Genomic DNA, 115,343 nt, shown 5'->3' with positions numbered 1-115,343 from the left:
TTACACGATTGCGCCCCTCTGCCTTGGCACGGTACAACGCCTTGTCTGCCTGTTGCAGCAACCAGCGGCCAGGATCGATGGCATTGTTACCGCCACCTGGTTCCAATATGGCTACTCCAAACGATGATGTCACCGAATCGAGGTTTGCTACCTTTTCGGTCCAGTCCAGCGCCTCGATGCGGCAACGCAGGCGCGCAGCAATTTCCATGGCTTCCTCAATATCCGTATCCGGCAATAACAGCACGAACTCCTCGCCGCCAAACCGGGCAATCACATCACTGGCGCGCAATTCTGCACCCAGTTCACGCGCAGCCTCCTGCAGCACCATGTCACCAGCCTGATGGCCGTGCTTGTCGTTAATTTGTTTGAAAAAGTCCAGGTCCGCCAGCAGGCAGGACAGCGGTTTGCCATGTCGACGCCAGCGGTCAATTTCTTCCTGCAGTCGTCGCTCGAAGAACCGGCGATTGGAAAGGCCGGTAAGCGGGTCGGTCAAGCCATCCTCACGCAACTGCTCATGAGCCATGGTGTTGGCCAGGCATACCGCCAGCACCGCGGAGAGATGATCCAGAAGATCGGTGGCTACATCAGCAGAAAAATGCTCGGGATCTATGCTGCCCTGGTTAAAGCTGCCTATGATCCTGTCCTTGAGAACCAGTGGCGCGATGGCTACCGAACCAAGCCTGCCCTTAAAGCGCGGAAACAGTTTTGACTGGATGTCGCCGCGACAATAACCAAGTACCGGCCTGTCAAATCGCGAGAACAACTCGTTCAGTGTGCCCGGGGATATGCGCTGGAATATGCAGTCCGGATTACCGGCAACGCCGGTATTTTCCAGCGTTCTCAACATGCGGAAATCCTCGTCGAAACAGCTGACCGAGATCGCATCAATACCATCAAATGATTCACGCACGGCATCACGCAGTACTGCAAATAACTCGGCAAGATCGTGCGTACCGATCAGGCTGATCTCGATGTAGCGAAACCCTTTCCAGACCTTTTCATTGTATTGCAGTTGCTGCTCCAGCATCTGCATGCGCTGCTGAAGCTCCAGGAGTTTCTCCATCTGGCCCATACCGGTGCGCCGGTTTATGGCCCGACCGGTAAGACTGCCTGTGAGAGTTTTCCTGATCAGCTTCATGCAGGCTCCCTTGCCCGGTGCCGATTACCGGTTTCACGGTTATTGTTTTGACATCGCCTGGTAGGCCTTGATGATTTCCGATGCTGGCTGATAGCCGTTGATAATAGTGCCGTCTTCCATAACCAGCATGGGCGTTCCATTCAGGCCCAGTTCCTGCCCCAGTCGCAAATGATCCGTCACCGGGTTGTCACAGGTCTTCATATCGATGGGTTTGCGTGCCTTGGCATCACCAATCGCCTTGGCTCGATCCTTGGAGCACCATACCGCCACGGCCTTGTTAAAGGACTCGGAACCCATACCGGCACGCGGGTAGAACAGGTAGCGCATTCGAATACCGGCTTCGTTGAGCTTCGGCACTTCAAGGTGCAACTTGGCGCAATAGCCACAATCCACGTCGGTGAACGCGGTCAGCGTATGCTTGGCATTTTTTGGACCAATAACCAGCATGCTGGACTCATCCACCTGGGCCAGACGTTTTTTGGTAATTTCCTGCTGGGCCACACGCGTCAGGTTGACCTGCTTTTCCAGGTCAATCAGGTTGCCAATAAACAGGTGGCGACCGTCATTTGTCGAATACATGATTCGACCACCGGCATGGATTTCATAGATTCCGGCGACAGGTGTCTTGCTTACCTTTGATATTTTCATACCACCAAGGCCTTTTTCGACGGTCGCCCGCAGGGAGTCCTCGGTTTTGCCCGCCCAGGCGGTGCTGCTGCTGATCCAGGCCGCAACCAGGCAGACCAGTAATACTGAAATACGTTTTGCCATATTATTCTCAATTCACCTTGCTAAACCACGATACAACTGCGCCGCGCGGAACCGGCTGGCGCGGCTCGGCACAGATATGAAAAACCTGTCTATAAAATCAAATGGGGTTAACGGGGAAAGTCCCGGCTCCGCCGTTACGACCAACCGGGTCCTTATACTATATTATATCGGCTGATATTGCTGCCAGATTTTTGGTGCGCGCCGGCACAATATCCGTCAATCGGCGCCGTTCATGCAGCTTCAGGGAATTTCATGCACGATAAGCGACATACACAGCATGATCAGAACCTGCCGGCAAATGCAGCCACCACCCCTGTATCGAGAACGGCGCATGCCGGTTGCGAACAGGTCGCCTCGAGCCAGTTTCGGCTCGTACGTTGCGTCCGGAAAACCAGGCTGCTTTCCGGCTGACGGAAATAACGTGGTTGTCGGCTCCATAAGGCGAGCTCATGCCCTGCCAGCACGACGAGGCAGGTATCCATACGCCCGGCTATTTCAGGAGGTTGCTGATCCTGCGGAAATACCAGTTCCGCCGGATCCAGCAGTCTTAAATGTCGCCCCTCGAATTTCATCACCCGGGTCTCGCGCCAGGCTGCTTCTGTTTCAGCATCTATATTATAGACAAGTGCTGCAACCTGTTCCGCCCACACCCCAAGACACAGGCCATGGCAATCAAACGCCTGCACATGATGCACGGACTCCGTGGCCGACAACAACAGTTCATCAATATACAAACTGACTGCCCGGGAGGACGAATGAATCGGGCCATCCATCAGCTCGCCACCTGTCTTGTCTGTGACTGCACACTGGACTGCACCAGCAGATCATCAAGCAATTGCGCATAGGCCTGCATACCACGCATACGGGCAACATAGGGCGCCCCGGTACTGCCAATTCGACTGAGATCACGGAAACGGGTATCCACCGGGATCACACCTTGCCAGACATCATCGTACGTATCCCTCAAGGCGGAAAGACTGTCGACCGAGGCACGCGTACGCTGATCATACAGTGTCGGCACAACCAGCGATGGGATCTCCAGGTGTTTTGATCGACAAACCATGGTCAGGGTATGGCGCATTCGCTCCAGGCCCTTGAGCGCAAGAAACTCGGTTTGCACCGGGATCACCAGGCGATCACAGGCGGCCACCGCATTGATTAACAGGATGCCCAGAACCGGCGGGCAATCGACTAACACGTAGTCTACTTTTTCTTCCAGTTGCTTCAGGCTGCCTTGCACCACCAGCCCCATTCCGCCACGATTCCCCAGTTGCCTGTCGAGCGTGGCCATGGCGCTGGACGCGGGCAACAGGTACAGGTTTCTTTCCTTCGTGGTCTTGATAACAGATTGCGGCCGCTCCGGTCGCCCTTCTGCTTCTGCCTGGAACAGGTTGTATACGCTACGTTCCATGGCATCAGGATCATGTCCGAAATAGGCTGTTAATGATCCATGGGGATCCAGGTCGAGCATCAATACACGATTACCGCGGGCAGCCAGCAAGCCCGCCAGCGATACCGTGGTCGTGGTTTTGCCGACTCCACCTTTCTGGTTGGCAATCGCCCACACCTGCATGACTACTGCTTCCTGCCGCGCACCAGGTCCAGCACGTACTCCGGTGCATCATCCGCAACAATAATCAGTTTGACCTTGCGATTCTGTCGACGCCCCTCCGGCGTATCATTGCTGGCAACCGGCCGGTACTCTCCATACCCAACTACCGATAGCCGGGACGGGTTCACGCCCTCTCGCTCAAACAAATGAATTACGCTGGCAGAGCGTGCCGCCGAAAGCTCCCAGTTGGTGGGATAGGCGACAGAATTAACTGCGATATTGTCCGTATATCCTTCAACCCGAATAACATTGGAATACGACTGGACGATACGGGCAATATTCAGCAACGGCTTCTGACCCTGTTCACGCAATTTTGCACTACCGCTGCCAAACAGCATTTCGGCATTAAGCTCCACTTCCAGCCAGAATTCTTCCTTTTTTACCTTGACCATATCATCAGCAAGCAACGGCGCCAGTGACTGGGTCAGACGGTTTTGCATTTTATCCAGAGCTTCCTGACCGGTTTCGGTGGCAGCGCCCTGGGGATGCGGGTTCAGCTCAAATGGTGACGGGTCCACCTGGGTATTCTCTGGCGGCTCGACAATGGAATTGGATGTTTCCGGGTTGCCGTCTTCAGGCTTTACCGGTTGCTTGTCGCGAGGCGCGAATGCCGATTCCAGCGATTCAGACAAGACCTTGTACTTGCCTTCGTTCACCGCCGATATGGCATACATAACAACAAAGAACGCGAACAACAGGGTAATAAAATCCGCATAGGAAACCATCCATCGCTCGGTGTTATCATGATGATCCTGTTTGCGTCGTCTCGACATAGCGTATTCCTGATCGTTAGCTTATTCCGGCGCAAATGCCTGCATGCGCAGATCAACGTTTCTCGGATTCTCGCCTTCCGAAATGGCGACCAGTCCCTCGGTTGCCATATCGCGCACGCGACTCTGGAACATCACCAGCGAACGCAACTTGTTGGCAACCGGAAGAAACACAAGATTGGCCATGCCGACGCCATAGATTGTTGCAACAAAGGCGACAGCAATTCCGGCGCCCAGCTTTGACGGGTCTCCGAGATTCTCCATGACATGGATCAGTCCCATGACTGCACCGATGATGCCAATTGTCGGGCTGTAACCGCCGAGGGATTCGTACACCTTCGACGCCTCGAGTGCAGCATTTTCCTTTTCGCCCTTGTCGATTTCGAGAATATTGCGTATGGACTCGGGCTCGGAACCATCAACAAGAAGTTGCAGGCCACGCTGCATAAATCCGTCCCGTTCACCCTCAACCATGGTTTCAAGACCCAGCAGGCCTTCCCGACGTGCAATATTGGCCCACATCAGTATGCGCTTGCGCACCTTTTCATCATTGGCAGCCGGGGGAAATATAATCCAGGACAGCATCCTGACGGAGCGACGAAATACCGGCATCGGCGTCTGTAACAATATTGCTCCCAGAGAACCGCCGAAGACGATCAGTAACGCAGTGGGCTGCACCAGCGAATCAAGATGTCCGCCTTCAAGAGCATTGCCGCCAAGAATGGCCACCAATCCAAAGACAATGCCTAGTAAACTCAACAAATCCATGTGCGGGCATTCCCGGTTCAGGTTGAAGGATCGGGTTGTATATCCCTGATCAGTGCTGATGCTCCAAGGACAGTGATCAGCCTGCCATCACTTTCCTTGGCATGACCCCTTATATACGGGTGCGCATGCAGGCGGCCATCAAAAAAATGGCATTTTAGTCTTGCTATGGATGGCAATGATGGAACTAGAATGACTGCGTCACCTGTTTCGTCCGACAGGACAGCAGCATAACGATGACTTGATGTCGAGAAACCGGACAAGTTCATGGCAACAGGCAGCTCACACGGTTCTCCCGAATCGACAACACGATCAATGGATGCCACGCTGACAGCCAGCGGATTGCTGATATTGCCAAACAACATAAAGCAGTCATCATTGCCCCTGGTCATGGACAGCTTTACATTCAATGCCGCCAGGTCAAGAGTGTCGATCAATTCATCGGTAGCATCATAATCTGCAACCGAATTGACCACCTGGTTGAATTTCTTCAACGCATCATCGAGCCCGGCATGCGTGTCCGGCTTTTCTCCGGATAACCGGAGCTGTGGCTTGCCGGTTCCCGAACCAGCATCCTGCCAGCGTTGAATCATCATGAACTCGTTATCGGTAAAAGGTCCGGACCGCTGCTCCCAGCAATCCTTGATACCGGATTCCGGTTCTTGCCTGCCGTCTACGACAGGCTCAGCATCACTTTTCAGACCAGTCTCGGGCAAGTTCGCCTCCATGGGTGCCGTTCCCAGCGCCTTGAACCGATGCAACAATGATTCAAATCGTTCATCATCAATCCCGTGTTGTTTCTGACCGCCGTCACTGACCAGGCCAGCCAACATTTCTTCAAAGGCCTTGTCAGCGGGGTCCCTGCTCATAAGATTCACCGGGCAAAATCAGAAGCCCAGGCTGGACAGCAGGTCATCCACTTCATCCTGGCTACGCACCGCCTCGGCCTTGTCGACCCCGGGAATCTGTGGACCTTCTGCCTTGGTAGAATCCTCGACTAGGCCCTTGCCCTTGTCGACCGAACCCAGGCTGCCCGTCATCTTTCCTGACAATCTGACGAGATTGACCAGGTTATCCTCAACCTCGCCTACCAGTGAAATGACACGGCGGATAACCTGGCCGGTAAGATCCTGGAACTCCTGGGCCATAAGCACGGTAGACAGGTGACCTGATATATTCTGGCTGCTTCCGGATACTTCAGGTATAAAAGTGGATAAACGCCTGCACAGGCCACGAAAGTCCTCTGCTTCCATGTCACGACGCATGAACCTGATCCACTCTTCCTCGATATCTTCAGCCTGCTTCTTCAGATCATCACAAACCGGCATCGCATCTTCAACTGCAGTGAGTGTCTTGTTGGCCGCTTCGTCAGTCATGTTGATAACATGACTCAGTCTTGCCTTGGCGTCCGGTATTTCGTCGGACGCCAGCTCGGATATACGATCATCAAGCTCAAATGATCTGAGTGCATTGTGCAACTCGCGTGTCAGCTTGCCGATTTCCTGGTACAGCCCGCTTTCACGTACACGCGTCATGCTGTCCATAATGCTTTCTGCCGACTCCACGTCGCCCGCTTCGAGACTCTGTACCAGCTGCCTGGCCTGATCAATGTCAAAACCGTTTACATTTGCCTGTTCATACATGATCAAGCTCCTGATTCAATGCGCTCGAAGATCTTGGTGATCTTTTCTCTCAGGGTCTCCGCGGTAAACGGTTTGACAATATAACCGTTCACCCCGGCCTGGGCGGCACGCACAATCTGCTCCTTCTTCGCCTCTGCTGTTACCATCATTACCGGCAGGTTTGCCAGCTTCGCGTCAGCACGCACTTCCTGCAACAAGTCAATTCCCTGCATCTGCGGCATATTCCAGTCGGTCACAAGAAAATCAAAGTTTCCGTTCCGCAATTTTGGCAACGCTGTCGCTCCATCGTCAGCTTCTTCGATGTTCTGGAAACCCAGCTCATTGAGTAAATTTCTGACTATTCTTCTCATCGTGGAAAAATCATCCACTATAAGAATCTTCATGTTTTTATCCATGACTATCTCCAGACACATTCCATAAATACAATGACATCATGCTTCACCGATTGTTTATTCATCCCTGGTCAGCCTGCTGCGCAACCTGGCTATTGCCTGACCATGTATCTGACACACTCTCGATTCACCGACGCCAAGAACTTCACCGATCTCACGAAGATTCAGCTCTTCATCGTAATACAGGGACATCACCAGTCGATCACGTTCCGGCAAACCGGCGATGGCTTCGGTAACGGCATTCTGAACATCCCGGGAATTCAGATGCTGTTGCGGATCATCAGCACTGTCATACATGCCGTGATCCAGTATCTCGTTATCAATACCGATATCCTCGAAACCGACAACTTTGTGGCCATTGATATCCCGGACAATCTCGAAATACTCGTCAAGACTGACGCCCATCTCTTCTGCCACCTCCGCATCACGCGCATCCCTGAACGTACGGCTTTCCACGCGCTGCATGGCGTCGGACACGCTGCGCACCTTTCGATGCACGCTTCGTGGCGCCCAGTCACTGCGACGAATCTCGTCTATCATGGCACCACGTGCACGAATACCCGCATAGGTTTCAAAATTCGCGCCATGCGAAGGATCATAATTGCGCGAGGCTTCCAGCAGCCCTATCAGTCCGGCCTGGACCAGGTCATCCGGCTGCACACTGGCCGGCAATCGTCCGGCCAGGTGATACGCGATTCGTTTCACCAACGGTACATACTTTTCTATCAACTCATTCTGACTACGCGTCTCAGTCGCTGCATAGGCTTCGAGCTGGCTCATGCTATTGCCTCCGTCCGGTCACTACGACCTGCAATCAGCCTTTCAAAGAAGAATTGCAAATGACCCTGCGGATACTCTGCTACCGGCCATTTATCGACACTTTCACCCAGCTTCTTGAATGCACGTGACGACCGGCTGCCAGGATATGCTTCCATCACAGCCTTCTGTTTTTGAACACTCTTTCTGACGTATTCATCATTGGGAATGGACCCGACATATTCCAGAGAAACATCAAGGAATCGATTTGCAACCAGGGATAACTTGGCAAACAACTCGGCCCCCTCGCGTTGCGAGTGAGCCATATTGGCAAGAACACGAAACCGGCGAATACCGAAATCCCTGTTCAATACCTTAATCAATGCATAGGCATCGGTAATGGATGCCGGTTCGTCACACACCACCACCAGCACCTCGTTGCAGGCGCGGCTCAAGGTAGTAACGGTCTCGGCAATGCCGGCAGGCATATCAACAATCAACACGTCAACACCGTGGCCGATTTCATTGAAACCGGTTACCAGTCCTGCAACTTCCTGTGCACCCAGGCCGGCCATGCGACGTACACCCGATGCCGCGGGAATAATCTGCACTCCTCGCGGACCGGTAACAATGACGTCATCGAGCGAACAATCACCATTCAGTACATGGGACAGGTTATACATCGGGCTTATACCCAACAACACATCAACATTGGCCAACCCCATGTCCGCGTCCAGGATCATTACCCTTTTCCCCGCCTCGGCCAGGGCCAATGCCAGATTGATGGAAACATTGGTTTTGCCAACGCCGCCCTTGCCACTGGCAACCGCGATGACCTTGACCGGATCGTTGGCGGACAGGTTTCTCAGGCTCTGCGCCTGGTCCGGCTGGGAAGCCGTCAGTCTTGCAGCTCTTGTCATCCTCATGCCACCGCCATACCGGATTGCTGGGAATCAGACTGGTTCGCCAGCGTGACAGCACGTGATATCACCATGTGCGCCTTGGCTGAAGCCAGGTCTTCAGGTACACGTTGTCCATCACTGACATAGGCAAGCGGCAGAACCTGGTCTATCAACACACTGAGAGAAATACCGAGGCGATCCACCTCATCAATCTTGGTGAGGATGGCGCCGGTCAGCCGGGTCTTGCCAAACGCCTTGATGGATTCAATCATGCTGCGCTTGCGCGTTGCCGCTGACAGCACCAGGTAGGTTTTGACCCGCGCAGCACCTTCGCTGATGATGGACAGCTGTTTGCCCAACCTGACATCACGCTGGCTCATGCCCGCGGTATCAATCAGCACCAGCTTCTTTCGGGAAAGCTCCCTGAGCACTTGCTGCAATTCATGCGCACTGGTGGCGACATAAAACGGAATGTCCATCATTCTCGCATAGGATCGCAGTTGCTCCTGGGCGCCGATCCGATAATTGTCCATGGTCACCAGTGCTACCTGGCTGGAACCGTGTCGCACACTGAACCGGGCGGCCAGCTTGGCGATGGTAGTGGTCTTGCCTACTCCTGTCGGGCCGACTAGCGCGACAACGCCTCCCTGCGTGAGAATGTCATCGTCAGTAACGCGAACAAGGTGCGCAAGCACGGCCAACGCATTCTGCCAGGTCATTTCCATACCTGATCTTTCCAGCAGGATGTCGATTACCTTGCGGCACAGCCGTGGACTCAACTCCAGTTTTAACAGGCGACTCAGTAATTCAGATTGCCCGGGGTTACGGCGCGCCTGGTCTTTCCAGATCAGGCTGGTCATTTGTGATTCCAGCGTGCCCCGAAGCGAACGGATTTCTTCCTGCATACTCTCCAGTGCCGGCAGCGAATGTTCACGCTTTTGCGTTTTGCTCTTGCCCGAAGCAGGGCTTGCAGGTGCGGTTTCCGGTTGTGAAATACGCGGACGGCGATAAGGGCTTGCGGACTCCTGCTGGCTTACAGGTCTTGCCGGTGCAGCCACCGCTGCCGGTACCTGTTTCACCGGCTGACGACCAGGTTCCTGGCGGTTACTTCCGGCAGTCATGGCCGGGTCTGCCAGCAACACCTCATCGAAGTCGATGGCGGCCACAATTTCAACACCGCCTTTTACATTGCGATTGGACAGGATAACGGCATCAGGGCCCTGGTCAGCCCGGACTTTCTGAATGGCTTCGCGAATGGTACTCGCAAAGTAACGTTTGATTCTCATGCCTGTTCCTCGATTCCAGCGCCTTCAAAGGCATTGGTTCACACACTGGATATTCATAACGCCGTTATACTCAAGCCTGCCCGCCAACACTGGCGACAACCTGGATACCTCGTGACTCCGGTACCTCGTTGTAGGCAAGCACCCATGCATCCGGCAAGGCGTGACGAATAAATCTCGCCAGTGGCATACGTAGCTGTGGCGACACCAGTAAAACTGCCGGCTGACCCAGGGATTCCTGCCTGTTGGCCTGATCAACTATGGACTTGAGCAGTTGGTCCGCCAGGCCGGGCTCCATCGCAAATCCGTCACCGTTTTGGCCTTGCATACCCTGTTGCAATAACTGTTCCAGCATTGGATCAAGGGTAATTACCGGCAAATCATCCCTGTGCCCGGCAATTTGCTGGACTATGGTCCGGCCAAGCGCCACACGTACGGCGGCCGTCAGAATTTCGGCATCCTGGGTACGCAGGCTGTGCTCTGCCAAAGTTTCGGTAATGGTGCGCATATCGCGCACGGGAATACGTTCGCGCAGCAATGCCTGAAGAACCTTGTGGATTAATCCCAACGGCAGGCGATCGCTGACAAGATCCTCAACCAGTTTTGGCGCCGATACCTTGAGCTTGTCCAGCAACTGCTGAACATCTTCATAAGACAGGATTTCGTATATGTGCTGCTGGATTAACTGGCTCAGATGGGTTGCCGCGACAGTGCTGGAATCAACAACCGTATATCCCAATGTCTGCGCATGTTCACGTTGAGCCGGATCAATCCAGACAGCATCAAGTCCAAAAGCGGGGTCCTTGCCGGGTATGCCTTCAAGCTGTCCGTATACCTGGCCCGGATTGATGGCCAGGTCACGATCCGGATACAGTTCGGCTTCCGCCACCATGGCGCCCATTATCGAGATTCGGTAACTGCTGGGCTGCAAGGTGAGGTTGTCCTTGATATGCACCGATGGCACCAGGAAGCCCAGCTCCTGTGACAACTTTTTGCGCACACCCTTGATACGCGCCATCAGCTGCCCACCCTGGTTCTTGTCCACCAGCGGAATAATGCGGTAACCCACTTCGAAACCGATTACATCCACGGTTTCGACATCGTCCCAGTTGAGATCGCGCTGTTCTACCGGCGGCGCCTGGGTTGTGTCTGCGACAACCGGTTCCTCTTTCACCTGTCTGCGCTGATGTATGTACCAGGCACCGATACCCGCTGCCGTGGCCAGCAAAAGGAAAGCCAGGTTGGGCATTCCCGGAATCAGGCCGATGCCGCCCATGACTGCCGACGTGACGGCCAGGGCACGTGGATCGGCAAACAATTGACTGAGAATCTGCTGGCCCATGTCCTGGCTTTGCGAAACACGCGTCACCATGATTGCCGAGGCTGTAGACAGTACCAGTGAGGGTACTTGCGCCACCAGGCCATCACCTATGGTCAACAAGGTGTAATACTGTACCGCTTCCGACAATGACAAGTCATGCTGTGCCATGCCGATGGCCAGGCCGCCAATGACATTAATAAACAGGATCAGGATCCCGGCAACAGCATCACCACGAACAAACTTTGATGCGCCATCCATGGAGCCGTAGAAATCCGCTTCCTGGGATATCTCCAGGCGACGCGCCCTGGCTTCGTCTGGATTAATGAGCCCGGCATTAAGATCCGCATCAATCGCCATTTGTTTGCCGGGCATGGCATCAAGGGTAAACCGTGCCGACACCTCAGACACGCGGCCCGCACCCTTGGTGACCACCACAAAGTTAATAATCACCAGCACGCCGAATACAACAAGGCCAACGGCATAATTGCCGCCAACGACGAATTCGCCAAATGCCTGGATCACCTTGCCGGCCGCGTCAGTACCGGTATGCCCTTCCAGCAACACGACCCGGGTTGACGCAATATTAAGAGCAAGACGCAACAATGTTGCCAGCAACAACACGGTCGGAAACGCAGCAAAATCCAGCGGGCGCTCGCTGTACACCGCCGCCAGCACAACAACAATGGCCAGCGCAATATTAAAGGTAAAGAACACATCGAGCATGATTGCCGGCAACGGCAGAACCATCATGGCCAGCAGCGTTACCAGCATGATCGGCGTGCCCAAATGACTGCCGGATAACACTCTTCCTGCGACTCCTTGCATGGCCATTATTTTCTGAGCTCCTCGGGAATCGGAAGATCCTTGATAAGGTTTGCCGCCTTTTTCGGAGATGCAACCTTGTTGCGTACCTGGTGTACATAGGCCAGAACCCTGGCCACCGCGAGATACAACCCTTCCGGTATCATCTGGTTAAGCTCGGTATGGAAGTAAATGGATCGTGCCAGTGGCGGTGCCGACACCATGACAACACCGTGCTCGGTGGCAACACGTCGAATACTTTCAGCCACGGCATCGACGCCCTTGGCTACAAGAACAGGGGCACCCATTTCGGTTTCGCTGTACTTGAGGGCAACCGCGTAATGCGTCGGGTTGGTAATAATGACATCTGCCTTGGGTACTTCCGCCATCATGCGGCGCTGGGCAACTTCCTGTTGCAGGCGTCGAATCTTTCCTTTCACTTCCGGATTTCCGTCTGTCTCCTTCATCTCGTCCTTGATTTCCTGGCGGGTCATACGCAGTTCCTTGTGGTGGTTCCACAACTGGAACGGTACGTCTACCGCAGCAATAACAAGCAAGGACGCACTCAGCAAAACGAACGAAGCACCGACAATAGTGAACGATGAAGCAAGAGCCGGTTCGAACGGCATGTTTGTCAGGCCGGCCAAGTGATCAGCAGACAACCAGATCGCCAGTACCGACCCGGCCAGAACCACAAAGAACTTCAATACCGCCTTGACCAACTCAACCAGGCCCTTTACCGAGAATACGCGGCCAAGCCCCTTGATCGGGTTGAGGCGCTCCCACTTGAGCGCCAGCGCTTGCATGGAAAATGACCAGCCGCTTACCAGCATGGTAGAGCCGATTGCAGCAGCAACCAGGGCCAGCAACAGGGGTGCAGCCACGGCCAGGGCATGCCAGGCTCCTTCGAGCAACGCGCTGGTCATGGCGTCTTCCGCAAGCAAGGCATTCCGGTCAAGCGATAACGTAGACTGGAACAGCTTTTCAAAAGAGACGCGCCAGTATTGTCCACCGGCAACAAAGATTGATGATGCCATCAGTAATACGATGGTCATGGTCAGTTCCCGCGAACGTGCTACCTGGCCCTTTTTGCGCGCGTCCTCAAGACGCTTGGGGGTAGGCTGTTCGGTGCGTTCCTGTGCCGGTGTATCTGCCATTAACCCGCTCCCAGCAGCCTGGCCACCAGTGGTTGCCAGCCGTCAACAACAAGCAAAGTCATCCTGGAAACCATGCCTTCCAGGGTTATGAGCATGAGCACGAACCCGCCGAGCATGGTCAACGGAAAACCGACCGCAAAAATATTCAGTTGCGGTGCCGCACGCGCCATCACACCAAAAGCCAGGTTGATGATCAGCAACGCGGTAACAATAGGCAATGCCAGAAGCACTGCCATTTCTAGCATGACTTTTCCAATATAGACGATGTCAGTTATGCCGATATTGGCCAGCGCAAGACTCCCGATTGGAACAATCCTGTAGCTTTCCAGAATCGCAGACAACACGCCCAGGTGCGCGTTGGTAGACATGAACAACAGCGTTGCCAGAACGATATAGAATTGACTGAGTACAGGCACATTAATGCCATTGGCCGGGTCAATCATTGAAGCAAAGCCCAGGCCCATCTGCATGGCAATAATCTGGGCACCGTGAATAATCGCCGAGAACACAACATTAATACCAAGACCGATCAACAGGCCGACCAGAATTTCCTGGACTATGATTCCTGCCCCAAGCCAGCTGCCGATCTCTCCATGCGCAGGAACCTCGATCATCGGCGCAATGACCGCGACCAGCACAAGCACAAGGGCAATACGAATTCGTGCCGGCAGCATACGGTTGCCATATAGCGGCAATACCATCAACGCTGACGAGATTCGCATCAATGGAAACATGAATCCATTGATCATTTCGTGAATCGTGGCATCTGTTACAACCATATCAGCCTATCAACCCGGGTATGTTTCCGAGCAAGCGCGTGAAGTAATCCACCAGCAGGCGCAACATCCAGGGCCCCGCCACCACCATTACACCAAAGGTCACAAGCAACTTGGGAATAAAACTCAAGGTCATTTCATTTATTTGTGTCGCTGCCTGGAACAGGCTGACCAGGAGACCTACGGCCAGTGCCGGCAACAACAATACACTCAGCAACAGAACCATTATCTCAATGGCATGTTGTCCGATCATTATGACTGTCTGTATTGTCATGTATCCCCCGTTCAGGCATTGAAACTGTTGGCCAGGGTTCCCATGACCAGCGTCCAGCCATCCACCATCACGAACAACATGATCTTGAACGGAAGGGATATCATCATTGGTGACAACATCATCATACCCATGGACATCAGCACGCTCGCTACAACAAGATCGATTATGAGAAACGGTATAAAGACAATGAAACCGATCTGGAATGCGGTTTTCAGCTCACTGGTAATAAAGGACGGAACAATTACCCTGAATGGCACCTTGTCCAATTCCACGTCTTCGGCAAGGCCGGCCATACCGGAGAACATTGCCAGGTCATTGTGCCGGGTCTGCGACAACATGAAGGCGCGCAATGGCTTTTCCGCCTGCTCCAGCGCCTTGTTGAAGCTGAGGCGATTTTCCGTGTACGGCTCGAGGGCGTTGTCATAAACGGAGCTGAACACCGGCGCCATGATAAACAGGGTCATGAAAAACGCCAGTCCAAGCAGAATCTGGTTTGTCGGTGTCTGCGCCGTGCCCAGGGCATGACGCAGTATCCCGAGAACAATAATGATGCGCATGAATGACGTCATCATGATCATGGCAGCCGGAACAAAGGTCAGTGCAGTCATTGCCAGCAGCACCTGGATGTTGATGCTGTATTCCTGGCCACCGCCCGTTGCCGGTTTCACGGTCAGGGCAGCGATGCCGTCCTTTGCCTCGACCGGCAACACAGGCAGTATCAACAGCATGCAGGCTGCAGCAAGCCTTATTTTTTCCATTTCAGCACTTCCAGCAAATCATTGAACCGCGTGCGGCCGGCAACTGCATCGGTGCCGGGATGATCACCGGGCTGCGTTGAAGACTCCAGTTCTGCAACAAGATTGATTGATCCCGGCGTCATGCCGAGCAACAACCTTCTGCCTTCAACCTCAACTACGACCAGTTTTTCACGCGACCCGAGGGCAAGACCGCCATCTATACGCAGGCCGGAGGATCCTCCGTAACTGACGCCCAGCAATCGGCGGCTCAGCCAGGCCAATACGAATATGGCCACAATAACCACCAGGACGCCGACCGCAAGACTGATTACACTGCCGGCAGTATCAATAGTGTCCGCCTTGTTCAGTGGCGTCTCTGCCAAAACCGAGACCGGCGCAATCGCCATCAGGCCAGCCTTGCTTCCTGTTTTTATCATGTTACTGCCTAGCGCAACTTGCGAATGCGTTCGGCCGCCGTAACAACATCAGTCAGGCGAATACCGAATTTTTCATTAACCACTACCACTTCACCGTGGGCGATCAGTGTTCCGTTAACCTTGACATCCATCGGCTCTCCGGCGAGTCGATCCAGCTCGACCACGGAACCCTGGTTCAGTTGCAACAGGTTGCGAATCGATATCAGCGTATGGCCAATTTCCATCGAAATGGTTACAGGGATGTCCAGTATGGATTCAATATCCACATCTTCAGCCTGCCCTGCCTCGTCCACGAGGTTTTCCATATCCGCCTTTTTGACTTCACCGGATTTCTTCCTGTTTTCTTTTGTTACATCGCCATTCAGCAATGCATCAACATCGTGTTGAGCCATGCCTTGATCACTCATCTCGGTAATCCTCGTTTACGATTTATTCTGCGCTGCTGCCTTGGCGCTGGCAGCTGCCTTGACCACGTCGTTTTCAATACGTTCGACGATTTTCAGTGCCGCGTAACCGCCACTGACACCGTATTTGCACTGGAACACGGGAACGCCCTCTATGGTCGCCGTTACCGTCTCCGGGATATCAATAGGAATTACATCACCCGGCTGAATCCCGCGCAGGTCGCGTAGCGAAATTTCGGTTTCCACCAGGTTCCCCCTGAGCTCAACCTTGGCAGCTTTCATTTCGTGGCGCAGCGCCGCTATCCAGCGGTCATCCACATCGGCCCGGTCGCTCTGGACACCCGCAACCAGCAGCTCCCGAATCGGCTCGAGCATCGAATACGGCATGGTCACATGAAGATCACCACCACCACCGTCCAGCTCTATATGGAAGTTCGCCATGACCACCACTTCACTCGGACTGACGATATTGGCGAATTGTGGATTGACTTCCGAGTTCAGGTATTCGAAATCCACTTCCAGTACCGGCATCCAGGCTTCCTTCAGATCGGCAAACGCCTGGTTCAGGATCATGCGAATCACCCGCATTTCAGTCGGCGTGAATTCTCGCCCCTCTATCTTCGCGTGAAACCGTCCATCTCCACCGAAGAAGTTGTCCACCAGTATGAACACCAGGCGAGGCTCAATGATAATCAGCCCGGTTCCGCGAAGCGGCTTGACGCGGATCAGGTTAAGATTTGTCGGAACATAAAGGCTGTGCACATATTCGGAGAACTTGATCATCTGCACTTCGCCGACCGAAATTTGCGGTGTACGGCGCAACATATTGAACAGGCTTATGCGGAAATACCGGGCGAACCGCTCATTGAGCATTTCCAGCGTTGGCATTCGACCACGAACAATGCGATCCTGGTTACCAAGATCATAGTTCTTGATCCCGCCCTGCTCGACAATAGCATCGGCTTCCGCCTGCAAATCCTTGTCATCGATGCCATGCAACAGCGCATCGATTTCATTTTGTGACAGTACTTCACTTGCTGCTGGCATGGCGATAACCTACTGCATCACAAAGCCGGTGAAATAGACGGATTCAACACCGTCTTCCCCGGTATGCTGTTTGACAATGGCGTTTATCGCCTCGTGAATTTTTACCCGCAGCGCTTCCTTTCCCTCCATGGATGAAAGTGACTCCAGCGTTTCGCTGCCTATGATCAACACCAGCGAATTGCGAATGGCGGGCATGTGCAGATTCACAGCGTCAGCAACCGGCTGCTTGAATGTTGATACCTGCATGGCCAACTGCAGGAAACGCATGCGTTTCCCGGGTGAAGAAAAATTGACAATAAACGGCGGGTCCAGGGGTACGTACATCGCAACAGGTGCCGGCGCGGCATCCTTGCCGCCTTCCTGGGTTTTTGCATCCTTGCTTTCGGCAGCGTCCTTGTCATCACCGCCGGCAAACATGAACCAAGCACCGACGCCGCCCAACAGCAGCACCAGTGCTACAACAACAATTATGATGATCTTTTTTTTGCTGTTAGGCGCAACCGCACCTTCTGCAGCTTCCTGGTCTTTGGGCATCCCGGCTTTCTCCATGATCAACAATCGTCTGCAGCAGATGTTGCAAGACGTATGCCACCATGAAGCAAGTTGTAAGCATCTGAATTGACAGGGGTTTGGTTATTGTAAACAGATGTTAAGCCGGATTTTTGACATCATGATCGTCTTTTGACCGCGAGTAAATCACAAGCGTCAAGCTTTCATCGGCATGTCAGGCAAACACATTGAGCAGCCCCGACGATGATATCACTGTGTGAACTGTGGATTCTGTTCCCTGGTCGTGGTCGCCAGGCTCATTGTCGGCTGTCATTGCCGTTTCAGTCATGGCTGAAAAACCGGAACGCGAACGACTGTCGCCACTGCCCACGGAACAGTGACCGAGACTCAGGCCATCGGATTCCAGTGCATCCTGCAAACGCAATAATGACCCTTCCACCAGCTCCTTGGCTGCCGGGCTGGCCGTATTGAAATGAATGCGTACGGCATCACCATCCATGCTGATGCTGACGTCAATCGCGCCCAGCTCGCGTGGACTCAATCGAATTTCGGCCTGCTGGATACGCTGGCTGATCATCCACTTGAGCCTGTGTTCCATACCGGATTCCCAGGCCGGTTCATTCATCGCCAGTTCGGCATCCATGATTGAAGGACCGGATGTGCTCGCCGGGGCATTGTCATTTCGGATGCCCGTCATTGAAGTCATGGAATAAGTACTGGCTGCAGCGGTAGCCGCCTCCTGGGCAACCATGGGCCTGGATTGCTCCATTAGTTTGTTAACTGTCGTTAACAATTCCTCGCTGTTGACGTCCGGCACATCCGCAACCAGGTCAGTCGTTACTGTTTTCATTTCCAGGCCTGGCGCCGTGTTGACGCCTATCAATCGCGCTGCCGTGTTGATGGGTAATGTTGCGCCGGTTGCAGGCTCAAGGCCCGCTACGCCCAGCCTGGCGATGTCGCGCGGTATCGCCGGCGACAGGTTTGCCGGTTGCTGCAAGGGCAGAACCGGCAACACCGGTTTTGCTGTTGATTCCGCCGATACCGGCAAATTTTGCAGGCTCGCCGGCAAGATTTGCAGCCCTTCGTTGCCGGGCTGAGGCGGCAATAACTGGTCCAGCACAGACTGGAAATCACCAGGCTCGACTGGTTGCAGGGTTTTTTCCACACCAGCGAGCATGGCCGGGAATATTGCTTCGATCGACACCATCATAAGTTTATTGTCCGCGTAAACAACATGCCTGGTATATCGCAACTTCCGTGCCAGCCTGACTGTCAACCAGTGATGTAAAACAGGAAATCGGTTGCGATCGCGCCGGGCTACGCCGATATTTTTTACGGGGATATGCTGAATTGCTTAACGGGTTGCCAGCTTGTACAACTGACGCGCTATACGACCAAGCGGCATGACGTCATCAACACCACCATGGGCAACGGCGGAACCAGGCATTCCCCAGACAACGCTGGTCTTCTCGTCCTGGGCTACTGTCACCGCGCCCGCCTCCTTCATTTCCTTCATGCCGCGGGCACCATCATCACCCATGCCAGTGAGGATTGCAGCGACCGAGTTCTGACCAACGTTTTGTGCCACCGAGCGGAACAATACGTCGACACTGGGCCGATGGCGATTCACCGGTGGGCCATCACTCAATCGGCAGATAAAACGTGCGCCATCACGCTCGACCAGCAAGTGGTGGCTACCCGGGGCAATATACACGGACCCAGGAACAATCTGCTGGCCATCCTCGGCTTCGTACACCTGCATTTTCGAGCAACGGTTCATGCGTTCGGCAAACGGCTTGCTGAATGCTTCCGGAATATGCTGGGCAATGACAATCCCGGGAGAGTCCGGTGGCATATCCATCAACACTTCCTTGATGGCTTCAGTGCCTCCGGTTGATGCGCCGATGGCAATTATCTTGTCGGTGGTACGAAAATGTCTTGGCGCACCGGTACGGGCCAGCACCGCATCAGCAGACAGCTTTGGCGCCACATCCAGGCCACCGTCAGGCGACCGCTTGATGCGCGATGGATCCAGCGCACGAATATTGGCCTTTGCTGCGGTCTTGATTTTTCCTGCGAGTTCTTCGGAGTAGTCAGTAATGGTGTGGGCAAAATCGGTTTTCGGCTTGGAAACAAAATCGATCGCGCCAAGCTCCAACGCCTGCAACGTAGTATCCGCGCCTTTCTCTGTCAAAGTCGAGACCATCACCACCGGCATTGGCCGAAGTCGCATCAGGTTGCCGAGAAACGTGAGGCCGTCCATGCGTGGCATTTCGACATCCAGCGTGATGACATCGGGATTGAGTTTCTTGATTTTCTCACGCGCCACGTAGGGGTCTGCGGCAACGCCCACCACCTCTATTGATGGGTCCTTTTCAAGAATCTCTGTCAGCATCTGGCGAACCAGGGCCGAATCGTCAACAATCAAAACCTTGATCTTACTGTTCGCAGACAACGCTTCCATCAGAATAGCTCGATTTCACCGCTTACCGGTTCAACATTAATATCACGGCTGTAACTGGCTTCACGCTCCAGAATCGTGGTGTTATGAAGTGAGCGAAGTTTCTTCACCAGCAGTTTCCCGGTGTCAGGCAGGTACAGCACCTTTCGTGGATAAATATCACCAAGATCTTCCGACACCACGCGGAATCCTTCCATTTTCACATACTCGCGTACGAACTCGATATTCTTGCTGCCAATGTCGGTCATGGCATTGAGAATCTTGCCACCGCCGACCAGTTTGACTTCAAGGTTTTCCCGGCTGCCGCCATTTTGCAGTATGGTGTTGACCAGTTGCTCCATGGCGAAGTTGCCATAGCGCGTGGAGCCATTTATCGAGTCGCCCCAGTTGCCATTTTCACCGCTTGGCAACATGAAATGGTTCATGCCGCCTATATTGAATATGGGATCACGGACGCAAGCCGACACACAGGAACCGAGCACGGTGACAATCTGCTCTCCCTCAGTACTGACATAAAACTGCCCTGGCGTTATCTTGGCGCCATAACAGCGACGCTCGCGGTCCCAGTACCGGTTGATGTGCGAAAACCCCCGCAACACCCTGGGTTGTTTTGGCCTGTCCTCGTGGCTGCCTGACAACATCAATCACACCTTGTTATACATGGTTTGCCCAATCAGCTTGAACCTGTCAGAGACCTTGAACAATGATTCCGAATGCCCTATGAAAAGTGTTCCGTGATTTGCCATCAGATCAGCATACCGATTGAACAAGACGCGCTGCGTATCCTTGTCGAAATATATCACCACGTTGCGGCAAAAGATTACATCAAACGGGCCCTTCATTGGCCAGTCGTGTAACAGGTTCAGCTGCTTGAATGTAATCATCTCGCGCAGCTCGCTTCCCATCATCACGCTGCCGGCGTGGTCACCCCGACCCTTTCGCATCCATTTTCCTGTACGGCCGCGATCGATACCTTCGACCCGGCTGATGTCATAGATACCGGAGCTGGCCTTGGCGACGACATTGGAATCCAGGTCGGTTGCCAGAATCCTTACATCCCAGCCCGCGTTCCTTGGGATCACCTCGTTAACCACCATGGCAATGGAGTACGGTTCCTCGCCGGTTGAGCAACCAGCTGACCAGATGCGAATACGTCGTGTCAGCGCGTTTATTTTCATCAGTTCCGGCAACACCGTCTTCTTCAGGTATTCGAAATGATGATTTTCCCGGAAGAACGAAGTGAGATTGGTCGTCAGTGAATTCACCAGCTCGATCATCTCCTGCTCATCACCACTCTTGATAATGTCGCAGTAGTCTGAAAAACGCCTGATCTTGTGCACCTTCAGGCGTCGAACCAGTCGGCCATAGACCATGTCCCGCTTATGTTCACCAAGGACGATACCGGTATTTTCCGTTACCAACTGACGAATATACTTGAAATCCCTGTCAGTAAATTCAAAATCTCGTTCATTCATGTGTTATTCACCAACGCCTTTGACGCTGCTTATTTTCCAACCCTGTCCGGACCGGCACATATAACCGGTCCGGACTTTCAGTACCGAGACGAGCGCCTAGAACTCTTCCCACTCGCTGTCAGAACTGGTGGATTTGCGTGAAGTTGCCGGCGCTGAACGTGATGAAGACGGTGAACGATTGACCGGTGGCGCAGACCTGCGCGACTGGGTGACCGGGGCCGAACCCTGGCCGAGATCAAAGTATTCCATCAGTTCACTCATGCCACGAGCCTGGTCATCCATAGACTTGCTGGCGGCGGCGGCCTGCTCGACAAGCGCGGCATTTTGCTGGGTCATTTCGTCCATCTGCATTACAGCCTTGTTGACCTGCTCAATACCGGATGACTGTTCCTGGCTGGCCGCAGCAATCTCGGAAATAATGTCGGACACCTTTTTGACGCCAGCCATGATTTCGTTGAGTGTTGAACCGGACTTGTCAACCAGGCTTGAACCTTCCTTCACCTTCTCGACAGAGTCACTGATCAGGTCCTTGATCTCCTTGGCGGCAGTAGCAGAGCGCTGCGCCAGGTTACGTACTTCCGCGGCAACTACCGCGAAACCACGACCCTGTTCACCGGCACGCGCTGCTTCGACAGCCGCATTCAATGCCAGCAGGTTGGTCTGGAACGCGATTTCATCTATAACGCCGATGATGTCAGCAATCTTGCGTGAACTGGCATTGATTTCGCTCATTGCCTTCACGGCCTTGCCGACCACATCACCACCCTGTTCGGCTGTCTGCCTCGCGGCATTGGCCAGCTGGTTTGCCTGGCGGGCATTGTCTGCATTTTGTTTGACCGTACTGGTAATCTCTTCCATGCTCGAAGCAGTTTCTTCCAGGGAGGAAGCCTGTTCTTCGGTACGCTGACTGAGATTGGTATTGCCTTCCGAAATTTCACCGGCACCGGTAGCAATGGCGCCTGACGCCTGGCGAATCTTGGTAACCATCTCAAACAGGTTTGATATGGACGTATTCACCGCGTCTGCCAGGGACTTGAACTCACCCTGGTACTCGCCGGTCATGGACTTGGTCAGGCCACCCTTGGCCAGTTCCTTCATAACGTCAATGGACTCACCCATTGGCCCGGCCATGGCATCCAGCATTTCATTGATGCCGTCACCCAGGCCTTTCAGGAAGCCTTCGTAGTTACTGGTATCAATGCGAGTGGACAAGTCACCGGTTACCGCGGCATCGATCATGCTTTCGATCTGGCGCTCGGCGTCTTTCTGCTCGGTAATATCCACCCATTCGACCATGTTACCCATCCATTCGCCTTTAGGTCCGACGATGGCGGTAGCATTGACCCGGAATTCCACGTCGGCCAGTCGCATTTCTGCGGATGCCGGCAACCGGTTCATATCGGCCAGCAACGACCGCTGGTGTGCCGGATTCCTGTGGAACTTGTCAATGCATTGGCCGATCAGGTTCTTGCTGTCAAAGCCCGGGAATACGGAACGCAACGCGCTTTCGCGCTTGGCCATCATGGCCTGCACCGCCGGGTTGACATAAGTGATCGTCAGGTCGGTATCACACATCATGATGTTGGTCTGAGCACCCTGGATGGCCGATTGCAGGCGCGCCACCTCAATCTCTTTTTTGCGGGTTTCGGTAACATCGTCCCATTCCAGGGTGTTGCCGATATACTTTCCGCTGAGATCCAGAATGGCCGATGCACGAATATGGAAGGTCAGCGGGCCTACCTGAATATCGGTTTCATAAGGCAGGTTGCGCGGATCATCCAGCAGGCGACGCTGATGGGCCGGGTTCTTGTGAAACATGTCAATACAGGAGCCAATGGCCTTGTCCACGGAAAACGCTGGATACAGACTGCGCAGGATATCTTCGTAGCGACGTAACAGCTTGATCGTTTCCTCGTTGGCATAGGTAATGACCAGGTCACGATCAATCATCATCATCGCGGTCTGGGCACCATCCACCGCTTTCTGCAGTCTGAATGCCTGTTCCTCGTTCTTGCGCTGCTCGGTCACATCATTCCACTGGACAACGTAACCCATGCGCACACCCTTGGAATTCACCAGTACACGCGTTTCGTGCTCGAACACAAAGTGTCCTGGCGTGATCTTGCCCTGGCGCTTGTCACCCGGTCGCAGAGACTGCAGCAGATTCTTGATCGCCGCCGGATCCTTGTGATACCGGTGAATACTGCCGCCGACGACTTCGCTGACACGAAACCCGGGAAGATACTTGGCCAATTCGCCCTCAATAGACGTAAGAATGTCACGCGCCTTCTTGTTGACGAAAATAATATTCTCGTCCGCGTCCGCCATCATGATGTTGATGGGCGCGAATTCAAGTATGTTCATCAGTATATTTAAATCATCGACTATGCCCTCGGGCTCTGCCGAGAAAGCTGCCGTCATCGTTTCAGGTGATGCCGCCATTTTATTACTCTCCTCATTCGTGTATCCGTCTAACATGACCTTGGCCACGGTTTCCAGTGCCTGTTTCCAGGCGCCATAGAGCTCGTTGGTCCAAAGATCGCCGGCAATCTCTGCCATGACATCAAGCAATACGCCCGCCACAACACCATAGTGCGCCTCTACGGCCCCATAATGCTGATGGCGCTTTCCCATTTCAGTCAGCGCCTTGGCCAGAACATCAGGCTTGCGCAGATTGTTCACCACCAGAACCAGCGCGCTGAGCAGCTTCTTCTGCTGCTTGGCCTGGGTCGTATTGGCGAACATGGGCACTACTTCAGGATGTCGTTTGAACAACTCCTCGTAGAATCGTGCAACCAGTTTCTCGCCCTTCGGGGCCAATGCATTGAAACTGGTTTCCAGAAGATCAATCTTCAAACCCAGCGGGTTCGATGCCTCGTCCGGATCAGATCCGCTGTCCGTTGACGACTTCACCGGCGAGGGTGTGTCGTTCCCGCCTGGCTCATCATTTCCTTTCATCCAGCCAAGTGGATCATGCCCGATCTTGGCTGCCTGCTTCTTAGCCATGGATAGTTCTCCCTAAAACGATATCTTCAGCCAATGAACGATAATCATCGGCACCATTTCCATTAGCCTTGTACTCGAAAATCGTTTGCGTAAAGCTTGGACTCTCTGCCAACGCAACTGTTTCACGAATCGATGTATTCAGCACCTTTCCCGGGAAATAGGACACGAGCTTCTCGCGCACATCCCGGGCCAATCGTCTGCGCTCCTGGAAGCGCGTTACAACAACCCATTTCTTTAGTTCGGCCCCCAGCGCACTTTCGATATGACCGAACAGCTCCATCAGCCGGGACAATCCATGCAGCCCAAAATAATCTCCGGAAACCGGAATCAGCACTTCGTCCGCAGCGAACAATGCATTCATGCCGAGCAATCCTGCTGAAGGAGGGCAATCGATAACCACGTAGTCGTAGTCATCGGGTAACTGGTCGATGGCATTTTTCAGTAGCCAGCCACGCTTGCTGCCACCCTCGGTTATGTGTTCGGCATCACTCAGGCGAGGGCCTGCAGGCGCAACCCAAAGCCGGTCGCGCACCTCCAGCCTGACATCGGTCAACAATGAACCTGACAGCAATACATCGTCGACGCCGGTAATCGGATCGACAACACCAAAACCGAGGCCGAACTGTCCCTGCGGATCCATGTCAATGCCAAATACACGGTTACCGGCCAGGGCCAGGGCATGAGCCAGGTTAATAGACGTAGTGGTCTTGCCAACACCGCCTTTCTGGTTCATTACCGCAATAATTCGCATAACCCGTTCCCTGTGTTCCCTGATCAGGCAGCAGCAGGCTGCCCGGGGTTTTCCAGTTCCTTGCCACTGCAAAGAAAATCAATATCAAGAATAATGACCATCTTTTCGTCAAGCGTGGCCATACCCTTCAGGTAGCCAGTCTTGATAGAGCCGCCGAATTCCGGGGTCGGGCTGATCGATTCGGGTGAGATGTCATATACGTCGGATACACCATCAACAACAATGCCCATGGTGCGCGTCTTTTCACCATCCATAACCCGAACAACAACAATTACTGTTGTCGTGCCATAGGGAATCGGGTCAAGACCAAAACGCAGGCGCAGGTCAATGATCGGCACGATCGTGCCACGCAAGTTCAGCACACCCTTGATGTAATCCGGCGTGTTGGGAATATGGGTAACGGTATCCCAGCCCTTGATCTCCTGCACACGCAGGATATCGACACCATATTCCTCGTTGGCCAACATAAAGGTCAGGTACTGGTCAGTATCGGAATCAATACCACCGGCACTGTCCCGGTCATTCATGTCATTCATACTTCCCGCACTAAATTCGCTCATTGCTTAGCCTCTTTCACGCCAATTCTGTTAACGCCCCCGACCGTCGCTCCGGCGCCGGCAGACAGCATCACCGTACTTGCAACATTCAGAAGATCCCGCCAGGCGGACTCGATATTCGAAGTCCAGTTCTTGCCGGCCATGTTCGCCATGACCGAAATCAACGTATCTGTAACAACGCCATAATGTCTTGCTTCCGCACCATAATGCTTGTGCCTGACGCCCATGTTATTCAGTTCTGCTACAAGTACCTCGGTGTTATCCAGGTTCTTCACCACGAACCCGATGGCGCCAGCGAGTTTGTTCTTTTGTTCGTCCATATCCGTATTGACGAACAGCGCTGCCACATCCTGTTTTGCCAGGAGCTTTTCATAAAAACGGTCAACCAGTTCATCGGCGCGGTCAGCCAGCAAGGCAAAGCTGTCCCGTATCGTCCTGGCATCAATACCCAGTGAATTGCCCCTGCCCATACTGACACCGGTATTGCTGTCAAACCGGAGTTTCGGCATCGACTTGTTTCGTGCCGCCAGGTCTTCAAGAGGATTTCCTTTTTTGTGCCGGTTCAGGGCGATAAGGCCGGGTACATCAACAATCATCGATACCGTGCCGTCGCCAAGAATTGTTGCCCCGGACAGGCCTTCCACCTTGCGGAAGTTTGTCTCCAGGCTCTTGATAACAACCTGTTGTTGCCCGAGAAGATCATCGACAAACAAACCTACACGAACACCATCACCTTCAACGACGACAAGCAGTCCCTCATCTATATTGGTAACCGGGTTCTCGACACCGAACAACCAGTACAGTCTGAGTATCGGCAGATATTCATCACGCAAACGGAATACTTCGCCACGGCCGGCAACCATGCTGACCATGTCGGACTTGGCCTGGATAGATTCAACAATGGAGACCAGCGGGATAATATAGGTTTCGTTTCCAACAGATACTGTCTGACCATCCAGTATGGCCAGCGTCAGTGGCAGGCGAATGGTAATGGTCGAGCCATGCCCTTCCTTCGACGCAATTTCCACCTGTCCGCCAAGGGCACGAATATTCTTGCGCACCACGTCCATGCCAACGCCACGACCGGAAAGATCACTGACCTGGTCAGCTGTGGAGAAGCCGGGATGGAAAATCAGGTTGTGAATATCCTGCTCGGACAGGGACTCGTCGCCACTGATGACGCCTTTTTCCCTGGCCTTGCTGAGTATCTTCTCAGTATTAAGCCCGGCACCGTCATCCTTGATTTCGATTACAATGTTGCCACCCTGATGATAGGCATTAAGGTGCAGTGTGCCGGTCTCCGGTTTGCCCTTGGCCACGCGATCTGCAGGCCTTTCAATACCGTGATCAATTGCATTTCGAACCAGGTGCACCAGCGGATCACCGATTTTCTCCATAACCGTCTTGTCAAGCTCGGTCTGTTCGCCGGTCATCTTCAGATCAATCTTCTTGGCCAGCTTGCCGGAAATATCGCGCACCATGCGCGGGAACCTGTTGAATGCGAAGCTGATCGGCAACATGCGTATACGCATAACACTTTCCTGCAGTTGCCGTGTATTGTTTTCCAGTTCAGCCAATCCGTCACGCATGGCCTGCAGGTGTTTCATTTCAAACTTTTCACCTAGCTGGCTCAGCATCGACTGCGTGATCACCAGTTCGCCGACCATATTGATCAACTCATCCACCTTGTCGATGCTTACGCGGATAGAACTGGCCTCGGTATTGACATTGCGTTTGGCCGCCTCTGCCTTGTCTGCCGCAGCCGCCCTGGACGGATCGTCCTGGACCGCAGGCTTTATTGTTTTCGGCAACTCATCGTGCTTTTTCTCTGTCTTCTCCGCAACGAGCTTCAGACCGGGCGCGAGTAACTGGTTCCAGGCCTGCGTCCACTGCGGCTTCCATTGTTTTCCTGAAAGTTCAGCGCAGGATTTCAGCAGTTCTTTCAAAGACTGCTCAGCTGTCAGCCGGTCAATACCGCTTTTATCAAGTGCTGATGCCAGACGCTTTAGCTGTTCAGCCACCGCGTCGGCATTGCCATTCTTGGCAACCAGGTTCTCGACCGCGTCAAGAACCAGTCCCTGGACATGGGCAATGCCGCCCTTATTGCCAAGAACAGTTTTCAATAACTCCGGAAACCCGGAAGCCGCCTGTTTGAATATTCCCGCGAAACCGGGCATCAGCACCATGAATGATTCTTCTACATCTGAACCGGATTCTCTGGCTGCCGCGACGCTTTCCTTTTCCCTGCTGACTACGGCGTTCCCGCTCCACTTGTCGGTTCCCGACATCGGCTCTATCAACAGTTTGCATTGATCCTCCACCCAGGCAAATACCTCGCGCACGGTATCCATGTCCGCCCCGGTCTTGACCTTGATGTGCCAGCCAAGATAGCAATCTTCGGCCACAAGCTGGTCAAGAGTCGGCAGCTGATCCACGTTAACACGCGTTTCCACTTCACCAATGTCTTCCAGCTCACGCAGAATGCGCAGCGGATCATTTCCGGTTCGCAGCATTTCCGGTTCCGGAACAAAGTGAATATTCCAGCCGACGATGCCGTTCCCGGCCGCTTGATCCGAAGCGGTCTGGCCAGGATCAGTAGGACCCCTGCCTTCACCATGCAGCTGATCAAGCAAAGCGTCAAACTCCTCGTCAGTAATATCCTCATTGGCGACACTGGTAACAGGCCCCTTGCCCTTGCCATGCAGTGTATCCAGAAGGTTTTCGAATTCATCTTCAGTAATAAGATCATCATTACCGGCCGATGCTGTCGTTGACACGCCACCTTTCAGAACCGAGTCGAGTTGCGCCTGCACGGTGGAGACGTTGTCTTCATCAATATCGCCGCCGTGCTGCATGACCGAAAGCATCTCGCGAATACAGTCTACTGACCTGAGGAACAGGTCGATATCATCCCGGCTGATCTGCCGATCTCCGGAGCGAACCTTATCCAGCAGGGTTTCCATAATATGGGTAAAATCTGCAACCCGGGAGAACCCGAATGTCGCCGCGCCACCCTTTATTGAGTGAGCACCACGAAATATTGTATTAATATCTTCCTCGTAGTCGCCGCTGGTATCGAGATTCAGGAGAGCGTTCTCCATATCATCGAGACCTTCGGCACTTTCCTCGAAAAACGTATCATGAAATTGTGACAAGTCCATCGTCGTGGTTTTCCTAGCTGACTACCTTGTTAATGACCGCTATAAGCTTTTCCGGGTCAAACGGTTTTACTATCCATCCTGTTGCGCCCGCTTCCTTGCCTGCCATTTTCTTTTCATGATCTGATTCAGTGGTAAGCATCAAGATCGGAACAAACTTGTATTCCGGTAGCTGCCTGAGTCGCTTGATCAGGGTAATACCATCCATCTTTGGCATGTTGAGATCTGTCAGGACAAGGTTGTATTTTCCTTTCTTGGCAGTCTCAAGCGCATCTTCCCCGTCCACCGCCTGGGACACTTCGTGACCTGCCGACGTCAGAGCCGAGAGCACCATTTCCCTCATGGATGCAGAATCATCAGCAGTTAATATGTTGGCCATATTTGTCTCCTAAGCTGTACAAACCATTCACGCCCCGATGCCAAGAAGCTCACCGGCGCCAAACAGCCTGATCGTATGTTCCAGTTCGCCTGTCAGGCCACTCCAGGTAACTTCTTTCTTTCCTGCCACCATACTGCAGAAACTGATCAGCATTTGTATGGAAGTGGTATCCATCCGGTCCACGCCGGACATATCCATCTCCACCTGTTTTTCTCCACTGTTCAACGCTTCAATCAGTTTCTTCTGCAACTCGGAAGCAGATTCAATATCAGTCATGCCTTCAATACGTACTTTCATTACCGGATCACCAAGTCCCGCCAGACCGGAATCCCGGTCATTTGACACAATATTATCCCTGGCACCCGTGCCCGTTAGGTCTGGTGCCCGCTTCCTATTTATCGTCATAGATGAGATCAACTTAAACAGGTTTGCCATGGATATGTAACCTTATGTTTCAGAATTGCGCCAAACCAGTGACACCGGCTTCAATGTAAACGGATAATCTGCAAATGCCGTGCCTGCAATTCATCTATGCAATCACGGTTTATGGTAATTGTTAACGGCCGTTAACAATCAGCGCGGCAATTTCATCGGTTATCTTCTGATCGGCCCGGTTTTGCAGATATTTTTCCCGTGACTTCCGGTTATCAATGATGGTGCGTACACTCTTTTCCCTGCGCAACCGTTCTATCCATGCCGTTTTCAATCGCTCGGTCGTTTCGGAAGAAACGGATACCTTGTGTTCCTGCCCGGTAATAGCGGATTGAATTGTTCCGAGGAACAGGTTCAGGTTCCTGAAAGATTGTATGTTGCTGGTGCCATTATCCCGACGCCTGGCTGCATATTCATGGTAGTAATCCTGCAAACGCTGCAGCTGTTGCTTCTGCAGTTCATGGTTTTCCAGACCGGCCCGGTACGCCATCTCTGCTGCGCGTGTTTCGTTTTCGAGAACGGTCAAAACCCGATCCAGCGATTCTGCGCTCATGATGCAGCTCCATTAATCGCTTCTTCGGGATTGTTGGCACCGACCTGCGTACCGTCAAACAACTTCGCCAGCTGGGTAACAGACTGGCCCACGGCCGATGCCTGTCCCGGCTTTTGAGAAATGTAGGATCGAAGTCTCGGGTACAACGCAACCGCGCGATCAAGTTCGGCATCCGCACCTTCCTTGTAGGCACCGATATTTATCAGATCAGAACTTCGGTTATACAGGGAATAGTATTTCCTGAACCGTGATATAGATTCCCTGTGGATTTCCGTGGTCACATCATGGATCACTCGGCTAACGGAAGATTCAATATCAATCGCCGGGTACAGTCCGCCATCTGCCAGCGTACGCGACAACATAATGTGGCCATCAAGTATTGCCCGCGCAGAGTCGGCTACCGGGTCGTTGGTATCATCACCTTCAACCAGTATTGTATAAAATGCCGTAATTGAACCGGACTCGGATTCCGAGTTGCCGGTACGTTCAATCAACTCCGGAATACGGGAAAACACCGAAGGCGGGTAACCTTTTGTTGCCGGCGGCTCGCCTACGGCCAACCCGATTTCACGCTGCGCCTGGGCATACCGGGTCAGGGAATCCATCAACAACAATACGTGCTTGCCCTGATCACGAAAATACTCGGCAATGCGGGTAGCTGCCAATGCGCCATGCAGACGCATCAACGGCGCCGCGTCGGCAGGTGATGCTATCACCACTGACCTGGACATTCCCTGCTTGCCCAGGTTCTTTTCGATAAACTCCTTTACTTCGCGACCACGTTCACCAATCAGACCGACAACTATCACTTCGGCTTCAGTGAATCGCGTCATCATGCCCAGCAGCATGCTCTTGCCAACACCGCTGCCGGCAAACAAGCCTATTCGCTGCCCCCTTCCGACCGGCAGCAAGCCGTTGATTGCCCTCACACCGACATCAAGCGGCCTGTCAATAGGATGTCGTGAAAGGGGATTTATGGGACGACCACGCAGTTCCACCATGTGTGCATCTGACAGCGGTCCGAGTCCGTCAATGGGTGCACCACTGCCATCCAGCACACGACCCAGTAATTGCGGGCCGACATTGAGAACACCGTGATCGGGCATTGGCGTGACACGCGCATGTAACTGGAACCCGTGAGCATGGCCAATTGGCATGAGGTACAAGGTATTGCGATTGAAGCCGACCACCTCGGCATCAACAGCCTTGCCGTCACTGCCCTCGATTCGACAGCGTGTACCCAACGGCGCATAGCAACCGCTGGCTTCAATGGTCAGCCCTACCATTCGTGTAAGCCTGCCGCTTACCAACGGCCTGGGTTTGCGCAGGCATGCGCCCATGTCAGACAGGGCCTGGCTCCACCCGGTATTGCATTGCTCAACCAGGCTCGTGTTCATCGCGGACCTCTTCATACATGTTGGCGATGGTGTGCTCGATCACCGACGCGAGCCGCTGCTGCGCGGTATTCTCCACCTCGGACAGCTCGGTCTCCAGCCGGCAATCGCCACGTCCCAGCGCACTGTCCGGCAAAAACACCACGCGGGAGAACCCATCCACAGCCAGATCCGAGCGGGCATAATCCAGGTCATCCGGGCACACGTATACAACCAGCTTGCCACTTTTCTCAGGCAAACAGGCTATGGCCTCATCAACCACCGTTGACAACTGGTCAGGCGCAAGAGTGATTTCACGTCCAATCACTTCACGGGCAATCTTTACTGCCAGGTCTACCAGCTGCTGCCTGACCTCATCACCTACAATCTCGGCCTGCGGAGCCAACAATGCACTGATACCCTCAACCAGCTGCTTTCCGCTTGCCAGTCCTTGCTGCAAACCCTCTGACCTGCCCTGATCAAAACCTTCCTGCCACGCATCTTTCTGGATTTTCTCCAGCGCCTGCGCTGTTACCGCCGCTGACGGGGATTCCAGCAACTCCTCCACGTCATGGGACGATACAATATGCGTATCCTCGATATCACGCATATCGGGTATAACCCACGATTCATAGCGGTCAAGATCAGCGGATTTGATCAGCTTAGACAAACTCTTCGCCCCCCTTGCCGCCCAGTGTCAACTCGCCCGAATCGGACATGCGACGGGCGGTACTCAGTATTTCTTTCTGTGCTGTTTCCACTTCGCTTAGGCGTACGGGCCCCTTCACCTCAAGATCATCACGTAACATTTCAGCTGCACGTTTTGACATATTCTTGAGGAACTTCTCCTTTATGTTTTCCGATGATCCCTTGAGCGCTATAACCAGCGTATCCGTTTGCAATTCACGCAACAGCGTCTGAACTCCGCGATCATCCACAGTCGCCAGGTCTTCAAATACGAACATCAGCTCTTCGATTTTATCGGCCAGAGCTTCATCGGTTTCCTTGACCTTCTCGATGATTGCCGATTCGATAGACGACTCAATAAAGTTGAGAATATTGGCAGCCGTCTTGATACCGCCAACACTGGATGATCCAACGCTGCTGTTGCCGGTAAACTGTTTTTCCAGTATGTCATTCAATTCATTCAGCGCACTGGGTTGTATGCCTTCCAGGGTTGCGATGCGCATAATGACGTCATAGGCGATGTCGTCCGGCATCAGCGACAACACCTCGGCCGCCTGCTCGCTTTCAAGGTAGGCCAGGACGATGGCGATAATCTGCGGGTGCTCCAGGCGTATGAGTTCGGCCACGGCACGCGGATCCATCCACTTTAGTGTTTCCAGGCCCTTGGTATTGGCACCGTGGAGAATCCTGTCAAGAACGCCACCGGCCTTCTCTTCACCCAGGGCATTGACCAGCATGCTGCGAATGTAATCCTGGTTTCCGATGCCCATCGCCGTTTCATTTTGCGCGGTTTCAACAAAGTCGCGTAACACCCTCTTGGCTTTCTCCTTGGTAACATTGCTAACGTTTGCCATTGCATGACCAATACGCTGCACTTCCTTGGGCTGCATATGCTTGAGCACTGCCGCGGCATCAGTCTCACCGATACTCATCAGCAGAATTGCGGCACGCTCTATGCCGGACACCTGTTCCCTCGAGGTTTCTTCAGCCATCGCTTGAAATCCATGTTTTGACTACCTGGGCAACACGCTTGGGATCTTCCGCAACGAGCGCCTTGGCAGCATCAAGTTCATTGTCATAATTGAATTGTGACGGAGCCAGTTCTTCGAGACTCAGCATTCTAGGCTTTCCGTTTTCATCAACTGCCTGCGCGCCGGCTGCTGATCCATTCGGCAACAATGGCATTTGCCCGGAGGCATCCGGCGTAACAGTCTTGAGTTCAGCGGCAGTCAGGTTACGCATGGCTGGTCGCAGCACCATAAGAATCAAAAGCAATACGCCGATAGCACCCAGAACTTGTTTTGCAATGTCATGAACCCAGGGCTGTTGCCAGATCGGCTCTTCAATCGCCTCGACGGCCTCTTCCGTAGTCAGGTAAAACGATGAGTTGACGACCTGGACAGCGTCTCCACGTTCGGCATTAAAGCCGACAGCCTGCTTTACCAGCTCGGTAATCCTTGCCAGTTCCTCTTCGCTTCGCGGTTCGGAAACAGGCTTGCCATCTGCGTCCGGCTTGATGCGATCATCGACAACAACGGCAACTGACACACGCTTGACCGCCCCGGGCACCGTACGGGTATGACTGATGACGCGATCCAGCTCATAGTTACGCGTGGCCTTGCGGGTACGAATATCATTCTTGTCAGCAGTTTCCGGCCGGGTTTCACCCCCGGCTCCAGGCCCGGCGACCACTTCCGGGGCTGATCCGGCGCCCGGCGGAGTATTGGCTAATGCCCCCGGCACCCCGGCCAGGCGGTTTTCAAGGCTGGTTTCCTCATGAACCTGTTCGCTGCGTATTGCTGTCGGGTCAGGTTCGTAGTCTTCACGGGTCTGCTCGGTAATGGTTTGTTCGAAACTCAGCGCCACCTTGGCCTTGATCTTGCCTTCGCCAATAATCGGTACCAGCAAGTCCTCGATCCGGCGCACGTAGCTGTCTTCCATTCGCTGTGCGAATTCGAGATGATCCGCTGCCATTTCTGCATCGTTATCGGATTCACTGGTCAACAAGCGGCCTTTCTGGTCAACCACGGTGACGTTTTCCGGGCTCAGGCTGGGAATACTCGAAGCCACCAGGTGAACGATGCCATCAACCTGTCCCTTGTTCAGCCTTCTTCCAGGGTAAAGATTGACGAAGACAGAAGCCGTAGTTTTCTGCTTGCTGTTAACAAACATGGTTTGTCGTGGCATGGCCAGGTGTACCCGGGCACTGTCGACGTTACGAATAGTCTTAATGGTGCGTGCAAGCTCTCCTGCCAGGGCGCGATTATAGCGGGCCGTTTCCATGAACTGGCTGACACCGAAGCCGTTACCCTTTTCCATTAACTCAAAACCGTCATCTCGCGACTGCGGCAGCCCCTGGCTGGCGAGCCTGAGCTTGGCTTTGTGCAGCTCATCATCTGGAACCATGACGGCACCACTGCGGTATTCAACCTGGTAGGGAATCTGCGCCTGGTCCAGCGCTTCGACCACCTGCATCAGGTCGCGCTCGGCAAGATTTCCGTACAACAGCTGGAAGCTGGGCTTTTGCGACCACAGCGCAACTGCGACACCCAGTGCAATGCTGGCTGCCAGCCCGATCATCAGCCCGACCTGTTTCACCACCGGCAACCGGTTTATGCCGCGAATACTGGCAGGCGCCTGCATGGTGCGTCCTTTTTGTGGCACCACCTGTGCCGGTGTCAATTCCACTGCTTCAGCCATTTGTCGTTATCCGTAATGATCAACCCTGTAATTTGATCCTGACTGATGATCAAACCTGCATATTCATGATTTCCTGGTAGGCGTTTACCAGCTTGTTGCGCACCTGCAGCATGGTCTGGAATGAAACACTGGCCTTTTGCGATGCAATCATGACCTGTTCGATGCTCATGCCAGGATCACCTTTCTCAAATGCCTTGGTTGCATCACCCGCGGCCTGCTGCATCTCGTTTACCTTGTCAATTGAATCCTTGAGCAACTTGCCGAAGTCGACGTTATTCGCTGCCCTGGTTTCATCAAGCGCAGGTGCTGCCTGGTTTTTTGCAAGCGCAGCGTTGATCCGCAACTGGGCGAGTAACTGGTTGGCGTTGATTTCGTTCATATGTCCCTCTTATGCCTGGATTCTTGCGGACCCCGGTACCGCGATACCGGCTTCGCGCATACGTGCGAGCTTGTAACGCAAGGTTCGCTGGCTGATGCCCAGTCGTTCCGCAGCTGACTTCCTGTTGCCATGAACAGATTCGAGCGCTTGCAAGATCGTGGTTTGCTCCTGCTCGCGCAACCCGGCCGGCAGGTCGACACTATCCACTGCCTTTGCTGATGCAATTTCGGTTACCGGCAAATCCCCGGATTCAAAATGAAGATCATCCGCAGTAATCGTGCCACCTTGCTGCAGAATCAGTGCGCGTTGAATCACGTTTTCCAGTTCGCGCACATTACCCGCCCAGGAATGCGTCAACAGCCGCTGCTGTGCTGCCTCGTCGATACCTGGTATCGTCATCATCGACCGCTCTGCGTGCCTGGCCAGCAGTGAACGTGCAACCGGGAGAATATCCGCCCGTCGTTCACGCAGCGGCGGCATTGATACGGGGAATACGTTCAGCCGATAGTAAAGGTCTTCACGAAACATGCCGGACCGGACAAACTGTTTCATGTTGCGATTGGATGTGGCCAGTACGCGTACATCAAGGGAAATGGTCTGCTTTCCGCCAAGGCGTTCCAGTTCCCGCTCCTGCAATACGCGCAGCAGCTTCGCCTGGAGTGCCAACGGCATTTCCGAGATTTCGTCCAGCAACAAGGTGCCGCCCTGGGCCTGCTCAAACTTGCCTTGCTGGGTTTGTACAGCGCCGGTAAAGGCGCCTTTCTCATGCCCGAACAGGATTGATTCCAGCATGTTCTCCGGTATCGCCGCGCAGTTAACGGCAACAAACGGCTTGTCGGCACGGGGCGAATGATTGTGAATATAGCGCGCCAACACTTCCTTGCCAGTACCGCTCTCGCCGGTAATCAATATAGTGGTATCTGTTACCGCCGCCCTGGAAACCAGCGCCAACAACTGCCTGGTGGCATCATCCTCGCAAATAAAGCGATGCTCTGCGGAATCCTGCGCTGGCCCTGATGACAGGGTCATGTTGACCTGGTCAATCAACATGTCCACTTCAAATGGCTTGGCCAGAAAATTGACCGCACCTGCCTGCATTGCCGAAACTGCCTGGGGAATATCGCCATAGGCAGTCATCATCAATACCGGGATATCGGGATAACGCCGGCTCATATGATGCAGCAGGGTAAAACCATCCATGGGATCCATTTGCACATCGGTGATGACCAGGTCCGGGCGGCTGCATGACAATACTTCCAGGGCACTTTCACCATCATGGGCAAGACTGACACAGTAGGCCTCGGCTTCCAGGGTATCGCAAATGGCTTCACGCAAGGACTGGTCATCCTCAACAACCAGTATGATCTTTGTATCAGCCGCCATAACACACCTCTTCACCATCGGTGTTGCGTTTGGTGCCGGGCATAGTCGGCAATTCAATTCTGAAACAGCTTCCTTGACCGGGACTGGATGTGGCCGAAATCGTGCCGTGGTGCGAATCCACAACCCGCTTGACCACGGACAATCCGAGCCCGACACCATTTGCCCGCCGGGTGAAAAACGGCTCGAATATCCTGTCCTTGATTGCCTGTTCGATACCGGGACCGTTATCTTCAAACGTCAGTACGGCGTTGCCTTCCGGTGTGATTGAGGATTGCATGCGTACTTCGCCGCCATGACCACAAATCTGGATGGCATTTACCGCAATGTTCTGAAACGCGCCAAGCAAGGCCTGCCGATCCGCTGTCACCAGGATTTTTTGTTCCTTCCGGTATTGGAAATCGATTGTGCAGCCATGCTGATCGGCAATGGGTCGAAGCCCTTCAAGCAGTTCGTTCATTATTTCAGCCATATCCACTGTCGAGGTAACCGGATGGCTGTAACGGACAAAGCCAAGCATGTCTGCCACCATGGTTTCGATTTGTTTCATAGACTGGTAGACGCGTTCAACGGGGGCAGCAACTTCTCCTGGAGCCGACTTCCTGATCCGGGAAACATACAACAGCGCCGAAGACAGTGGCGTACGAATCTGGTGGGCCAGTCTTGCAGCCATTTCGCCCATGGAGGCAAGACGCTTGTTGAGCTCGGTCTTCTGGCGCATGGCGCGTAATTCAGTTACATCATTGACCAGGATGATCTGACCTGGCGTAGTACCCAGGTCACTGGTCTCCACGGTAACCCAGGAGTCGTTACGCAGTTTCAGCTCCTGGTCGTCATCCATGTCCAGTTCGAAACATCGATGAAGCACCCGGTACCAGGGCTCACCTTCAAGCGGCTCACCCAGCAACTGCCTGGCTGCCGGATTGGTACTGCTGATGATGCCATTGCCATCCAGCACAACAACACCGCCGGGCAACGCGGCCAGCAATGTTTGCAGCCGGTCTGCCAGCGCCACCCGGGCAACCGCTTCCCTTTGCTGCAGTGCACGCGCCTGCTCAAGCTCGCCGGTAAGATGGTCAATCCGCGTTTCCAGCACACGGTAGGCCGACTCCAGGTCACGCGAGGCATTGTTGAATATCTCGAATGCCTGGCCCAGCTGTTCCGGTGTAAGTTTGTCTGCCGCGTCCATTGTTTAGGTCCTGGCCCTGTCAGTTTTTTGAACCTTGCGATTCAGTTGCGCAATACGCTTACAGCAAGTTCTGTGCCGACAATTTATTGACTAGGCCTGTACCACTGCATCTGAATACACCATGCCGTCAAAGGTTTTCCTGTGACGATCGTTCTTCACACCATACTTGCGCAATTTCTCCACCAGCGTGGTACGGCGCATCTTCAGCAATGAAGCGGCATGGGCAACAACGCCATCAGCCTCTTCCAGCGCCTGCATGATGTACGCCTGCTCCAGCTCGCTCAGGTGTTCCTTCAGATCAATACCGTTCTTCGGCAAGCGCGCCGGTGCACCGACATCCCGGTCGGGACTTTCTGCAACAACCGCCGGCTCCTCTGTAACCGTGTCGATCTCAAAGCCCGCGCGGTAGCGCTCAGGAAGATCCGCCAGGCCAATCTCATTGCCGGAATTCATGATAGACAGGCGTTCAACCAGGTTGGCCAGCTCTCGAACATTGCCGGGCCAGGAATGCTGGCTGAATGCCTGTATTGCTGATGCAGAGAAAGCCAGCTTGCGATTCCGGTTATAGGGAAGCCGGCTGGTCAGTGCCTTGACCAGGGCCGGGAGATCCTCAAGACGATCACGTAACGCCGGCATTTCGACCGGTAACACGTTAAGCCGGTAGTACAAATCTTCACGGAACCGGCCCTGGGCGATATCTTCTTCCAGGTTGCGGTGCGTGGCAGCAATAATACGTACGTTGGCCTTGATGCTGCGCGTACCGCCAACGCGGTCAAACACTCTTTCCTGCAGGACGCGCAACAGCTTCACTTGCATGGGCAAGCTCATATCCCCGATCTCATCAAGGAAAAGCGTGCCACCTTCGGCCAATTCAAACCGTCCACGACGCGTGGTAATGGCTCCGGTAAATGCACCCTTCTCGTGACCGAACAATTCACTCTCCAGGAGATCTTCCGGAATGGCGCCGCAGTTGACCGGAATAAAAGGCATATCACGACGCGAAGAACACTTGTGCAGGTTGCGCGCCACCACTTCCTTGCCTGTACCGGACTCACCCAGCACAAGCACGTTGGCATCAGTATCCGCAATCTGGCAAATCACATCGCGGATCCGGCGAATCGACGGGCTTTCTCCGACCAGCGTCTTGGCGACATCCTGGGCCGCATAATGATTTCCGGTCCCGCGTCCCGGCGCCCGAACCAGGCAATCAGCGAACAAGGATTCAACTTCACTGGAGCGCAGGGGGTAATCAACAAAATAGACAGGATGACCGGAACTTGTCAGTTCAACTTCATAGGTGCGGTCGGTAAGGATAAGGGCGACACTGTCATTGCACTCCATAAGCGCCTGGGCCAGGTTACGCTCCTCCTCGGCATCACCAAAATGACTGATCAGCACAACCAGGCTGTCTGCGGACTCTCGCAACCTGGTAAACAATGCGTCTCTGGCGCTGATTGCCGAGCAACGATGCTCGAGGTATCGAACGACGGATTCTATTGAACGCACCGCGTTGTCATTACGACTGACTACCACAATTTCTTTACCGCTCATAACACCTGCACCCCTGTATTGTTAGTTGCTTCTTTATCCGTACAACGCACCCCGGAACCAGTCATATCTCCTGGGCCCCGCTTTATTACCGGATCATGTTTAATGAATCCTGTAAAAGCCCGGTAATCCTGCGGATGATGACAACTCGTTGACTATGTCGGTTATGATAGAGGAGAAAGTGTTACACGTGCGTCAATTCTGACGCGTATTTGTTAACAAAGGTGAAGGCAGGAAGAATTATTTGCGGGAACGTATTTTTGACACCGAAACAGGCCCACTGATACATACAGTCTATGAAAATACATGTGATTTTTACCTTGTTTCAAGTAGCAATAAACTGCAAGGCGCACCGTTACCATGGACGATAACAGCGTAACGGAAGTTTTTAAACGATAATAAAAAGCGGGAAAGAGAGGGTTCTCTATGGGAAACAACTACAGGCTGTATACCCTGTTCATATTCTTCTTTGCAGCGACTGGTTTCGCCTGCAGCAATATCTCCTGCTGCTCATCAAGACAAACGGATTCCGCCGTTTCCATTTTCCGGATAATACCCTGCAACAGCAATCTTGTTGATTCAGTATACTCATCTCCATCCTGGTAATGCAGTACCGATACAACGGCCGAACAGATATCCCTGGCCTGGTAAGTCAGTTGCGAAAGACGAGACCAGTCTCTTCCGGTTATGGCCTCGTCCATAGTTCCGGACAGTTCATCCAGATCGCACAACAATGTTTCGATATCCTGGTGCATCAGCCTATTACCGGCATGTTGGCCGCCGCGGTCTTCTGCGCCGTGCGCTTGCTGAGTGATACTGCCTGCTCACCAATCTGGTCCCAGGCAAACTTGATTTCTCCCAGGAGCCTGGCTACTTCATCCAGCCTGGACGCATCATCATTCATGTTTGCCTCAACCAGTGTCCGGCCCATATATTCATAAAGATCATCCAGGTTTCTTGCAATATCGCCACCGGCAGGAAGATCAAGGCTCATTCTCAGGCCGTCAATGATGGCAATGGCGCGACCAATTGCCGATCCCTTCTGGCTGGTCTCGCCCCTGGACATATGTCCCTTGGCCATGGATATACGATCCAGCGCTCCCTCCATGAGCATTTGTACGAGACGGTGTGGTGACTCATACGAAACACTGTTGGAATCAGTATTGCGGTACTGTTTCAGTGCTGCTGCTGCATTAGGGTAACTCACAAAATCACCTCTTGAACATTTGGTATTTACTGTCAACTTCACGTTTGACTGGCGCGTTGTACAAGCTGCCAATCTAATCCTTTATCGTCGAAACAGGTCCAAACTTTAAACTACGATCTTTGTTTTGCACCTGGCAACGATGCCAACTGTTGCGCAATAAAGTCACTGGTACTGCGTAACTGGCTCACCAGGAGATCAAGCGCACTGAACTGGGCCATGTAACGACGCTCCAGAACCTCAAGCCTCTGTGAAAGGGTTTCGCGCTGCTTCTCTATGTCTTTCAGGCTTTCGCTTATCCCTTCTGTACGACTGCTTATCAGCCCGTCTCCATCAACAAAATCATCAATAACGGAATCCAGCTGTGCCGCCAGACCGAGCGCATAGGTAACCGTGCCACGATCTCCGGTTGTATCACCACCGACCCTTACCCGGACACCATCGGCCACGCCGCTGCCTGACAACTGTTGACCGCTTCCTGTTGCCGGGTAATTGCCCAGAGCACCGGCAACATCCACGCCGTCGGTTCCGCTGGAAACACCTAGACCAAGACCTGACGTGGTATTGGAAACGATTTCCAGTTTTGATTCAGATCCATATTTAGAAGATACAATTTCCAGGTGATCGGTGTTATAGCTTACCGATACACCTGTTCCAGACGATGCAAGTGTACTGTCGCCATTGATCTTGCTTTGTATTGCCGCAGCCAGTGCATCACCGCTGGCATAGGTCATGGCTTCCAGCGTTATCGTGCCGCTGGTCTTGCCGTCCACCTTGATAACAAAGGTATTGGCAGGAGACGAGACCGTCAGACTGCCATTTGCCGCAGCGATGTAGCTTGCCCGTGTTGCCAGGGTGCTTACCGAAACGTTATAGGTTCCCGGTTCACGCACCTTGCCGGCATCAACAATTTCAATATTGTCATCAGAGGCCACACCGGATGCAGCAAACAGGCGCGCCACGTTGGCATAGTCGGTGTCAAGCGCGCTCTGTAGCTTGCTGCTGTCGACACTTAACTTGCCGTTGTTGTCGCTCTTGATACCGACGGAATAGAGACTGGCATAATTACCGCTGGCACCGGCAATGGTATTACTGACCAGGTTGCGAATTCGGGATCGCACGCCCCTGATAGTCGAGTCACCGATAAGAATGCCTGACTCCCGACTGTCCGGGTTATAGGCAGTAAGTTCATCCAGCGCACTCATCAACGCATTATAGCCTTCGACAAACTTGTCCACCTCGGTCTTGAGCTGGCCGGTATTGCCGCTTACGGTGACCGTTTCCGGGCTGGCACCGGTCTTGTCCTTAAGCGTCAGGGCCAGGCCGGTAATGGTATTGTTCAGGGTATTGGTTTCGCTGGTAATGGACAGACCATTGATTTTCAGCTGTGCATCCAGCGCCGCCTGGGTTTCAACCAGGTTCTTGCCGCTCCCTGCAGCCGCGTCCGGATCGTAGGCAATTGCTGACAGGCCACTGGTATCGGTATTAAAAGTATCGGTATCAGAGATGCTGATCTTCAGGCTGTTCCTGGCACCACTGTGGTCGGACGTCATCACCAGTCGAAAACCACTGCCATCATTGATAATCGATGCCTTGACGCCGGTATTGGCTTCGTTGATAGCATCACGGATTCCGGCCAGGGTGTTACTGCCGGAGTCGATGGTGATTGTCGAGCTGGCACGCTCGCCATTTAGCTCAAAGCCTGTACCCTTGGCCTCGCCAAAGCTGATCGTAATAGTACCGGTTCCGACAACATCCGATTCAGATGCATAAGCACCGGTAGCAACTGCATGTTTTTGCGCCAGCTGGCTGACTTCGATGCTGTAACTGCCCTCGGCCGCAGATGATCCGGCGCTGGCAGCGATAATATCGGTATCGGAAGACCTGGCTGTGCGCGGTGGTTCAGTGGCCAGGCCGGCGAGACCTGACAATGAAGACTGAAACGCGGACAACGCTCCCTTGAGACTGCCGTAGGCACTCAACCTGGCCTGCAGACCTGCCTCGCGCCTGCCCAGACGCAGGCTGGCTGGCTCAGCTTCCGCTGCGACCAACTGCGAAACGAGGCTGTTGATATCCAGGCCGGAACCCAGTCCGGCAGAACTGATTTGTGCCATTTTCTTTCACCCGATTACTTGTGTGCACGCGAAATTGCTGCTGTTACGCAACAAAGCAAAAACGGGGCCAATCAGGCCTCGTCTTTCAGCAGAACACCCTGGAGCCGTTCCAGGTTATGGGCAATCGCCTGGGAGATGGCAACAAATTCTTCCGACGGAATCTGTCGAATCAGGTCACCTGAATCGCTGTCTATAACGCGTACAATGGTTTTTCCTGAATCGTCATCAACGCTGAACTGGAGACCGCGTCGAACCAGCTGGACTTGCTCCTTGATCTGGTCAACGGCTTCCTCGACTTGTTGCCGACTGACTTCTTCCAGCGAAGCCTCTTCCGGCAAGCTCTTGCCTTGTTCCGGCAAATGTTGCCGCCCACGTGGCACATCAGCGCCATGGGCGGAGTAGTTTCCGTTTAGCGGAATTACTGCCGATGCACTCAGTGCTTCAATTGACATAGCATCTACCTCAATATCAAACAGGGAAATGCGCCCGGAACACAACCGTCCCGGGCGCATCAATTCGACATCCAATGTCGAGAATTAACTTACTGCAGCAATGACAGTGCGTTCTGCGGCAGGACATTTGCCTGGGCGAGAACAGATACACCAGCCTGTTGCAGGATCTGTGCACGAGTCAGCTCGGCAGTTTCCGTTGCGAAGTCGGCGTCACGGATACGAGACCGTGCAGCAGACAGGTTTTCAGATGTCGTCTGCAGGTTGCCGATTGTAGTTTCGAAACGTGACTGCACCGCACCGTATTTTGCACGCTGTCCGTTTACTGCTGCCAGGGCGGAATCCACCATGGCCAGGGTACGGGTAGCGGAATCAAAAGTGGTAACGTCCATATCACTGACCTTCTGCAACTGCGCCGCATCACCGGCAACGGTCAACAGGAAGCCGGTACCGGTACCGACAGCGCCGGCGTTGGTATCAACGACGTTGAAAGACTTTTCGGAATCGAAAGTCAGTTCGCCGGTAATCCAGGCATCATTGGTACCGAACACGCCTACACCGTTGGCGGCGGTAGCGGTAACGGTATTGCCGCCATTAACATCAGTAATGTCAACATCGTTGCCGGTTACCGAGTCATTGACGATGCGGACATCGTTGCCTGCTGAGTTCTGCAGAACGATATCTGTTCCGTTGTCAGCCAGCTTGGCGGTCACGCCTGTCTTTGATGAAACGTCATTGAAGGCGTTGATAGCGGCAGCCAGGCCGTCAGCATTGATGCTGGAGCCGGTGGTAAACGAAATGGTTTGTGCCTGACTGGTTGAGTTGTCAGATGCAACCAGCATGGTGTAGGTTGTATCAGCAGCAAAACCTGTCATGTTTACTTCGGTACGGGCTGAAGCGGTAACACCGGTGTTCTCGGTCTGCGCGTTAACCAGGGCAGCTACGTCCTTGGCACTGGTGCTGCCACCATAACCCACGTCTACACTGCCTGCAGCGCCATTAACAGTCAGGGTGCCGGCGCCAACACGTGATGCACCAAGAGTGCCCCATGCGCTGGAAATGGTTGAACCCACGGTACTGCCTACAGTCAACTCGCCATTACCGCCAGTGGTGGTAGCCGCAGACGCGCCGATACGGTAGTTACCGTAAGCGGTGGTACGGAAGTTGGCAGAGGTTACGTTGATCGTCTGGTGTGCATTGGCACCTACCTGGAATACGGCAGAAGTGAAAGAGCCATCCAGCAATTTGCGACCGTTGAATTCGGTCTGCTGGGCAACACGATCCAGTTCCTGTACCAGGTTGGACACTTCGTTGTTCAGCGCCTGGCGGTCACTGGCAGAGTTCGAGGCATTGGCAGACTGTACTGACAATTCACGAATACGCTGCAGGATATCACCGGCAGATTGCAGTGCACCTTCAGCAGTCTGTGCCAGCGAAATGCCGTCATTGGCATTTCGTGCAGCCTGGTTCAGACCACGGATCTGTGCTGTCATGCGCTCGGAGATGGCCAGACCGGCGGCATCATCCTTCGCGCTGTTGATACGCAGGCCTGAAGACAGGCGCTGCAGTGCTACACCCAGATCGCCTTGTGAGCGATTCAGGTTACGCTGCGCATTCAGCGAAGCGATATTGGTATTGATAATCTGAGGCATTTTTCTCTCCTCTGGGCCATGACTGTCAATTCAGCCAATGGCCGGTTAAATTCACGTATGTATTACTCATGAATGCCGTGTGATGGCATAAGGGCGAACCCTCGATACAGTTATCGGGGTGCCAGGAAAAATCTTTAGAAATACAGAAAGGAAATTAATTGCCGGTCAGTCAGGCCTGCGACCAGCGGCTAGCCATGCCAGACGGGGAAGGGTCAGTTGGTGATCTTGCTCAGGCGAGCCTGCCGAGAAATTCAATACCGATTCCGCAGTCACTGTAGTGTCGCACCACCGCCTTCATTGCCACCGGCTGAGCCTGGTTCAGAAACTCCGGCAAGGTTACGCTTAACTCTGTCCCAGGCCTCGGCATGTTCCTGCCGCCGGACAACAGGAACACCCCGCCTTCGGAGATGTTGCCGGTTTTCAGCTTCATGGGAGTCCTGCCCGGCATCGTTACCAGTACTTCAATTGATATCTCGCTGCGCTCGTACTTTCGACACTCTCTAAAATCGGGACTGGTCATTAATACACCCTGTGATTTTTCGTAATTTCTTTATTAAAGTAATAAAATTTATTATGAAGAATCATTGCTCGCGATTCCAGCCGCTTTTGTCAAATATTGAAAACTGGAATGGTCAATCAAGTCTGGCTAGAATGGCCAAAACAGGAGAAAAGACGTGCAAAAAGCGTTTAAGCTATTGATCACAGGCATAATAATCGGACTGATTATAGGGTTTCCGCTCGGGATTAACTTTGGTCGCGGCGAACCGCTACTGAGCAACCCTTTCAAGGATCGCAGTGTGGCCAACCGGATGACAGACACTGTCAAACGCAAGACCGGTGAGCTGGTAGAAGGCGCCCGCGACAAACTGCACGACGTCACCCGAAAGGAACAATAGGCCGCGCCTAGGTCCCGGAACCTGCGACCGAACAACGGCTACGCTCGGTTTCCGCTTCGACCAGGATGCGCCGGCCACCATAAAAGACCAGCACCGCGATAGCTAGGCCAACGACCAGGTCCGGCCAGCGACTGTCCAGCCAGGCGACCAGGAATCCACTGGCAATAACAGCTACGTTGGCCATAACGTCGTTGGCTGAAAATATCCAGCTGGCACGCATGTGAACCTCACCCTTGCGGTGCCTGGCAATCAGCAGCAGGCAGGCGACATTGGCCGCCAGCGCCAGCAGGCCGATCGCAATCATCAGCGGGGATTCCGGCTCACTGCCAACCAATACACGCCGCCCCACTTCCAGCAACACCGTCAGCGCCAATATCATCTGGAACAAACCACTCAGGCGGGCAGCAGTGATCTTCAGGTTGGCCGAACGCGCCACCGCATACAGTGCAATACCGTAGACCGCGGCATCGGCAAACATGTCCAGGGAATCGGCCACCAACCCGGCGGACTGGGCAATCCAGCCGGCTGCCAGTTCGACGACAAACATGACGGCATTGATCAGCAAAAGGATGATGAGATCACGACGCTGACCGGCCGAACCCTGATCCGACCCGGCAACCATTTCTTCGTGCCCACAACCACAACCCGCCATTATCACCCCGCGTCGCTGCAAAAAGCCGATAATAGCAGAACCGGAGCCGTTTTCAGACGCTCAGCTTGACGCCCTTGTTCCAGGGCATAAAGATCAGCACCCTGGCAATAATACAACGATCAAATAATGTCACCATGACGGTTCCGACCAACAGCGCCCAGTAAAAGATGCGTGTTGAATCAAATAACGCAATCACGGTAAAAAGCCCGTAAACAAAACGCACCTGGGTCGGAAACGCCATAAACCCCTTTTTGAACCAAAACACTGCGAACTGGAAAGCGCTGACAGCAATTACCGCGTAAAATCCCTCGACAAAACCTGATAGTCCGACAATCATGGCAACCAGGGTCAGCGCCCAGTACCACCACTCCGCTGATTTGACTTGGATTTTGATTTTCATGACTGCCCCGCTTTCATTTTATGATTTAAAATGATAACTACACGGCTTCTGCGGAAACCTTGATTCCCGACAACAATCGCCGCCAAACCCCGAAAGGATTGCCTGGTAATGATTAAATCCAATCCCATTGACCAGTTTTCCGACTGGTTCGAGATGGCTGGCAAAGCCAGTATCGACAAACCCAACGCGATGATGCTGACCACGGTGGACGAACGCCGCCAGCCGCACAGCCGCATTGTATTGTTGAGCAGTTTTGATGACCGCGGCTTTGTCTTTCACACCAACTATGAAAGCGCTAAGGGCGCGCACATCGCCGGCAATGCCCGGGTAGCATTGTCATTCTGGTGGGACGAGCTGGGTTACCAGGTTCATATCCGGGGCAAGGCCGAACAAACGCCGCCGGAAGCATCTGACGCCTATTTTGCCAGGCGCCCCCGGGGCAGCCAGCTGGGTGCCTGGGCATCGGAGCAGAGCCGGGAAATCCCGGACCGCGCTTCACTTGAACAACGGCTACAGCACTTTACCGACCAATTTCGGGATCAGGATGTGCCCCGACCACCCCATTGGGGTGGTTACCGCGTAATACCGGAAGAAATAGAATTCTGGATAAACGGTGCGGACCGGCTGCATGACCGCTTCCTGTTCAATCGGGACACCGAAGGAAACTGGCAGTCCCGGCGACTTGCCCCTTAACACCGGGACCCGATGACCAGTTCATCGGGCAGCCATACTGACTGCCATCCTGGACGTGAACAACAAAGGAAAACCTGATGCCAATTGAAAGCCGAAACTTCCCCGTGCTGGGCTGGCGAGAATGGATTGCCCTGCCCGACCTTGGTATTGATCTCATCGAATGCAAGGTCGACACCGGGGCGCGCACCTCGGCACTGCACGCTTTTTACGTCGAACCGTTTGAAAAAGACGGTGTCAAACATGTGCGCTTTGGCCTGCACCCGGAGCGCAACAATACGCGCACCGAACTGCATTGCGAAGCCGCAGTCATTGATCGACGCATGGTCTCCGATTCCGGTGGCCACAAGGAAGAACGTTACGTTATTCGCACCCATATCGTTATTGGTGACCTGACCTGGCCTATTGAGACCACGTTGACCAATCGTGACAGCATGCGCTTTCGCATGCTGCTGGGTCGTACAGCCATAGTTGACAACTTTGTTGTTGACCCGGGCGCCGACCATCTCGCCGGCAAGCCGGATGCCAGTCCGACACTGTTATCGATACTCAGCCGCCGACACGACGAAGAGGAATAACCATGAAGATCGCCATTCTCTCGCGCAATCGTCGACTGTATTCAACACGCCGCCTGGTTGAGGCTGCCGAAGCTCGCGGACACAAGGCCAAGGTTATTGATCCGCTCAAATGCTACATCGATGTCACTTCGGACCGGCCATCATTGAGCTACCACGGGGAGAAACTGACCGACTTTGATGCGGTGATTCCACGCATCGGCGCATCCATCACCCGTTACGGACTGGCGGTATTGCGCCAGTTTGAAATGATGGGCGTCTATCCGATAAATGAATCCGTCTCCATCGGCCGCGCGCGCGACAAGTTGCGCAGCCTGCAGCTGTTGGCGCGAAAAGGTGTTGGATTGCCTATTACCGGCTTTGCCCACTCGGTAGATGATACCAATGCACTTATTGACCTGGTCGGCGGTGCGCCGCTGGTTGTGAAGATTACGGAAGGCACGCAGGGTCGCGGCGTGGTACTGGCTGAAACCCAGAAGGCAGCTGAAAGCCTGATTGATGCCTTCCATGAACTGGATGCCAACTTCCTGGTCCAGGAGTTTATCAAGGAAGCCAGGGGTTCCGATATTCGTTGTTTTGTCGTCGGCGACAAGGTTGTTGCTGCTATGGAACGTACTGCCAAGGAAGGCGAGTTTCGTTCCAACCTGCATCGCGGCGGCACCGCTATCCTGACCAAGTTGAGCAAGGAAGAACGTGCGGCCGCCATTCGCGCCACGCGAATTATCGGCCTCAACATGGCCGGCGTGGATATACTCAGGTCATCTCGCGGACCGTTGATTATGGAAGTCAATTCCTCACCCGGGCTCGAAGGTATCGAGAAATCTACCGGCAAGGATGTTGCCAACATGATTGTTGCCTTCATTGAGAAAAATGCGAGGCCTCATCGTACCAAGACCCGGGGCAAAGGCTGAAGACCGTGACACCGGCGCGCGGCTCAGATCACGGCAGATTTTAGCGCGCGCACAACAACAAATCCCCCTGGCCTGTTTCCCGGACTTGCAGAAAAATCAGTGTCGCCGCGCTCATTACTGGCCAGGGTTTGACACCACCGATCAATCTTGAGCCCGGGTCGCGTCAGCAAGTTCTCCAGTCCGGATACGGTCATAAACCGGGCATCACGATAAAACACGCTGTCGTGCTGTCGCACCTGGTATTGCCTGCCAAGTTGGCTGTCCGCATTGATCATACCGATAATCAACGCGCCGCCAGGTCGCAACACGCGAACAGCTTCAGCCAAAGCTGCTTCGACAGAACGAACAAAACACAGGCTGGTTACAAATAGCAGGCAGTCAAACGATGCATCACGGAATGGCAAAGATTCAGCCAAAGCCTGCGCAACATGCAGGTTTCGCTGACTCGCCACGGCCAGCATGGCCGCTGACGCATCAACGCCGATACCGATACCCAGCTCTGCAGCAAACCGCCCGGTGCCGACACCTACTTCAAGCGCTGACCCTGACCCGTGTAACAGGGAGCGCAGCGCATTCAGCTCAGCTTGGTAACTCTCCGCATTGGAGTCGAACCAGGCATCGTACCGGGTTACATGCCCACCAAATGCATCAGTCCGACTCACGGCTTGTTATCAACAAACCATGGCTGTTGTTCATGCCGCAGCCAGGGTTCAACATCATGATCCATATCCAGTATCCATGGTCGATAGACGGGTGATTCCTTGTTGTCCTGGTTCAGCTTGCGCTGCAACACGCTTTCATGAACAACCGGCTTACCCAGACGTGCTGCATCCCATTGCCTTTGTTTCTTTCGATATACCGAAGCAATGCCTTCGCGGGAGTCATGCATGTGACCGTCAGCCGCCTCCTTGATCAGGACCTTGTGACCATTATAGATTTTCAGCCCCTTGTCCACAGCATGCCGGGTCATCCATACCAGGGGAATGCCAGCCAGGCCCTGCTTTTTGTAACCGCCACCCACATCTGTATGCACGCCACAAAACCAGACCTGCTTTATCACCTGGTAATCCAGCACCTGATTTTCCCACGGAATCGGATGAAAGGTTTTGCGCTCATCATCAATGGCCAACGCGTGACAGGCGGTCTCGACGCTTTCGCTCAAACGGAAATCATGAAACTTGTGACGGAACCCGGGCAGCCCGTCGAGAAATGCGCTGGCTGTCTTCGATGGCAAGCCAAGTGCGGCTACCGTATCATAACAACCGAGAAAGCGGATTCTTGTCCACATGGTGCGATGCCGACTGACAAAGTCATCGGCCGCCTGCTTGCGTTTTTCGGCATCGCCGATCCGATATATAGCGTATGCCTTCTTGATCAGCTCCGGCCTGGACTTCGGCAGGATACCGAAGTAATGAATAAAGCTCGACAGGCTGCGCACCGTTGCCGCGCCACGACTGAATCCAAACAGGAAAATATTATCCCCGGCTTCGTAATGATCAAATATGAATCGATAACATTCCTGGATATTTCGTGACATTCCGGCGCCGCCGATCATGCCACTGAGCTTGTTCCAGCCGGTTCCCAGACCGGCATCATAAAAAGCCACCTGCTCCGCTGTACGATCCTCGATCATGTTGAAAAGTTTGTAGATATTGGTATTGAAACCGTTTCCCCCTTCTTGCCCCGTACCATCGGAAAACACCACGATATTCTTTGCCATCTTCCTACCTCCCTGTTGTCAGTACCTGTTTCAATCGAACATGAATCTACTGCTCGATATCGTATATCGTTTCCGCCGGCTTGCTGACGCCGCGTCGCTCACGTCCACGTGACAGCAGGATACCAACACCGAATATTGCAACAGTAGCAATAACCGTTGTCATGAAACTGTGCAGACTGTTGGCCCAGGCGGCATCGACCTTGCTGCTGAACGTGGCCCATACGATAACCGCGAATCCTGCCACCATCGCCGCCAATGCCTGGGCGCCGGCGGCCCGACGTGAAAATGCACCAAGCAGGAACAGGCCAAGCATGCCACCGGAAAAAATACCGGCCAGGTGCCACCATACGTCAAGCGCACTCTTGATGGATATCATCAGCAATGCCGTGGCCGTACCAAGAACACCCAGGCCTACGGTAGCCAGGCGCAGGAAACGCATGGCCTGTTTGTCACTGGCACCAGGATTGACCAGGCGCCTGTATACATCCGTCATCAGGATCGTGGATGAAGAATTGATTGAAGTATCCACCGAACTCATGGCAGCAGCGGCCAGAGCGGCAATCAGCAATCCGGTTATGCCGGCGGGCAACTGGGTCACAATAAAGTGCGGGAACACACGGTCACCGGAGCCGGCTGCCTGCAACGCTTCTGGCAACAGTTCCGGGCTCAACTGGTAGTAGGCCCATAGCAGGCTGCCTATCAACAGGAACATCAGGCCTACGGGTATATATACCAGGACGCCAATCCAGACCGAGCAACGCGCATCTTCCAGCGAGCGAGCCGTCTGGTAGCGCTGAATATAGGACTGGTCAACACCAAAGTTCTGCAGGTTGATGACAATGCCATAGAGCAGCACCACCCATACGGTCGCCTCGGTAAATACCGGCGCGAACGAGCCCAGCGAGAACTTGTCTGCTTCGGCAGCCTTGCTGAATAACGCCGCAGCGCCAGGATCGCCCAGCAGCAGGACCGCGACACAGGCCATTGCACCCAAGGTCAGCACAATACTCTGTATCACATCCGTCCAGATGACCGCCTCGATACCACCGACCACGGTATAAAAGGTAATGAGGATTCCTGAAACAACAATAATGGTTTTGATATCCCAGCCTGTAAGACTTTCCAGCGCCAGCGCAATCAGGAACATGATGGTACCCATGCGCGCGAGTTGCGTGAGCAGGTAAAATGTCATGGCATACATGCGCGCCCATAATCCGAACCGGCGCTCAAGATAGGCATAGGCGGATACATCCCCGGATGCGCGATAAAGTGGCACAAACCATTTTCCGGCTGCCCAGGCCGCCAACGGCAGCGACAGCGAGAACACAAATGCCAGCCAGTTGCTGGCGTAGGCTTTTCCCGGCAGCGCCAGGAATGAGATGGAAGACAGATAGGTTCCAAATATGGACAGCCCGACCGCCCAGCCAGGAAGACGGCTTCCGGCCGCGGTAAAACCTTCCGGTGTATCAGCACGCCGGTAAAACCAGGCACCGAACGCGGTAACGGCTAGGATATAAATGATCAATACAGCGATATCAAGACCCTGCATCCCGTACTCCTCCTCTTGTTATGTGTCTTCCCGGTTTCGGGAATGATTATTCAGTGCGGATTTTATAGGGTCTGGAGAAAAATGTAAGCCGCCAATGCCTGTCAAACCCGGCGTTGGCGACAAAAATCACAATACCCAGTGCGCGACGAAACCGCCATCAGCGGTCCTGGCATGACCATTCAAACAGGAAGTCGCGTCTGAACTCATCCAGCTGACAGCCTCGGCAATGTCTTCCGGCTCGGCGACCTGGTCTACGGGTTAAATTGCGACACCCCCACGGCACCGGGATTCCGGCCCGGGTAGCGGCGCGATCAATTCCTGATCCGGCATCGGCAGCTATCGCGACGCTGCTTTCCATTACAGTACTCGCACGCTTCTTGTCTTCTTCTGTCAGTTCAACAAAAACAGAATACCTGCATTTATTGCCGAACTGCGAATGGTTCCACCCTTGTCGACACCGCTAAACCAGCCATCGGCATTGAGGTGTACGCGCAACAACTCGTACTCCAGGAATAACCGGGTGCTGGCACCGGATTTTCTGTTGATACCGAAACGCACCTGATAATCATCAAGAGACGGACTGGAGTCCGTGCCTTCAATATTATACGTGTCTCCGTTCACCCCCAGGCTGTATCGCACATAGGTGTCACCCGCACCCAGGCTTGCATAGCCCTGCCAATCCGCCCATTTCCTGGACAGCGACAACTCAACCATCACCGGCTGCATATAGAGATCAACACGATTGGCACTGGAGCTGTATATTGATGTCGAGAATCCCCAGCCGAAACCCAGGCCATTGTCCATGCGCCGGGTTGCCACGATACGATAACCAATACCCTGGGAGTCAATTTCATGATCAGCGGTTTCGTAACCGAGCCCGGTATGTTTCACCGAGATCGCCAGTGAAGCATGGGATAAATGTACCGCGCTATATGACTCGATCCGGCCTTTTTCGTCAACAGGCACACCTTCAGCATTTGCCGTCAGGTGCCAAAGCCAGGTTGAAAGTATTATAATTGTTATCCAATTCTTTGCTTGATCAGAATCCCGATTAGCGGCGGTTTCCTTGACCAGTATCAAGGCCAAAAACCGGCATAAATGCATCGTCGTATTCTCCGCCTTTCGTCCGCGGTCGAGGTCAGCATTGCTCCCAGGGTAATCCGTCAAAGCGCCAGCCGGACAAGGTGCTGCGATGATGATTGTCGTCCAGTTCACCCTCGAAGCCGTGGCGCACACTGTAGACACGATGAAAGCCATCTTCGATCAGGCGTGCGCCGGCTTCCAGCGAACGTTTACCACTACGGCATATCAGCACGATAGGTACATCGTTGACCGTAGCCGAATCATGGGACAAACCTCCCAGCACCAGTTGGCGTAGCTCGCGTATGAAGTTGGGGTTGATTTTCCAGTCCGGCTCGTCAATCCAGGGGATATGCACACAACCGGCCGGGTGGCCGATAAACAGGTATTCCATGTGTGAGCGGATATCCACGAGAATGCCCGCTGGCTCATTATGCAGCAGCGCCTGGGCTTCTTCGGGATCAAGCTCCTTGACCGCAATATCGGTTGCCATAATGTTTCTCCGCCAATGCTCTGTGAGGTTTGAAAATACAGATGGCCCGAGACTTCGCAGGCTTGCGCCCGGCGCGAGGCCGGGCAGCTGCTTAATTATGAACTCATTACGGCGCGGTTAACAAGGCGTACAGCTTGTCTTTCAGCATAACCCGTCTTTTTTTCAGATCTTCCGTGTATGCGTCTGACCGCGTTTCGATTTGTTCCTCGATTTTATATACCTCCTTGTCAACGCGATCATACTCCTCGTACATGGATGCAAAATCCGGGTTAGCTGCCTTTAATTCATGAATCTTGTCTCTTAATTCGGGGAAGTCATTCAACAGGCTGTGATGCTCACCAAACATGATTTTCTCCATTGGAAAATTTTATACTGCAGGTTTGCCGGGTTCACTTCCTTGATGCCTGTCAACTGCGGAAGCACAACAGAAACAAAAAAGCCCTGCCCGGGTGTCCGGACAGGGCTACAGACCGCCCAAGTTGCTGATCAGATCGGTTGTTCAGCCTGGGGATGATCTCGCTGGCCTGGCGCAATCAGCTTGTTCAGGGCATTTATATAGGCTTTGGCCGATGCCACGACGATATCGGTATCAGCGCCATGACCATTCACAATGTGGCCTGATTTTTCCAGGCGCACGGTCACTTCACCCTGGGAGTCTGTGCCGGTAGTAATATTGTTAACCGAGTACAACTGCAACTCGGCACCACTGCTGAATGCGCTTTCTATGGCCTTGAACGATGCATCTACCGGGCCACTGCCCTCAGCCATTACTTTTGCTTCCGTGCCATCAATGGTCAGTGACAGTTCGGCACTCGGCACCTCCCCGGTTTCCGAACACACCTTGAGATACACCAGCTTGAAACGCTCGTTTTCCTGCTCGGACCCCTCCTCGGTCATCAGGGCTTGCAGGTCTTCGTCGAAGATCTCGTGTTTCTTGTCGGCGAGATCCTTGAATCGACTGAACGCCGAGTTCAACTCGTCATCAGATTTGAACTCAAAACCGAGTTCGGCCATGTGCGTCTTGAACGCATTGCGCCCGGAATGCTTGCCCAGCACCATGCGGTTGGCCGACCAGCCAACATCTTCAGCACGCATGATCTCGTAGGTTTCGCGCTTCTTGATTACGCCGTCCTGGTGAATACCGGATTCGTGGGCAAAGGCATTGGCACCAACAATGGCCTTGTTGGGCTGAACCGGGAACCCGGTGATGTTGGATACCAGGCGGCTGGCCGGCACGATCTGGGTGGTGTCAATTCGGGTATCGCAATCGAATACATCCTGGCGCGTGCGCACAGCCATGACAATCTCTTCCAGTGAAGCGTTGCCGGCTCGCTCACCCAGGCCGTTTATGGTGCACTCTACCTGGCGCGCACCGTTGACCACCGCTGCCAGCGAGTTGGCGACAGCAAGACCAAGATCATTATGGCAATGCACCGAGAACACCGCCTTGTCGGAATTGGGAATACGCTCGCGCAGGGTCTTGATCAGGTCGCCAAACTGGCTCGGGATGTTATAACCCACGGTATCGGGAATATTGAGCGTCCGCGCACCGGCATCAATAACCGCTTCCAGCACCCGACACAAAAAATCCGGGTCCGAGCGACCGGCGTCTTCGGGTGAAAATTCCACGTCATCGGTATAGTTGCGTGCGCGCTTGACAGCCCACACGGCCCGCTCCAGCACCTGGTCCGGCGTCATGCGCAGCTTGTCCTGCATGTGGATCGGTGACGTGGCAATGAAGGTATGAATACGACCGGAATTGGCCGGCTTGATGGCTTCGGCGGCACGATCGATATCCTTCTCGGCAGCCCGGGCCAGGCCGGCAACGGTACTGTCCTTGATGATCTCGGCAACCGCCTTCACCGACTCAAAATCGCCCGGACTGGCAATAGGGAACCCGGCCTCAATCACGTCGACGCGCATTTTCTCCAGAACCTTGGCGATACGGACTTTTTCGTCACGGGTCATGGATGCGCCGGGGCTCTGCTCGCCATCGCGCAAGGTGGTATCAAAAATAATCAGTCGGTCACTCATTATTGGCCTCGCAAACTTTGTTCAGCACCGGGCAATTCGCCCGGATTGTATCCGAAACATCCGACGGAATCCGTCAGGGTCGGGAAATTTTTTCAGATCTTGGAGTGCGTTTGGCCTCGCCAGGCAGGGTTATTATGCGCTGACGCGCAGCAGTCGCAGGGACAGCAGCAGGTGACCCGGCTGATGACAGGGGGAAAAGAAACTAATGCCGATGTACCTGATGGAAATCATCGTATGACTATAACCCCTGTTTTTAGGGTTGGGAAGCAAAAATTCCCCTGGTCGCATCAGCTGGTCAGAATCAGGCGGATTCCAACAATCACCAGGAACAGCGCAAAAATGCGCTTCAGGGTTTTTTCGGGGATTTTGTGCGCAAGGCGCGCGCCGATGGGCGCGAACAGGGTGCTGGCAACGACTATACCGAGGAATGCGGGTACGTTCACAAAACCAAGGCTCCAGGACGGGCGCATCGGCGCGTTCCATCCGTTCAGGATATAGCCAGTTGCTCCGGCCACGGCAATTGGGATACCAATGGCAGCCGATGTCGCAACAGCATTGCGCACGGACATATTGCACCAGGTCAGGAACGGCACGCTCATGGAGCCGCCGCCTATTCCCATCATCGACGACACAGTGCCAATAACGGTTCCCGAACCAAGCATGCCCACGGCACCGGGCAGCTTGCGATGCGGCCTGGTGGCAAAGCCACGAGCGAACTGGAATGCAACAATGAACATAAAACCGATAAACAATGTACGCAACAATCCGCCGTCTATTATCCTGGCGATAACTGATCCCAGCAAGCCGCCAATAATGATGCCGGGCGTAATCACACGGAACACTTGCCATTGCACTGCGCCGTGCTTATGGTGTGCCCGGGTTGAAGACAACGATGTAATAACAATGGTCGCCAGGGATGTGCCGATCGACGTATGCATGAGCACCGATATATCGACGCCCTGCTGCTGAAACACCATGGCCAGCACCGGTACGATAATAATGCCGCCACCAATACCGAGCAGGCCTGCCGTGGTACCGGCAAGCGCGCCCATGGAAAACAGGATCAGCAGCTCCACTATTATCGTTTCATTGGGCCGCGGCTAGACAGCCGGACCCATGAGGAAGTCAGGCAACCATGTAGCAATACCCGGGAAGATAACCAGGAGAATAATACCCAGTACCATGCATAACATGAACGGTAACGCGCCTTTGAGTATCGTAGGCAATTTAACATCAGGAGCGATACTGTTAATCACGTAGAGATTCAGTCCTACTGGTGGCGTTATTAACCCGATTTCCATATTGAGTGTAAGCATCACACCAAACCAGATGGCGTCAAAACCGGCCTGCTCGATAATCGGTACCAGTGTCGGCGCAGTCATCAGGATTACTGCAACTGGTGGCAGGAATAACCCGGCTACCAGGAGAAACAGGTTGACGAACAACAGTAACACCCACTTGTTTACTTCCATGGCAGCGATCCATTCTGCCAATGCCTGCGTGATATACAAAGTGGACATCATGTAACTGAACAGCGCCGCCATGGCGATAATCATCATGATCATGACGGATTCACGGGTGGCGCTGCGCAGCACTTCCCACAATTCGCCCGGGTTGATCATCCTGTAGATGAGTATTACCAGCGCGATACAGACAAATGCGCCCACTCCTGCCGCTTCTGAAGGAGTAGCGACGCCGCCGTACAACGCCCACAATATCATCACGATAATAACCAGGAACGGCAGAATGCGGGGCATGATCTCCAGTTTCTGCTTCCAACTATAAACCGCGTCACCTATACGAAAGTGGAAACCGTTTTTCTTGGCGTAATACAGCGACCATGCCATGAACAGCGACGTCAGCATCAGACCCGGAAGAATGCCGGCAATAAACAGGCGACCAATCGATGTTTCAGTGGTTATGCCGTAGACGATCATGGTAATGCTTGGCGGAATCAGGATGCCCAGGGTACCGCCGGCAGCAATAGCGCCGGTGGCCAAGCCATCCGGGTAACCACGCTTTTTCATTTCCGGGATACCCATCTTGCCGATGGCGGCACAGGTTGCCGGTGATGAGCCACTCAAGGCAGCAAAGATCGAGCAAGCGCCAAGGTTGGAAATAATCAAACCGCCGGGCACACGATAAAGCCAGCGCTCGAGCGCTTCGTACAAATCACCACCGGCGCGTGATGATGCAATGGCTGCGCCCATAAGAATAAACATGGGGATGGACAGCAATGCAAATTCGTCAAGGCCGCCAAAAACAGTATCGGCCACTACCTGCAGACCGGAAAAGCCCTGAACAGCTATCAAAAATACAATGGCTACCATGCCAAGAGAGAATGCCACCGGCGCCCCGGCAAGCAGGACGAGGATCAGGGTGGTTGCAACCAGTATGCCCAGTATTAACGGACTCATTCTTCCATCTCCGCAGCATCAGCATCATTAATGCCAAATGGCATTTCGAGACCGGTAAACAGGCTCAGGATATCGGCCAGGTACTGCAAGGAAATAATTGCAAATCCCAGGGGTAACGCGGCATAGGGAATCCACAGGCGGACTTCCCAGACAGATTCAGACAGCCAGTTTCCTTCCCAGGCTTCAAGCCAGAATTCAAAGCCGAGCCAGGTCATCAGCAAACAAAAGAGCCATGAAGAAACAGAAGCAAACAGGGCAAGATAAAAACGCGACCTGCGCTTGAGATATATCGGCACCAGGTCCACGTTAACGTGGCCCTTGGTCAGCAACACATACGGGCTGCCAATCAGTGTCGCGGCAATTAACAGGTAGGTGACCAGCTCGGTCTGCCAAATCACCGATTCCTGCAACACGTATCGGACCACCACCATCTGGCAGACGACCAGCACTGATAGCAGGATCATCAACGCGGCACTTATGCCGCAAAGCCTGGAGATAATCGCTACCAGATCAATAAATTTCTTAATCATTGGAATCACACAAAAAAAGGCTGCCAGGTTACGCTGGCAGCCTTGGCTGTCATTTATTCCACTGACAACGCCATATCGAGCAGCTCACGACCACCCTCTACGCTATCGGCAAATGCCTTGTAAGAAGACGTATCAGCAATTTTCTTCCACTTGGCCGCCTGTTCGGCAGTCATGGTAACCACTTTTACGCCAGCCTTCTTGTATGCCTCAACCAGCTGGACGTCCACTTTCTTTGCGCCATTGTAGGCAAACTCTTCAGCTTTCCTGGCAGAAGCCATGATGACATCCTGCTGTTTCTTGTTGAGCTTGTCGAAGGTGGACTTGGCCATCAGGATCGGTTCATACATAACCCACAGGGCGTTGTCACCCGGTGCGGTCAGGCATTTGACCTGTTCGTAGATGCGGTAAGACACCAGGCTTGCGGAACTGGTAATGGCACCATCCAGCACGCCGGTCTGCAGCGCTGAATAGATTTCAGAGCTCGGCATGTCGGTAATTGACGAACCCGCAGCCGCCATCATCTGGTTGAATGACTTGCCGGCAGCACGGAATGTCTGACCCTTGGCACTGTCTGGTTCCAGGATACATTCTTTCTTGGAAACAAAACCGCCAGCCAGCCAGGTATCAGCCAGCACCACAACACCGGCGTCATTCATGATCTTCTTGATACGGTTCATGAACTCGGACTTGTTCAAACGACGCGCATGGTCATGATTTTTGACAAGGCCCGGCATCAGGGTCAGATTGAATTCAGGATGGCGACCCGCCGCATATGCCAGCGGAAAAGCTGTCATATCAAGCTGGCCCTTGGTCATGGCGCCCCACTGCTCTTTGGGCTTGAACAGTGATTTGCCCGGGTACACCTGTATCTTGATACCCAGATTGGCGGCATTCACATCACGCGCAATCATTTGTACCATTTCGTCGCGAATATCGCCCTTGCCACCTGGCCATTGATGCGAGGCGCGCAAGGTCACGTCGCCCGCAGATGCCAGGGTGCTGGCGCCCATCAGTGCGGCTACCGCGGCAGCGCCAAACAGGGTTTTAAATTGCTTCATGTAACACTCCTCCTATTTTCTTAAAGGTACTACTGCGTTTTCAGGTTAATAAATCAGGCAGAACTACGCTGTCTCGCGCCCGGATTCCGGTCTGCCTGCTGTTCCAGGATGCGCCATTGCGCCATCAAGTGAGTCTGCATCAGGCGATCCGCCCCGGCCGCATCCCGCTGTCGGAATGCACCCAGAATTTCTCGATGTTCCTGCAAGGATGCCGACAGGCGCCCAGGTATGGTCAACTGGCTGTGACGCGCCAATTTCAACACCTGTCGCAACTCGGATCCTACTCGCTGCAACCAGCGATTATCCGACAAAGCCTGTACTTTCATATGAAACGCAGAATTGGCTTCATAATACGCGGTGATATCTCCCGACTGCGCCCGCCGCTCAAGCTCTTCGTGCATTTGCTCCAGCTCAGCAAGGTCCTGGTCGGTAAGATTCTCCGCGGCCTGCCTGGCTGCCAGGCCTTCAAGCACCGACATCACCGGAAACAACTCTGCCAACTCGGCCATTTCCACGTTCCGCACAAAACAGCCGCGATTGGGCTTGAGTTCGACCAAGCCCTCACGGCTGAGTACTTTCAGGGCTTCGCGCAACGGCGTGCGGCTGATTTCATATAATTCGCATAATGCGCGCTCATCAATGGCTTCGCCGGGGATGAGCTGGCCGTCGTAGATACGTTGCCTGACCAGATCGGCAACCTGCTCGTATAGCGCCTGTTTCTTGATCACTCCTGTCACCTGTCTCTGTTTTTGTTGTTGCCCGGTTCTTTTATTATTGACTATTGTACGACCAATCGTCACGCCATATTCCCCGGAGCAGAGACAGGCAAAAATCGACTATAATATAATTTGTAATTTATAATTATTTTTCAGTCTACTTGCACCGGAATCCTTAATCAACCATGAATTCTATGTCACCGTACACCAACATTTACGCCCTGTTTGAATCCCGTTTCCCGGAAGATCAGGTGACGTTTATCGAAACTCCGGATAATCAATACTTTAGCTACGGTGACTTGCGCGTCACATCTGCCCGGATTGCCAACATACTGGAACAGTCCGGCGTGAAACGCGGTGACCGGGTCGCGGTCCAGGTGGAAAAATCACCACAGGCCCTGTTTTTATACCTGGCCTGCCTGCGCGCCGGCTTTATCTACCTGCCGCTCAACACCGGCTACACCGAATCCGAGCTTGCGTATTTCATGTCCAATGCCGAGCCGGCGGCAGTAGTGTGTGATCCGGCCAATACGGGGCGCTTTGTCACCCTGACCGCCAGTCTCGGCAGCCGTATCTTCGATCTCGATAAAACCGGGAGCGGATCACTGATCGATGCAGCAAACACTCAGCCCGCCGAACACACCGTGACAACATGCGAACCCGACGATGTCGCCGTTATCCTGTACACCTCGGGCACAACCGGGCGACCCAAGGGTGCAATGATCAGCCACAACAACCTGGCCGCCAACGGGCTTGCCCTGCACCAGGCCTGGGGCTGGACCAAAGACGACGTGTTACTGCATGCCTTGCCCATCTTTCATATTCACGGCCTGTTTGTCGCCTGTCACTGCGTACTGCTCAATGGCAGCAAAATGCTGTTCGCGCCCAGGTTTGATACCGATACCGTAGTCCGGCTACTCCCCCGCTCAACTGTGCTCATGGGTGTGCCAACCTTTTATACACGACTGCTTGCTGACGCTCGCTTTACCCGCGACGTCTGCAGCAACATGCGCCTGTTTGTTTCCGGGTCAGCGCCACTGCTGGAACAAACCTTTGTGGATTTTCGCGAGCGTACCGGCCATACGATTCTTGAGCGCTATGGCATGACCGAGACCGGCATGAATACTTCCAATCCCCTGGAAGGAGATCGCATCGCCGGCACGGTTGGCCCGGCACTTCCGGGAGTCGAAGCCCGCGTTGTCGACGACAGCGACCAGGCCGTACCGGTCAACACGGTTGGCAATCTGCAGGTCCGGGGCGAAAATGTATTCAGGGGTTACTGGCGCATGCCGGACAAGACCGCCGAGGAATTTACCGAAGACGGTTTTTTCCGAACCGGCGACATGGCCAGAATAAATGAACAAGGTTATGTATCCATTGTTGGTCGCAGCAAGGATATGATTATCACCGGTGGTTACAACGTCTACCCCAAGGAACTGGAAAGCCTGATCGACGACATGGATAACGTTCAGGAATCCGCGGTTATCGGACTGCCTCATACGGATTTCGGTGAAGCCGTTACCGCCGTCATTGTACTGAAAGACAACGGTCGCCAACCGGAAGAAGCCGGCATGATCAGGCAACTCAAGCAACAGCTGGCCGGTTACAAGATTCCGAAGAAAATTATTATTGTCGACAAGCTGCCACGCAACACCATGGGCAAGGTACAGAAAAACCTGTTACGGGATGAATACAGCGAACTGTACCGGTAGCACCGCATACTCCGGGGCCAATCCGGTTCCCGGTGGCAGGCATGAGCCGTACGCAAGCCCTTACCTGCCGGTAGTGAATGCTTTAAGATGAACGCATGAGCTCGAACAAACGCCAGGCCAATCCCGGGACACCGCGCATCGGTCTTGCGCTGGGCGGTGGTGGCGCACGCGGCTGGGCCCACATCGGTGTCTTGCGCAAGCTCGAACAATGCGGCATTCACCCGGACATTATTTGCGGAACATCCATCGGCGCGCTGGTTGGTGCCGCTTATGCCTCCGATCAACTGGATACGCTGGAGAACTGGATCAGGCAGCTCAAGTGGCGCGAAGTCGTATCGCTGCTGGACTTCAGTTTCAGCGGTGGCGTCATCGCCGGCGAGAAACTGTTTGAGTTTCTCGGCAAGCACCTGCGGGATTGTGACATTGATGATCTTTCGCGCCCCTACGCGGCCGTCGCAACGCAGCTGGGTAATGGCCAGGAGATCTGGCTACGTAGCGGTTCCATCATGAAAGCGACGCGGGCTTCCGTTGCCCTGCCCGGAATTTTCACGCCCGTCACCTATCGTGGTGGCTGGCTGGTGGATGGCGGCCTGGTTAACCCGGTGCCGGTTTCCGTATGTCGCGCACTCGGTGCCGATATTGTCATTGCCGTGGCACTAACCACACCCAGGACCGCCCTGCGCTACGAACCCCTGCCTCAGGATGAACCTGACAAGCCGGAACCCAAGGGATTTATCGATCGAGTCAGGCAACTGTTTGCCGAAACTGGCAATGGCGACATCGACTCACCATCCCTGGTTGACGTGGTAATTGACAGTATCGATATCATGCAACAACGCATCATGCGCAGCCGCATGGCCGGTGACCCGCCGGAAATCCTGATTCGGCCGCAAACCTCGGCTATTGGCTTTCTCGAATTTTACCGGGGCAACGAAGCCATTGATGCCGGTATTGCCGCGGCAGCCAAGGCGCAAAACGAACTGCAACAGGCTTTCGCTTCCAGCCTGTGTGAGCCGCCTGATTGATGTAATGCGGAAAAATACCGGCACAGAAAACATTGACCTGCATTGCAGTGTCAACACGCCGGCTGCTGGCGAGGGACGGGTCAGCCAGGCGAGTTCAGGGCGACGCAGTCGCCAGCCTCAAAATACACTGCCAAAAACTAGTCGGAATCCGTGGTAGTCGCCGGCTTGTTACCTGGCTTGCGGCCATGACGGACAAGCTGGTAAAGCGCCCTCACAGGGCCCGATAATGCATACAACATAAAGACGCCAAACAGCGCCCGTGGCGGATCAAGAAACACCAGCACAAAAGCAGCCGGTACCAGCAAGACGGCCATGAACGATACCTTGCCCTTGACGTTCAGATCCTTGAAACTGCGGTAACGTATGTTGCTTACCATGAGCAAGCCCGCGCCAAGGGTCACTGCCAGCGCCAGGAAACTGATTTCCCTGCCCGGCACGCCATAGCTGTGCAATACCCAGATAAAGCCCATGACCACGGCTGCAGCTGACGGGCTGGGTAAACCATAAAAATTCTGTTTATCGGCGGTATCCAGCTGGGTATTGAAACGCGCAAGACGCAGCGCGGCACTGCAAGCATAAATAAACGCAACCAGCCAGCCTATCTTGCCAAGACCCGACAGCGCCCACTCATACATGATGAGTGCCGGTGCCATGCCAAACGAGACCATGTCGGCGAGGCTGTCATACTCGGCACCAAAATCACTCTGGGTATTGGTCCAGCGGGCAACACGGCCGTCCAGCCCGTCCATGACCATGGCAATATAGATAGCCAGTGGCGCAGCGCCAAAGTTGCCGTTCATGGCCTGCACCATGGCATAAAAGCCGGCAAACAGGGCTGCTGTGGTAAACAGGTTGGGCAGAATGTAAATGCCCCTGCGCCGTTGATCCTGGTTCATAATAAGCAAAACCTTTTTCTTTGCCTTGTCCTGCATTTGCGCTTCGGGTCGCTGGGCCATGTTGCCTCCTCGGGTCCGGCAGCGCTCAACACCTGCGCCGCCTGGTATACCATTATTGTTGTCAACTTGATGCTGCTTGACAACAGGATCAATGCACCAGCATGGCCAGGATATCGGTACCGCTCTTCACCTTGTCACCCAGCGAAACCTTGACCTGCGCAGTCAACGGCAAATACAGGTCAACACGGGAGCCGAAACGGATAAAGCCGTAACGCTCGCCCTGGCCGACCCGGTCACCCGGTTGTTTGTAGCAAAGAATACGGCGGGCAATGAGCCCGGCTACCTGGACAACGGTAATATCATCACCTTCATCCGTCTGTATCCACAAGGCATTCCGCTCATTCTGCTCGGACGCCTTGTCCAGCGCCGCGTTGAAGAATTGTCCCTTGTGATACCAGCGCTCCGCCACCTTGCCCTCGATCGGGCTGCGGTTGGCATGAACATTAAACACATTCATGAATACGCTGATGCGCTTGGCCGGACGATCAAGATAAGGATCCTGTACTTCATCCACCTTGATGACCTTGCCATCTGCCGGGCAGATAATCCCAAGCGGTTCGGCAGGAACCTTGCGATGCGGGTCGCGGAAAAACTGCAGCATGAACAGCACCGCGACCCACAACGGGGCGGCTGCAACAGTGCCAAAGTAATACTGCACACCACCCGCAGCAAGCAAACTGAGTACGATGTGTACCCAACCCTCGCGCGCCAGGATAGGGTGGCGCGCAGTGGGATTGATAGCCATTAGCTGTACTCCGCTTTCGTTTCTAGTTCTTGCTCTTGTCGACCAGAGCGTTGGCCGTGATCCACGGCATCATGCCACGCAGCTTGGCACCGACCTGCTCGATCGGGTGCGCAGCATTGTTGCGGCGGTGTGCGGTCATTTCCGGGTAGTTACTCTGCCCTTCCAGGATGAAACGCTTGGCGTATTCACCGTTCTGGATGTTCTGCAGCGCTTCCTTCATGGCCCAGCGACTCTCGTCGTTGATAACCTTCGGCCCGGTAACATATTCACCGTACTCGGCATTGTTGGAAATGGAGTAATTCATGTTGGCGATACCGCCTTCATACATGAGGTCAACGATCAGCTTCAGTTCGTGCAGGCATTCGAAGTAGGCCATTTCCGGCGCGTAACCGGCTTCAACCAGGGTTTCAAAACCGGCCTTGACCAGCTCAACCGCACCACCACACAGTACAGCCTGTTCACCAAACAGGTCAGTTTCGGTTTCGTCCTTGAAGGTAGTTTCGATAATACCGGTACGACCGCCACCAATGGCAGAAGCATAAGACTTGGCAATTTCCAGGGCCTTGCCAGACGCATCCTGGAAGACGGCAATCAGGTCAGGAATACCGCCACCCTTGGTGAACTCGTTACGCACGGTATGGCCCGGTGCCTTGGGGGCAATCATGACCACGTCGAGATCGGCGCGTGGCACAACCTGGTTGTAATGTATGGAGAAACCGTGCGCAAAGGCCAGTACCGCGCCCTTCTTCAGGTTGGGCTCAATGTCATTCTTGTAAAGCTGTGACTGGAATTCATCAGGTGTCAGGACCATGACCAGGTCAGCCTGCTTCACCGCATCAATATTGTTCATCACCTTGAGGCCGGCTTTTTCCGCCTTGGCAGCTGAAGCAGAACCTTCGCGCAGGGCAACGGTTACATCAACGCCGGAATCCTTGAGGTTGTTGGCATGGGCATGGCCCTGTGAGCCATAACCAACAATTGTTACTTTCATGCCCTTGATAATAGAAAGGTCACAGTCTTTATCGTAATAAACATTCAACATGATCTTGGTCCTTAAACTGAAAATGTATAATTCGTTTGTCTACAGCCGCAGGCTCTTTTCGCCTCGACTGATACCGGATACGCCGGAGCGCACAGTTTCGATAATGTCAGTTGCCGGCAACGCCTGGATAAAGGAATCCAGCTTGCGGCTGTCACCGGTCATTTCGATGGTGTAGGTCTTGTCGGTCACGTCGATAATGCGGCCACGGAAGATATCCACCAGGCGCTTGACCTCTTCACGCATGTCACCGACAGCTCGCACCTTGATAAGCATCATTTCACGCTCGATATGCGCGCCTTCAGTCAGATCAATCAGCTTGACCACATCAATCAGCTTGTTGAGCTGCTTGGTGATCTGCTCGATAACACGCTCGGAACCGCGGGTAACCAGGGTCATGCGAGACAGGCTCGGGTCCTCCGTCGGTGCAACGGTCAGCGATTCAATGTTGTAACCACGGGCGGAAAACAGCCCGGCTACACGCGACAGGGCACCGGCCTCGTTTTCCAGCAACACGGAAATAATATGTCGCATCAGGCCAACTCCCGATCCGGGTCTACCGCGTCGGTGCAGGGGCCAAGATGCATTTCATTATGCGGCCGGCCTGCTGCCATCATCGGGTAAACGTTTTCTTCCTGGTCGGTGACAAAATCCATGAATACAAACCTGTTCTTCATCGCCAGACCTTCTTTCATTACTGCCTCGACATCTTCCGGCTTTTCCGCGCGCAATCCGACATGGCCATAGCTTTCCGCCAGCTTGACGAAATCGGGCAATGAATCCATGTATGAATGTGAATAGCGGCGATCATAGAAGAACTCCTGCCACTGGCGCACCATGCCGAGGTAACGGTTGTTGAGACACAGAACCTTGATCGGTAAATCATACTGGGCACAGGTGGACAGCTCCTGGATATTCATCTGGATACTGCCTTCACCGGTAATACAGGCCACTTGCGCGCCGGGATGGGCAAACTGCACGCCCATGGCTGCCGGTAAACCAAACCCCATGGTGCCAAGACCACCGGAGTTGATCCAGCGACGCGGTTCGTCAAAACCATAATATTGCGCTGCCCACATCTGGTGCTGTCCCACATCGGAAGTAACATATGCATCACCGCCAGTCAGCTTGTGCAACGTCTCGACAACAAACTGCGGCTTGATCAGCCCGGACTTGCGGTCATAGGCCATGCAATTGAGACCACGCCACTCGTTGATCTGGTCCCACCATTTTTCCAGGGCCGCCTTGTCCACATCCTGCTTCGAGGACTTGACCAGTTGCAACATGTCAGCAAGCACACTCTTGACGTTGCCGACAATGGGGATCTCCACTTCAATAGTCTTGGAGATGGATGCCGGATCGACGTCAATATGAATGATGCGGGCGTCGGGACAGAACTTGGCAGTGTCCCCGGTAACACGATCATCAAAACGGGCGCCAACAGCCAGCAACACATCACATCCGTGCATGGCCATGTTCGATTCGTAGGTGCCATGCATGCCGAGCATGCCCAGCGATTGCGGATCAGATGCCGGGAAAGCACCCAGGCCCATCAACGTTTGTGTAATCGGGTAGCCCAGCTTGCGCACCAGTTCTCTCAGTTCAGTCGAGGCTTCACCCAGGACCGTGCCACCACCGGAATAAATCATCGGTTTCCTGGCTGACAGCAACAGATCCACCGCGCGCCTGATCTGGCCGGCGTGACCCGAGGTCACCGGCTGGTAGGAACGCATATCGATCTTCTTCGGATATTCGTACTCGGCCTTGTTGATCGTCACATCCTTGGGTATATCCACGACCACCGGACCCGGTCGCCCGGTGGTGGCAATATGAAATGCTTTCTTGATGGTGCAGGCCAGGTCCCGGACATCCTTGACCAGGAAATTGTGTTTCACACAGGGGCGGGTAATTCCAATGGAATCCACTTCCTGGAACGCATCATCACCAATCAGGTGCGAGAATACCTGGCCGGTAAACACCACCAGTGGAATCGAGTCCATGTAGGCCGTGGCAATACCGGTCACCGCGTTGGTGGCGCCGGGGCCGGATGTCACCAGGGCAACACCACACCGTCCATTGGAGCGTGCATAGCCATCAGCCGCGTGTACCGCTGCCTGCTCATGACGCGTGAGAATATGCTTCACCTTGTCCTGCTGGTACAAGGAGTCATAAATGTACAAGGTCGCTCCGCCCGGGTAACCAAAGACGTAGTCGACGCCTTCGTCCACCAGGCTCTGAACGAATATATCGGCACCAGTTAATTCAGCCACACTATCCCCTGAGGAGTTCATTCGGAAATATGCCCGTTAGCGGGCATGGACATGTAAACAACGCGGAAGGCATGCCTCCGCCAGCACCCGGCCTTGGTCGACCGGGGGTACCGATTGTGGGCGAAAGCTTTCGTAGAATCAACACTTGGCGGCCCGACCCCATGGCCACCCGGCCTGTAATTAAAGGGGTCTGGGCGGAGACCTAGCCGCGGCGCCAGCGGGTAGCGCCGGCTCCATCTTCAAGTTCGATACCGGCCGCCTGCAACGCATCGCGAATCCGGTCGGCTTCGGCCCAATCACGGGCGGCCCGGGCGGCATTGCGGGCCTCGATCATGGTGTCAATTTCCTGATCGCTCAGGCTATCGACAGCCGACGACACCGACCCCTTCAGAAAGACGTCGGCTTCGCGCTGCAACAAGCCCAGCAACCCGGCCAGCCCTCGCATTTCCCCGGCCAGCGCCCGGGCAGCATCGACATCCTGGGCGCGCAATCTGTTAATGGAGCGTGCCAGGTCAAATAACACCGGCAGCGCTTCGGCAGTGTTGAAATCGTCGTCCAGCGCTGCAACAAAACGGGTCGCGTATTCATTGCCTTCGGGCACAGCAGACTCTGCTGCCGGGAAATCGCGCAACGCCGTATACAGCGTGGTCAGCGCACTGCGGGCGCCGTCCAGGTGCTGGTCAGAATAATTCAGCGGGCTGCGGTAGTGGCTGCTTAATATAAAGTATCGCACCACTTCCGGGTCATAGCGTTCGAGAATTTCCCGAATCGTGAAAAAGTTGCCCAGCGACTTGGACATTTTTTCATCGTCGACACGGACAAAACCGTTATGCATCCAGACGTTGACGAATTTCTCGCCGGTGGCGCCCTCGCTCTGGGCGATTTCGTTTTCGTGATGCGGGAACTGGAGGTCAAGACCGCCGCCGTGAATATCAAAGTGATTGCCCAGGCAGCAGGTGGACATTGCCGAACACTCGATATGCCAGCCCGGGCGGCCCTGTCCCCAGGGCGAATCCCAGCTGGGCTCACCCGGCTTGGCCGCCTTCCACAAGACAAAATCCAGCGGGTCACGCTTGGCCTCGCCTACTTCGACGCGAGCGCCGGCGCGCAGGTCCTCGGTGTTCTTGCCGGACAGCTTGCCGTAACCGTCAAATGCGGCGACATCATAATATACGTCGCCGTTATCGGCCGCATATGCAAAACCCTTGTCTACCAGTGACCGGATCATGTCCAGGATTTCACCGATATGATGCGTTGCCCGCGGCTCCTGGCCGGGATCCAGCATGCCCAATGCCCGGGTATCCTCGTGCATGGCATCGATAAACCGCCCGGTAAGGTGATTGAAATCCTCACTATTGTCATTGGCACGCTTGATGATCTTGTCATCAATATCGGTAATATTGCGAATATAAGTCACATGATCGGCGCCAAAAACGTGGCGTAAATACCGGTAGACCACGTCGAATACCACCAGCATCCGCGCATGACCCAGGTGACAATAGTCATAAACGGTCATACCACACACATACATACGCACATTGGCAGGATCAATGGGCCGAAATGGTTCTTTCTTTCTGGTCAGGTTGTTATGTATGTGCAGCATGCGGTCTCACTTCGTTGATCAATTATCGGCAGAAACCGGCCACGGTCAGCAATCTCCGGGCATTTCTCGCCAAGCCGGGCCAATGGTACCGGAGCCGCGCACAAAAACCCAAGCCCCGTAAAGTCACGGCAATACCGGGATAAACTTGCACCGGGATGCGCAGTTTCGCTACCATGGCCTCGATTTCGTCGGCATTGAATGCCTGGAACAGGACCGGCACAGGCCAGGGACGGGTATCGGGCCCAGCTCAGGCCGAACCGGCCTTTCGATACTGTTGCCGGAAACCCATTTTCAAAGGACTACACGGCTTATGATGATTCACATGAAAACCAGCTACGGCACCATTGTTCTTGAGCTGGATGCAGAAAAAGCACCGGTCACGGTCGAGAACTTCCTGCGCTATGCCCGCGAAGGCTTTTATGATGGCACCATCTTCCACCGGGTCATTGACGGCTTTGTTATCCAAGGTGGCGGATTCGGTCCCGACATGGTGCAAAAACCCACTCATAACCCGATTCAGAATGAAGCCATGAACGGTCTGCGCAATGCCCGTGGCACTGTTGCCATGGCACGTACCAGCGATCCCAACTCGGCTACCAGCCAGTTTTTTATCAATGTTGTCGACAATGATTTTCTCAATTACACCGCGCCGACAGCGGAAGGCTCTGGTTATTGCGTGTTCGGCAAGGTGGTCGACGGCCTCAACACCCTGGAACAGATCCGCGGCGTACCGACAGCATCACGCTTCGGTTTCAAGGATGTGCCAATCAAGGATGTCGTGCTAGAGAAAGTTGAAGTCGTCAATCTCTGACGATTCTTCGGCATGGCAACGGTATTTGTTTCCGACCTGCACCTGTGCGGCCAGCGCCCGGGGATCAATGCGTTATTCCTGCATTTCCTGGAGACCGAGGCTCGCCGGGCGGAAGCCCTGTACATACTGGGTGACCTGTTCGAATACTGGATCGGTGACGAGGCCATGGCCCATCCGGATCATGCTCCCATTGTCTCCGCGTTGAAGGCGCTCACCGATACCGGGATTCCGCTCTATATTATGGTAGGCAACCGCGACTTCCTGATGGGCGAGGATTTCGAGAACGCCACCGGCGGCCGACTCCTGGAAGATCCAGCTGTTATTGACCTCCACGGCAACCGCGCATTGCTGATGCATGGTGACACCCTGTGCACCGACGATCACGATTACCAGAAACTACGGCAAATGCTGCGCAATCCCGACTGGCGCCGGGAGTTCCTGGCCAAATCGGTTGAAGAGCGCATCGCCATGGCACAGCATATTCGGGAACAAAGCAAGGATGCCGTCGCCGGGAAACAGGCGGACATCATGGATGTCAACGCCGAGGCCGTTTCTGCTGCCATGCGCGAACACGGCGTCAAAACCCTGATTCATGGTCACACGCATCGTCCGGCCAGCCACACGGTGAATATTGACGGAGCCTCCGGACAGCGTCACGTGCTGCCAGACTGGTACCAGGCCGGGGGTGCACTGTGGTGCGATCAGGACGGATGCCGGATAAAACCCGTCAAATCCGGCAATTTCAACGGCTAAGTATTTCGGATATTGTCTGTTTTTTTGGTACACTTCGCCGACTTTTTTCCCGGAAACGTGAATAACGAGTCAGAAACCGGGCGTCCACCAGGCCGCCGTTGTCAGAGAGCATCATGAGCAATCAATCAAGCTACAGCTACGAAGAGTTAATCCAATGCGGTCACGGCCAACTGTTTGGCCCGGGCAACGCCCAACTGCCGCTTCCGAACATGCTGATGTTCGACCGCATCTCCCATATCAGTGATGAAGGCGGCGTTCACGGCAAGGGCCAGATTATTGCCGAACTGGATATCAAGCCTGACCTGTGGTTCTTCGGCTGCCACTTCGAAGGCGACCCGGTCATGCCCGGCTGCCTGGGACTGGACGCCATGTGGCAACTGGTTGGCTTTTTTCTCGGATGGAAAGGTGGTCCCGGTCGCGGTCGCGCCCTGGGCGCCGGCGAGGTAAAATTTACCGGTCAGGTACTGCCGACACACAAGAAGGTTACCTACCGGATCGATATCAAACGCGTGGTAATGCGCAAACTGGTCATGGGTATTGCGGATGCAACCATGGAAGTGGACGGAAAAGAGATATATGCTGCCAAGGACTTGCGAGTAGGTCTGTTCACCTCAACCGATAACTTTTAACAAAAGCGAGTATCCTTTGAGACGAGTAGTTGTAACCGGAATGGGAATTGTTTCCAGTATTGGCAACAATAAACAGGAAGTCCTGGAGTCACTGCGCGAAGGCCGTTCCGGTATCGAAACCGCGCCCGATTATGTTGAGCTGGGATTCCGCTCCCAGATCCACGGCTCACTGAAGATTGACCTGGCTGAGCATATCGACCGCAAGATTCTGCGATTCATGGGCGACGGCGCCGCCTACAACTACCTGGCCATGCAGCAGGCCATTGACGATTCCGGTCTGTCGGAAGACCAGGTATCCAATGTACGCAGTGGCCTGGTCATGGGCTCCGGCGGTCCATCTACCCAAAACATTGTCGCTGCCGCCGACATCCTGCGCGAAAAAGGCGTCAAGCGCGTCGGTCCGTACATGGTTACCCGCGGCATGTCCAGCACCAACTCCGCATGCCTGGCCACACCCTTCAAGATCAAGGGTGTGAACTACTCCATCACCTCTGCCTGCTCTACCAGCGCCCACTGCATTGGCAATGGCGCCGAGCTGATTCAAATGGGCAAACAGGATATTGTCTTCGCCGGTGGTGGTGAAGAATTGCACTGGACATTAAGTGTACTGTTCGATGGCATGGGTGCCATGTCATCAAAATATAACGAGGCGCCACACACTGCTTCCCGCGCCTATGATGTTGATCGTGACGGTTTTGTCATTTCCGGTGGTGCCGGTGTACTGGTACTTGAAGAACTGGAACACGCCAGGGCCCGAGGTGCAAAGATTTATGCCGAGCTCGTCGGCTACGGTGCCACCTCGGACGGTTATGACATGGTTCAGCCTTCCGGTGAAGGCGCGATACGCTGCATGCAACAGGCCTTGGCAACGGTTAACGGCCCGATCGATTACCTTAACGCCCACGGCACCAGTACTCCCGTAGGCGATACCAAGGAACTGGAAGCCATCAAGGAAGTTTTTGGTGACAACATTCCCGTAATCAACTCCACCAAGTCACTCACCGGTCATGCCCTCGGTGCCGCCGGTGTCAACGAAGCCATCTACACGCTGATCATGATGGAAAACGACTTCATTTGTGAGTCGGTCAACATTGAGAACCTGGATCCCGCTGCCGAAGGCATGCCGATCGCCCGTCAGCGTATGGACAATGTTGGCATGAAGCGAGCAATTTCCAACAGCTTCGGCTTTGGCGGCACCAATGCCAGCCTGGTATTCGAAAAATTCGAAAACTGAGTCGGCGAACCCCATAAAATAGCCAAAACGGGCCTCGCGTAGCGAGGCCCTGTTGTTTTTATTGCCTCGGACAATTAAGACCATCGTCTTATCCCGAATCTTCTGTCTTCCCGCGGTAGAAGGGTTCCGGTTTTGTCCGACACCTCATCCGCACAATGCCTGCTACGCTTCAGACGAGCATCAGACTACTTTCAGCCAATTCGGGCAACAACAACGGAAACTGCAACGGAATTAAAACCTGGCGCCAAGTCATTTGTTCTGCACTCCGCTCCCCGGGTATTTGCAATCGCCACACTAATTTCATTGTTGTAGCCAACAGTCCGGAATGGTACCGATACATCTCCTCATCGCAATCAATCTGTCGATAACAATTATTCACACAATACAACACAATTTTTCATCGATTATTTTGTTCACGATCTATAATTTTTCGATATATCAATCACTGAAATGCAACATCGTAAGTTACCAGGATTAAAAGAATGTGGGAGATTGCACTGGAATGCTTCAGAACCCTTGCCATTGCCGCAACACTGTATTTTGCCATCCGCTTTGGCAACAATCTCGGATTCAATTCGCAGCGAGGGTGGAAGCTTGTCCTGACCGGATGGTCTTTTATTTTGCTGGGCAGCATACTGGATATCACCGACAACTTTCCTTCATTAAACCCGCTGATTGTCGTTGGCAATACCAGCGTGGAAGCATTTCTTGAAATCTTTATTGGCATATTTCTCGGCTACGGGCTATTTTTCATTGGAGTCATCATCTGGCTTCCCGCTATCGGTACCCGTACCGAAACACTGAAACATGAATTTGTTTCAACGGTGAGCCACGAATTACGCACACCGCTGACGGCCATTTATGGCGCCATCAAGCTGGTCTACAACGAAGTTCCCGGGTCAATGTCACCACAGGCCAAGGAGACACTGAAGATCGCGCTCAACAACAGCGTGCGCCTGAACCACCTGGTAAACGATATTCTGGATATTGAAAAGCTGGACAACGGAAAGATGGTCTTCAATATGAAGCCCGAAAACGTCCTCGACATGGTCAAGGAAGCCATGCAGGCGAATCAGCATTACGGCGAGACCTACAGCGTCAGCTTCCACCTTGATCCCGCCAGCATTGAAGCCAGGGTCCGTGTAGACGCACAGCGCTTCAACCAGATCATGAATAATCTCCTGTCCAACGCGGCAAAATTTTCTCGTAAAGACAGCCATGTTGACATCCTGGTCAGCAGGCAAGGTGATGTTATCCGTATAGCGATTTCGGATAGCGGTGAAGGCATCAAGATGGAATCCTACCCTTTAATTTTCCAGCGATTCTCCCAGCTGAATCGGGATGATCGCTACCGCCTTGGCGGTAGCGGACTCGGGCTGGCCATTACAAAGCAGTTCGTGGAGAAAATGGGCGGTGACATTGGCTTTGATTCCGTGGTCGGTTCCGGTACCACTTTTTATGTGGACTTTCCGGAAGTCATAGCCTGAACAATCTGGTTTCCGCACAAGTAACGCAGCTAAACTTTGGCGAGAATTACCCGATATCCGATTAGTACATTCTCTTAAATGTGAATCCAAACATATTCGTGACAACCTTGACCAGATGACTGCGCCGATCCAAACAAAAGAAATACAGGCTGCCTTTGTTAAACTTCGTCAGACCGAAACCCTGTGTCAATTGCCTGATTTTGCACTCAGAAAAATTGCCAGTACAGCAACATGGAAAAGCTTGCGTAACCGGCAGTTCCTGGACGCGGGAGACCTGGCCTGTAATATTGCCTATCTTTCCAACGGCATACTGAAACTGGAACAAGGCGGCAAGGTCATGGGCGAAATAAGCGCTGAGTCCGAGCGCGCCAGGCAACCCCTGTTTCGCATCAACACAAAAGGTCTTTCGGCCGTTTGTGTCAGCAAGCGCGCAGATATTCTCCTTGTCGACAAGGAAATCTGTGAAAAATGCCTGGAGGATGCGCCACGCCAGGCCGAGCAACATGCGGATGGTGAGTTGTCCGAAGAAGAGGAGTTGTTGTTTGCCGAAATAATGGCCACATTCAATTCAAATTCGGTCGACTTGCCAAGCCTTCCGGACATCGCGAACCGCATCAACACCGCGATCAATGATGACCGTATGGGCCCACGAGAAGTTGCAGACATGGTACGCCTTGATCCGGTCATTTCGGCAAGACTGATCAACATGGCCAACAGCCCAATCTACCCGTCCCGTTTCAAGGTCACGTCGCTGAACGATGCAATTTCCAGGGTGGGCCTGGAAGCAGTTCGGTCGCTTGTCATGATCGTTATCATGAAAAACCTGTTTGGATCGGATAATCCGGAAATCCACCGGCGCATGAAAAACATGTATACCCGGAGTGTTGAATTGGCTGCTCTCAGTCAAATCGTTGCCGAATATCAACCGATACTGGACAACGATCGGGCAATGCTGGCAGGACTGTTAAGCAACCTCGGAATAATGGCCATTCTCGTAATCGCTGACAAACATCCTGATATCACCAAGCAAAGAAAAATCCTGGACCACTCGATTTCCGGGTTGCACGGAACGATCGGCGGCATGCTTCTGGAACGGTGGGGTTTTGAATCGGACTTTGTTACTGCCGCCAAGGAATCCGAAGACTACAGTCGTGATCGACTCAGCGTGCCTGATTACTGCGATGCTGTAATCAGCGCCAGGATCATCAGTCGGGTAATCAGCGGCAAGTCCTATAACGGGCCACCGCTGGACAGCGTTCCGGCGCTGAAGAAATTTGGTATCACCAATTCAGGACCAAAGGGATTCTTGCGTATTATTACCAGTTCCCGTGCACGCATCCAGGGCGCCATGGCGCAGCTTCACGGAGGAAACTGACGCGTCGGTCGCGTGGATATTTACCTCAGGAAATTAAACAACGACAGGCCCTGAATTTTGATGAAGGACTGTTGCGCCGCCTGCAAACCCAGAAGTTGCAGGTTCAATCGACTGGAGGCCTCGGCATAGTCCAGGTCCTGGATTTCAGACATGGCCTGCTTGCTGTGCAGGACAAAACTCTCGTTAATATCACGCTGGTTATCAATGGCATTCAGACGCGCGCCGATACGGGTTTCAACATTCAGCACATTGCCCACTGCCTGGTCTATGTCCACCAGGAATCGATTCACTGCGTTGCCGAGGTGTGCGCCATCAGTACTGCTGTCACCATAACTTTCAAGCGCGATAGCAAGATTCTGAACCGTGGTGAACAGGTCCTGGTTCATGCTTGGCGAGACCGCAAAACTGTCGCCATCTGCCGGGGTACCCTTGAAACTTACCTGAGCTCCGCCAAACACGAGGTCGGCATCTTCCTGGTACAGCGTTCCGGCGGGAATCACCACGCCACTGACTGATCCAACCACTTCGTAAGTAACGGGATCCGTCGGCGTTGGCTGGGTAAAACTGATGGTAAAGGTTTCAGGTGAAAATGCGCCAATTACCTGGCCAGGTGAAATAATGCCGGTACCGGTATTGGCCGGGTTTTCCATGGTCGTGAACGTGCCGTTGCCATTGCGAATGGCTCGAAATACCTCGGTACCGGAATCACCAATGGCAATCTGCCGGTCCGGTGCGATCTGCAGAAAGCGCTGGCCGTCGTCACCGGCATAGGGAAAGTTGCCCGCAGAATCGCGACTGAATGGTCGTGTCAGGCCCTGGTAGCCGGAAAACAGGTATTCACCGTTGGCATCACGGGTATTGGCTGTCTCCAGCATTTGCGCCAGCAACTGCTTGACTTCATCGGCGATGGCGCGACGTGACTCAACGTTGTTGACCGCGTTATTGCCCTGTACCGCCAGTTCACGCGTACGATGAATGGCATTCATGATACTTTGCAGCGCTGTTTCTTCCAGCTTCAAACGGGAATCTGCAGCATTGGCATTGACATTGTATTGCTCGGTAGCGGCTACAGCCTTTTCCAGCTCGAGAATGCGGGCCGCGCCGGTCGGATCGTCAGCCGGTGTCAGCAAACGCTTGCCGGTTGCCAGTTGCAGTTGCGTCTGGCTGACCCTGGCCTGCTGGTCAAGCATGGCATTTATTCCAAAGTCCTGTGCCAGTCTTGTTGATATTCTCATGAGTTACTCCGCGATATGGGTTCAGCGACCGAGGGCGCCAAGCAGCGTATCAAATAGATCGGACGCTACGTTCATAACTTGAGCTGCCGCCTCGTAAGCCTGCTGGAAACGCACCAGGTTGGCGGCCTCCTCGTCCAGGTTTACGCCGGATACGGATTCACGCTCCATCTGCAATTGCTGAACCAATGTATGTTGCGCCTCGGCGGCGATATCCGCCTGCCGGGTTTTGATGCCTACGTCTGCCACCATCTGGCCATAAGCCTGCTGGAAAGTGGCGTTACCCGGGAAAATATTTGAATCCTGCAGCTGTGCCAGCAACAGCATGTTGCGGTTATCAGAAACGCCGTTGTAGTTGGGCTCAACCATAAACGTATCACCTGTTTGCGGCGCGCCACTGAGCTCGGCGGTCCAGCCGTTAACAGTAACCGTGGCACCGGTAGCCGGGTCATAGACATTGCCTGCCGAGGGCAATCCGGCACCGACGCCGGTAATGTCGTAGGTGGTTGGCGAAGTGAACGTGATGGTTACCGGTTGCAACAGGTCAGCATTGGGTGGCGCCGGCGGCACCACGACACCGGCACTGATTTCGCCATTACCAATGTTGGCAAACCCGGCCGAGGTCCGAATCGGCGCCGCGGCCGCTATGGTGGCCGGATCAACAAGTGCCATCTCAAGATTACGCGAAGCCGAGTAAGTTGGCTTGACCAGGAAGCGGTCACCTACATTAAAGCCGCCGCCACTGTAGTTCAGTTCCACGCCGTCAGCGACTATGGGCGTACCACCGGTAAAACTTGCGGCCGTTGCCGTGGCAACAACGACATTGTCGATAAGGCGGGTCAGGCTGAAGTTGGCACCATCAAAATCCAGCCGGTAATCACTGGTGGTCAACTGGCTGACATCGATCACGTTCGCATCAATCTGTGCCAGCGGCAAGCCAGTATTGCGACTGGACGCCATCACTTCCGGGCTGCTTGTATAGATATCATTAAAGAACAGACCACCGAGATTGCCGTTCAGGTCCATGCCCAACTGGTGCTGGTCATTGATCCGGTCAGCAAGCCCCATGGCAACACGGCCCAGCGCATTACGCGCCGGATCGAGCACCTGTGAACGAAATTGCAACGTACCACCCAGGGTGCCGCCGCTTAGCTGGCTGGAAATTTCAATAAAGCCGTTACCGGTGTCGTAGGCCACTTCCAGGCGTGAGCTGTCGTACTGGCTGGACACCGTGCTCAGCTCGCGGGCATTGAACCCGGTAACCAGGGTCTGGCCGTTACCGATAAAAACATTCAGCGCGCCGTCATCCTGCAACAGTGTTCTAGCCGATACGCGTTCGGAAAGCTGCTTGACCAGGTTGTCGCGCTTGTCCAGCAAGTCATTGGGCATCTCGCCACTTCCCTGGCTGCTGGCATAGACAATGTCACGGTTGATCTTTGCCAGGCTTTGCGCCAGCCCATTGATCTCGTTAACTGTTGCAGTGATATCGGTATTTACGCCGATGCGGATATCGTCAAGCCGCTGGTCAAGAAAATGAAACCGTTGCACCAGTGAACCGGCTTCACTGACCAGCACCTGTCGCGGCGGCAGGCTGGCCGGATCATCCGCCACATCGGATAATGACCCGAAGAAGCTTTCCAGCATCGGTGTCAGTCCTGCCTGCGGATCAGCCAGCAGGTTATCCACGCGCGCGGCAAAACTGTAGAAACTGTCCAGTTGACCGGAAGAGGATATGCCACCACGCAACTGCACTTCTATGTAGGCATTGTGCAGCCGTTCAACACTTTGCACCTGCACGCCCGTGCCCATGAAACCGGCACCAAAATACTGCGGAGGTCGCGTACCCAGTTCAACACGCTGGCGACTGTAGCCGTCAGTATTGGCATTGACAATATTGTGACTGATGGTACTCAGCGTGCGCTGGAATGCCAGCAGTCCGGTTCGACCTATGCCCAGGGTATCAACACCTGCCATACATTTCTCCAATCATGATCTTGCCCCCTGCCATGCCTGGTTCATGCCATCAGGCCCGCAGCGCGGACGTGGCCTTGAGCATTTCCGGGCCGGTGGCGATACGCACGATCTTGTCCGCGTACCGCGGGTCCGTGGCATAACCGGCCTGCTGCAGGCCTTCAACAAAACGTACCGAATCACCACCGTGATCCAGTGCATCGCGATAACGTGGCTGTGTCTTCAGAAACTGCACGTAATCATTAAAACTGTGTCGCCAGGATTCATAGGTACGAAAGCTCGCACGCTGGCGCGTCATCACGCCCGACTGCTCCTCAAACTCCAGGGTGCTGGCACTGGCGCGGCCACCGTCCCAGCCTGATCCGGCCTTGATACCAAACAGGTTGTAACTGCTGTCCAGGCCGCCACCATCAATGACTGACCGGCCCCAACCGGTTTCCAGTGCCGATTGCGCGATAAGTATTTCCGGATCGACATTGAGTTCACGCGCCGCCTGTTGCGCATGGGGCCATAACACCCGGACAAAGGCTTCCGGACTGCCATCAATCTTGTCAACATTGCCATGAATCGATGGCGACAATTTTTCCACGCGCGGCACCGACATGTCCGGCACGTCAATGACCAGGCCGGCCGCGGGTTTGCCATCAACTGCCGGTGCCGGTTGCAGACGCTGCAGCGCCGCCGGCATGCTGGCCACCGGCGGAAGTTGTGACGGCGCTTGTTCGGTGGTTGACGTCTGCTGATCAAGACCAAACTGGCGACTCAATTGCTGCACCAGTATTTTCGCCAGGCCCAGGCCCTGCTGTTGCGACAGGTTAATGCCCATCTGTTGATCCATCATGTCGCGATAGAATTTTGATTCATTGCTGTCAAACATACTGTCGCCAAGATTGGCACTGCGCATGCTCTTGAGCATTTGTTGCAACAACAATGATTCAAACTGCCTGGCCACGCCTTCCAGTGCCGCGCGCTGATCCTTTCGTGACAATGATTTCAGGCGCTCCAGCCCGGCGGACTCGGTATAGACATCGGCGCCATAAACATCAGTAGCGGCCAATGCAGTCAACGATGATGCCGGGTTCATAGCCATCAGATCACCACCAGTTGCGCCCGCAATGCACCGGCCTGTTTCAGCGCTTCCAGGATGGCAACAATGTCGCCCGGCGCGGCTCCCACCTGGTTAACGGCACGCACCAGGTCATCCAGCGAGACGCCGGGATCAAACTTGAACATGCGCCGACCCTCTTCCTCGATCTCCACCTTGGAGACCGGGGCAACGACGGTTTCACCCTTGGACAATGGTCTCGGTTGGCTGATTTCAGGACGCTCGGTTATGGTAACCGTAAGACTGCCATGGGATACGGCAGCAGCAGTCAGCCTGACGTTACGCCCGATAATGACTGTACCGGTGCGCGAGTTGATAATTACCCTGGCCGGCGCTTCGTCCGGATCCACGGTCAGGTTTTCCAGCACCGACATGAATGCCACGCGCGTAGCCCGGTCAGCCGGTGCACTCACCTGGATCGACCCGGCATCCATGGCACTGGCGGTGCCACGACCGAGGTTATCGTTAATGACATTACTGATTCGGGACAGCGTGGTGAAATCCGGTTGATGCAGGTTAAGTATCATGGATTCACCCAGCGCGAAGGCATTGGGCACGATACGCTCAATGGTGGCGCCGTTGGGAATACGGCCAACTGACGGAACATTCACGGTAATACGTGAGCCATCCTTGCCCTCGGCACCAAAACCGCCAACAACAAGATTGCCCTGGGCCACGGCATAAACCTGGCCATCGGCACCTTTAAGTGGCGTCATAATCAGGCTGCCGCCACGCAGGCTCTTGGCATTGCCAAAAGAAGATACGGTGATATCAATGGTTTGCCCGGGTTTGCCAAACGGTGGCAACTCGGCGTGCACCACAACCGCGGCAACATTTTTCAGTTGCGGGTTGATATTGGCCGGAATACTGACGCCAAACTGCGCCAGCATGCTCTTGATGCTTTGCACTGTAAAAGGCGTTTGACTGGTCTGATCACCAGTGCCATCAAGGCCAACAACAATGCCATAACCAACAAGCTGGTTGCTGCGCACGCCCGCAATAGACACCAGGTCCTTGATTCGTTCCGCCTGCACCACCGGCGCAGCCAGCGATAAGACACAAACAACAACTGCGAGCACCGCCCGCCTTGCTGCCTGATTGAATGTAACCATGACTGTTTGCATTGTCGCCTCGACATTATCTAAAACCCGTCCCTGGGCATCGATCCCTCTCGCTACATAAACAAAACCCTGTGCATCATCAGGCTCTGGTCAGAATGGCCAGAACTTCATGAAGAACCGGCTCAGCCAGCCCTGGCTGCCGGCATCAGCAACGGCGCCACGACCACCGTAGGTAATCTCCGCGTGGGCCACCTTGGTGGAGGCAACCGAGTTGTCGGCCGAGATATCAATAGGCCTGACTATGCCGCGAATGCGAACGTATTCTTCACCCTGGTCCAGTACGATCATCTTTTCACCGCGAACTACCAGGTTGCCGTTGGGCAACACCTCGGCAACCGATACGGTAACGCTGCCATTCAAGCGCGCGCTTTGGCTGGTACTGCCGGAACCGTCAAAAGTCTGGCCACCGGAGATGCCGATCTCCATGTTGTTGTTGGTGGTGTTTTCCAGCGCAAAGTTACGGCGCACATCAAACTGTACCGGTGAACCCAGCAAGGTGGGATTACTCAGACCGATATCGGTTTCCTTGCTGGTGGATGTACTGTTCTCCTTGCTGGCATTGGTGCTTTCAACCAGGACAATGGTAAGCGTGTCGCCAACGCGACGTGCTTTCAGATCTTCAAACCAGCGCACGCCGTTGGCAGCCTGGTAAATGGAACCGCTGGCAGCAACCGGCTCGGCCTGGACTTGTGGTTGCGGTGGCACCGGCCGGTATTCCGGGTCCGGCAAACTGGCACAGGCTGACATCATCAGGGCCAACAGCAGCAATACAAACAAGCGAACAGGTTTAACTGGCATGGCGATCATCCGTTTCGTTACAGGTTGTTGCTTACATAGGCCAACATCTGGTCAGCCGTCTGGATTGCCTTGGAATTCATTTCGTAGGCACGCTGTGTTTCAATCATGCTCACCAGTTCTTCAACAACATTGACGTTGGAACTTTCCAGCGAACCTTGTTGCACCATGCCAAGGCCGTTGAGCCCGGGAGTACCGGCCTGCGCGGCGCCACTGGCGGCGGTTTCAAGGAACAGGTTCTGGCCAACGGGTTGCAGGCCCGCGGTGTTAACAAAGTCTGCCAGCTGGATATTGCCAACGTTTGTCGGCGCGGCGCTGCCCGGCACAACAGCCGTGACTGTTCCGTCATTACCAATGGTGACACTCAGCGCGTCCGTCGGGATGGTGATACCGGGCTCAAGGCTGTAACCGCTTGACGTCACCATCTGCCCTTGTGCATCCACCTGGAATGAACCGTCCCTGGTATACGCCGTCGATCCATCAGGCATTAATACCTGGAAGAAGCCGCGACCATTGATTGCAATATCGAGCGAGTTGCCGGTCTGCAATGAACTGCCCTGGGTATGAAGCTTTTGCGTGGCAACCGTGCGCACACCGGTACCCAGCATCAAGCCGGACGGCAAGGTGGAATCCTGCGACGATTGCGCGCCGGCCTGGCGTACATTCTGGTAAAACAGGTCTTCAAAAATGGCGCGGCCGCGTTTGAAGCCGGTAGTGCTGACATTGGCCAGGTTATTGGAAACAACGGACATGCGAGTCTGTTGTGCATCCAGTCCGGTCTTGGCAATCCATAATGCGGGATTCATTGTCTTCTCCTGAACTCTATCTTGCTCGACTGCGCTGAAGGATTAACCGAGGCGCAATAATTTTGACGATGCTTCATCGATGTTCTGCGCGGTACTCATCATCTTGACCTGCATCTCGAACTGGCGCGAGGTCGAAATCATGTTAACCAGTGCATCCACGGCGTTGACGTTGCTGCTTTCCAGTGAACCGGTATTGACCGTCAATTGTCCGTCAGGCACCACCTCTACACCTTGCTCTGCACGAATCAGGCCATCTTCACCCTTGAAAAGTTGTTCTTTTGGCGGGTTTACCAGGCGGATGCGATCCACCACTGCCAGGGTAGTAACAGATTCACCAAGAGGTTGAACGGAAATCGTGCCATCCACACCGATTTCAATTTTTTCCGCCGGCGGAATGGCAATAGGCCCGGCATTACCCAGCACCGGCAAACCGGTACCGGTTTCCAGCAAACCCAGGTTATTGACACGAAGGTCACCGGCGCGTGTATAGGCTTCGGAACCGTCGGCGGCCTGCACGGCAATCCAGCCTTCGCCATTCACGGCGATATCCAGGTCGCGACCGGTGCTCTGGACCACACCCGTTGCAAAGTCGGTGGCCGGACGCTCGGTCATGGCGTACACACGCGAATCATGACCTTCACCGAATACCGGCATGCTGCGATACGCCTGGAAGTCGGCACGAAAACCGGTAGTGCTGACATTGGCCAGGTTATTGGTATGACTGGCCAGCGCCAGTTCGGTCTGGCGCGCGGCGGTCATGGCTACAAATAACATGCGATCCATTGTCTTTACCTCAACCTATTAGCGGATGTTGATAATGGTCTGGGTGATGGTGTCGGCGGTCGAGATCACCTGCGCATTGGCCTGGAAGTTACGTTGCGCGGTAATCATGTTGACCAGTTGCTCGGTCAGGTCGACGTTGGAACCCTCCAGTGCACCCGCCTGGATCATGCCCAGGCTGGCAGTAGCCGGTGCACCCACCAGCGCCGAACCGGAGTCATAGGTTTCCGCCCACTGGGTATCGCCCAGCTGTTGCAAACCCTGCGGGTTGGCGAAGTTGGCCAGTGCCACCTGGCCCAGCAGGCGCGTCTGACCATTGGAGTAGCGTGTCATCACCATACCGGTTTCACCAATGTCCAGGCCGGTCAGGCGACCACTGGTGTAACCATCCTGGCTCAGTGCGTTGACGCTGAAACCGCTGCCGTACTGCGTGGTTGGCGTGGCGGACGTGTAATCAATGGTCAATGACATTAATGACGCACCGGTATTGGGATCATAAGGCGGATAGGCAATAGTGCCGCCTGCCGGCGTCAGCAGGTTGCCATTGGTATCAAACGTCAGCGTATCGCCCGTATAAGGTGGTGCGACGTTGCCATATATCTCGTTGCCATCGACAAACATATAGGTTTCCCAGGTATTGTCCGCCGTCTTGCGGTAATACATGGTGGCGAGGTGCGAGTTGCCCAGCGAGTCAAATACGGTCAACGATGTGGAATCGTTGTAACTGGTCGGATCGGTCGGATCAAACACGGTGGCAGCCGGAATAATGGCATCCGATGCATCCAGGTTCAGGCCGGCCTCGATCAGGGTAGTGGCATTGGGATTGATATCGGCCGTGTTCAGCCGAAGATCGCCCAGCGCGCCCGTTATATTGCCACTGGGATCAGCAACATAGCCAGTCAAACGGGCGCCTGTTGAATTGACAATGTAGCCATCGCGATTCACCTGGAATGCGCCAGCCCGCGAATAAATCGTGGCGCCGTTATCATTAAGGCGAAAGAAGCCCTGGCCGCTGATAGCAAGATCAAGCTGATTGTCAGTAAACTCCACCACGCCCTGGGTGAACTGTTGGGCAATATCGGCGATACGCACGCCCGTGCCCACCGAGTCACTGGCGGCGCCAAGATTGGATACGGCAAACACATCGGCAAACTCGGTGCGTGACTTCTTGAAACCAATGGTGCCGGCGTTGGCAACGTTATTGCCAATTACACGAAGCTCGGTACCTGCTGCAACTAACCCGCTTAATGCTGTACGAAAAGGCATATTCCTGTCTCCTTGAGAAATTCTGCTACATAACCTGTCTGACTACGCTCAAGTCGGTCGGACCGGCATGAGCAAGATTCAATGTCAGGCCACCCTGCCTGCCCAGGGTGACACTGGTCACTACGTCTGCTACCTGCACCTGGATCGCTTCACTGGTGCTGCCACGAGTAGCAGTCACGGCGATGGTGTATTTTCCTTCAGGCAACGGGTTGCTGGCCGAATCCTTGCCGTCCCAGGAGAAGTACACATCGCCGGCTGGCAATGGGTCGTTGTAATTAATGGTGTGAACGAGTTGGCCATTGGTATCAAAGATATCGACTTTCAGGCGGTCAACACTGCTGTCCAGCTTCATGCCGCCGTGCAAGCCACTCTGGCCAAGATGACCGATAGTGCGGCCGTTGATATCGGTATCACCATCAATCAACACGGTGCGACCGACCAGCGCAGTGGCCTGCAACGCCTGCGCCGAGCGCATGGACGTGGCCATGCTTTCGAAAGAAGCCTGCAGGTCCTGGATACCGGATACAGTACTGAACTGCGCCATCTGGCCAAGGAACTCGCCATTTTCCATAGGCTTCATCGGATCCTGGTTGCGCAGCTGTGCAATCATCAATTTCAGAAACTGGTCCTGGCCCAGCTTCTGTTTTTGCTCCTGCGTATTGTTCTGCTGTTGCAGACCAAGGTTACGCAGAATGTTGTTATCGACCTTGTTCATGATCTGTCCATCCATTGCTGCCGGGTTACTGGCCCAGCGTCAGGGTCCTGAGAATAAGATTCTTGGCGGTATCCATCACCTCGACATTGCTCTGAAAACTGCGCGACGCCGAAATCATGTTGGCCATTTCTTCCACCATGTTCACGTTGGGATAAAATACATAGCCATCCTTGTCAGACTTGGGATGATGCGGTGCATATTCGCGACGCGACGGTGCCTGGCTTTCAACAATATCGGTCACGCGCACACCGGCGGATTCACCCATGCCACCCGCCTGTTGCAGCATGGTTTCAAATACTGGCTGCCGTGCCTTGTACAACTGGTCGGTACTGCTGCTGGCGCTGTTGGCATTGGCCATATTGCTGGACACCGTGTTCAGGCGAATCGACTGGGCCGACATGCCGGATCCGGAAACATTAAATACGTTAAACAATGACATGATTATTCTCCTCGTACCGCGCTCAACAGCGTCTTGATGCGGCCACTCAAAAACTGCAAAGTCGCCTGGTAACGCACGGCGTTTTCCATGAACTCGGCATGCTCGGTTTCTGTTTCCACGGTGTTACCGTCAATAGAAGGCTGTGATGGCACGCGGAAACGAAGATCGTCATTGAAAATGTCGCTGACCGGTGCATCGATATGGCCTGAACTGGTCGTGCGCAGGCGAAAGTAATCGGAACCCGCGCCCGCCTCGGCCTTGCGCATCACCTCACGGAAATCGATATCGCGCGCCTTGTAGTTGGGCGTATCGGCATTGGCGATATTGGCAGCCAGCACCTGCGCCCTGCGCGCATGCACCAGCAATGACTGCTCGTGAAGGCCAAACATGGTATCGAATGAAAAAGGCATAACCGACTCCTGTACTGTTGCCCTGTTCATTGCAACCACCGTGCCAGCAACGCAAGTGCCTGTTTTTCACCTGGTTTGAACGGATTATGGCCGAATTGGCGGGCGGCGAAGGTGGCAAACGGCAACACCGGGCTTGCCGGGGCGGCAAGGATTGCCGCTGCGTGTTTCCGTTTTCCGGGCGCCGATTTACCGGCCCCCGCGGCTATGCCAAACACTACCGTTGTACTGAATCCATTGAAATCGCAAGAAGACCAGGACCAATACCAGCGTCCGCACCTGGTCACAATGTTTTCACTATTTTGAATACCGGACGCCCGTCTTCAGCGTGGGCACCGGCGTTGTGTGATCAAGATTCCACTCTCGACAGAATGTCCGGCCCCGATATCCACACTCAATGTAGACCAGAAATATCGATTAATTCATAATGCTCCGGGATGCAAAATAATAACAAGAAATTTCACTACAGGAGGAGCCGGCCATGTCAGGCACTAACCCGGATATGTCTGACGCCATTGAGATCGGGGACGGAATATACTGGATAGGGTTTTTTGACAAAGAATCCCAGCTTAACAGCAACCCGTTTCTGATTATTGATGGCGACGAAACAGTATTGATTGATCCCGGATCGATTCCGGATTTTCCGGTGATCATGCGAAAAATCATCGACATTGTGAATCCTGAAAGTATCAGCACCATAATCGCCGCCCACCAGGACCCTGATGTCTGTGGCAACTTGCCGGTTATCGAAGACGTCATTCATCGCGCCGATCTCAAAATCGTCGCACACTCCACAACACATCGACTCATTTATCACTACGGCATCAAGTCCGAGCTCTACGCCGTAGACGAACACGACTACAGCCTGACCCTGGAAAGTGGCCGGCGGCTGGATTTTGTCTACACGCCCTACCTTCACTCCCCCGGCGCCATTATCACCCATGACATCCAGAGCAAGAGCCTGTTTACCAGCGACATCTTTGGCTCCCTGTCCAGGTCTGCCAACCTGTTTGCCGGGAAGGAATTTCCCGAGTCCATGGCCCGTTGGCACCAGGCCATCATGCCCAGCAGCCAGCTGTTAAACGGCGCCATGGATATTATTGAAAAAATGGATGTCAGCCGGATTCTGCCGCAACACGGTTCACTGATTCCGGGAGACAGAATAGCGGAAGCCATTGCCTACCTAAAAGCCCTGCCGTGCGGCTACGACCTGATCCCGGGAGGCAAAAATGATCAATAACGCCGATCCGAACCAGAAATTCACCCAAATGAGTCGTGCGCTCATCGAACGGGCCATGGAAATGCGCTGCCTGTCCTATACGTCACACGCAAAGAGCCTGTTGCTGATGGAAACCATCATGGGCCTGGACTCAGCGAGGCTTCGCCTTAAAGCTTCTAACCGGCAGCTCCAGGAGATTGACAAGATCAAGACGCTGTTCATTGCCAGCATGGCCCATGAATTCAGCAATCCACTCACCTCGATAATCGGCTATAGCGACATGATGATAAAGGGACTTGTCGGGGATCTGACCGAAGAGCAGCAACAGATGCTCACCAATATTGTCAACTCCGCAGACCTGCTTAAAGAACTTGTAACCGATGCCATGGACATCGCCCGGATTGATTCCAACGCTATCGAGCCTCACATTGAGACCTTTATGCTGGATGAGGCTGTCACCCATGCATTGGCGATCGTTCAGCAGCGCGCCGAACAAAAAGGCATTACCTTGCAAATCAACAGCAACAGCGGCTTCCGGATTCGATCCGACCGTCGACGATTGATTCAATGCCTGGTAAACCTGCTGTCCAATGGCATCAAGTACACGGAACGCGGGTCAGTCAGTCTGATCTTGAGCAAACAGGATAATCGAATTTCCATCCAGGTCCGTGACACCGGTATCGGTATAACGGAAGACGGCCTGGCTCACCTGTTTGAAGCCTTTCAACGCGGCGAAAACGCCAGGGCCAGCCGGGAACGCGGCTCCGGCATTGGCCTGTACTTGACCGAACGAATTGTACGCACCGTACTAAAGGGTAACATCGGCGTACACAGCGTCGTAGACCGGGGTTCCACGTTCACTATATCGCTACCGCTGTCTATAGACTGAGCGGCCTTCAATCAGCCACCAACCCGGTAACCGCGTTTGGTGATAGCTTGATCTCAGGCGGATAATGTAGGCGACGGCACAGGCAGGATGTTCAGCTACCATCGGTAACCTGAACTTGAAACCCTAGCTGCGTCTCAATGCAGCAAGCCACGCACCTGCCGCCAGGTACAACACGCCGCTGACACCATGCTGAACCCGTTGCGCGAATGACGCGCGAGCAAGGCCACCAAGCCTTCCGGCCAGCAAGGCATACAGGCTATCCAGCACTGTAGCCAGCACCAGGAAAGTCACAGACAACAGCATAATTTGGCCAAGGTATGCCTCGTCAGAGGAAACAAACTGCGGCAGGAACGCACTGAAAAACAGGATAGTCTTGGGATTGGTCAGGGATACAGCAAAGCCCCGGGCAAACGTACCCCGGCCCGTTTCCGGCACGTATTCTGTATCAGCTGATTTGAACAAGCGCACAAGATGGCTCGCACCCAGGTAGACCAGGTACACCACACCCAGCCAGCGCAACCAGCTAAAACCTTCGCTAACTGACCGGACAACCCAGCTGGTGCCCAGCGCTGCAACCAGTAATTGCACGACCATGGCCGACGATGTGCCTGCCACGGTCTGCAACCCCCGGCCGGCACCATGGGCGACAGAGGTAGAGACAATCACCAGCACGTTCGGCCCGGGTATGATGATTAACACCACCGAGGCAATAATGAATGAGATGTAGAGATTTGGTTCCACCGGGTCTTTCTATGATATAGAGCAGGGAAGAACTATATCGAAAACCGGAACCAAATGCCCGCGATACCATTCTCCCCTGCTTTTTCCCAGCGCCCGGAGCACCATCCCGGGCGCCTGAAATACAACAAAACGACTGCCTACTTGTCCACGCGGGTCAGCGTGCCCATCCAGGCGTCGGGCGGCGCAGCCAGCAACGGTTTCAGCTTGGCCACCGCGGATTGATACAAACCGCCTTCCTCCTCGTAAATCGCCTTCGCATCTGCCTCGGTCTCCCAGACACTCAGCGACGCCAGGCGATTGTTCGGCGCATCAACAATCAGGAAGTTTTGTATAAAGCCGCGGTAATTGGCGGCGGTGGGCATCACCTGCTCACGCAGCAACGTCGCCGCCTCCTCGATCTTCCCCGGTTGAATCTGAACACGAACATTCATTCCATGCATGCGCATCTCCTTTACTGGTTGGTTTTGTGGTTAAGACAAATTCAATAGCATCCAATCTCGTCGAGCCTGCAGCAATAGCGATCAGCGAATCTCTTCATCCACCTTATCCCGTTCATCTCTCGATTAGTAAGTTTAGATACCGCATTTTACACCTGAAACAAGCGCTCTAAGCGTAAAATCAGGCCTGTATATAATTGTTTCAATCATAGCATCAACAGCTCGCGTAGGTCCGACCCGGTATCAATCATTTATCAACAGCTTGCGTAGGTCCGACCCGGTATCAATCATTTTTAGTAACAAACTCATACATTAAATCAGAGTACCTGACCCACCCGAGTGAAACCTTGTTGGTTTTATCAAACTCTCTCTGCTTGTTGAAGGCGCCCCAGTTGTTGGGGTGGTAAGTGTGAAGCCAAAAAATATGCTTTCCATTTAGTTTAATTATGGATGCAAACTCATCTATTGTATGAGTTGTACTCTCTTTGAGTAATTTAATTGCTTTTTTCGCGTCATTCCCCTGCGTTATCAATATGTCCGGTGAAAGAATCTCTAATTCACCACCAAGATAGCCTCTGCAGTTTTTGAATAGAATTGCGTCCGCCTTCCTTCTTTGCTTTTTGTTCATGCAACATTTTGCAGAATTGGCGTGTGCAAAGAAGCTTTTAGCGTCTTGTATTTGTAACTCGCTATTGAATTTCGCCAGAATGTACCAAGCCAGTTCATGAGTTCGGTACCAATGCTTATGTTTATGCAACTTCAAGACATTCCTGTTAACTTCCTCTTGTTGCCTTACAGACAGTGGAAGTCTGGTTTCATCAGCTTTATCACCACTACCCGAATCTAGCGACAAGAAAAGTAATCTAGGTAGGGTGTGCGCCTCATATCCTGAACTAACAAAAGCAGACTTTGGCCCGGTAAAGCTGTCGCAATCACCCTGGCATCGATTTTTATGATGGCAGGTGAATCCAGTGGACAATATTCCATTCTGGCGGTAATAGTTTGTTAATTCTTCAATCATTGATTTTATGCCTAACAGTATATTAGGAAGCGGCTTCCTATCACCCTGAAATGAGGTAGATAGGTAGCGGCTTCCTATCTCAATATAGGATGCCGCATACTATTTAACGACACTTTTGGTACGATAATAATTAGTATAACACTGGTTTTATAGACCGGAACACCGGTTTTGGGGCATTTTCGATTACGGGATAGACAAGCAACTAACCTGATGATCAGGAGTCAGAGCAGACTCACCCTTCGGGTTCCCGTGGTCAGACCTCGATCAATCCGTTCTAAACCCGGGCTCGAGGGTTTCCTCCCCTTCTGTCCTTGTCTTGGCGGTGGCGCGAGCCGGAACGAAATCCGCTCGGCGTGTTTGAGCCCGAGTGAAAAACGGGGTCAGACCCATACACCGGGTCTGACCCCGTTTTTCACCGGCGAGCTCTGAGCGGATTTGTCGTGAAGGCGCGACAGCAGGCCAAGACGGTTAAGGACAGCGGGGGCGTTTCTCTGGTTACTCTCTTGTCGCTACAAGAGAGTAACCCGCCCGCCGGGGCGGGACCCGGCAAATAAATCTTGAAGCCGTCGGCGCAGCCGACACACATCAAGAAAGATTTCTCCCGTTGGTCGAAATGACTGACGAGATCGAAATGACAGCCGAGGGCAACATGCCACCCCAAACCCGGCACGCCATTTGCAACTTACCTTGTCAAAGACAACCAGGGCACGCAAACGGACGTCATAACGCCATGAATCGCCAAAAAGCTGACACAAACGGCCATCCGGCCCGGCAACCATTGCCGGGATGGCGGCTTATTGGCGCGATCGGGTTGCTGGCCGCCGGCCCGGCCGTGGCGGCGACGCCCGGCACACCGGTGCAATCGCTGGAGGCCATTGGCCAGGCGGCGCGGACATTCGTCGAGGCATCGCTGACCGATACCATCGAAACCCACATTCGGGTGAATCCATTGGACCCGCGACTGCGGCTGAGTGCGTGCACACTACCGCTATCAGCATTCCTGCCAACAGGCCGCAAGTTGCTTGGCCATACCGCCATTGGCGTGCGCTGTGATGATGCCTCGCCGTGGAAGCTTTACGTGCCGGTCACTATTGACCGCTTTGCCATGGTCTGGCGTACCGCCCGGCCATTGCCGGCGCGACACCTTATTACTGATACGGACCTCACGGCACAGCGCGCCAACCTGGGTGAGCTGCAGCGAGGCTACTTTACCGACAAGGCTCACGTGCTCGGCCAGCAGCTGAAACGCAACACACCGGTGGGCAAGATACTTGGCGCTATCGATATTGCGCCGCCGCGGGCAGTAAAACGCGGCGACCAGGTCACCATCCTGACCAGGCAAGGCAGCCTTGAGGTGCGCATGACTGGCAAAGCGCTCACCGATGGCGCCACCGGTGACCGGATTAAGGTGAAATCACATGGAAACAGCAAGGTAATACAAGCGATTGTGGCCGGCAAAGGCCTGGTCGAGGTGACTTTGTAAAAAAAGGTCAAAATTCTTCTAAAGTTTGTTAAATCCGTGCCGCTAAAGACAGTGTAAGCACCCGGAGAAATGTAATGAGCATCGACATTAACAGCACCAACAGCAACGCTGCCCAGGTTGCGGCCAACGCGTCGAAGGTACAGCCTGCGCAAAGGGAGCCGGCGGACTCCGCCGAGACCGGCCGGCCTTCAACAGCGGACACGCTGAGCCTGACTGAAGCTGCCAGCCAGTTACAGCGCCTGGCCAAGCAAGCCGAAGCCACACCGGTGGTGGATACCCAGAAAGTGGAATCCATTCGCCAGGCCATTGCCGACGGCAGCTATGACATCAACCCGGCCCGTATCGCCGAGCGCCTGTTGAGCCTGGAAGCCGCCCTGTACGGCAGTGACGTGGAGTAATGCCCGTGAGCAAGGAAGCTGCCAGTCAACTGGAAGAGTTGCTCGGCCGCGAGACTGCCGAACTTGAAGCCTTGACCGGGCTGCTGGAACAGGAACGGGATGCATTGGCCCGTTCAGACGTCGACAGCCTGCTTGGCATTGTCGATAAAAAATCCCGCAGCACAGCGGTGCTGGAGCAAATCGAATCGCAACGCCTGGCGCTGCTCCAGGCCGTGAACCAGCAAAATATTACCGACTTTATTGAATACAACCCGGGTGACAACACGTCACTGGCATCTGCCTGGTTTCGTTTTACCCGCGCCGCGGAAGCCTGCCAGCGCCTGAACCAGATCAATGGCATGGCCATGATGCAGTACCGGCAACATGTTGCCCGCATGATGGCCATTCTTGCCGGCCAGTCCGGCAACGAGAACACCTATGGACCGGACGGCAGCCTGGACTACGCTGCTTCGGGCAAGGCCGGGTTAAAGGCCTGATTCACCAGTAAACCCGTTTTCCGAATGTTTTTGGCATGTTGAAACAAGAACCAGTCACCGATAACACCTTCGAAATCGAACGCATTACCGAGGCGGCGCGCATCGCCGGCCTGTTTAACGCTATCCTGGAAACGCGCGACCAGTTCACCGTGCAACTGCACAACCGCGACGACTTGTTCAATTCCATGATACTAAGCGTGAATGCTGACGGCAAAACACTGGACCTGGATGAGCTGCAACCGCTGGCCGCCAACAATTTTGTCGACAAGGGTGTCACCCTGCGCATGATGATTCGTTTTCGTGGCGCGCAACTGGCATTCAGCACCACGGTCATTAACAAGGGCAGAAAAAACGGCGCCATCAGTTACCGTTGCAGCCTGCCGCCGTTCCTGTTGTCACGACAAATGCGCAATCACTACCGCGTTGAAGTGGGTGTCACCCGTAACATCCTGGTGATCCTGGCCGACGAAACCGGTGCCACGATCCAGGGCACACTGCATGACATCTCCATTGGCGGTATCGGCATTCGCGTCAACGCCACCGAGGTACAGGATGTAAAGACCGGTGAACGCCTGGCCCGTTGTACGCTGCACGTTGATGATACAAAGACCATCAGCAGCCCGCTGGAGATCAAGTTCAAGAAGAATATTGCCAACACCAGCCTGGCGTTGATTGGTGGAAGTTTTATTGACCTGCAACCGCGCGACAAAAACCGGTTAAGTCACTTTGTTGCCGCGCTGGACCGGGAAAACCAGAAACGCCTGCACCGGGTGTGAGTTTTCTGCCAGCCCGGTTGCCGTTACCACGGGAATCATTTTACCGGGCCATTAGTTCCGCTTTTTTCTCAGCCCGTGCAATACCAGCAGGCAGCGCAGGCGCTTGCGACCGAAACGCGCCATACCCTGGAACATGGGCCGCGTCACCGGGACATGGATGTAGTCCATTTCCGTCAGGTGCGGATCCGTCTCCTGATCGGGATCATTAATATAGATAAATTCATCATCGATACCGGTCACGTAAACCCAGTGCGGCGCCTTGTTGCGGTTAAGACGCCAGGTACTGATAAGTGCAATCACGGGATCGCCGTTGCCGATAATGGCATCCAGTTGCGCACCGTCCATTTCCTGCACATTGAGCCTGATCCGCGTCTTGTCGATGCGTGCCAGGAAGTCCTCATGTACCAGTTCAATTACCGCCTTCTTTTCGTCATCGCGCACGCCGTCAATAAACGGTGCCTCGGCATAATTGATATACAGGCTGACACTGAAGCCCCGCTGCCAGGCGCTGAGCGCAAGACCATGCGGCGAACAACCGCCATGGCCCGAGGTCATGAATATGGTTGTTGCCTCGCGCCAGATTTGCAGTTCCTCGGTGCGGCTGAACCGGTATTTCGGGTCCAGGGTTTTCATGGCCATCATCAGCGACGCCGGGCCACAGGTAAAATCGGTGGTTTGTTCATAATAGGGCTTGGCGGCCTTTGAACCCGCGCCCGGCAGGTTCAGGTGTTTTTCCATGCGGTTGGCATCGGCGCCATCTTCGTAATAACCACGAATCCGGCCTATGCGGCGATAGTGGCGCTTTTCATACAGCGCCAATGCCGGCTTGTTGCCAACATTCACTTCCAGGCGGATGAACACACAGTGGCGGGCGATGGCAGCGGCCTCGGCGGCTTCCATCAACTTGCCGGCCAGCCCCCTGCCCTGGGCTTCGGGCAACACGGCAATGGAATACATACGCGCCAGGTTGGTGCCATGACGATAAAGATTCAACACATAACCAAGAATGCGCTGACCATCGGCGACGACAATCAGGTCGTGAGGTCCCGGGCGCACCAGGTTTAAAAAGCTGCGGCGCGACAACTTGTCCGTCTGGAAGCAGGTGGCTTCAATATTAACCAGTTCACCGATATCGGCCCGGGTGGCAGCCCGAAGCAGAACCTCCGGCTTTGTTACGCGGCTCATGATCGGGAATCCTGGGTCATGCCGGCCACGGCCAGATCGACAACCTGGCGACCGCGGAACAACAGCTGTTGCTGCCAGGACCGCTCTTCGGGATAGAAAAATTTTCGCAATGCCTGTACCGCCTCGTGATCCAGTGATCGCGCCTGACCGTTGCGGGCACAATCATTATAGTATGCCTGCTCCTGCAGCAGCGATGTCAGCAAGTCGGTCACCGGGTAGGTGCCGAACTCCAGGGTAACGAAACTGCCGCGATCACCCATGACATCATGCCACAGGTAGTCCACCAGCCCGGATTTAACACCGGAACAGGATTCACCCTTGAGTGCCGAGGTGGCATTGGCGCCGTACCAGTTGCAGGCCAGGTCAAAACCGGCCGTACCGGGCACGTGATCATTGATCAACTCGCCATAGCCGTACGGACCAAGACCGGTATGCACATCAACAACCGCAATATTGCGGGCCTTGCCAATCCACGAATGGGAGGCAACGGTTTCCAGCAGTTGTCGACTCCAGCCCGGCGCGTGGCCGCCAAAAAACGGGCATTGATCGCCCAGGTAATGACCGTGGGCGAACAGCTCTACAAAATCGTTTATCGACTGGTTTTGCCACAGCGCCTGTATCGCGTTCGGATCGCGCCAGTCCAGCGCCGAAACGGTATGGTATAACGCATCAAAGTCGGAACTGCTTCCGGGCACCGATGCAAAATCGATACAGTTGCGATTCACATCAATGCCCTGGTGATCACAGCGGCGCAACCAGGCAAAACCCCAGGGATTGACCGCGTGAATGAGAATCACGCCAAGACCGGGCTGTTGCGCGAGCAGCGTCGGCAACAGTGCCAACAGGTCTGCCTGCACGGCCGAGCCGGCGAACCCTTCAACGCCATGGGTGGCGGACATGACCACCAGCACGGCATCGGGGTCCGGTCGCGTTGCCGCAAACACGACGTCGCTGAACAATTCCTGGCCGTCGGGACCGGGCAAGGGATGCGGGAAACTTTGGCGCTCTATCACCGCGGGGCCGGACAGCCTGTCGCAGGCGTCAATAAAACGGCTGCGTCCCGACCGGTAGGAATCGGCAAACATTCCCGGATCAAAGTCGGTCATTAACAGCGTCATACCTGCCCCAGAAAAATCTGGATGATATCGCCGACAGACGGCGACCACCAACAATAAATTTTTGTTGTGCTTTTTTAACAGCCGATAAAGAATATGCCACCCTGACTTTCCGAGTCACAAACACGCATGACCGCTTTTTATGTCGTTGTCGACAAACCCGGCGACTGGCAACCTTACTACCCCAGCCAGGACGTCATCACTTTCGACGATTATCTTCACAAGGTGGGCGCGGACAAAAAGAACCGCGTTCGCGTAATCAACCTGTGCCGAAGCTATCGCTATCTCGGCACCGGATATTATTGTTCACTGCTTGCCGAGGCGCGTGGCCATCACGTGTTCCCGTCTGCCGGAACCATCAATGACCTTGCCCGTGGTACGCGGCTGCCGATGATGCTCGACGGTGCCGACAAGTTGTTACAAAAGCTGCCTGAAGGCAAGGCCGGCGATACCCTGCAATTCACCTGCTGGTTTGGCGAAGCACTGAACCCGGATCACTCGCGCATCGCACAAATGGTATTTGAGCACTACCCGTGCCCGATACTGGAAGTGCAGCTGGCCTACAAGGGCGGCTGGCAAATCCGCCAGGTACGACCATCGTCCCTGAAAAACCTGGTCGACCCGGCAGAGCAGGAAGCCTTTGCCACCACCTTTGAGCAATTCAGCCGGAAGATGTGGCGCAAACCGCGAACCCGAAAATCCTATCGCTACGACCTGGCGATACTTGTGGATCCCAACGAAGCCATGCCGCCCAGCGACAAGAAGGCGCTGAAGCTGTTCGAGAAAGCGGCCAACAATCTTGGTATTGCCGTGGACCAAATCACGCGAAAGGAATACATGCGCCTGCCGGAGTACGACGGCCTGTTCATTCGCGAGACCACGGCCGTGGATAACCACACCTACCGCTTCGCCAAGAAGGCGGAATCGGAAGACATGGTCGTTATCGATGACCCGACGTCCATCCTGCGCTGCACCAACAAGATTTACCTGGCTGACCTGCTGCGTAATCACAATATTCCCACACCCAAAACCATGGTGCTGAACCAGCCGGATCGCGATGACCTAAAGGCGCTGGTCGAAGAAAGTGGCCTGCCACTGGTACTGAAAATTCCTGATGGTTCGTTTTCGCGAGGCATCATCAAGGTGGAAACATTCGAGGAACTGGAAGCCGGCGTCAAAACCCTGTTAAAGGAATCATCCTTGCTGCTGGCGCAGGAATACCTGTACACCGATTACGACTGGCGCGTCGGCATACTCAACAACAAGCCGTTGTACGCCTGTCGCTACTACATGGTGCGCAACCATTGGCAAATCTACAAGCATGGCGACACAACCAAGTCCGGCGGATATGACACGCTGCCCACATTTGAAACACCCAAGGCGGTACTGGACGCGGCGGTCAAGGCCAGCCAGCTGATTGGCAACGGGCTGTACGGTGTCGATATCAAGCAAAGCGGCAAGCGCGTGGTCGTCATTGAAGTCAATGACAACCCGAGCATTGAATCCGGCGTCGAAGACAAGTATCTTGGCGATCAACTCTACACGGAAATCATGTCCGAATTCCTGCGGCGCATGGAGGCCCGTGGCCGTTAACCTGCAAAGCCAGAAAGGTCCCGATGAGCAATATCGCCGATATCTACGCGCTGTGTTACAGCGACCAGTTCGATTTTGCCGCCATGCGGCAGGGGTTTCTCGCCAACCAGCGCCATGCCATTTACCGTAATGTCATCCACATCGAGTGGTTTGAAAGCGATATCTTCGTTTTTGATTACGGCGTTGTTGTGTTCTGGAATACCAGCCTCGAATACCGCAAGCGTTTCCTCGACCGGATTCGGGACAGCGCCGGTAACCTGGTCGGCAGCACCATTGAGGACGAATTCACCTGCGAAGTCATTGAAAGCAGTCGCTCGGTAAAAAACGATCACATCACCCTGCCTGACAATGACATTATGACGCGCATCGCCGTCTGTCATGCCATCGCCCAATCCACCAAGCTGGCGCTGTTTGAGCAGCGGGTTTCCGATACCATTGTTGAAACCACGTATATCCCGAAAAATATTGCCACCACCGGCAGCTCAAAACTGCGCGGCAAGGAACTGGCCCAGATGCGCGGCAAGCTGTTCATCGCCAAGAGCGATGTCATGTTGCGTTATGATCTGCTGGACGTACCCGATTTTTTCTGGGAATACCCGGAGCTGGATGGCTTTTACACCATGCTCGCCGATTACCTGGAAGTTCGGCAACGCGTTGATGTGTTAAGCAAGAAGCTGGAAACCATTCACGAACTGCTGGAAATGATTTCTGACGAACAGAAACACAAGCACTCATCCATGCTGGAATGGATAATTATCTGGCTGATCGCGTTTGAGATCCTGGTGTTTTTTGTTCACGATGTGTTCAAGTGGCTGTGATGTGACGGCTTACACCTGCTCGCCGGACTCCCTGGCGCCCAGGTCCCTGAGCATGTGATTTAACTCGTCCACCTTCTGGTGCAACAGCATGATCTCGAGCTCACTCTTGAGCCCGACTTCATAGGTGGCCTCGGCCTTGAGCTTGTCCTTGGCCGCCTGGCGGTTTTGCGACATCATGATAATGGGCGCCTGCAATGCCGCTACGGTTGACAACCCCAGGTTCAGCAGGATGTACGGGTAAGGGTCGAATACCCGGTCCGGGCTGATCACCAGCCACGAGTTGTATGCCACCCATCCTGCCATCAACAACGTGAAACCGATAATAAATGACCAGGAGCCGACACCGCGCGAAACATGATCGGCAATTTTCTGCGGTAAGGTGATTTCCTCGGCGAAAACATCGTTGATATTTTCAACAACGACTTCTTCGCTGGCGATACTGTCGATAACGCGCTTTTCTTCTTCCGACAGTTCCTTGTAGTCAATGCCGAGCAGGGATTTTGCCAGTTTTTCGACATATTTTATCATGGCCAGGTACCTCGCTTTGATCGTGGCTTTACTGCCTGCGAGTATACGTCAACGCCATGCAATGCAAATACCCCGCTGTTATGTTCAAGAAAAAACTTGTTAAAAAAAACAAGGGCCGGTTACCCGGCCCTGAATTTGCAGCAATGAAATGAAATTATTCGTCAGCCGCCGGCTTGATCAAAGCGGAACTTGCCCAGCTTTTCCTCGTAGTAACCTTCCGATCCACCCTTCATGAAGTAGTAGTTCTTGACGCCCTGCCGTTCCAGCAGGTACTGGAACCAGCGCACCTGCTTGCCGACCTTGTCATAGACCAGTAGCGTCTTGCCCTGCTTCCTGGAATTATCAATGATCTGCTTGATCCGGTCGATTTCGCGAAGCTCGGCGCGCTCTTCCTCGAACGGGAATACCTGGGTATCTCGCTGTGCCCGGTCACGAATGTCCAGGATCAGTCCACCGCCGCTCTTTTTTGCCTCGAACGTCCTGGCATCTATAAGACGAGACTTGAAACGGTCGTTATCAATAAAGTCTGCCGAACGCATGGGAGTCTTTCCCAGCAACACGCTTTGTTCAGGAACCTTTTGTGCCCAGGCATATATCCCGGCGTCATAGGCAATGCAGTCGGCAACACCGGCCTTGCGCGCCTTTTGTACTGCCTCGTATGACTTTTTGCACTTTCCGCCATTGCAGTAGAAAACAATCTGTTTGCCTTCCGCTTTTTGAATATCGGCAATACTCTGGCCGAAACTGTCGCTGTTCAATGGAATATTCACAGCGCCCTTGATATGCAAGGTGTCATACTCGTAGCGACTGCGAACATCCACTATGGTGACATTTTCCGCAGTAGCCTTGAGCACCTCCATCTCCATTACCTTGACGTCCTTGAACTTGTCCCGGTGCGGAAACGGGTTCGTCTCCGCCAAAACCTGCGCGGATACTGTCACGGCCAACAACGACAACAACGTTATAAATGTTTGCAATCCAGTGAGTTTCATGGTTTCCCCCGTCTATGCAGATTCATGTAGCGACGTATCACGGCAAAGCCATCTGGACATGGTCTTATTGTTAATAGTTATTGTTTACCGTTGACATTAAATTTATAGACGGGTTTGGGGAATATGTAAAATATTTTTTACACTATGCCCGCCCCGTTATCCACACAACCAATAGGCATTAAGGCAATCTTTTAAACTATTTTTATATTGTTTATTTTTAATGGGCTTTTTGTACCGCAGCAGAATTGATGGACTGGATAAAATGATGCCTGGCAGTTACCAGCAGTTTTAATCGTCCGTAATCTTGCAGGCAAAGTAATTGTTCGCGAAAAAAGGTATTGTGTCGGCATCAGATAAATGACGAGCATTGCCCGGGCCATCAGGCCACGCTACCGATCATTTTCAGGAACTGGTTTTCATCCAGTATCGCCACCCCCAGCTCCTCTGCCTTGGTAGCCTTGGAACCGGGATCCGCACCAACGACAACATAGTCAGTTTTCTTGGAGACACTGCCGGCCACCTTGGCACCAAGATCCAGCAGCGCCTGCTTGGCTTCGCTACGGCTCATGGAAGACAGTGTACCGGTCACAACAAAGGTCTTGCCGGCCAAAGGCAACTGTTCCGCACTCTTGACCTCGACATCCGGCCAATGCACACCGCGCTCTTGCAGGCGCCGGATAACTTCCTGGTTATGCTGTTGATGAAAAAACGCGTGAATACTTTCCGCGACGATGGGGCCGACATCGGGCACTTCCAGCAACGGCTCTTCCCCGGCTTTCATGAGCTCGTCGAGATTACCGAAGTGCTTGGCCAGTGCCAGTGCCGTGGCCTCGCCCACCAGCGGAATACCGAGAGAAAACAAAAACCGGTTAAGTGTTGTGGCACTGGCCCGGGTGATGGCATTGAGCAGGTTTTCGGCCGACTTGTCGGCCATGCGATCCAGTGCGGCAACGTCATCCTTATTCAGAACAAAGATATCGCTGATGTCATGGATCAATTCCTTGTCCACCAGCTGTTCCACCAGTTTGTCGCCAAGGCCTTCTATATCCATGGCCTTGCGTGAAGCAAAATGAATAATTGACTGGATGCGCTGGGCATCACAGTACAGGCCACCGCTGCAACGGGCGACGACGCCATCACGTTCGTAAACAATTTCCGAATCACAGACCGGGCAATGCGCGGGGAACTTGAACTTGCGCGCGCCTTTTTTGCGCTTGCTGGTCACAACCGATAACACTTCCGGTATCACGTCACCGGCACGACGAATCACGACCGTATCACCAACACGCACATCAAGACGTTCAATTTCGTCTCGATTATGCAAGGTGGCATTGGTAACAGTCACGCCACCAACAAATACCGGTTGCAACCGGGCCACCGGGGTAATGGCGCCGGTACGCCCGACCTGCACATCAATGGCTTCCAGCACGGTCATTTCTTCCTGTGCCGGGAACTTGTGCGCTGTTGCCCAGCGCGGTGCACGTGAAATAAACCCCAGCTCCTGCTGTTGCTGGCGACTGTCCACCTTGTAAACAACGCCGTCAATTTCATAAGGCAACGTGTCGCGACGCTTCAGGATATCGCGGTAATACTCCAGGCATCCTGGATAGCCATCCACTTGCCGGACTTCCGGGCAGATCCGCAAACCCCAGCTGCGTAATTGTTGCAACAGGTCGTAATGGGAGTCCGGTAGCACCGCATCGGTACTGACTTCGCCAACGGCATAAAAATAAATTTCCAGCGGGCGTTCAGCAGCAATACGTGGATCAAGCTGGCGCAAGCTGCCGGCGGCGGCGTTGCGCGGGTTGGCAAAAGTCTTTTCACCGGCTTCACGGTAACGCCGGTTCATGGCTTCGAAACCGGCCAGCGGCATAAACACTTCGCCACGTACCTCGAGGCGTTTCGGGAAGACCTTGCCCTGCAGTTTCAAGGGCACCGTTTCAATGGTGCGAACATTATGGCTGACATCCTCTCCGGTTTCGCCATCACCACGGGTTGCCGCCCGTACCAGTACACCGTCTTCATACAGGATACTGATGGCCAGCCCATCGAGCTTGGGTTCAGCGGTATAACGTATGCTGTCCGTATCCAGGCGATCGGTTACGCGACGATGAAACTCGGCCAGTTCATTGTCTTCGAACACGTTGGACAACGACAGCATGGGAATGCTGTGCCTGACCTTGGCGAACTCGCTCAAGGGCCGGGCGCCAACACGCTGGGTAGGCGATTCAACAGTTACCAGGTCGGGGAATTGCTGCTCCAGCGCCTGCAGTTCACGAAACAGGCGATCGTACTCGGCATCGGGAATCTCCGGCTTGTCGAGCACATAGTACAAGTAGTTGTGATGGTTGATTTGCTCGCGCAGGTTGTGGATCTTTTTCCCTGCGTCGGCGCGGCTTGTCTTGGACCCTGGCACGGTTTCTTTTCCTGGAGAGCAAATCAACTCTTGTATAGTACAGGCATTTGTTCGCACGGGCTATCGACCTGCTTGCGCGCCCGCCTTCGTCGTTATGTATTAAACAACCTTAACGCGGTCTCGCTTCCGGGAGCGATGGTGTAGGCGCGCATGTGCTGTGACATCTCCTGAATCTGCGCGGCAATGATCTTGATGCCTTTGCGGGTCAGTTCATTGCCATCCGGATCCTGCATACGACCATCAAGAACCGTGCTTAACTGGTCAGCGACACGAGCCATTTCCTCAAATGCAGCAGCCGGGTCAGCAGCCAGGGGAATCTGCATGAACAACACCAGCCCCCGTATCATGTTGTCTTCCATACCTTCACGATTAAAAGTGCCTGGCTCAAACAGGTTGGCCATGCTGAACATATGCTTGCAACCGACAGCCTCATTATTCTTTCGATGATAAATGTCCATGGGGCCAAAACTCATGCCCAGGCTGGTCGCAGCCTTGTGAATCTTGCTGCCCCGGAATCCTGCCGCCACTTCCGGCAACACCTGAATACTGGCAATGGCATCGAATTGTTTGCAGAACGCATCCAGCGCATCGGCGCGCTCCATCGCATCCTCGTATTCCAGCGGGTGTTTGCATGGGCGACGCAGGTTATCGGCCAGCTTGAGACCCAACTGGCTGAACGTGTTCAGCTCGGATTCCTTGATCGGGCCATGACGATCGGCCAACTGGATAGCCAGCGCCAGGTCACTGTATTGCATGGTTTCAGGATCGCTATCGAGGCAGGACCAGGTGCCATCGATGTAGCGCAAACCATATATGCTGCGCGGCTTGTCGAGCATGTATTCGTTCTGCTTGTATATACCCAACGCCTTGTCCCGCTGAACCGGACCCTTGCCCGGCAGGCTGATGATAAAATCGATTTGTTCATTGGGCATACATGACCGGGCGTTGCCGGTCTCGCGGACGGTCTCGCCGGTTTCGACATCGATCATTTCCTCTTCGTCATCAAGTTCGCCGTGATAACGGACATCAAGCGGCATGGCCGCCATCTGCTCGAATCCTTCCAGTGATTCGATAAAGGAATCCGGCTCGGGTCCGTCGATGGCATCGAGGGCATCAAGATCAATTTCCGGCATCGGCGCATCGGTGCGCAACGAACGCGCCCCGGATGCGCGAAGCGGACCGGGATTTACATCGAGCCGGGTATGTGGCTTGAGTCGGTCTTCAACATTGTTCAGCGCATCCCGCGCAAAGCGGACAATCCCGGCCGGCGCGGTTCGGCTGTGTTCACGCAGCCGCTTGGCCGCGCGTGCCCGATCGACGCTGGTCAACACCACAATCGCGATAATCACTGCTCCGATGAGTAATAGCGCTGATTGCAGATCCATAGCATCCTACCCAACCATTTCCATAGCCTCTTCCACGTCTACGGATACCAGTCGTGACACGCCTGGTTCAGACATGGTGACGCCCAGCAACAGGTCCGCGATCTCCATGGTGATCTTGTTATGGGTGATGAACATCAGCTGGGTTTCGGCCGCCATTTCAATCAGGGTCTTGCTGTAACGTTCAACGTTGGCATCATCAAGTGGTGCATCGACTTCGTCCAACAGGCAGAACGGCGCCGGGTTCAGCTGGAAGATGGAGAAGATCAGCGACACCGCGGTCAGGGCTTTTTCGCCACCCGACAACAGGTGAATGGTGCTGTTACGCTTGCCCGGCGGACGCGCCATGATGGAGACGCCGGTATCCAGCAGGTCTTCGCCGGTCAGTTCAAGGTAGGCATGACCGCCACCAAACAGGCGCGGGAACAAGGCCTGCAAGCCGGTGTTCACCTTGTCAAAGGTTTCCTTGAAGCGGGTACGCGTTTCCTTGTCGATCTTGCCCATGGCCTCTTCCAGGGTCTGCAGCGCCTGGGTCAGGTCGTCGTACTGCTTGTCGATATAGGTTTTGCGCTCGCTTTGTTCCTCGAATTCCTCGATGGCAACCAGGTTGATCGGACCTAACCGGGTAATACGCTTGCCAATCTTGTCCAGCTCTTCGGTCCAGGACGCTTCGCTTGCTTCTTCTGGCATGGCTTCAAGCAAGTCCTTGACCGCGTTACCGGTCTCCGCAACCTGCTCGGCAATGGTATCGCGGCGCACCGATGTTTCCTGGCGGGCCAGGCGCTGCTCCTCGGTCTTGCCACGCAATTCCTGGGCTTCCTGTTCGCACTCGGCGCGATTCTTTTCCTGCTCGCGCGTTGCCGCTTCCAACTCCTGGGTATGGCGACGGGCGCCGGTCAGTTGTTCTTCAACTCCCTGGCGCTTGTGCAACAGGGTTTCGCGCTGCTGGTTCAGTCCCGTTGCCGGGTCTTCGGTATTGGCAAGCGTACGGTTGAGTTCATCACGACGACTGATCAGCTGCTGCAGCTGCTTTTCCAGGCGCTCGACACTTTGACGGGTCTGTTCAAGCAAGGTGGTCATGCGCTGACGCTCAACCTCGCGCTCCTGCAACAGGTCACGGGCACGGGCGGCATCGGCCCGCACCTGTTCCAGCTGTTGCTGGTACTGGTTGCGTCGTGCCTGCAGTTCCTCTCGGCGCTGCTCCAGGCTGCCGGACATGCTTTCGGCTTCACCCAGCAACTTGCGCGCTTCTTCCAATGATGCCGCGTCGTTGGTCAGTTGTTGGCCAATTTCCGCCAGCTCATCAGCAATTTTCTGGCGACGTTCGGTCAGGTTGGACAGCCTGGCTTCCTTGCTGCCCAGGGCCGCGTGGGCCTCGGTACGTTTCTGGTTATGTTCGTTCAGGGTCCTGCGCAGGCTTTCGCGCTGCTGATCCAGCTCCTGCACTTCGTGACGCAGCTTGCCCTGCTCTGCTTCCAGGCGCTGGATTTCGGCTTCGTGCCGGGCCAGCTCCCCGGTGAGCGTATCCATTTCACGCTGGCGACGCAGCATGCCGGCACGCGCACCCTCAGGATGAACAATGCTCAGCCAGTTGGCGCCCAGCCAGGCACCATCGCGGGTGATAATGGATTCATGAGCCGCCAGGTCGTTGCGCCTGGCCATGGCAGCTTCAAGATTATCGGCAACGCGCACATGGGCCAGCCACGGTGCCAGTGACACATCGGCCTTGACCTTGTGCAGCAGGCTGTCGGCGGCGATGGCGCCGCTGTTGATGTTACTGCCATCGACCATGACCAGGTCGGTTTCCAGGGTTGCCGCATCGGCAGCAAGGCTGCTGAAGCTGTCCACGCGTACTGCCGACAATTGCAGCGCCAGTACCCGTTCGGCAGCCTTTTCCCAACCGGCTTCCACCTCGATCATGGATGCCAGTCTCGGCGCCTGCTCCAGGCCGTGATCACCTAACCATTTATTAAGCGCTTCGTCATGCTTGCCTTGCGCCGCATCCTGCAATTCCTGCAATGATGCCAGCCGCGCCTGCATGGTATGCGCCTGGCCACGATGCTCCTCCAGGGCAACACCGTCTTCATCAAGCTGCTCGCGCAGTTCACGCACCCGGGTATTCACGGATTCGAGTTGCGATTCGTGCTCCTGCGACTGGCGATCCAGTTCGGCCGCGCGACTGCGCAAGCCATCGAGGTCTTCGCCGGCCAGCTCGGTATCAATACTTGCCGCTTCGTCGCCCAGTCGGGACTGACGCTGTTTCAATGATTCCAGGTGCTGCTCGGTCTGCTGAATACGTGAACGCTGCACATCGCGGGTTTTTTCCGGCTCGGCCGCCATGGCGTTAAATCGCTGCCACTCGTGCTGCCAGTCATTCATCTTCTGCTCGGCCGATTCACGTGCCTGCTGCTGGCTGTCGTTATTGCTCCGCACTTCCTGCAGCAACGGTTCCAGCTCGGCCAGTTCACCGGTGAGGCGTTCCACCTGCTGCTTGTCCTGGGTCAGGTGCTGGCTGGCTTCTTCCCAGGCGCGGTTCACCTGCTCCTGTTCACGCAACTGCTGTTCGCGGGTCTGGCGCGCATGCTGAATCTTCTGCTCGACGCCGGAAATATCAGCGCCCAGTGCATAGTATTCTTCCTGCACCTTGGCCAGCGCATCGTTGGCCTCGGTGTGCTCCGAGCGCAGCGCTTCAATCTGTGCCTCGGCTTCGCGCTGGCGGGCAATAATGGCTTCGCGTTCGTTGTCATACTGGGCCAGCAGGCGATCGAATTCGCCGAGCTTGTTATCCAGTTTTTTCCAGCGCAGCGACAACAACTGGCCCTTGACCAGCCGCTCTTCCTGCTTGTATTCCTTGTACTTGACCGCGGCCTTGGACTGGCGATCGAGCTTGCGCAACTGGGTTTCCAGTTCCTGGCGGATATCCTGGACACGCTCCAGGTTCTCGCGAGCATGGCGGATACGGTTTTCGGTTTCGCGGCGACGCTCCTTGTACTTGGAGATGCCGGCGGCTTCTTCGAGAAAGCCACGCAGGTCTTCAGGCTTGGCTTCGACAATACGCGTGACCATGCCCTGCTCGATAATGGAGTAGGCGCGCGGTCCGAGGCCGGTGCCGAGGAACAGGTCGGTAATGTCCTTTTTGCGGCAACGGGCCTTGTTCAGGAAATAGTCCGAGGTGCCATCGCGCGAGGCTTCGCGGCGAATGGAGATTTCACCAAAGCCGGCATACTGGCCAGGCGCGCGGCCATCGCTGTTGTCGAAAATCAGCTCCACCGATGCCTTGCCCACCGGTTTGCGGGTATTGGAACCGGAGAAAATAACGTCGGCCATCGAGTCGCCGCGCAGGTTCTTGGCCGAACTCTCGCCCATGACCCAACGCACCGCATCAATAATATTCGACTTGCCGCAGCCATTCGGGCCGACCACGCCAATGAGGTTGGAAGTGACCGGCACCGAAGTGGGATCAACGAAGGATTTGAATCCTGACAATTTGACTAGTTTAAGACGCATACTACCTTGTGATTTCTGAATTTCTGCTTAATTATGTAAAAAATAGGCGCTACAATCCGCGGCGATTCGCAACGCTAACACACGGATTCACTCATGCCTACCAAGCCGTCCAAAGACCTGGAAACCTTCGACAATCCCAACCCTGAGCGGGATTATATCATCGAGATCGAGACCCCCGAGTTCACCTGTCTGTGCCCGAAAACCGGCCAGCCGGATTTCGCCCACATATACATCGAGTACGTGCCGGATCAACACTGCGTTGAACTGAAGTCGCTGAAGCTGTATTTCTGGTCCTACCGCAACGAAGGCGCGTTTCATGAAGCTGTCACCAACCAGATTCTGGATGACCTGGTGGCCGCCACATCGCCCCGCTACATGTGCCTCCGGGCCAAATTTTATGTCCGTGGCGGAGTTTACACAACGGTGCAGGCCGAGTATCAAAAAGAAGGCTGGGCACCGCCGGCACCGCCGCCGGGCTGGCTGCCCAGGGAGTCCCGCGCGCTGCCAACCCGTGAGGAAATGGAGCGCCAGGGTGACGAGAGCCGGGGCGTAAAACCACGCAGCGGCTCGGCACTGAAAGGCCACGGCGAATAGGATCAAGACGCTGGCCGCCGCGAACCAGGACCTGTATCTAGGCATCGATGTCGGCACCAGCGGCGTGCGCGCCGTGGTCATCGACCGCGGCGGCAACACCCGGGCCCAGGCCCAAACTCCCATGCCGGCGCCGGTTCGCGATGGCGATGCCATCAGCCAGGACCCGGCCATTTGGTGGCGAGCGGTTACTGACACCCTGGCCAAGCTGTTTGCCTCCGTTCCCGCCTCGTCGATTCGCGCACTGGCGGTCGATGGCACCTCGGGCACACTGCTGCGCACCGACTCGGCCGGCCAAGCCGCGGGCGACGCACTCATGTATAACGATGCCCGCGCCCGGGACCAGGCCGCGCGCATTGCCGCGGCGGCCGGCAGCACCACGGACGGTGCCGGCAGCGCAGCAATAAGTGCGAGCAGCGCCCTGGCCAAGCTGCTTTGGTGGCAGGATCAAGCTTTACTGGCCAACACGCACCACGTATTGCAACAGGCTGACTGGATTGCCGGTCAATTTACCGGCCACTGGAACCAATCCGATGCCAACAACGGCCTGAAGCTGGGCTGGGACCCGGCCACTCACTGCTGGCCCGACTGGTTAACCGATCTGCTGGTTACTGAAGACATTGATACCGGTTTGCTGCCCGAGATTCAGCCTTGCGGCGCCGATTTCGGGCCAGTATGCGCCGAAGCCATTGCCCGGTTCGGGTTTCGCACCGATACCCGGGTGATGGCCGGCACCACTGATAGCATTGCCGCATTTATTGCCGCAGCCGGACCGACGATCAATTGGCAGCCGGGCCTGGCGGTGACATCACTGGGCAGCACCCTGGCGCTGAAACTGCTCTCGGACACGGCGGTATTTTCCGCCCGCCATGGCGTGTATTCACATCGCCTCGGCAAGTACTGGCTCGCCGGCGGCGCCTCCAACTGTGGTGGCGGTACATTATTAAAGTATTTCAGTATTGAACAACTGGATGCCATGACGCCCGGGCTGCAACCGGACCAGCCCACCGGCCTCGACTACTACCCGCTGCCCGCGCCGGGCGAACGCTTCCCGGTCAACGATCCGGACAAGCTGCCGCAACTGCAACCACGGCCCGATGACGATGTGACATTTTTCCAGGGCATGCTCGAAGCCATGGCAAACATCGAAAAACTGGGCTATGACCTGTTGGCACAACTGGGGGCCGCGCCGTTGAAGCAGGTATACACGGCAGGGGGTGGTGGCCGTAACGCAGCCTGGACACACATCCGCCAGGCTCACCTGGGCGTTGCCGTTGCAACCGCCAAACACGATGCGGCTGCCTATGGCGCCGCACTCATTGCAACAGGTATGATCGGCCACTCACTGTCGTAACACAACACAAGCACTCGCGACCTGTCCCGGTCTTGCAGCTTGAAGTCTCTAGGTACGGGAAGCTGTCAGGTGATCAAAAAAGAAATACAACACATTCTTCGGCTGTCGACACCGCTGATTATCGCCAACGTGTTCCAGCTGGGCATGGGCTTTGTCGATACCATCATGGCCGGTCGTATCAGCGCGCTGGATCTTGCCGCCGTGGCCATGGGCAGCAGCCTGTGGGTGCTGGTCTTCCTGTTCATGCTGGGTGTGTTTATCGCGGTCTCGCCCATCATCGCCCACCACGTTGGCGCCAACAAACCCGAACGCGTGGCGCCGGTGTTCCAGCACGCCTTGTGGTTTGCGCTGCTGTCGTCCATACCCAGCATTATCGCCGTGCGTTATGTATCCGGCATCATGCCGTGGCTGTCCATTGATGCCGCCGCCATTGATATCACGTCAAAATACCTGGCTGCCTATTCCTGGGGCATGCCCGGGGTTGCGCTGTTCCTGGCCTTGCGCTTTACCAATGAAGGCCTGGGCATTACGCGCCCAATCATGGTCTGCCAGATCATCGGTTTCCTGCTGAACATAGTTGGCAATTACATCTTCATGTTCGGTCACCTGGGCATGCCGGCCATGGGCGCGCCGGGCGCCGGCGTATCATCAGCCATCGTTGTCTGGATTAACGCCATCCTGCTGCTGGGATATGTCGCCCGCAGCCAACGTTACAGGGTTTATGAACTGTTTTCGCGCTTCAGCTCGCCGCGCCCGGAACTGATTCGCGAAATCGTTGCTATCGGGTTTCCCATCGCCATGATGTTATTGATGGAAGTGGGCATGTTCAGCACGATCTCGCTGCTAATGGGCAAACTCGGTGTCGTCAGCGCCGCCGCGCACCAGGTCGCCATCAACTTTGCCTCGCTGACATTCATGGTGCCGCTGGGCTTTGGACGCGCCGCGACGATTCGTGTCGGCAATGCCATGGGTGCGGGTGACATGATCAAGGCGCGACGTTCCGGCTACACGGCCATTACCATGTCGTTGGCAGTGATGATCGTATTCGCCGCCTTGCTGATCAGCTTCCCGGAGCAGATTGTCTCAATCTATTCCAGCGACGAACACGTTGCCGCCGTTGCTATCCAGCTAATCATCATCGCCGGGCTGTTCCAGGTGTTTGATGGCATACAGGTCGCCGCCAACGGATCACTGCAGGGCATGAAAGATACGGCCATCCCTGCCATCATTACCTTTATCGCCTACTGGGTTGTTGGCATACCTTCCGGGTATTACTTTGGCATCAGTCATGGCATGGGCGCCAAGGGATTATGGTGGGGTTGCATACTGGGACTGGGTGTTGCCGCAGTATTGTTGCTGGCGAGGTTTGTGGTGCTGACCAGGAGCAGCCGACACCGATTTTTGATTGGGCAAGAAACACGCTCATAACACGCCCCTGATCCGGTGCGCTCAAACTAGCGCTTGTAGCCGATGGCGGCCATAAACAAGGGTATCAACTGCCTGACCAGGTTGATTAATGTGAAGTCCCGGTAACGCTTGTCCTTGAGTATGCATTTGCTGTACAGCGCTTCACGCAGCATGCCCTGGAACAACAGGCTGGCCATGCGCGGATCGACATCACCGACACGGCCCGCCTCGACCAGTTCGGCCAGGCTGAACTCAATATAATCAACAAAAGAGCGCCAGCGATTTTCAAAAAAGCTGTTGGCCGCCGGCGTGCCTTCCAACGCACTCATGAGTTCCATGCGCAGGTAATCCGGGTCCCGCGAGATCGCCTCAACAAACACCTCGGTCATGCGCGTGAGAATACTCTGAAAATCTGATGGCTCGGCCAGCGCGGCACGTACATAGTCTTCGCGCTTTTCCGACATTTCGCGCAACACCGCTTCGTACAGTGCTTCCTTGGAGCTGAAATGCCGGTACAACACGGCCGGGCTCACACCCAGCCGGTTGGCGATGTCATCCACCGACACCCCGTGGTAACCCTTGTCCGCAAACAGGACCTTGGCTACCGCGAGGATCGAGGCTTTTCTCTCCGTGGCCTTCAGGCGCTTGGTCATGCAGGCGCGATCAGGCCTTGCGAATATCAAACACGTACTTGCCGTTCACTTCGCTGGAAGCAATCAGCTCGTTGCCGGTTTGGTTACAGAAGGCTTCCATATCCTTGACCGAACCCGGATCGGTAGCGGTCACCTGCAGCACCTGCCCGGAAGCCAGCTTGCCGATGCTCTTCTTGGTATGAAGAATGGGCAACGGACAGTTCATACCGCTGGCGTCGAGTGTGGCGTCTGGACTGATCATTGTGGAACTCCTTTAAGTTAGTGAACGTTCGTTTACTTTATCACAAAAAAGGCGTTCGTCAAGATGTCGTGGCAAGGCCACAAAAATACCGGAAAAAGGCGGTCCACAGCACATGGTGGAACCAGGCAGACTGATCGGGATAGCGCGGCTTTGCCGGGAGGAATCGTGGCCCAGCCGACCGGCTCAAACGGCAAACGGAGGCCTGTCAAACGGGGCAACCTCTGTCCCCCCGCTTCCAGGGGCCATAAACAAGGCGACCGAAGCCGCCTTGAAAATGCTCTCGCAGCACTGCGCTCAAGAAAGCCAGATCGCCGAACCGAAAGTCCAGCCGGCAACCATGGCTACGAGAAAAAGCAATATATAAACATCCGACTTTGACAGCTCGATAGTGAACCGATAGTTGTCGGTTTCATCTTCCTTGCTCATGGAATCTCCTTTTCCAGGTAGTGTAACTCGGTTTAACTGTATAACACGTTCGTGCGCACTGCCAAAAGACGTCGGACCAATTTCAATTGAGCCAGACCCTTTTGGTTCCTGCGGCGCTCAGAGCTTTCCGCGCGGATGAAGCCGATCCGGTTACCGTTGAGTATTTATGTAAGCGCCAAATCCTCTTTGACCTGGTTTTTGTACACGCCGGCTCCAGGTGCTACGACAACCCGATGGCAATAACACCGCCGACGCCGAGACCATAGGGAATATGAGACAACGTACTGGCAAGCAAGGCATTGGAGCCTTGCGGGCCTTGTCGCCCGAACACTCCCCAGCCGAAAGACGGAAGCAGGATAAACCATGGAAGAATCGACGTTGCCAGGCCAAACACTACGCCGCCCAGCAGATGATTGATGGCCAGCGAAACACCTGATGCCTGGAGCACAAGCGGGTACACAAGTGCAACACCGCCGCCACCAACAAGAAAATGAAACACCCAGCCCGCCTTGACCTCGTGTCTGTGCGGGAGCGAATCCTGAATATCATTATAAGCAAAGCGGCCGCGCAACAGGCCAAGAAACCAGCGACCCACCAGCCCAACACTGACACCACTGGTAACACCAAGTCTGCCGGCAAAGTGCTCCGTAATGTCCATCAAAATGGCGCCAACAATGCCGCCCAAAAACGCCCAACCCAGAATCTCCATTCGTTACCTCGTATGCAGCGCAAGTATATTTCGCCTCGCTACATGATCAAATAAATCGCCATGTGCTGTAGGTAAAACAGGGCCTCAGCACCCTTTGAATTGTTTCTAAGCCCCATCGCTGGATATTTTTTCCAGTATAAACGGGTGCTGACCAATTTTATTCTTATAGGCATAACGATTACATAATGGGCGCGCGGTAGCGCGTCCAAGTGAGCGAAGCGAACGCATTGATGTTCTTGTTAGGCATCTAACCATCTCCATCACCGCCATCAAAGTCCCCCATGTCACCAGCTTCAAATAGTCGTCCAATAAAACCAGTAAACCCATTAGAGCCATCGCCACTAGCACCAATATTATTTCCGGAGTAGCCTTTACTATCTAGATACTCAATCATTTTTAAAAGATTATCTGAAGTATTCCCATTATCTATCAACACCTTTTTGCCACAAAACATAAGCAACGCATAGTTTATGTACTCTTGGTTTAATTTTAGTTTCTGCACTGTCGTAACTACCTGGCCTTCCGTATAACCTGATAAACCAGAGCCGCCATACCGGCTCTTAAGGGCTCCTGGCAGAGTCGTAATATATTTTTTTATGGCCATTTCTTTGTTCATTTAGAATGCCTAACGCTGCGTTGAGCCGCGCGGGGCACGACCAGACCAAGAAACGGTACGCCGTATCACCGCGTCGGCCTCGAACGCGAAGTTAGGTGTTTCATTTATCTGGTGGCTTATAGTCAATGTTTCCACTTTCATACCACGCGCCATCTTTTACATGCTTATATGTTGATGGGTTCTTCTGATCGACCAAAACTAACCGACCCGCGCTCAGTTTGTACTGTAGAGTTTTTGCTTCTTGGTTTGGTGAAGTAACCTTGACTTCATTTCCAGTTACTAAATAGCAACCACGTGTAGATTGCATTGGGAGTCTGAACTGCATCAGCCCATCGGCCGTAAATTTCTCATAGGCAATTGCGCCTGTGTAATGCCGATATTTATACTTTCCTACGATGGAATTGGCTCTTCCTGGGCTTATCCTGTTTCTAACCTCTTTTTCACCATTCTGTCCTATTAGTATCAAAGTGTTGTTATCGACTTTTATTTCTGTGCCTGCCTCGTACGACACCGGCTCTCCAGTGTTTTTGCCAGTGTAAAGCTTCCCATTTTTTACTTCATAACGCAGGTCAACAAGCACAGTTACTGCTGCAACATAAGATCCGTCAATCCTGAACTCGATATTGTTTCCAATCCCACCTTTTGAGATTGAGGTGGACTCCCAAAGGCCCACCAATCCCTTATTGAGGGCTGGTTGGCAGGTTAATGTTGATGCCAGAGCAAGAGCGATGAGATTCATTTTTACACCTAACGAGCCGCTTCACGGGCGGCGGCGCGTTAGCGACGCCGTCCTGTGGATGCGGTGGTTAGCTGTAATAATTAAACCCAAACACATACGTTTCGTCATCGCGCCACACATACACCTCGAACGTCGCCTCATCCTCGTAGTTAAGAAGGTATGCTCTCGGAGGACCCGGTTGCATCCATTGCTTTTCCTTGATTACTCGCTCCAAAATATTGGTATCCACTATCCCTTGTGAGTAGCTTCGTGCCAAGCGGACGATCAGAGCCATTAGTTCGGATTCGCTCTGGTATTTCGTTCCGATTTTTGTTTTTAGCTCAACCGACACTCCATAGTGCTCACAACCGCCAATGGTGATTTCTACTCGCCCCTCGGCGACAGGAACGACTAAAACCAGGTTATTCTCGATAAGATAGCTTCCTGGATATTTCTCCTTAAGTTGAATATTACGTTCAACGCGGGCTTCTTGATCGAATTGGCACTCGTCGGCAAACACTGGCTGGCAAATACCAGCCATGATCAAAACCACTATCGATGCCTTCATGCGCGTTTTCCTGACAGCTAACTTAAATTCGCTGGCCGAAATGTATGAGTTGCAACCCGGCTTTTCGGCCAAATAAAATCCTTGATTTCAATATAATCAAGGGGTTGGTATTTTTTATTACGGACAAGCTCGCTTCCATTTTCT

114 protein-coding genes and 6 pseudogenes (1 of these 120 running past the window's edge) are annotated in these 115,343 nt (G+C 54.3%); 23 read left to right on the top strand and 97 right to left on the bottom strand.

Annotated features, from left to right (window positions below; all coding sequences use genetic code 11):
- From OEZ10_07265 to OEZ10_07025, 49 genes and pseudogenes are all read right to left on the bottom strand, one after another.
- Positions 1–1,138, bottom strand: the 5' portion of a protein-coding gene (locus tag OEZ10_07265; GenBank protein ID MDH5632779.1) for a DUF484 family protein. The gene continues 11 nt to the left of window position 1, outside the view; only the first 1,138 of its 1,149 coding nucleotides appear in the window; its start codon is at positions 1,136–1,138; its stop codon lies off the left edge, out of view.
- Positions 1,139–1,177: 39 nt separating this feature from the next.
- Positions 1,178–1,909, bottom strand: coding sequence for a DsbC family protein (locus OEZ10_07260; GenBank protein MDH5632778.1), 732 nt, complete (start codon positions 1,907–1,909; stop codon positions 1,178–1,180).
- A gap of 281 nt (positions 1,910–2,190) precedes the next feature.
- Complete coding sequence (locus OEZ10_07255; GenBank protein ID MDH5632777.1) at positions 2,191–2,682, bottom strand: hypothetical protein; 492 nt, start codon at positions 2,680–2,682, stop codon at positions 2,191–2,193.
- A complete protein-coding gene (locus OEZ10_07250; protein MDH5632776.1) occupies positions 2,682–3,482 on the bottom strand; it encodes a ParA family protein in 801 nt (266 codons plus the stop codon). The genes OEZ10_07255 and OEZ10_07250 overlap by 1 nt, the downstream gene beginning before the upstream one ends.
- Positions 3,483–3,484: 2 nt before the next feature.
- Positions 3,485–4,294 (bottom strand): flagellar motor protein MotD, encoded by an 810-nt coding sequence (gene motD, locus OEZ10_07245; protein ID MDH5632775.1) that lies wholly within the window; start codon positions 4,292–4,294, stop codon positions 3,485–3,487.
- A gap of 21 nt (positions 4,295–4,315) precedes the next feature.
- Positions 4,316–5,059 carry a flagellar motor protein gene (locus tag OEZ10_07240; protein MDH5632774.1) on the bottom strand — a complete coding sequence of 248 codons (744 nt, stop codon included), beginning with the start codon at positions 5,057–5,059 and terminating at the stop codon, positions 4,316–4,318.
- 17 nt (positions 5,060–5,076) lie between these two features.
- Positions 5,077–5,925: a hypothetical protein gene (locus tag OEZ10_07235; protein ID MDH5632773.1), complete on the bottom strand. Its 849-nt coding sequence runs from the start codon at positions 5,923–5,925 to the stop codon at positions 5,077–5,079.
- Between the two features lie 18 nt (positions 5,926–5,943).
- Positions 5,944–6,699, bottom strand: coding sequence for a protein phosphatase CheZ (locus OEZ10_07230; GenBank protein ID MDH5632772.1), 756 nt, complete (start codon positions 6,697–6,699; stop codon positions 5,944–5,946).
- Between the two features lie 2 nt (positions 6,700–6,701).
- On the bottom strand, positions 6,702–7,094 hold the full coding sequence (cheY, locus tag OEZ10_07225; GenBank protein ID MDH5632771.1) for a chemotaxis response regulator CheY: 393 nt from the start codon (positions 7,092–7,094) through the stop codon (positions 6,702–6,704).
- A 54-nt stretch (positions 7,095–7,148) separates the two neighbouring features.
- Positions 7,149–7,871, bottom strand: a complete 723-nt coding sequence (locus OEZ10_07220; protein MDH5632770.1) for an RNA polymerase sigma factor FliA — start codon at positions 7,869–7,871, stop codon at positions 7,149–7,151.
- Positions 7,868–8,716 (bottom strand): MinD/ParA family protein, encoded by an 849-nt coding sequence (locus tag OEZ10_07215; protein ID MDH5632769.1) that lies wholly within the window; start codon positions 8,714–8,716, stop codon positions 7,868–7,870. Before OEZ10_07215 ends, OEZ10_07220 begins: the two co-directional genes overlap by 4 nt.
- A gap of 53 nt (positions 8,717–8,769) precedes the next feature.
- Positions 8,770–10,035 carry a flagellar biosynthesis protein FlhF gene (flhF, locus tag OEZ10_07210; GenBank protein ID MDH5632768.1) on the bottom strand — a complete coding sequence of 422 codons (1,266 nt, stop codon included), beginning with the start codon at positions 10,033–10,035 and terminating at the stop codon, positions 8,770–8,772.
- 70 nt (positions 10,036–10,105) lie between these two features.
- The gene (gene flhA / locus OEZ10_07205) at positions 10,106–12,178 is read right to left on the bottom strand and encodes a flagellar biosynthesis protein FlhA (protein MDH5632767.1); all 2,073 of its coding nucleotides are present in this window, start codon (positions 12,176–12,178) and stop codon (positions 10,106–10,108) included.
- A 5-nt stretch (positions 12,179–12,183) separates the two neighbouring features.
- Positions 12,184–13,311, bottom strand: a complete 1,128-nt coding sequence (gene flhB / locus OEZ10_07200) for a flagellar biosynthesis protein FlhB (protein ID MDH5632766.1) — start codon at positions 13,309–13,311, stop codon at positions 12,184–12,186.
- Positions 13,311–14,090, bottom strand: a complete 780-nt coding sequence (gene fliR, locus OEZ10_07195; protein MDH5632765.1) for a flagellar biosynthetic protein FliR — start codon at positions 14,088–14,090, stop codon at positions 13,311–13,313. The genes flhB and fliR overlap by 1 nt, the downstream gene beginning before the upstream one ends.
- Before the next feature lies 1 nt (position 14,091).
- A complete protein-coding gene (fliQ, locus tag OEZ10_07190; GenBank protein MDH5632764.1) occupies positions 14,092–14,361 on the bottom strand; it encodes a flagellar biosynthesis protein FliQ in 270 nt (89 codons plus the stop codon).
- Positions 14,362–14,372: 11 nt separating this feature from the next.
- Positions 14,373–15,119 (bottom strand): flagellar type III secretion system pore protein FliP, encoded by a 747-nt coding sequence (gene fliP, locus OEZ10_07185; protein MDH5632763.1) that lies wholly within the window; start codon positions 15,117–15,119, stop codon positions 14,373–14,375.
- Positions 15,107–15,535 (bottom strand): flagellar biosynthetic protein FliO, encoded by a 429-nt coding sequence (gene fliO / locus OEZ10_07180; GenBank protein ID MDH5632762.1) that lies wholly within the window; start codon positions 15,533–15,535, stop codon positions 15,107–15,109. The genes fliP and fliO overlap by 13 nt, the downstream gene beginning before the upstream one ends.
- An 8-nt stretch (positions 15,536–15,543) precedes the next feature.
- Positions 15,544–15,942: a flagellar motor switch protein FliN gene (gene fliN, locus OEZ10_07175; protein MDH5632761.1), complete on the bottom strand. Its 399-nt coding sequence runs from the start codon at positions 15,940–15,942 to the stop codon at positions 15,544–15,546.
- A 15-nt stretch (positions 15,943–15,957) separates the two neighbouring features.
- Positions 15,958–16,986: a flagellar motor switch protein FliM gene (gene fliM, locus OEZ10_07170; protein ID MDH5632760.1), complete on the bottom strand. Its 1,029-nt coding sequence runs from the start codon at positions 16,984–16,986 to the stop codon at positions 15,958–15,960.
- Positions 16,987–16,995: 9 nt separating this feature from the next.
- Complete coding sequence (locus OEZ10_07165; GenBank protein ID MDH5632759.1) at positions 16,996–17,520, bottom strand: flagellar basal body-associated FliL family protein; 525 nt, start codon at positions 17,518–17,520, stop codon at positions 16,996–16,998.
- A gap of 190 nt (positions 17,521–17,710) precedes the next feature.
- Positions 17,711–18,706: a flagellar hook-length control protein FliK gene (locus OEZ10_07160; protein MDH5632758.1), complete on the bottom strand. Its 996-nt coding sequence runs from the start codon at positions 18,704–18,706 to the stop codon at positions 17,711–17,713.
- 144 nt (positions 18,707–18,850) lie between these two features.
- Complete coding sequence (locus OEZ10_07155; GenBank protein ID MDH5632757.1) at positions 18,851–19,960, bottom strand: chemotaxis response regulator protein-glutamate methylesterase; 1,110 nt, start codon at positions 19,958–19,960, stop codon at positions 18,851–18,853.
- Positions 19,960–20,598: a chemoreceptor glutamine deamidase CheD gene (gene cheD / locus OEZ10_07150; GenBank protein MDH5632756.1), complete on the bottom strand. Its 639-nt coding sequence runs from the start codon at positions 20,596–20,598 to the stop codon at positions 19,960–19,962. The genes OEZ10_07155 and cheD overlap by 1 nt, the downstream gene beginning before the upstream one ends.
- 3 nt (positions 20,599–20,601) lie before the next feature.
- Entirely contained in the window at positions 20,602–21,432 is an 831-nt protein-coding gene (locus OEZ10_07145) for a protein-glutamate O-methyltransferase CheR (protein MDH5632755.1), read from the bottom strand.
- Between the two features lie 267 nt (positions 21,433–21,699).
- A pseudogene (locus OEZ10_07140) lies at positions 21,700–22,416 on the bottom strand (methyl-accepting chemotaxis protein).
- A 24-nt stretch (positions 22,417–22,440) separates the two neighbouring features.
- Positions 22,441–24,390, bottom strand: a pseudogene (locus OEZ10_07135) (PAS domain-containing protein).
- Positions 24,391–24,430: 40 nt separating this feature from the next.
- Entirely contained in the window at positions 24,431–25,189 is a 759-nt protein-coding gene (locus OEZ10_07130) for a ParA family protein (protein ID MDH5632754.1), read from the bottom strand.
- A gap of 23 nt (positions 25,190–25,212) precedes the next feature.
- A complete protein-coding gene (locus OEZ10_07125; protein MDH5632753.1) occupies positions 25,213–25,725 on the bottom strand; it encodes a chemotaxis protein CheW in 513 nt (170 codons plus the stop codon).
- 20 nt (positions 25,726–25,745) lie between these two features.
- Complete coding sequence (locus OEZ10_07120) at positions 25,746–26,216, bottom strand: globin domain-containing protein (protein MDH5632752.1); 471 nt, start codon at positions 26,214–26,216, stop codon at positions 25,746–25,748.
- A gap of 99 nt (positions 26,217–26,315) precedes the next feature.
- Positions 26,316–27,464: pseudogene (locus OEZ10_07115) on the bottom strand (chemotaxis protein CheA).
- Between the two features lie 1,152 nt (positions 27,465–28,616).
- Positions 28,617–28,907, bottom strand: a pseudogene (locus tag OEZ10_07110) (Hpt domain-containing protein).
- Positions 28,908–28,920: 13 nt separating this feature from the next.
- Positions 28,921–29,283 (bottom strand): response regulator, encoded by a 363-nt coding sequence (locus tag OEZ10_07105; GenBank protein ID MDH5632751.1) that lies wholly within the window; start codon positions 29,281–29,283, stop codon positions 28,921–28,923.
- A 27-nt stretch (positions 29,284–29,310) separates the two neighbouring features.
- Positions 29,311–29,628 (bottom strand): STAS domain-containing protein, encoded by a 318-nt coding sequence (locus OEZ10_07100; GenBank protein MDH5632750.1) that lies wholly within the window; start codon positions 29,626–29,628, stop codon positions 29,311–29,313.
- Positions 29,629–29,839: 211 nt separating this feature from the next.
- Positions 29,840–30,268: a flagellar export protein FliJ gene (gene fliJ, locus OEZ10_07095; protein ID MDH5632749.1), complete on the bottom strand. Its 429-nt coding sequence runs from the start codon at positions 30,266–30,268 to the stop codon at positions 29,840–29,842.
- The gene (gene fliI, locus OEZ10_07090; GenBank protein MDH5632748.1) at positions 30,265–31,608 is read right to left on the bottom strand and encodes a flagellar protein export ATPase FliI; all 1,344 of its coding nucleotides are present in this window, start codon (positions 31,606–31,608) and stop codon (positions 30,265–30,267) included. The genes fliJ and fliI overlap by 4 nt, the downstream gene beginning before the upstream one ends.
- Before the next feature lie 37 nt (positions 31,609–31,645).
- A complete protein-coding gene (locus tag OEZ10_07085; protein ID MDH5632747.1) occupies positions 31,646–32,311 on the bottom strand; it encodes a FliH/SctL family protein in 666 nt (221 codons plus the stop codon).
- A complete protein-coding gene (gene fliG, locus OEZ10_07080; GenBank protein MDH5632746.1) occupies positions 32,304–33,320 on the bottom strand; it encodes a flagellar motor switch protein FliG in 1,017 nt (338 codons plus the stop codon). Before fliG ends, OEZ10_07085 begins: the two co-directional genes overlap by 8 nt.
- Positions 33,313–35,028: a flagellar basal-body MS-ring/collar protein FliF gene (gene fliF, locus OEZ10_07075; GenBank protein ID MDH5632745.1), complete on the bottom strand. Its 1,716-nt coding sequence runs from the start codon at positions 35,026–35,028 to the stop codon at positions 33,313–33,315. Before fliF ends, fliG begins: the two co-directional genes overlap by 8 nt.
- A gap of 49 nt (positions 35,029–35,077) precedes the next feature.
- Positions 35,078–35,407: a flagellar hook-basal body complex protein FliE gene (gene fliE / locus OEZ10_07070; GenBank protein ID MDH5632744.1), complete on the bottom strand. Its 330-nt coding sequence runs from the start codon at positions 35,405–35,407 to the stop codon at positions 35,078–35,080.
- Between the two features lie 9 nt (positions 35,408–35,416).
- The gene (locus OEZ10_07065; GenBank protein ID MDH5632743.1) at positions 35,417–36,790 is read right to left on the bottom strand and encodes a sigma-54 dependent transcriptional regulator; all 1,374 of its coding nucleotides are present in this window, start codon (positions 36,788–36,790) and stop codon (positions 35,417–35,419) included.
- Positions 36,780–37,976 (bottom strand): ATP-binding protein, encoded by a 1,197-nt coding sequence (locus tag OEZ10_07060; protein MDH5632742.1) that lies wholly within the window; start codon positions 37,974–37,976, stop codon positions 36,780–36,782. Before OEZ10_07060 ends, OEZ10_07065 begins: the two co-directional genes overlap by 11 nt.
- Before the next feature lie 90 nt (positions 37,977–38,066).
- Positions 38,067–39,131 (bottom strand): annotated as a pseudogene (locus tag OEZ10_07055) (sigma-54 dependent transcriptional regulator).
- Positions 39,132–39,961: 830 nt separating this feature from the next.
- The gene (locus tag OEZ10_07050) at positions 39,962–40,279 is read right to left on the bottom strand and encodes a hypothetical protein (protein MDH5632741.1); all 318 of its coding nucleotides are present in this window, start codon (positions 40,277–40,279) and stop codon (positions 39,962–39,964) included.
- A complete protein-coding gene (gene fliS, locus OEZ10_07045; GenBank protein MDH5632740.1) occupies positions 40,279–40,731 on the bottom strand; it encodes a flagellar export chaperone FliS in 453 nt (150 codons plus the stop codon). Before fliS ends, OEZ10_07050 begins: the two co-directional genes overlap by 1 nt.
- 110 nt (positions 40,732–40,841) lie before the next feature.
- On the bottom strand, positions 40,842–42,842 hold the full coding sequence (gene fliD / locus OEZ10_07040) for a flagellar filament capping protein FliD (protein ID MDH5632739.1): 2,001 nt from the start codon (positions 42,840–42,842) through the stop codon (positions 40,842–40,844).
- Between the two features lie 71 nt (positions 42,843–42,913).
- Complete coding sequence (locus OEZ10_07035; protein ID MDH5632738.1) at positions 42,914–43,294, bottom strand: flagellar protein FlaG; 381 nt, start codon at positions 43,292–43,294, stop codon at positions 42,914–42,916.
- Positions 43,295–43,383: 89 nt separating this feature from the next.
- On the bottom strand, positions 43,384–44,943 hold the full coding sequence (locus OEZ10_07030) for a flagellin (GenBank protein ID MDH5632737.1): 1,560 nt from the start codon (positions 44,941–44,943) through the stop codon (positions 43,384–43,386).
- Between the two features lie 229 nt (positions 44,944–45,172).
- On the bottom strand, positions 45,173–45,463 hold the full coding sequence (locus OEZ10_07025) for a PilZ domain-containing protein (GenBank protein ID MDH5632736.1): 291 nt from the start codon (positions 45,461–45,463) through the stop codon (positions 45,173–45,175).
- Positions 45,464–45,617: 154 nt separating this feature from the next.
- Here OEZ10_07025 and OEZ10_07020 point away from each other — a divergent pair, with 154 nt between their 5' ends.
- Positions 45,618–45,839: a hypothetical protein gene (locus OEZ10_07020; protein MDH5632735.1), complete on the top strand. Its 222-nt coding sequence runs from the start codon at positions 45,618–45,620 to the stop codon at positions 45,837–45,839.
- A 7-nt stretch (positions 45,840–45,846) separates the two neighbouring features.
- On the opposite strand, the gene OEZ10_07015 is transcribed toward OEZ10_07020, so the two are convergent.
- Together OEZ10_07015 and OEZ10_07010 are read right to left on the bottom strand one after the other, a co-directional pair.
- Entirely contained in the window at positions 45,847–46,491 is a 645-nt protein-coding gene (locus OEZ10_07015; GenBank protein ID MDH5632734.1) for a cation transporter, read from the bottom strand.
- A gap of 52 nt (positions 46,492–46,543) precedes the next feature.
- Positions 46,544–46,891 (bottom strand): hypothetical protein, encoded by a 348-nt coding sequence (locus OEZ10_07010; GenBank protein ID MDH5632733.1) that lies wholly within the window; start codon positions 46,889–46,891, stop codon positions 46,544–46,546.
- A 108-nt stretch (positions 46,892–46,999) separates the two neighbouring features.
- Here OEZ10_07010 and pdxH point away from each other — a divergent pair, with 108 nt between their 5' ends.
- The 3 genes from pdxH (at position 47,000) to rimK (ending at position 49,067) form a co-directional block, all read left to right on the top strand.
- Positions 47,000–47,584: a pyridoxamine 5'-phosphate oxidase gene (gene pdxH, locus OEZ10_07005; protein MDH5632732.1), complete on the top strand. Its 585-nt coding sequence runs from the start codon at positions 47,000–47,002 to the stop codon at positions 47,582–47,584.
- Between the two features lie 77 nt (positions 47,585–47,661).
- The gene (locus OEZ10_07000; protein ID MDH5632731.1) at positions 47,662–48,159 is read left to right on the top strand and encodes an ATP-dependent zinc protease; all 498 of its coding nucleotides are present in this window, start codon (positions 47,662–47,664) and stop codon (positions 48,157–48,159) included.
- Between the two features lie 2 nt (positions 48,160–48,161).
- Positions 48,162–49,067: a 30S ribosomal protein S6--L-glutamate ligase gene (gene rimK, locus OEZ10_06995; GenBank protein ID MDH5632730.1), complete on the top strand. Its 906-nt coding sequence runs from the start codon at positions 48,162–48,164 to the stop codon at positions 49,065–49,067.
- Positions 49,068–49,090: 23 nt separating this feature from the next.
- On the opposite strand, the gene OEZ10_06990 is transcribed toward rimK, so the two are convergent.
- The 12 genes from OEZ10_06990 to OEZ10_06935 form a co-directional block, all read right to left on the bottom strand.
- On the bottom strand, positions 49,091–49,729 hold the full coding sequence (locus tag OEZ10_06990; GenBank protein ID MDH5632729.1) for a class I SAM-dependent methyltransferase: 639 nt from the start codon (positions 49,727–49,729) through the stop codon (positions 49,091–49,093).
- Positions 49,726–50,787 (bottom strand): DUF2235 domain-containing protein, encoded by a 1,062-nt coding sequence (locus OEZ10_06985; GenBank protein MDH5632728.1) that lies wholly within the window; start codon positions 50,785–50,787, stop codon positions 49,726–49,728. The genes OEZ10_06990 and OEZ10_06985 overlap by 4 nt, the downstream gene beginning before the upstream one ends.
- Positions 50,788–50,833: 46 nt before the next feature.
- Positions 50,834–52,336, bottom strand: coding sequence for a sodium:solute symporter (locus tag OEZ10_06980; GenBank protein ID MDH5632727.1), 1,503 nt, complete (start codon positions 52,334–52,336; stop codon positions 50,834–50,836).
- 390 nt (positions 52,337–52,726) lie between these two features.
- Positions 52,727–53,302, bottom strand: coding sequence for a hypothetical protein (locus OEZ10_06975; protein ID MDH5632726.1), 576 nt, complete (start codon positions 53,300–53,302; stop codon positions 52,727–52,729).
- Between the two features lie 172 nt (positions 53,303–53,474).
- Positions 53,475–53,909 carry a rhodanese-like domain-containing protein gene (locus OEZ10_06970; protein ID MDH5632725.1) on the bottom strand — a complete coding sequence of 145 codons (435 nt, stop codon included), beginning with the start codon at positions 53,907–53,909 and terminating at the stop codon, positions 53,475–53,477.
- A 106-nt stretch (positions 53,910–54,015) separates the two neighbouring features.
- A complete protein-coding gene (locus OEZ10_06965; protein MDH5632724.1) occupies positions 54,016–54,255 on the bottom strand; it encodes a DUF465 domain-containing protein in 240 nt (79 codons plus the stop codon).
- A 140-nt stretch (positions 54,256–54,395) separates the two neighbouring features.
- Positions 54,396–55,943: a 2-isopropylmalate synthase gene (locus tag OEZ10_06960; protein ID MDH5632723.1), complete on the bottom strand. Its 1,548-nt coding sequence runs from the start codon at positions 55,941–55,943 to the stop codon at positions 54,396–54,398.
- A gap of 287 nt (positions 55,944–56,230) precedes the next feature.
- A complete protein-coding gene (locus tag OEZ10_06955; protein ID MDH5632722.1) occupies positions 56,231–57,025 on the bottom strand; it encodes a sulfite exporter TauE/SafE family protein in 795 nt (264 codons plus the stop codon).
- Between the two features lie 18 nt (positions 57,026–57,043).
- A complete protein-coding gene (locus OEZ10_06950) occupies positions 57,044–58,360 on the bottom strand; it encodes a TRAP transporter large permease (protein ID MDH5632721.1) in 1,317 nt (438 codons plus the stop codon).
- Positions 58,357–58,890 (bottom strand): TRAP transporter small permease, encoded by a 534-nt coding sequence (locus OEZ10_06945; GenBank protein MDH5632720.1) that lies wholly within the window; start codon positions 58,888–58,890, stop codon positions 58,357–58,359. Before OEZ10_06945 ends, OEZ10_06950 begins: the two co-directional genes overlap by 4 nt.
- 53 nt (positions 58,891–58,943) lie before the next feature.
- A complete protein-coding gene (dctP, locus tag OEZ10_06940) occupies positions 58,944–59,948 on the bottom strand; it encodes a TRAP transporter substrate-binding protein DctP (GenBank protein ID MDH5632719.1) in 1,005 nt (334 codons plus the stop codon).
- A gap of 53 nt (positions 59,949–60,001) precedes the next feature.
- The gene (locus OEZ10_06935; protein ID MDH5632718.1) at positions 60,002–60,676 is read right to left on the bottom strand and encodes a GntR family transcriptional regulator; all 675 of its coding nucleotides are present in this window, start codon (positions 60,674–60,676) and stop codon (positions 60,002–60,004) included.
- Positions 60,677–60,849: 173 nt separating this feature from the next.
- Between OEZ10_06935 and OEZ10_06930 the strand changes: the two genes are divergently transcribed.
- Positions 60,850–62,376 carry a malonyl-CoA synthase gene (locus OEZ10_06930; GenBank protein ID MDH5632717.1) on the top strand — a complete coding sequence of 509 codons (1,527 nt, stop codon included), beginning with the start codon at positions 60,850–60,852 and terminating at the stop codon, positions 62,374–62,376.
- 95 nt (positions 62,377–62,471) lie between these two features.
- On the top strand, positions 62,472–63,401 hold the full coding sequence (gene rssA, locus OEZ10_06925) for a patatin-like phospholipase RssA (protein ID MDH5632716.1): 930 nt from the start codon (positions 62,472–62,474) through the stop codon (positions 63,399–63,401).
- 137 nt (positions 63,402–63,538) lie between these two features.
- Here rssA and pssA read toward each other — a convergent pair whose 3' ends face one another.
- The 6 genes from pssA to cysS all read right to left on the bottom strand — a co-directional run bounded on the left by pssA (position 63,539) and on the right by cysS (position 70,014).
- Positions 63,539–64,333, bottom strand: coding sequence for a CDP-diacylglycerol--serine O-phosphatidyltransferase (gene pssA, locus OEZ10_06920; GenBank protein ID MDH5632715.1), 795 nt, complete (start codon positions 64,331–64,333; stop codon positions 63,539–63,541).
- A gap of 112 nt (positions 64,334–64,445) precedes the next feature.
- Complete coding sequence (locus OEZ10_06915; protein MDH5632714.1) at positions 64,446–65,102, bottom strand: phosphatidylserine decarboxylase; 657 nt, start codon at positions 65,100–65,102, stop codon at positions 64,446–64,448.
- A gap of 22 nt (positions 65,103–65,124) precedes the next feature.
- A complete protein-coding gene (ilvC, locus tag OEZ10_06910) occupies positions 65,125–66,141 on the bottom strand; it encodes a ketol-acid reductoisomerase (protein ID MDH5632713.1) in 1,017 nt (338 codons plus the stop codon).
- A gap of 42 nt (positions 66,142–66,183) precedes the next feature.
- A complete protein-coding gene (ilvN, locus tag OEZ10_06905; GenBank protein MDH5632712.1) occupies positions 66,184–66,675 on the bottom strand; it encodes an acetolactate synthase small subunit in 492 nt (163 codons plus the stop codon).
- Complete coding sequence (locus OEZ10_06900; GenBank protein MDH5632711.1) at positions 66,675–68,432, bottom strand: acetolactate synthase 3 large subunit; 1,758 nt, start codon at positions 68,430–68,432, stop codon at positions 66,675–66,677. Before OEZ10_06900 ends, ilvN begins: the two co-directional genes overlap by 1 nt.
- Before the next feature lie 181 nt (positions 68,433–68,613).
- Positions 68,614–70,014, bottom strand: a complete 1,401-nt coding sequence (cysS, locus tag OEZ10_06895; protein MDH5632710.1) for a cysteine--tRNA ligase — start codon at positions 70,012–70,014, stop codon at positions 68,614–68,616.
- A 313-nt stretch (positions 70,015–70,327) separates the two neighbouring features.
- Here cysS and OEZ10_06890 point away from each other — a divergent pair, with 313 nt between their 5' ends.
- The 6 genes from OEZ10_06890 to OEZ10_06865 all read left to right on the top strand — a co-directional run bounded on the left by OEZ10_06890 (position 70,328) and on the right by OEZ10_06865 (position 76,303).
- Positions 70,328–70,825, top strand: a complete 498-nt coding sequence (locus OEZ10_06890) for a peptidylprolyl isomerase (GenBank protein ID MDH5632709.1) — start codon at positions 70,328–70,330, stop codon at positions 70,823–70,825.
- Positions 70,826–70,837: 12 nt separating this feature from the next.
- Positions 70,838–71,578: a UDP-2,3-diacylglucosamine diphosphatase gene (locus tag OEZ10_06885; protein ID MDH5632708.1), complete on the top strand. Its 741-nt coding sequence runs from the start codon at positions 70,838–70,840 to the stop codon at positions 71,576–71,578.
- Between the two features lie 113 nt (positions 71,579–71,691).
- On the top strand, positions 71,692–72,207 hold the full coding sequence (gene fabA, locus OEZ10_06880) for a 3-hydroxyacyl-[acyl-carrier-protein] dehydratase FabA (protein ID MDH5632707.1): 516 nt from the start codon (positions 71,692–71,694) through the stop codon (positions 72,205–72,207).
- Between the two features lie 16 nt (positions 72,208–72,223).
- Positions 72,224–73,441 (top strand): beta-ketoacyl-ACP synthase I, encoded by a 1,218-nt coding sequence (gene fabB, locus OEZ10_06875; protein ID MDH5632706.1) that lies wholly within the window; start codon positions 72,224–72,226, stop codon positions 73,439–73,441.
- A gap of 482 nt (positions 73,442–73,923) precedes the next feature.
- Positions 73,924–74,928 carry a HAMP domain-containing histidine kinase gene (locus tag OEZ10_06870; protein MDH5632705.1) on the top strand — a complete coding sequence of 335 codons (1,005 nt, stop codon included), beginning with the start codon at positions 73,924–73,926 and terminating at the stop codon, positions 74,926–74,928.
- A 190-nt stretch (positions 74,929–75,118) separates the two neighbouring features.
- Positions 75,119–76,303, top strand: a complete 1,185-nt coding sequence (locus tag OEZ10_06865; protein ID MDH5632704.1) for an HDOD domain-containing protein — start codon at positions 75,119–75,121, stop codon at positions 76,301–76,303.
- Positions 76,304–76,323: 20 nt separating this feature from the next.
- Here the strand turns inward: OEZ10_06865 and flgL are convergent, their stop codons facing one another.
- The 11 genes from flgL to flgB all read right to left on the bottom strand — a co-directional run bounded on the left by flgL (position 76,324) and on the right by flgB (position 86,943).
- On the bottom strand, positions 76,324–77,538 hold the full coding sequence (gene flgL / locus OEZ10_06860; protein MDH5632703.1) for a flagellar hook-associated protein FlgL: 1,215 nt from the start codon (positions 77,536–77,538) through the stop codon (positions 76,324–76,326).
- Positions 77,539–77,559: 21 nt separating this feature from the next.
- On the bottom strand, positions 77,560–79,509 hold the full coding sequence (gene flgK, locus OEZ10_06855) for a flagellar hook-associated protein FlgK (GenBank protein ID MDH5632702.1): 1,950 nt from the start codon (positions 79,507–79,509) through the stop codon (positions 77,560–77,562).
- A gap of 49 nt (positions 79,510–79,558) precedes the next feature.
- On the bottom strand, positions 79,559–80,596 hold the full coding sequence (gene flgJ / locus OEZ10_06850) for a flagellar assembly peptidoglycan hydrolase FlgJ (GenBank protein MDH5632701.1): 1,038 nt from the start codon (positions 80,594–80,596) through the stop codon (positions 79,559–79,561).
- Positions 80,596–81,723, bottom strand: coding sequence for a flagellar basal body P-ring protein FlgI (locus tag OEZ10_06845; protein MDH5632700.1), 1,128 nt, complete (start codon positions 81,721–81,723; stop codon positions 80,596–80,598). The genes flgJ and OEZ10_06845 overlap by 1 nt, the downstream gene beginning before the upstream one ends.
- Positions 81,724–81,822: 99 nt before the next feature.
- Positions 81,823–82,530, bottom strand: a complete 708-nt coding sequence (locus OEZ10_06840) for a flagellar basal body L-ring protein FlgH (GenBank protein ID MDH5632699.1) — start codon at positions 82,528–82,530, stop codon at positions 81,823–81,825.
- A gap of 17 nt (positions 82,531–82,547) precedes the next feature.
- Positions 82,548–83,333, bottom strand: a complete 786-nt coding sequence (flgG, locus tag OEZ10_06835) for a flagellar basal-body rod protein FlgG (GenBank protein ID MDH5632698.1) — start codon at positions 83,331–83,333, stop codon at positions 82,548–82,550.
- 42 nt (positions 83,334–83,375) lie between these two features.
- The gene (locus OEZ10_06830) at positions 83,376–84,116 is read right to left on the bottom strand and encodes a flagellar basal body rod protein FlgF (protein MDH5632697.1); all 741 of its coding nucleotides are present in this window, start codon (positions 84,114–84,116) and stop codon (positions 83,376–83,378) included.
- 18 nt (positions 84,117–84,134) lie between these two features.
- Complete coding sequence (flgE, locus tag OEZ10_06825) at positions 84,135–85,379, bottom strand: flagellar hook protein FlgE (protein ID MDH5632696.1); 1,245 nt, start codon at positions 85,377–85,379, stop codon at positions 84,135–84,137.
- A 25-nt stretch (positions 85,380–85,404) separates the two neighbouring features.
- The gene (locus tag OEZ10_06820) at positions 85,405–86,094 is read right to left on the bottom strand and encodes a flagellar hook assembly protein FlgD (protein MDH5632695.1); all 690 of its coding nucleotides are present in this window, start codon (positions 86,092–86,094) and stop codon (positions 85,405–85,407) included.
- A 25-nt stretch (positions 86,095–86,119) separates the two neighbouring features.
- The gene (gene flgC, locus OEZ10_06815) at positions 86,120–86,533 is read right to left on the bottom strand and encodes a flagellar basal body rod protein FlgC (GenBank protein MDH5632694.1); all 414 of its coding nucleotides are present in this window, start codon (positions 86,531–86,533) and stop codon (positions 86,120–86,122) included.
- Positions 86,534–86,535: 2 nt separating this feature from the next.
- Positions 86,536–86,943 carry a flagellar basal body rod protein FlgB gene (gene flgB, locus OEZ10_06810; GenBank protein ID MDH5632693.1) on the bottom strand — a complete coding sequence of 136 codons (408 nt, stop codon included), beginning with the start codon at positions 86,941–86,943 and terminating at the stop codon, positions 86,536–86,538.
- A 478-nt stretch (positions 86,944–87,421) separates the two neighbouring features.
- On the opposite strand from flgB, the gene OEZ10_06805 reads away from it, so the two are divergent.
- Both OEZ10_06805 and OEZ10_06800 read left to right on the top strand, forming a co-directional pair.
- Complete coding sequence (locus OEZ10_06805; GenBank protein MDH5632692.1) at positions 87,422–88,180, top strand: MBL fold metallo-hydrolase; 759 nt, start codon at positions 87,422–87,424, stop codon at positions 88,178–88,180.
- On the top strand, positions 88,170–89,048 hold the full coding sequence (locus OEZ10_06800; protein MDH5632691.1) for a HAMP domain-containing histidine kinase: 879 nt from the start codon (positions 88,170–88,172) through the stop codon (positions 89,046–89,048). Before OEZ10_06805 ends, OEZ10_06800 begins: the two co-directional genes overlap by 11 nt.
- 123 nt (positions 89,049–89,171) lie before the next feature.
- Here the strand turns inward: OEZ10_06800 and OEZ10_06795 are convergent, their stop codons facing one another.
- The 3 genes from OEZ10_06795 to OEZ10_06785 all read right to left on the bottom strand — a co-directional run bounded on the left by OEZ10_06795 (position 89,172) and on the right by OEZ10_06785 (position 91,247).
- Complete coding sequence (locus OEZ10_06795; protein MDH5632690.1) at positions 89,172–89,789, bottom strand: LysE family translocator; 618 nt, start codon at positions 89,787–89,789, stop codon at positions 89,172–89,174.
- Positions 89,790–89,926: 137 nt separating this feature from the next.
- The gene (locus OEZ10_06790; GenBank protein ID MDH5632689.1) at positions 89,927–90,229 is read right to left on the bottom strand and encodes a hypothetical protein; all 303 of its coding nucleotides are present in this window, start codon (positions 90,227–90,229) and stop codon (positions 89,927–89,929) included.
- Positions 90,230–90,509: 280 nt separating this feature from the next.
- Entirely contained in the window at positions 90,510–91,247 is a 738-nt protein-coding gene (locus tag OEZ10_06785) for a hypothetical protein (protein ID MDH5632688.1), read from the bottom strand.
- A 730-nt stretch (positions 91,248–91,977) separates the two neighbouring features.
- Between OEZ10_06785 and flgA the strand changes: the two genes are divergently transcribed.
- The 4 genes from flgA (at position 91,978) to OEZ10_06765 (ending at position 94,380) form a co-directional block, all read left to right on the top strand.
- A complete protein-coding gene (flgA, locus tag OEZ10_06780; GenBank protein ID MDH5632687.1) occupies positions 91,978–92,730 on the top strand; it encodes a flagellar basal body P-ring formation chaperone FlgA in 753 nt (250 codons plus the stop codon).
- Between the two features lie 74 nt (positions 92,731–92,804).
- Positions 92,805–93,128 carry a flagellar biosynthesis anti-sigma factor FlgM gene (gene flgM, locus OEZ10_06775; GenBank protein MDH5632686.1) on the top strand — a complete coding sequence of 108 codons (324 nt, stop codon included), beginning with the start codon at positions 92,805–92,807 and terminating at the stop codon, positions 93,126–93,128.
- Between the two features lie 5 nt (positions 93,129–93,133).
- Positions 93,134–93,604: a flagellar protein FlgN gene (locus OEZ10_06770; GenBank protein MDH5632685.1), complete on the top strand. Its 471-nt coding sequence runs from the start codon at positions 93,134–93,136 to the stop codon at positions 93,602–93,604.
- A gap of 35 nt (positions 93,605–93,639) precedes the next feature.
- Entirely contained in the window at positions 93,640–94,380 is a 741-nt protein-coding gene (locus OEZ10_06765) for a flagellar brake protein (GenBank protein MDH5632684.1), read from the top strand.
- Between the two features lie 51 nt (positions 94,381–94,431).
- Here OEZ10_06765 and OEZ10_06760 read toward each other — a convergent pair whose 3' ends face one another.
- Complete coding sequence (locus tag OEZ10_06760) at positions 94,432–95,565, bottom strand: GNAT family N-acetyltransferase/peptidase C39 family protein (protein MDH5632683.1); 1,134 nt, start codon at positions 95,563–95,565, stop codon at positions 94,432–94,434.
- Positions 95,562–96,683: a M14 family metallopeptidase gene (locus OEZ10_06755; protein MDH5632682.1), complete on the bottom strand. Its 1,122-nt coding sequence runs from the start codon at positions 96,681–96,683 to the stop codon at positions 95,562–95,564. Before OEZ10_06755 ends, OEZ10_06760 begins: the two co-directional genes overlap by 4 nt.
- Before the next feature lie 126 nt (positions 96,684–96,809).
- Here OEZ10_06755 and OEZ10_06750 point away from each other — a divergent pair, with 126 nt between their 5' ends.
- Both OEZ10_06750 and OEZ10_06745 read left to right on the top strand, forming a co-directional pair.
- Positions 96,810–98,273, top strand: a complete 1,464-nt coding sequence (locus OEZ10_06750; protein ID MDH5632681.1) for a RimK family protein — start codon at positions 96,810–96,812, stop codon at positions 98,271–98,273.
- 23 nt (positions 98,274–98,296) lie between these two features.
- Positions 98,297–99,091 carry an RMD1 family protein gene (locus tag OEZ10_06745; protein ID MDH5632680.1) on the top strand — a complete coding sequence of 265 codons (795 nt, stop codon included), beginning with the start codon at positions 98,297–98,299 and terminating at the stop codon, positions 99,089–99,091.
- A 9-nt stretch (positions 99,092–99,100) separates the two neighbouring features.
- Here the strand turns inward: OEZ10_06745 and OEZ10_06740 are convergent, their stop codons facing one another.
- From OEZ10_06740 to smc, 5 genes are all read right to left on the bottom strand, one after another.
- On the bottom strand, positions 99,101–99,619 hold the full coding sequence (locus tag OEZ10_06740; protein MDH5632679.1) for a DUF1003 domain-containing protein: 519 nt from the start codon (positions 99,617–99,619) through the stop codon (positions 99,101–99,103).
- Positions 99,620–99,780: 161 nt separating this feature from the next.
- Entirely contained in the window at positions 99,781–100,611 is an 831-nt protein-coding gene (locus tag OEZ10_06735; protein MDH5632678.1) for a rhodanese-like domain-containing protein, read from the bottom strand.
- A 379-nt stretch (positions 100,612–100,990) separates the two neighbouring features.
- Positions 100,991–103,027 carry an NAD-dependent DNA ligase LigA gene (ligA, locus tag OEZ10_06730; protein MDH5632677.1) on the bottom strand — a complete coding sequence of 679 codons (2,037 nt, stop codon included), beginning with the start codon at positions 103,025–103,027 and terminating at the stop codon, positions 100,991–100,993.
- A gap of 92 nt (positions 103,028–103,119) precedes the next feature.
- Entirely contained in the window at positions 103,120–104,412 is a 1,293-nt protein-coding gene (locus tag OEZ10_06725; protein ID MDH5632676.1) for a cell division protein ZipA C-terminal FtsZ-binding domain-containing protein, read from the bottom strand.
- Positions 104,413–104,418: 6 nt separating this feature from the next.
- Positions 104,419–107,916: a chromosome segregation protein SMC gene (smc, locus tag OEZ10_06720; GenBank protein ID MDH5632675.1), complete on the bottom strand. Its 3,498-nt coding sequence runs from the start codon at positions 107,914–107,916 to the stop codon at positions 104,419–104,421.
- A gap of 93 nt (positions 107,917–108,009) precedes the next feature.
- Between smc and queF the strand changes: the two are divergent.
- The 3 genes and pseudogenes from queF to OEZ10_06705 all read left to right on the top strand — a co-directional run bounded on the left by queF (position 108,010) and on the right by OEZ10_06705 (position 111,289).
- Positions 108,010–108,375 (top strand): annotated as a pseudogene (gene queF / locus OEZ10_06715) (preQ(1) synthase).
- Between the two features lie 166 nt (positions 108,376–108,541).
- Positions 108,542–109,861, top strand: a complete 1,320-nt coding sequence (locus OEZ10_06710; GenBank protein MDH5632674.1) for an FGGY-family carbohydrate kinase — start codon at positions 108,542–108,544, stop codon at positions 109,859–109,861.
- 69 nt (positions 109,862–109,930) lie between these two features.
- Entirely contained in the window at positions 109,931–111,289 is a 1,359-nt protein-coding gene (locus OEZ10_06705) for an MATE family efflux transporter (protein MDH5632673.1), read from the top strand.
- Between the two features lie 26 nt (positions 111,290–111,315).
- Here the strand turns inward: OEZ10_06705 and OEZ10_06700 are convergent, their stop codons facing one another.
- The 7 genes from OEZ10_06700 to OEZ10_06670 all read right to left on the bottom strand — a co-directional run bounded on the left by OEZ10_06700 (position 111,316) and on the right by OEZ10_06670 (position 115,199).
- Positions 111,316–111,921 (bottom strand): TetR/AcrR family transcriptional regulator, encoded by a 606-nt coding sequence (locus OEZ10_06700; GenBank protein MDH5632672.1) that lies wholly within the window; start codon positions 111,919–111,921, stop codon positions 111,316–111,318.
- 10 nt (positions 111,922–111,931) lie between these two features.
- On the bottom strand, positions 111,932–112,162 hold the full coding sequence (locus tag OEZ10_06695; GenBank protein ID MDH5632671.1) for a sulfurtransferase TusA family protein: 231 nt from the start codon (positions 112,160–112,162) through the stop codon (positions 111,932–111,934).
- 294 nt (positions 112,163–112,456) lie between these two features.
- Entirely contained in the window at positions 112,457–112,588 is a 132-nt protein-coding gene (locus OEZ10_06690; protein ID MDH5632670.1) for a hypothetical protein, read from the bottom strand.
- A gap of 220 nt (positions 112,589–112,808) precedes the next feature.
- Positions 112,809–113,297 (bottom strand): DUF2938 domain-containing protein, encoded by a 489-nt coding sequence (locus OEZ10_06685; GenBank protein MDH5632669.1) that lies wholly within the window; start codon positions 113,295–113,297, stop codon positions 112,809–112,811.
- Between the two features lie 247 nt (positions 113,298–113,544).
- Positions 113,545–113,913: a hypothetical protein gene (locus tag OEZ10_06680; GenBank protein ID MDH5632668.1), complete on the bottom strand. Its 369-nt coding sequence runs from the start codon at positions 113,911–113,913 to the stop codon at positions 113,545–113,547.
- Between the two features lie 100 nt (positions 113,914–114,013).
- A complete protein-coding gene (locus tag OEZ10_06675) occupies positions 114,014–114,652 on the bottom strand; it encodes a hypothetical protein (GenBank protein MDH5632667.1) in 639 nt (212 codons plus the stop codon).
- A 67-nt stretch (positions 114,653–114,719) separates the two neighbouring features.
- Positions 114,720–115,199, bottom strand: a complete 480-nt coding sequence (locus OEZ10_06670) for a hypothetical protein (protein ID MDH5632666.1) — start codon at positions 115,197–115,199, stop codon at positions 114,720–114,722.
- Positions 115,200–115,343 lie beyond the last annotated feature (144 nt).

Source organism: Gammaproteobacteria bacterium (assembly GCA_029880545.1).
Lineage (GTDB): Bacteria > Pseudomonadota > Gammaproteobacteria > Acidiferrobacterales > SZUA-150 > JAOUOD01.
The sequence above is the reverse complement of the archived record's forward strand: the minus strand, read 5'-3'. Positions and strand labels throughout refer to the sequence as shown.

Excerpts from the sequence above, each read along its gene's own strand:
- OEZ10_07260 (MDH5632778.1), bottom strand. The coding sequence starts at position 1,909 with ATGGCAAAACGTATTTCAGTATTACTGGTCTGCCTGGTTGCGGCCTGG.
- OEZ10_07255 (MDH5632777.1), bottom strand. The coding sequence starts at position 2,682 with ATGGATGGCCCGATTCATTCGTCCTCCCGGGCAGTCAGTTTGTATATT.
- OEZ10_07250 (MDH5632776.1), bottom strand. The coding sequence starts at position 3,482 with ATGCAGGTGTGGGCGATTGCCAACCAGAAAGGTGGAGTCGGCAAAACC.
- motD (MDH5632775.1), bottom strand. The coding sequence starts at position 4,294 with ATGTCGAGACGACGCAAACAGGATCATCATGATAACACCGAGCGATGG.
- OEZ10_07240 (MDH5632774.1), bottom strand. The coding sequence starts at position 5,059 with ATGGATTTGTTGAGTTTACTAGGCATTGTCTTTGGATTGGTGGCCATT.
- OEZ10_07235 (MDH5632773.1), bottom strand. The coding sequence starts at position 5,925 with ATGAGCAGGGACCCCGCTGACAAGGCCTTTGAAGAAATGTTGGCTGGC.
- OEZ10_07230 (MDH5632772.1), bottom strand. The coding sequence starts at position 6,699 with ATGTATGAACAGGCAAATGTAAACGGTTTTGACATTGATCAGGCCAGG.
- cheY (MDH5632771.1), bottom strand. The coding sequence starts at position 7,094 with ATGGATAAAAACATGAAGATTCTTATAGTGGATGATTTTTCCACGATG.
- OEZ10_07220 (MDH5632770.1), bottom strand. The coding sequence starts at position 7,871 with ATGAGCCAGCTCGAAGCCTATGCAGCGACTGAGACGCGTAGTCAGAAT.
- flhF (MDH5632768.1), bottom strand. The coding sequence starts at position 10,035 with ATGAGAATCAAACGTTACTTTGCGAGTACCATTCGCGAAGCCATTCAG.
- flhA (MDH5632767.1), bottom strand. The coding sequence starts at position 12,178 with ATGCAAGGAGTCGCAGGAAGAGTGTTATCCGGCAGTCATTTGGGCACG.
- flhB (MDH5632766.1), bottom strand. The coding sequence starts at position 13,311 with ATGGCAGATACACCGGCACAGGAACGCACCGAACAGCCTACCCCCAAG.
- fliR (MDH5632765.1), bottom strand. The coding sequence starts at position 14,090 with ATGGTTGTAACAGATGCCACGATTCACGAAATGATCAATGGATTCATG.
- fliQ (MDH5632764.1), bottom strand. The coding sequence starts at position 14,361 with ATGACAATACAGACAGTCATAATGATCGGACAACATGCCATTGAGATA.
- fliP (MDH5632763.1), bottom strand. The coding sequence starts at position 15,119 with ATGGAAAAAATAAGGCTTGCTGCAGCCTGCATGCTGTTGATACTGCCT.
- fliO (MDH5632762.1), bottom strand. The coding sequence starts at position 15,535 with ATGATAAAAACAGGAAGCAAGGCTGGCCTGATGGCGATTGCGCCGGTC.
- fliN (MDH5632761.1), bottom strand. The coding sequence starts at position 15,942 with ATGAGTGATCAAGGCATGGCTCAACACGATGTTGATGCATTGCTGAAT.
- fliM (MDH5632760.1), bottom strand. The coding sequence starts at position 16,986 with ATGCCAGCAGCAAGTGAAGTACTGTCACAAAATGAAATCGATGCGCTG.
- OEZ10_07165 (MDH5632759.1), bottom strand. The coding sequence starts at position 17,520 with ATGCCCAAAGACCAGGAAGCTGCAGAAGGTGCGGTTGCGCCTAACAGC.
- OEZ10_07160 (MDH5632758.1), bottom strand. The coding sequence starts at position 18,706 with ATGATGGTGTCGATCGAAGCAATATTCCCGGCCATGCTCGCTGGTGTG.
- OEZ10_07155 (MDH5632757.1), bottom strand. The coding sequence starts at position 19,960 with ATGGAAGCGTTGTCTGCGAACAGTAAGATCAAGGTTTTGATTGTTGAC.
- cheD (MDH5632756.1), bottom strand. The coding sequence starts at position 20,598 with ATGTTGTCAGGCAGCCACGAGGACAGGCCAAAACAACCCAGGGTGTTG.
- OEZ10_07145 (MDH5632755.1), bottom strand. The coding sequence starts at position 21,432 with ATGAATGAACGAGATTTTGAATTTACTGACAGGGATTTCAAGTATATT.
- OEZ10_07130 (MDH5632754.1), bottom strand. The coding sequence starts at position 25,189 with ATGCGAATTATTGCGGTAATGAACCAGAAAGGCGGTGTTGGCAAGACC.
- OEZ10_07125 (MDH5632753.1), bottom strand. The coding sequence starts at position 25,725 with ATGAATGACATGAATGACCGGGACAGTGCCGGTGGTATTGATTCCGAT.
- OEZ10_07120 (MDH5632752.1), bottom strand. The coding sequence starts at position 26,216 with ATGGGCAGGGGCAATTCACTGGGTATTGATGCCAGGACGATACGGGAC.
- OEZ10_07105 (MDH5632751.1), bottom strand. The coding sequence starts at position 29,283 with ATGGCCAACATATTAACTGCTGATGATTCTGCATCCATGAGGGAAATG.
- fliJ (MDH5632749.1), bottom strand. The coding sequence starts at position 30,268 with ATGAGCGCAGAATCGCTGGATCGGGTTTTGACCGTTCTCGAAAACGAA.
- fliI (MDH5632748.1), bottom strand. The coding sequence starts at position 31,608 with ATGGGCGCATGCCTGCGCAAACCCAGGCCGTTGGTAAGCGGCAGGCTT.
- fliG (MDH5632746.1), bottom strand. The coding sequence starts at position 33,320 with ATGGCTGAAGAAACCTCGAGGGAACAGGTGTCCGGCATAGAGCGTGCC.
- fliF (MDH5632745.1), bottom strand. The coding sequence starts at position 35,028 with ATGGCTGAAGCAGTGGAATTGACACCGGCACAGGTGGTGCCACAAAAA.
- fliE (MDH5632744.1), bottom strand. The coding sequence starts at position 35,407 with ATGAACGAAATCAACGCCAACCAGTTACTCGCCCAGTTGCGGATCAAC.
- OEZ10_07065 (MDH5632743.1), bottom strand. The coding sequence starts at position 36,790 with ATGGCGGCTGATACAAAGATCATACTGGTTGTTGAGGATGACCAGTCC.
- OEZ10_07060 (MDH5632742.1), bottom strand. The coding sequence starts at position 37,976 with ATGGACGCGGCAGACAAACTTACACCGGAACAGCTGGGCCAGGCATTC.
- OEZ10_07050 (MDH5632741.1), bottom strand. The coding sequence starts at position 40,279 with ATGCACCAGGATATCGAAACATTGTTGTGCGATCTGGATGAACTGTCC.
- fliD (MDH5632739.1), bottom strand. The coding sequence starts at position 42,842 with ATGGCACAAATCAGTTCTGCCGGACTGGGTTCCGGCCTGGATATCAAC.
- OEZ10_07035 (MDH5632738.1), bottom strand. The coding sequence starts at position 43,294 with ATGTCAATTGAAGCACTGAGTGCATCGGCAGTAATTCCGCTAAACGGA.
- OEZ10_07030 (MDH5632737.1), bottom strand. The coding sequence starts at position 44,943 with ATGCCTCAGATTATCAATACCAATATCGCTTCGCTGAATGCGCAGCGT.
- OEZ10_07025 (MDH5632736.1), bottom strand. The coding sequence starts at position 45,463 with ATGACCAGTCCCGATTTTAGAGAGTGTCGAAAGTACGAGCGCAGCGAG.
- OEZ10_07015 (MDH5632734.1), bottom strand. The coding sequence starts at position 46,491 with ATGGCGGGTTGTGGTTGTGGGCACGAAGAAATGGTTGCCGGGTCGGAT.
- OEZ10_07010 (MDH5632733.1), bottom strand. The coding sequence starts at position 46,891 with ATGAAAATCAAAATCCAAGTCAAATCAGCGGAGTGGTGGTACTGGGCG.
- pdxH (MDH5632732.1), top strand. The coding sequence starts at position 47,000 with ATGATTAAATCCAATCCCATTGACCAGTTTTCCGACTGGTTCGAGATG.
- OEZ10_07000 (MDH5632731.1), top strand. The coding sequence starts at position 47,662 with ATGCCAATTGAAAGCCGAAACTTCCCCGTGCTGGGCTGGCGAGAATGG.
- rimK (MDH5632730.1), top strand. The coding sequence starts at position 48,162 with ATGAAGATCGCCATTCTCTCGCGCAATCGTCGACTGTATTCAACACGC.
- OEZ10_06985 (MDH5632728.1), bottom strand. The coding sequence starts at position 50,787 with ATGGCAAAGAATATCGTGGTGTTTTCCGATGGTACGGGGCAAGAAGGG.
- OEZ10_06980 (MDH5632727.1), bottom strand. The coding sequence starts at position 52,336 with ATGCAGGGTCTTGATATCGCTGTATTGATCATTTATATCCTAGCCGTT.
- OEZ10_06970 (MDH5632725.1), bottom strand. The coding sequence starts at position 53,909 with ATGGCAACCGATATTGCGGTCAAGGAGCTTGATCCCGAAGAAGCCCAG.
- OEZ10_06965 (MDH5632724.1), bottom strand. The coding sequence starts at position 54,255 with ATGTTTGGTGAGCATCACAGCCTGTTGAATGACTTCCCCGAATTAAGA.
- OEZ10_06960 (MDH5632723.1), bottom strand. The coding sequence starts at position 55,943 with ATGAGTGACCGACTGATTATTTTTGATACCACCTTGCGCGATGGCGAG.
- OEZ10_06950 (MDH5632721.1), bottom strand. The coding sequence starts at position 58,360 with ATGAGTCCGTTAATACTGGGCATACTGGTTGCAACCACCCTGATCCTC.
- OEZ10_06945 (MDH5632720.1), bottom strand. The coding sequence starts at position 58,890 with ATGATTAAGAAATTTATTGATCTGGTAGCGATTATCTCCAGGCTTTGC.
- dctP (MDH5632719.1), bottom strand. The coding sequence starts at position 59,948 with ATGAAGCAATTTAAAACCCTGTTTGGCGCTGCCGCGGTAGCCGCACTG.
- OEZ10_06930 (MDH5632717.1), top strand. The coding sequence starts at position 60,850 with ATGAATTCTATGTCACCGTACACCAACATTTACGCCCTGTTTGAATCC.
- rssA (MDH5632716.1), top strand. The coding sequence starts at position 62,472 with ATGAGCTCGAACAAACGCCAGGCCAATCCCGGGACACCGCGCATCGGT.
- pssA (MDH5632715.1), bottom strand. The coding sequence starts at position 64,333 with ATGCAGGACAAGGCAAAGAAAAAGGTTTTGCTTATTATGAACCAGGAT.
- OEZ10_06915 (MDH5632714.1), bottom strand. The coding sequence starts at position 65,102 with ATGGCTATCAATCCCACTGCGCGCCACCCTATCCTGGCGCGCGAGGGT.
- ilvN (MDH5632712.1), bottom strand. The coding sequence starts at position 66,675 with ATGCGACATATTATTTCCGTGTTGCTGGAAAACGAGGCCGGTGCCCTG.
- OEZ10_06900 (MDH5632711.1), bottom strand. The coding sequence starts at position 68,432 with ATGAACTCCTCAGGGGATAGTGTGGCTGAATTAACTGGTGCCGATATA.
- cysS (MDH5632710.1), bottom strand. The coding sequence starts at position 70,014 with ATGCTGCACATACATAACAACCTGACCAGAAAGAAAGAACCATTTCGG.
- OEZ10_06890 (MDH5632709.1), top strand. The coding sequence starts at position 70,328 with ATGATTCACATGAAAACCAGCTACGGCACCATTGTTCTTGAGCTGGAT.
- OEZ10_06885 (MDH5632708.1), top strand. The coding sequence starts at position 70,838 with ATGGCAACGGTATTTGTTTCCGACCTGCACCTGTGCGGCCAGCGCCCG.
- fabA (MDH5632707.1), top strand. The coding sequence starts at position 71,692 with ATGAGCAATCAATCAAGCTACAGCTACGAAGAGTTAATCCAATGCGGT.
- OEZ10_06870 (MDH5632705.1), top strand. The coding sequence starts at position 73,924 with ATGTGGGAGATTGCACTGGAATGCTTCAGAACCCTTGCCATTGCCGCA.
- flgL (MDH5632703.1), bottom strand. The coding sequence starts at position 77,538 with ATGAGAATATCAACAAGACTGGCACAGGACTTTGGAATAAATGCCATG.
- flgK (MDH5632702.1), bottom strand. The coding sequence starts at position 79,509 with ATGGCAGGTGTTGATACCCTGGGCATAGGTCGAACCGGACTGCTGGCA.
- flgJ (MDH5632701.1), bottom strand. The coding sequence starts at position 80,596 with ATGGCTATGAACCCGGCATCATCGTTGACTGCATTGGCCGCTACTGAT.
- OEZ10_06845 (MDH5632700.1), bottom strand. The coding sequence starts at position 81,723 with ATGGTTACATTCAATCAGGCAGCAAGGCGGGCGGTGCTCGCAGTTGTT.
- OEZ10_06840 (MDH5632699.1), bottom strand. The coding sequence starts at position 82,530 with ATGCCAGTTAAACCTGTTCGCTTGTTTGTATTGCTGCTGTTGGCCCTG.
- flgG (MDH5632698.1), bottom strand. The coding sequence starts at position 83,333 with ATGAATCCCGCATTATGGATTGCCAAGACCGGACTGGATGCACAACAG.
- OEZ10_06830 (MDH5632697.1), bottom strand. The coding sequence starts at position 84,116 with ATGGATCGCATGTTATTTGTAGCCATGACCGCCGCGCGCCAGACCGAA.
- flgE (MDH5632696.1), bottom strand. The coding sequence starts at position 85,379 with ATGCCTTTTCGTACAGCATTAAGCGGGTTAGTTGCAGCAGGTACCGAG.
- OEZ10_06820 (MDH5632695.1), bottom strand. The coding sequence starts at position 86,094 with ATGAACAAGGTCGATAACAACATTCTGCGTAACCTTGGTCTGCAACAG.
- flgC (MDH5632694.1), bottom strand. The coding sequence starts at position 86,533 with ATGTCATTGTTTAACGTATTTAATGTTTCCGGATCCGGCATGTCGGCC.
- flgB (MDH5632693.1), bottom strand. The coding sequence starts at position 86,943 with ATGCCTTTTTCATTCGATACCATGTTTGGCCTTCACGAGCAGTCATTG.
- OEZ10_06805 (MDH5632692.1), top strand. The coding sequence starts at position 87,422 with ATGTCAGGCACTAACCCGGATATGTCTGACGCCATTGAGATCGGGGAC.
- OEZ10_06800 (MDH5632691.1), top strand. The coding sequence starts at position 88,170 with ATGATCAATAACGCCGATCCGAACCAGAAATTCACCCAAATGAGTCGT.
- OEZ10_06790 (MDH5632689.1), bottom strand. The coding sequence starts at position 90,229 with ATGCATGGAATGAATGTTCGTGTTCAGATTCAACCGGGGAAGATCGAG.
- OEZ10_06785 (MDH5632688.1), bottom strand. The coding sequence starts at position 91,247 with ATGATTGAAGAATTAACAAACTATTACCGCCAGAATGGAATATTGTCC.
- flgA (MDH5632687.1), top strand. The coding sequence starts at position 91,978 with ATGAATCGCCAAAAAGCTGACACAAACGGCCATCCGGCCCGGCAACCA.
- flgM (MDH5632686.1), top strand. The coding sequence starts at position 92,805 with ATGAGCATCGACATTAACAGCACCAACAGCAACGCTGCCCAGGTTGCG.
- OEZ10_06765 (MDH5632684.1), top strand. The coding sequence starts at position 93,640 with ATGTTGAAACAAGAACCAGTCACCGATAACACCTTCGAAATCGAACGC.
- OEZ10_06760 (MDH5632683.1), bottom strand. The coding sequence starts at position 95,565 with ATGAGCCGCGTAACAAAGCCGGAGGTTCTGCTTCGGGCTGCCACCCGG.
- OEZ10_06755 (MDH5632682.1), bottom strand. The coding sequence starts at position 96,683 with ATGACGCTGTTAATGACCGACTTTGATCCGGGAATGTTTGCCGATTCC.
- OEZ10_06750 (MDH5632681.1), top strand. The coding sequence starts at position 96,810 with ATGACCGCTTTTTATGTCGTTGTCGACAAACCCGGCGACTGGCAACCT.
- OEZ10_06745 (MDH5632680.1), top strand. The coding sequence starts at position 98,297 with ATGAGCAATATCGCCGATATCTACGCGCTGTGTTACAGCGACCAGTTC.
- OEZ10_06740 (MDH5632679.1), bottom strand. The coding sequence starts at position 99,619 with ATGATAAAATATGTCGAAAAACTGGCAAAATCCCTGCTCGGCATTGAC.
- OEZ10_06735 (MDH5632678.1), bottom strand. The coding sequence starts at position 100,611 with ATGAAACTCACTGGATTGCAAACATTTATAACGTTGTTGTCGTTGTTG.
- OEZ10_06725 (MDH5632676.1), bottom strand. The coding sequence starts at position 104,412 with ATGGATCTGCAATCAGCGCTATTACTCATCGGAGCAGTGATTATCGCG.
- smc (MDH5632675.1), bottom strand. The coding sequence starts at position 107,916 with ATGCGTCTTAAACTAGTCAAATTGTCAGGATTCAAATCCTTCGTTGAT.
- OEZ10_06700 (MDH5632672.1), bottom strand. The coding sequence starts at position 111,921 with ATGACCAAGCGCCTGAAGGCCACGGAGAGAAAAGCCTCGATCCTCGCG.
- OEZ10_06695 (MDH5632671.1), bottom strand. The coding sequence starts at position 112,162 with ATGATCAGTCCAGACGCCACACTCGACGCCAGCGGTATGAACTGTCCG.
- OEZ10_06690 (MDH5632670.1), bottom strand. The coding sequence starts at position 112,588 with ATGAGCAAGGAAGATGAAACCGACAACTATCGGTTCACTATCGAGCTG.
- OEZ10_06685 (MDH5632669.1), bottom strand. The coding sequence starts at position 113,297 with ATGGAGATTCTGGGTTGGGCGTTTTTGGGCGGCATTGTTGGCGCCATT.
- OEZ10_06680 (MDH5632668.1), bottom strand. The coding sequence starts at position 113,913 with ATGAACAAAGAAATGGCCATAAAAAAATATATTACGACTCTGCCAGGA.
- OEZ10_06675 (MDH5632667.1), bottom strand. The coding sequence starts at position 114,652 with ATGAATCTCATCGCTCTTGCTCTGGCATCAACATTAACCTGCCAACCA.
- OEZ10_06670 (MDH5632666.1), bottom strand. The coding sequence starts at position 115,199 with ATGAAGGCATCGATAGTGGTTTTGATCATGGCTGGTATTTGCCAGCCA.